General features: G+C 45.9%; 75 protein-coding genes, 5 tRNA genes and 3 pseudogenes. 77 read left to right on the top strand and 6 right to left on the bottom strand.

Going from position 1 to position 83,964, the window contains the following annotated elements; genetic code table 11:
• From WMO62_RS10215 to pdxR, 18 genes are all read left to right on the top strand, one after another.
• A partial coding sequence (locus tag WMO62_RS10215; protein ID WP_349144592.1) for a Gfo/Idh/MocA family protein occupies positions 1 to 469 on the top strand: 469 nt, incomplete at its 5' end.
• On the top strand, positions 466 to 1,461 hold the full coding sequence (locus WMO62_RS10210) for a glycosyltransferase (protein WP_349144591.1): 996 nt from the start codon (positions 466 to 468) through the stop codon (positions 1,459 to 1,461). The genes WMO62_RS10215 and WMO62_RS10210, both read left to right, overlap by 4 nt.
• 5 nt (positions 1,462 to 1,466) lie before the next feature.
• Positions 1,467 to 3,050 carry a hypothetical protein gene (locus tag WMO62_RS10205; RefSeq protein WP_349144590.1) on the top strand — a complete coding sequence of 528 codons (1,584 nt, stop codon included), beginning with the start codon at positions 1,467 to 1,469 and terminating at the stop codon, positions 3,048 to 3,050.
• Positions 3,050 to 4,054 (top strand): acyltransferase, encoded by a 1,005-nt coding sequence (locus tag WMO62_RS10200; RefSeq protein WP_349144589.1) that lies wholly within the window; start codon positions 3,050 to 3,052, stop codon positions 4,052 to 4,054. The genes WMO62_RS10205 and WMO62_RS10200 overlap by 1 nt, the downstream gene beginning before the upstream one ends.
• A gap of 69 nt (positions 4,055 to 4,123) precedes the next feature.
• Entirely contained in the window at positions 4,124 to 4,633 is a 510-nt protein-coding gene (locus tag WMO62_RS10195) for an SEC-C metal-binding domain-containing protein (RefSeq protein ID WP_118717324.1), read from the top strand.
• Entirely contained in the window at positions 4,633 to 6,153 is a 1,521-nt protein-coding gene (locus tag WMO62_RS10190; protein WP_349144588.1) for an oligosaccharide flippase family protein, read from the top strand. The genes WMO62_RS10195 and WMO62_RS10190 overlap by 1 nt, the downstream gene beginning before the upstream one ends.
• A gap of 301 nt (positions 6,154 to 6,454) precedes the next feature.
• Positions 6,455 to 8,389: a threonine--tRNA ligase gene (thrS, locus tag WMO62_RS10185; RefSeq protein ID WP_349144587.1), complete on the top strand. Its 1,935-nt coding sequence runs from the start codon at positions 6,455 to 6,457 to the stop codon at positions 8,387 to 8,389.
• An 80-nt stretch (positions 8,390 to 8,469) separates the two neighbouring features.
• Positions 8,470 to 8,543, top strand: a tRNA-Met gene (locus WMO62_RS10180).
• A gap of 58 nt (positions 8,544 to 8,601) precedes the next feature.
• Positions 8,602 to 9,465, top strand: coding sequence for an alpha-1,2-fucosyltransferase (locus tag WMO62_RS10175; protein WP_349144586.1), 864 nt, complete (start codon positions 8,602 to 8,604; stop codon positions 9,463 to 9,465).
• Positions 9,466 to 9,479: 14 nt separating this feature from the next.
• Complete coding sequence (gene ispF, locus WMO62_RS10170) at positions 9,480 to 10,025, top strand: 2-C-methyl-D-erythritol 2,4-cyclodiphosphate synthase (RefSeq protein ID WP_349144585.1); 546 nt, start codon at positions 9,480 to 9,482, stop codon at positions 10,023 to 10,025.
• Positions 10,010 to 10,861, top strand: coding sequence for a GNAT family N-acetyltransferase (locus tag WMO62_RS10165; RefSeq protein ID WP_349144584.1), 852 nt, complete (start codon positions 10,010 to 10,012; stop codon positions 10,859 to 10,861). The genes ispF and WMO62_RS10165 overlap by 16 nt, the downstream gene beginning before the upstream one ends.
• A 98-nt stretch (positions 10,862 to 10,959) precedes the next feature.
• Complete coding sequence (gene cysS / locus WMO62_RS10160; protein WP_349144597.1) at positions 10,960 to 12,366, top strand: cysteine--tRNA ligase; 1,407 nt, start codon at positions 10,960 to 10,962, stop codon at positions 12,364 to 12,366.
• Positions 12,351 to 12,782 carry a Mini-ribonuclease 3 gene (locus WMO62_RS10155; RefSeq protein WP_118596700.1) on the top strand — a complete coding sequence of 144 codons (432 nt, stop codon included), beginning with the start codon at positions 12,351 to 12,353 and terminating at the stop codon, positions 12,780 to 12,782. The genes cysS and WMO62_RS10155 overlap by 16 nt, the downstream gene beginning before the upstream one ends.
• Complete coding sequence (gene rlmB, locus WMO62_RS10150) at positions 12,779 to 13,519, top strand: 23S rRNA (guanosine(2251)-2'-O)-methyltransferase RlmB (RefSeq protein WP_349144583.1); 741 nt, start codon at positions 12,779 to 12,781, stop codon at positions 13,517 to 13,519. Before WMO62_RS10155 ends, rlmB begins: the two co-directional genes overlap by 4 nt.
• 16 nt (positions 13,520 to 13,535) lie before the next feature.
• Entirely contained in the window at positions 13,536 to 15,218 is a 1,683-nt protein-coding gene (locus WMO62_RS10145) for a hypothetical protein (protein ID WP_349144582.1), read from the top strand.
• 90 nt (positions 15,219 to 15,308) lie between these two features.
• Positions 15,309 to 15,381: transfer RNA gene (locus WMO62_RS10140), tRNA-Thr, on the top strand.
• A gap of 190 nt (positions 15,382 to 15,571) precedes the next feature.
• On the top strand, positions 15,572 to 17,239 hold the full coding sequence (locus WMO62_RS10135; RefSeq protein WP_349144581.1) for a glutamine--tRNA ligase/YqeY domain fusion protein: 1,668 nt from the start codon (positions 15,572 to 15,574) through the stop codon (positions 17,237 to 17,239).
• An 89-nt stretch (positions 17,240 to 17,328) separates the two neighbouring features.
• Positions 17,329 to 18,726: a MocR-like pyridoxine biosynthesis transcription factor PdxR gene (pdxR, locus tag WMO62_RS10130; RefSeq protein ID WP_349144580.1), complete on the top strand. Its 1,398-nt coding sequence runs from the start codon at positions 17,329 to 17,331 to the stop codon at positions 18,724 to 18,726.
• 87 nt (positions 18,727 to 18,813) lie between these two features.
• On the opposite strand, the gene WMO62_RS10125 is transcribed toward pdxR, so the two are convergent.
• Positions 18,814 to 19,125 (bottom strand): hypothetical protein, encoded by a 312-nt coding sequence (locus WMO62_RS10125; protein WP_349144579.1) that lies wholly within the window; start codon positions 19,123 to 19,125, stop codon positions 18,814 to 18,816.
• Positions 19,126 to 19,315: 190 nt separating this feature from the next.
• On the opposite strand from WMO62_RS10125, the gene WMO62_RS10120 reads away from it, so the two are divergent.
• Both WMO62_RS10120 and WMO62_RS10115 read left to right on the top strand, forming a co-directional pair.
• Complete coding sequence (locus WMO62_RS10120) at positions 19,316 to 20,173, top strand: Cof-type HAD-IIB family hydrolase (protein ID WP_349144578.1); 858 nt, start codon at positions 19,316 to 19,318, stop codon at positions 20,171 to 20,173.
• On the top strand, positions 20,163 to 21,173 hold the full coding sequence (locus WMO62_RS10115) for a peptidylprolyl isomerase (RefSeq protein WP_349144577.1): 1,011 nt from the start codon (positions 20,163 to 20,165) through the stop codon (positions 21,171 to 21,173). The genes WMO62_RS10120 and WMO62_RS10115 overlap by 11 nt, the downstream gene beginning before the upstream one ends.
• A gap of 598 nt (positions 21,174 to 21,771) precedes the next feature.
• Here WMO62_RS10115 and WMO62_RS10110 read toward each other — a convergent pair.
• On the bottom strand, positions 21,772 to 22,893 hold the full coding sequence (locus WMO62_RS10110) for a pyridoxal phosphate-dependent aminotransferase (protein WP_349144576.1): 1,122 nt from the start codon (positions 22,891 to 22,893) through the stop codon (positions 21,772 to 21,774).
• A gap of 120 nt (positions 22,894 to 23,013) precedes the next feature.
• Between WMO62_RS10110 and WMO62_RS10105 the strand changes: the two genes are divergently transcribed.
• The 27 genes and pseudogenes from WMO62_RS10105 to WMO62_RS09975 all read left to right on the top strand — a co-directional run bounded on the left by WMO62_RS10105 (position 23,014) and on the right by WMO62_RS09975 (position 54,035).
• Complete coding sequence (locus tag WMO62_RS10105) at positions 23,014 to 26,142, top strand: DUF5717 family protein (protein WP_349144575.1); 3,129 nt, start codon at positions 23,014 to 23,016, stop codon at positions 26,140 to 26,142.
• 15 nt (positions 26,143 to 26,157) lie between these two features.
• On the top strand, positions 26,158 to 27,270 hold the full coding sequence (locus tag WMO62_RS10100) for a DUF5716 family protein (RefSeq protein WP_118596708.1): 1,113 nt from the start codon (positions 26,158 to 26,160) through the stop codon (positions 27,268 to 27,270).
• Complete coding sequence (locus tag WMO62_RS10095) at positions 27,248 to 27,967, top strand: tetratricopeptide repeat protein (protein WP_349144574.1); 720 nt, start codon at positions 27,248 to 27,250, stop codon at positions 27,965 to 27,967. The genes WMO62_RS10100 and WMO62_RS10095 overlap by 23 nt, the downstream gene beginning before the upstream one ends.
• Positions 27,968 to 28,061: 94 nt before the next feature.
• Positions 28,062 to 28,943, top strand: a complete 882-nt coding sequence (locus tag WMO62_RS10090) for a transporter substrate-binding domain-containing protein (RefSeq protein ID WP_349144573.1) — start codon at positions 28,062 to 28,064, stop codon at positions 28,941 to 28,943.
• 109 nt (positions 28,944 to 29,052) lie between these two features.
• A complete protein-coding gene (locus WMO62_RS10085; protein ID WP_117496895.1) occupies positions 29,053 to 29,739 on the top strand; it encodes an amino acid ABC transporter permease in 687 nt (228 codons plus the stop codon).
• Between the two features lie 15 nt (positions 29,740 to 29,754).
• On the top strand, positions 29,755 to 30,540 hold the full coding sequence (locus WMO62_RS10080) for an amino acid ABC transporter ATP-binding protein (RefSeq protein WP_118596711.1): 786 nt from the start codon (positions 29,755 to 29,757) through the stop codon (positions 30,538 to 30,540).
• 144 nt (positions 30,541 to 30,684) lie between these two features.
• Positions 30,685 to 32,133: an amidophosphoribosyltransferase gene (gene purF / locus WMO62_RS10075; protein ID WP_435390480.1), complete on the top strand. Its 1,449-nt coding sequence runs from the start codon at positions 30,685 to 30,687 to the stop codon at positions 32,131 to 32,133.
• Positions 32,134 to 32,179: 46 nt separating this feature from the next.
• On the top strand, positions 32,180 to 33,613 hold the full coding sequence (gene purB, locus WMO62_RS10070; RefSeq protein ID WP_178754063.1) for an adenylosuccinate lyase: 1,434 nt from the start codon (positions 32,180 to 32,182) through the stop codon (positions 33,611 to 33,613).
• Positions 33,614 to 33,644: 31 nt separating this feature from the next.
• Positions 33,645 to 34,517, top strand: coding sequence for a putative ABC transporter permease (locus WMO62_RS10065; RefSeq protein WP_349144572.1), 873 nt, complete (start codon positions 33,645 to 33,647; stop codon positions 34,515 to 34,517).
• Between the two features lie 153 nt (positions 34,518 to 34,670).
• Positions 34,671 to 35,111 carry a MarR family winged helix-turn-helix transcriptional regulator gene (locus WMO62_RS10060; RefSeq protein ID WP_349144595.1) on the top strand — a complete coding sequence of 147 codons (441 nt, stop codon included), beginning with the start codon at positions 34,671 to 34,673 and terminating at the stop codon, positions 35,109 to 35,111.
• On the top strand, positions 35,104 to 36,858 hold the full coding sequence (locus WMO62_RS10055) for an ABC transporter ATP-binding protein (protein ID WP_349144571.1): 1,755 nt from the start codon (positions 35,104 to 35,106) through the stop codon (positions 36,856 to 36,858). The genes WMO62_RS10060 and WMO62_RS10055 overlap by 8 nt, the downstream gene beginning before the upstream one ends.
• A 1-nt stretch (position 36,859) precedes the next feature.
• Positions 36,860 to 38,776, top strand: a complete 1,917-nt coding sequence (locus WMO62_RS10050) for an ABC transporter ATP-binding protein (RefSeq protein ID WP_435390481.1) — start codon at positions 36,860 to 36,862, stop codon at positions 38,774 to 38,776.
• Positions 38,777 to 38,870: 94 nt separating this feature from the next.
• Positions 38,871 to 39,743, top strand: a complete 873-nt coding sequence (locus WMO62_RS10045) for a DMT family transporter (protein ID WP_349144593.1) — start codon at positions 38,871 to 38,873, stop codon at positions 39,741 to 39,743.
• A 152-nt stretch (positions 39,744 to 39,895) separates the two neighbouring features.
• Positions 39,896 to 40,690 (top strand): polysaccharide deacetylase family protein, encoded by a 795-nt coding sequence (locus tag WMO62_RS10040; protein ID WP_349144570.1) that lies wholly within the window; start codon positions 39,896 to 39,898, stop codon positions 40,688 to 40,690.
• A 262-nt stretch (positions 40,691 to 40,952) separates the two neighbouring features.
• Complete coding sequence (locus WMO62_RS10035; RefSeq protein WP_349144569.1) at positions 40,953 to 41,825, top strand: Rpn family recombination-promoting nuclease/putative transposase; 873 nt, start codon at positions 40,953 to 40,955, stop codon at positions 41,823 to 41,825.
• Positions 41,826 to 42,035: 210 nt separating this feature from the next.
• Positions 42,036 to 43,415 carry a citrate/2-methylcitrate synthase gene (locus WMO62_RS10030; RefSeq protein WP_349144568.1) on the top strand — a complete coding sequence of 460 codons (1,380 nt, stop codon included), beginning with the start codon at positions 42,036 to 42,038 and terminating at the stop codon, positions 43,413 to 43,415.
• 224 nt (positions 43,416 to 43,639) lie between these two features.
• Positions 43,640 to 45,001, top strand: a pseudogene (locus tag WMO62_RS10025) (ABC transporter substrate-binding protein).
• A 99-nt stretch (positions 45,002 to 45,100) separates the two neighbouring features.
• The gene (locus WMO62_RS10020; RefSeq protein ID WP_117496887.1) at positions 45,101 to 45,952 is read left to right on the top strand and encodes a carbohydrate ABC transporter permease; all 852 of its coding nucleotides are present in this window, start codon (positions 45,101 to 45,103) and stop codon (positions 45,950 to 45,952) included.
• Positions 45,953 to 46,795 carry an ABC transporter permease subunit gene (locus WMO62_RS10015; protein WP_147601524.1) on the top strand — a complete coding sequence of 281 codons (843 nt, stop codon included), beginning with the start codon at positions 45,953 to 45,955 and terminating at the stop codon, positions 46,793 to 46,795.
• A gap of 8 nt (positions 46,796 to 46,803) precedes the next feature.
• The gene (locus WMO62_RS10010) at positions 46,804 to 47,820 is read left to right on the top strand and encodes a LacI family DNA-binding transcriptional regulator (RefSeq protein ID WP_349144567.1); all 1,017 of its coding nucleotides are present in this window, start codon (positions 46,804 to 46,806) and stop codon (positions 47,818 to 47,820) included.
• 39 nt (positions 47,821 to 47,859) lie between these two features.
• A complete protein-coding gene (locus WMO62_RS10005; protein ID WP_118438924.1) occupies positions 47,860 to 48,957 on the top strand; it encodes an ABC transporter ATP-binding protein in 1,098 nt (365 codons plus the stop codon).
• A gap of 36 nt (positions 48,958 to 48,993) precedes the next feature.
• Positions 48,994 to 50,517 (top strand): 4-alpha-glucanotransferase, encoded by a 1,524-nt coding sequence (gene malQ / locus WMO62_RS10000; protein ID WP_349144566.1) that lies wholly within the window; start codon positions 48,994 to 48,996, stop codon positions 50,515 to 50,517.
• Between the two features lie 226 nt (positions 50,518 to 50,743).
• Positions 50,744 to 51,238, top strand: a complete 495-nt coding sequence (infC, locus tag WMO62_RS09995) for a translation initiation factor IF-3 (protein ID WP_117496883.1) — start codon at positions 50,744 to 50,746, stop codon at positions 51,236 to 51,238.
• Between the two features lie 37 nt (positions 51,239 to 51,275).
• On the top strand, positions 51,276 to 51,473 hold the full coding sequence (gene rpmI, locus WMO62_RS09990) for a 50S ribosomal protein L35 (protein ID WP_117496882.1): 198 nt from the start codon (positions 51,276 to 51,278) through the stop codon (positions 51,471 to 51,473).
• A 27-nt stretch (positions 51,474 to 51,500) separates the two neighbouring features.
• Positions 51,501 to 51,860, top strand: a complete 360-nt coding sequence (gene rplT, locus WMO62_RS09985; protein WP_117496881.1) for a 50S ribosomal protein L20 — start codon at positions 51,501 to 51,503, stop codon at positions 51,858 to 51,860.
• Between the two features lie 94 nt (positions 51,861 to 51,954).
• Positions 51,955 to 53,079, top strand: coding sequence for a CobW family GTP-binding protein (locus WMO62_RS09980; RefSeq protein WP_349144565.1), 1,125 nt, complete (start codon positions 51,955 to 51,957; stop codon positions 53,077 to 53,079).
• A 14-nt stretch (positions 53,080 to 53,093) separates the two neighbouring features.
• Positions 53,094 to 54,035, top strand: coding sequence for a TIGR03943 family putative permease subunit (locus WMO62_RS09975; protein ID WP_349144564.1), 942 nt, complete (start codon positions 53,094 to 53,096; stop codon positions 54,033 to 54,035).
• A gap of 92 nt (positions 54,036 to 54,127) precedes the next feature.
• Here WMO62_RS09975 and WMO62_RS09970 read toward each other — a convergent pair whose 3' ends face one another.
• Positions 54,128 to 54,448: a helix-turn-helix domain-containing protein gene (locus tag WMO62_RS09970; RefSeq protein WP_117496878.1), complete on the bottom strand. Its 321-nt coding sequence runs from the start codon at positions 54,446 to 54,448 to the stop codon at positions 54,128 to 54,130.
• Between the two features lie 148 nt (positions 54,449 to 54,596).
• On the opposite strand from WMO62_RS09970, the gene WMO62_RS09965 reads away from it, so the two are divergent.
• From WMO62_RS09965 to WMO62_RS09955, 3 genes are all read left to right on the top strand, one after another.
• Positions 54,597 to 54,681, top strand: a tRNA-Leu gene (locus WMO62_RS09965).
• A 131-nt stretch (positions 54,682 to 54,812) separates the two neighbouring features.
• Positions 54,813 to 54,896, top strand: a tRNA-Leu gene (locus WMO62_RS09960).
• A 42-nt stretch (positions 54,897 to 54,938) separates the two neighbouring features.
• Positions 54,939 to 55,023, top strand: a tRNA-Leu gene (locus WMO62_RS09955).
• Between the two features lie 38 nt (positions 55,024 to 55,061).
• On the opposite strand, the gene WMO62_RS09950 is transcribed toward WMO62_RS09955, so the two are convergent.
• Positions 55,062 to 55,688, bottom strand: coding sequence for a cytidylate kinase-like family protein (locus WMO62_RS09950; RefSeq protein ID WP_117496871.1), 627 nt, complete (start codon positions 55,686 to 55,688; stop codon positions 55,062 to 55,064).
• 158 nt (positions 55,689 to 55,846) lie between these two features.
• On the opposite strand from WMO62_RS09950, the gene WMO62_RS09945 reads away from it, so the two are divergent.
• The 24 genes and pseudogenes from WMO62_RS09945 to WMO62_RS09830 all read left to right on the top strand — a co-directional run bounded on the left by WMO62_RS09945 (position 55,847) and on the right by WMO62_RS09830 (position 78,379).
• The gene (locus WMO62_RS09945; protein WP_349144563.1) at positions 55,847 to 57,214 is read left to right on the top strand and encodes an MATE family efflux transporter; all 1,368 of its coding nucleotides are present in this window, start codon (positions 55,847 to 55,849) and stop codon (positions 57,212 to 57,214) included.
• 63 nt (positions 57,215 to 57,277) lie between these two features.
• Positions 57,278 to 58,522: an AAA family ATPase gene (locus tag WMO62_RS09940; RefSeq protein ID WP_349144562.1), complete on the top strand. Its 1,245-nt coding sequence runs from the start codon at positions 57,278 to 57,280 to the stop codon at positions 58,520 to 58,522.
• Positions 58,515 to 59,198 (top strand): HNH endonuclease signature motif containing protein, encoded by a 684-nt coding sequence (locus WMO62_RS09935; protein ID WP_349144561.1) that lies wholly within the window; start codon positions 58,515 to 58,517, stop codon positions 59,196 to 59,198. Before WMO62_RS09940 ends, WMO62_RS09935 begins: the two co-directional genes overlap by 8 nt.
• A gap of 21 nt (positions 59,199 to 59,219) precedes the next feature.
• Positions 59,220 to 59,741, top strand: coding sequence for a cysteine hydrolase family protein (locus tag WMO62_RS09930; protein WP_349144560.1), 522 nt, complete (start codon positions 59,220 to 59,222; stop codon positions 59,739 to 59,741).
• 98 nt (positions 59,742 to 59,839) lie between these two features.
• Positions 59,840 to 60,109: an ORF6N domain-containing protein gene (locus tag WMO62_RS09925; RefSeq protein ID WP_435390479.1), complete on the top strand. Its 270-nt coding sequence runs from the start codon at positions 59,840 to 59,842 to the stop codon at positions 60,107 to 60,109.
• A gap of 452 nt (positions 60,110 to 60,561) precedes the next feature.
• Positions 60,562 to 63,144 carry an ATP-dependent chaperone ClpB gene (clpB, locus tag WMO62_RS09920; RefSeq protein WP_349144559.1) on the top strand — a complete coding sequence of 861 codons (2,583 nt, stop codon included), beginning with the start codon at positions 60,562 to 60,564 and terminating at the stop codon, positions 63,142 to 63,144.
• A gap of 173 nt (positions 63,145 to 63,317) precedes the next feature.
• Positions 63,318 to 64,814, top strand: a complete 1,497-nt coding sequence (gene glpK / locus WMO62_RS09915) for a glycerol kinase GlpK (RefSeq protein WP_349144558.1) — start codon at positions 63,318 to 63,320, stop codon at positions 64,812 to 64,814.
• Positions 64,815 to 64,907: 93 nt separating this feature from the next.
• Positions 64,908 to 65,618, top strand: coding sequence for an MIP/aquaporin family protein (locus WMO62_RS09910; RefSeq protein WP_349144557.1), 711 nt, complete (start codon positions 64,908 to 64,910; stop codon positions 65,616 to 65,618).
• Between the two features lie 2 nt (positions 65,619 to 65,620).
• A pseudogene (locus WMO62_RS09905) lies at positions 65,621 to 67,048 on the top strand (NAD(P)/FAD-dependent oxidoreductase); the annotation flags it as partial.
• A pseudogene (locus WMO62_RS09900) lies at positions 67,025 to 68,029 on the top strand (NAD(P)/FAD-dependent oxidoreductase); the annotation flags it as partial. The pseudogenes WMO62_RS09905 and WMO62_RS09900, both read left to right, overlap by 24 nt.
• Before the next feature lie 45 nt (positions 68,030 to 68,074).
• Positions 68,075 to 68,470 (top strand): DUF1667 domain-containing protein, encoded by a 396-nt coding sequence (locus WMO62_RS09895; protein WP_147601539.1) that lies wholly within the window; start codon positions 68,075 to 68,077, stop codon positions 68,468 to 68,470.
• 102 nt (positions 68,471 to 68,572) lie between these two features.
• On the top strand, positions 68,573 to 68,839 hold the full coding sequence (rpsO, locus tag WMO62_RS09890) for a 30S ribosomal protein S15 (RefSeq protein ID WP_349144556.1): 267 nt from the start codon (positions 68,573 to 68,575) through the stop codon (positions 68,837 to 68,839).
• Between the two features lie 146 nt (positions 68,840 to 68,985).
• Positions 68,986 to 71,076 carry a polyribonucleotide nucleotidyltransferase gene (locus WMO62_RS09885; protein ID WP_147601540.1) on the top strand — a complete coding sequence of 697 codons (2,091 nt, stop codon included), beginning with the start codon at positions 68,986 to 68,988 and terminating at the stop codon, positions 71,074 to 71,076.
• Between the two features lie 238 nt (positions 71,077 to 71,314).
• A complete protein-coding gene (gene spoIIIAA / locus WMO62_RS09880; protein WP_349144555.1) occupies positions 71,315 to 72,220 on the top strand; it encodes a stage III sporulation protein AA in 906 nt (301 codons plus the stop codon).
• Positions 72,214 to 72,732, top strand: a complete 519-nt coding sequence (locus tag WMO62_RS09875; RefSeq protein ID WP_349144554.1) for a stage III sporulation protein AB — start codon at positions 72,214 to 72,216, stop codon at positions 72,730 to 72,732. Before spoIIIAA ends, WMO62_RS09875 begins: the two co-directional genes overlap by 7 nt.
• Before the next feature lie 40 nt (positions 72,733 to 72,772).
• Positions 72,773 to 72,967 carry a stage III sporulation protein AC gene (gene spoIIIAC, locus WMO62_RS09870; RefSeq protein ID WP_117496859.1) on the top strand — a complete coding sequence of 65 codons (195 nt, stop codon included), beginning with the start codon at positions 72,773 to 72,775 and terminating at the stop codon, positions 72,965 to 72,967.
• A gap of 14 nt (positions 72,968 to 72,981) precedes the next feature.
• Complete coding sequence (locus WMO62_RS09865) at positions 72,982 to 73,362, top strand: SpoIIIAC/SpoIIIAD family protein (RefSeq protein WP_349144553.1); 381 nt, start codon at positions 72,982 to 72,984, stop codon at positions 73,360 to 73,362.
• Positions 73,363 to 73,440: 78 nt separating this feature from the next.
• Positions 73,441 to 74,472 carry a stage III sporulation protein AE gene (locus WMO62_RS09860; RefSeq protein WP_349144552.1) on the top strand — a complete coding sequence of 344 codons (1,032 nt, stop codon included), beginning with the start codon at positions 73,441 to 73,443 and terminating at the stop codon, positions 74,470 to 74,472.
• A gap of 64 nt (positions 74,473 to 74,536) precedes the next feature.
• Complete coding sequence (locus tag WMO62_RS09855; protein ID WP_349144551.1) at positions 74,537 to 74,812, top strand: stage III sporulation protein AF; 276 nt, start codon at positions 74,537 to 74,539, stop codon at positions 74,810 to 74,812.
• Complete coding sequence (locus WMO62_RS09850; RefSeq protein WP_349144550.1) at positions 74,767 to 75,420, top strand: SpoIIIAG-related protein; 654 nt, start codon at positions 74,767 to 74,769, stop codon at positions 75,418 to 75,420. Before WMO62_RS09855 ends, WMO62_RS09850 begins: the two co-directional genes overlap by 46 nt.
• Positions 75,407 to 76,078 carry a SpoIIIAH-like family protein gene (locus tag WMO62_RS09845; RefSeq protein ID WP_349144549.1) on the top strand — a complete coding sequence of 224 codons (672 nt, stop codon included), beginning with the start codon at positions 75,407 to 75,409 and terminating at the stop codon, positions 76,076 to 76,078. Before WMO62_RS09850 ends, WMO62_RS09845 begins: the two co-directional genes overlap by 14 nt.
• Positions 76,079 to 76,459: 381 nt before the next feature.
• Positions 76,460 to 76,822 (top strand): GntR family transcriptional regulator, encoded by a 363-nt coding sequence (locus tag WMO62_RS09840; RefSeq protein WP_147601546.1) that lies wholly within the window; start codon positions 76,460 to 76,462, stop codon positions 76,820 to 76,822.
• On the top strand, positions 76,819 to 77,553 hold the full coding sequence (locus tag WMO62_RS09835; RefSeq protein WP_118438899.1) for an ABC transporter ATP-binding protein: 735 nt from the start codon (positions 76,819 to 76,821) through the stop codon (positions 77,551 to 77,553). Before WMO62_RS09840 ends, WMO62_RS09835 begins: the two co-directional genes overlap by 4 nt.
• Positions 77,543 to 78,379 carry a hypothetical protein gene (locus tag WMO62_RS09830; RefSeq protein ID WP_349144548.1) on the top strand — a complete coding sequence of 279 codons (837 nt, stop codon included), beginning with the start codon at positions 77,543 to 77,545 and terminating at the stop codon, positions 78,377 to 78,379. Before WMO62_RS09835 ends, WMO62_RS09830 begins: the two co-directional genes overlap by 11 nt.
• A gap of 36 nt (positions 78,380 to 78,415) precedes the next feature.
• Here WMO62_RS09830 and WMO62_RS09825 read toward each other — a convergent pair whose 3' ends face one another.
• Entirely contained in the window at positions 78,416 to 79,072 is a 657-nt protein-coding gene (locus WMO62_RS09825; protein WP_349144547.1) for an HAD family hydrolase, read from the bottom strand.
• A gap of 92 nt (positions 79,073 to 79,164) precedes the next feature.
• On the opposite strand from WMO62_RS09825, the gene WMO62_RS09820 reads away from it, so the two are divergent.
• Complete coding sequence (locus WMO62_RS09820) at positions 79,165 to 80,487, top strand: replication-associated recombination protein A (protein ID WP_117496851.1); 1,323 nt, start codon at positions 79,165 to 79,167, stop codon at positions 80,485 to 80,487.
• Here WMO62_RS09820 and WMO62_RS09815 read toward each other — a convergent pair.
• Complete coding sequence (locus WMO62_RS09815; RefSeq protein ID WP_349144546.1) at positions 80,459 to 81,403, bottom strand: LysR family transcriptional regulator; 945 nt, start codon at positions 81,401 to 81,403, stop codon at positions 80,459 to 80,461. The genes WMO62_RS09820 and WMO62_RS09815 overlap by 29 nt on opposite strands.
• Positions 81,404 to 81,559: 156 nt before the next feature.
• Here WMO62_RS09815 and WMO62_RS09810 point away from each other — a divergent pair, with 156 nt between their 5' ends.
• Both WMO62_RS09810 and WMO62_RS09805 read left to right on the top strand, forming a co-directional pair.
• A complete protein-coding gene (locus tag WMO62_RS09810; protein WP_349144545.1) occupies positions 81,560 to 82,498 on the top strand; it encodes a ferredoxin-like domain-containing protein in 939 nt (312 codons plus the stop codon).
• A gap of 146 nt (positions 82,499 to 82,644) precedes the next feature.
• Positions 82,645 to 83,871 (top strand): dicarboxylate/amino acid:cation symporter, encoded by a 1,227-nt coding sequence (locus WMO62_RS09805; protein WP_117496848.1) that lies wholly within the window; start codon positions 82,645 to 82,647, stop codon positions 83,869 to 83,871.
• The last annotated feature ends 93 nt before the right edge of the window (positions 83,872 to 83,964 follow it).

The raw sequence follows: 83,964 nt of genomic DNA, 5'->3' as shown, positions 1-83,964 counted from the left end.
CTGGGTACATGATGAAGCAGCAGGTGGCGGCAGGATTCTTGGCGAGGCATGTCATTTTGTGGATCTGATCCAGTATCTGGACGGAAGTCATCTGGAGGATCTGACAGTAACTGCTGCATCCAACAATGCTTATCCGATGAATGATAACGTACTGATTACTCTTCGATTTGCATCAGGTGCCATTGGAAATATTGTCTACTCTTCCATGGGCTCCAAGAAATATCCGAAGGAACAGCTTCGTGTGCTGTCCAATGGTTCGGTCTATGAGATGGACAACTTTATCCGGTTGAAGAAATACGGCAGTACCAAGTCCGTAAAAGAAAAGCTCAAGCAGGATAAGGGTATTCACGCAGAGTATGAATATATTTGTAAAGTGCTCCGCGGACAGGAGAAGAATACGGTGATTGCTGATGCATTCCGTGGACAGGAGCTACTGATCAAAGCTATGCAGAAGGTAAAAGAGTCATGAGGATCCTAGTCTATGATGTGGCCGCATCCAGCGGAGGAGCACTGACTGTACTGAACAGCTTCTATGAGGAGTTCTGTAAGGATACAAAGAATGAGTATATCTTCGTGCTCAGTGTCTGCAAACTGAAGGAACAGCCCCATATCAAGGTGCTGAATTTCCCGTGGATCAAGAAGAGTCCGCTTCATCGGATGTATTTTGATCAGGTGCTGGCGCATAAACTGGTGAAAAAATATCATGCGGACAAGGTGTTGTCCTTGCAGAATATCGAACTTCCTCATGCGGGAGTGCCGCAGATTGTCTATGAACATAATGCCCTTCCATTCTCTGAATACAAGTTCAGGCCGCAGGAGGCATTTCGTCCATGGTACAGTCAGCAGATCCTTGGGCGGATGATGAAGAAATCTATACGCAGGGCAGAGCAGGTGCTGGTGCAGACCAACTGGATGAAGGAGGAGATCGTCCGGCAATGTAAGATCCCGGCAGAACGGGTACAGGTGAAGTTCCCGCCTGTGGAGATGCTGAAGACGGATCCATGGCACATGGAAGAAGGACATGCGGTGTTTTTCTTCCCCGCAGGACCTCCTGCCTATAAGAATCACCGCACATTTCTGAAAGCCTGTGAACTTCTGAAGAAGCGGGGATGCACTGACTGGGAAGCGGTATGGACTCTGAACGGGGACGAGAACGACGGGATTCGGGCATTGAAAAAAGAAGCGGAAGAGAAGACGCTGCCGATCCGATTCGTGGGAATGATGTCAAGGGAAGACTTGTTTGCACAATATGCCAGATCGGTACTGGTATTTCCGTCTTATATTGAAACCATTGGTCTGCCGCTTCTGGAAGCCAGATCTGTGGGAGCACCGATTCTGGCAGCAGACTGCCTTTATGCCAGAGATGGAGTAGGAGATTATGAAAAGGCAGAGTTTTTTGAGACATTTGATGCGAAAAAATTGAGTGAAATGATGGAACGATTTATTAAAAGAGGTGAATAACATTTGTGAAACTAAATTGGAGTAAAGAAAAAACAGAAAAATGTTTTATTCTGTTTGGAAAAGTCATGCTGGTGGCAATTATTTTGCTGAATGCATGGATGACACATAAATATTATTTTAATTTTATAAATTCTGATGATGCTTCAGAATTAGTATATGCCAGATTATTAGCACGAGAAGGAAAAATTATTTCATCCACGTGGAAAGGTTCTACAGAAATAGAAATTCTGAATAATCAGTTGGTCTATTCTTTACTGTTTCATTTTACATCAAATTTCCAGGTGGTTCGTATCGTTGGACAAATGATACTTAGTGGAATTTTCCTTGGATGTTATTATTTTTGCCTGCGTGGAATAGATTCTGAAAAGGCATCGGCACGTTTCTGGAAAAGTGCGTTTTTATTACTGATACCTGTTAGTAGAGCATGGCTGTTTTTGGCCATGAAAGCATATTACATTCCGGCTGTATCGGTTTGTTTTGTGACACTGGGATTGGCGCTTAGAATCTGCAAGAAAGAGAAAAGTGTTAAGTCCAAAGGGATGCTTGTAATTGCAGGTAGTGTTCTTGCATTTGTCAGTAGTCTGGAAGGACTTAGACATCTGGAACTGACATATGCACCATTGCTTGTGGCTTTTTTCTGGATCTGGTGGAATCAGCAGGAACGAAAAAAATGGAACCATCTGTTAGATATTCCTATGGGGGCATTGTCAGCATTAATTTGGAGTGTAGCAGCCTTTGGGGGATATCTGGTCAATATATTGATTCTGAGTAAAACTTATATATATGATACGGATCGGGCAATGAAATTTCCGGAAGTATTTACTGCAGAAAATTTCCAGAATATTTTCAATGCCATATTAACAGTTACCGGATATGCCGGTGAAAAAGATCTGGTTTCGCTTGGTGGAATCTGTAACGCATTGTCAATTGTTCTGGTGGGTACAATTATTTATGTGTTGATTCGTCTGGCAGTGAAAATGAAGAACCTGGAACAGGAAGAGCAACTTCTGCCTGCATTTGTGATAGCGATATTTAGTGTCAGTTTGTTTTTGTTTATTGCAATTGATATGGTGGAAGCCAGATGGATCATGTGCAGTACGGTGCCAGTCTTTTTGCTGCTCGCATTGCTGGATAAGTTTCCGATAAAAAAACAGTACATTTGTCTTACTTGCATTTATATTGTGATTGGAATGTTGGGAATGAGGGAATATCATACCATAGCCAGCAGCACAACAAATGAAGGCCTCCGTTCTGTATATGATTTACTAATGGACAGTGACTACACATTTGGATATTCAACATTTAAATCAGGCAATCTGATGACTGAATTAACAAATGGTAAGATGGATATGAGAATTGTACAGGCGTATGGACCGAATCATAAACTGAAAAATCGAAACTGGCTGACTCCTGCTACATTCGAATATCATGAAGGGGAATTTCCTTTAATTCTTGAAAAAGAAAGAACTGAAGGACTATTTGATCCGCAGGAAGACTGGAAACTGATACTGGATACGGAAGAGTACTGGGTATATGAAATATCTGATCAAAAAGTCTTCCAGAAATATTTAGATAAGGTTGAATTGTAATGAACAGAAAATCCGGTATAGAATTATTACGTATCTTATGCATGTTTGGAATTGTATATATGCACACCTTTGGAAGCATGCTGGAGACGGTACACGGCGGAAATATGGCGCTTGCAGTGTTTGAAAATGCACTGTTTAACTGTGGGGTTTCCTGCTTTGTGCTGATCTCCGGATATTTTGGAATCAAAAAGAATACCAGAAGACTTATAAAGCTGGATCTGACAGTGATATTCTTTTCGCTGACCGCAACCATCTGTACAACGGTCATGGGATGGGACGCTATATCAAAAACAGATTGGATAAAAGCTATTTTCCCGGTAATCACCAGACGATACTGGTTTATGACCTGCTATATTGTACTGATGCTTCTGGCTCCGTACATTAACCAGATTCCGGAGAAGATGGAAAAGAAGGAATTCGAAAAGCTGTTGCTTCTGTGTGTGACAGTGTTTAGCGTGATTCCGAGCATCTTTTTCATCGCGGACAATGTAACTGCGGACAGCGGGAAGGGTCTGGCAAATATGATTCTGATGTATCTGATCGGAAGATATATCAGAAAGTATAAAGAGGATGCAGTTCCCAAGCGTAAAGCTGCTATTCTGGCATATGTAGGTGTGGCTGCCACATTTGTACTGAATATGGTTTTGTCACTTATTAGGGGAACCTGTACCGGAAATTTCGCCAGAGACTGTTCCGTTACCATTTTATTTTCGTCAATATTTATTTTCTTGTGGTTCAAGAGCCTGAAACTTCAGTCTGGCATTATCAATAAACTGGCGCAAAATGTACTGGCTTGCTATGTGTTTGAAGGGACCGTGCGAAAGTTTTTGAATGGGTATGTGACGGTAGAAGCATATGAAACAGTATGGTATCTGTTTGCTGTGGTGGCTGTTTACGCACTGGTTGTGCTGGCAATCTGTTTTGTGATCAATACAGTGCGCAACTGTACCGTTGGAAAAATAGAGGATATGGTGCTGGATCGGTATTTTAAGATTGAAAAATAACGGAAAATGTTATATATTATGAGAAGTATTTTATAAAAATGTATTAAGAAGTAAAGGATGGATAAAAACATGGCATTATTAAAAGAATGGCAGAAAGTCGCATATGATGAGACCAAAGACAGAGGAACTCTTCAGAGATTCTGGGCAAATTATTTCAATCTGGAAAAGGGAGTATATGAGAAGCTTCTGGAAGAGCCGGATGTAGAAGTAAAAGGAACTGTTAAAGAGCTGGCTGAAAAATATGGCTTAAGCATCATGGAGATGACTGGATTCCTGGATGGTATTAATGAGAGCCTTGTGGAAGCTAATCCAATTGAAGAGATGGAAGAGGATACTGTTGTCAGTCTGAAATTTGATAAAGAGAAACTCTACAAGAACATGGTAGATGCAAAAGCGGATTGGCTGTATGAGCTTCCGCAGTGGGACAAGATCTTCGATAAAGAGAAGAAACATGAACTGTATCTGGAGCAGAAGAAGTCCGGCACCATCGTAAAAGGACCGAAGATTGGACGTAACGATCCGTGTCCGTGCGGCAGTGGTAAGAAATACAAACAGTGCTGCGGAAAGAAACACGCATAATGAAGGTGGATCAGAAGAAGGCAGGAGTCCTTCTTTCCTATCTGGCACAGATTATCCATATTTTATCTGGCATTTTGTATACACCTATTATGCTCCGATTGCTGGGACAGAGCGAATATGGTCTGTATCAGCTTGTGGCGTCAGTGGTGTCATATCTGAATGTGCTGAGCCTTGGATTCGGAAGTTCATATATGAGGTTCTATTCCAGAATCAAGAAAGATGGAGATGAAAAAAAAGTTGCCAGTTTTAATGGAATGTATCTGACAGTTTTTCTGATTATTGCAGCAATCTGTATGTTTTGTGGAATCGTTCTCGTACAGAATATTCAGATGGTATTTGGAAGTGGATTGACGGCAAATGAGTATCCGAAAGCAAGAATTTTACTTGCTTTAATGGTATTTAATCTGGCGCTTACATTTCCGGCTGGAGCAATTGATTCTTTCATTACAGCGCATGAGGCATTTATCTTTCAGAGAGTATTAAGGGTTCTGCAGTATTTATTTAATCCGTTTATTACGTTACCATTATTGTTGATGGGATATGGCTCTATAGCGATGGTACTGGTTACTACCGGATTGACGATTGCAAAGCTTGCATCCAGTCTGTGGTATTGCTTTAAGAATCTGAATGTCCATATTCGATTCAGGGGTTTCCAGTGGAGGCTTCTGAAAGAAATGTGGATATTTACCATTTTTATATGTCTGAATATGATTGCTGATCAGATTAACTGGAATGTGGATAAAGTGTTGCTGGGTCGTTTCAGCGGAACGGTGGCAGTTGCAATTTATGGAGTTGGCGGACAGCTGAATACCATGTATATGCAGTTGTCGACAACTATATCCAATGTATTTATTCCGCAGGTGAATCGGATTGTTGCAGATAATGATGATAATGTCCTGCTTACTGAATTGTTGACAAAAGTAGGACGGGTGCAGTTTATTCTGCTTTCTATGGTAGTTGTGGGATTTGTTTTTCTTGGAAGAAACTTTATTGCTTTGTGGGCAGGAAAAGACTATGGATATTCCTATATGATAACACTTCTGTTGATAATACCGGCAACGATTCCTTTGATTCAGAATCTTACACTGGAGATTATGCGTGCAAAAAATATGCATAAAGTTCGTTCTTTTGTATATTTTGCGATGGCAATCTGCAATGTGTTTATCAGTATTCCGTGTATCAGATACTGGGGTGCTCAGGGAGCGGCAATTGGAACAGCAATTACATTGATTATTTTTGACTGCATTGTAATGAATATCTATTATCATAAAAATGTCGGTCTGGATATGAGATATTACTGGGTACAGATTTTGAAGTTTGTACCGGCATTTGTTCCCATTATTATCATAGAGATATTATTGCAGCACTTTTTCCCGAGTACAGGATTTGCAGCTCTGATTGGTCAGGGAATTGCTTATATGGCAGTATTTACTGTATTTATGTGGATGCTTGGATTAAATGAGACGGAAAAGAAACTGGTGACAAGACCTTTGGACAGATTACTTAAAAAGAAGCCTTGACACCATTTTCATACATGTTATAATAAGAGCCAATTGAAGACCAATAAAACCATGACAGGAACAGTAAGCTGATTGAAAATATGCAGAGAGAAGTGCATCAGGTGCGAGCACTTTATATGGACATCAGATGAACACCACCCTGGAGCGACTTTAATACAGTCCGGCCGACACCGTTATCGTCAAATGAGAGGTGCAAGCACAAGAAGGGTGGAACCGCGGTAAAGAGTCTATCGTCCCTGAACAGTTTTGAATAACAAGCTGTTCAGGGACTTTTTATTTTATGATCAGGAGGAAGAATGAGATGAAGATTACATTAAAAGATGGATCAGTCAAAGAATATGCACAGGCAATGTCTGTAATCGATATTGCAAAAGATCTGAGCGAAGGTCTGGCACGTGTAGCCTGTGCCGGAGAGGTAAATGGAGAGGTCGTTGACCTGAGAACCGTTCTGGAGCAGGATTGTGAGCTGAATATCCTGACTGCAAAGGATGAGAAAGGTCTGGCAGCACTTCGCCATACCGCAAGCCATGTGATGGCACAAGCTGTAAAACGTCTCTATCCGAACACCAAGCTGGCAATCGGACCGTCTATCGCAGATGGTTTCTACTATGATATGGAGTTTGAGGATCCGTTGACCAGTGATGATTTCGGCAAGATTGAAGCAGAGATGAAAAAGATTATTAAAGAGGATCTGAAGATTGAGCGTTTCACAAAATCCAGAGAAGATGCGATTGCTTTCATGAAAGAAAAAGGCGAGCCGTATAAAGTAGAACTGATTGAGGATCTGCCGGAAGGTGAAGAAATCAGCTTTTACAGCCAGGGAGAATTCGTTGACCTGTGTGCAGGACCGCATTTGATGAGCACCAAGGGTGTTGGTAAAGCATTCAAGATCATGAGCCTTGCAGGTGCTTATTGGAGAGGTGATGAGCACAACAAGATGCTGACCCGTCTCTATGCAACTGCATTTGGCAAGAAAGAAGAGCTGGAAGCTTACATCACCATGATGGAAGAGGCTAAGAAACGTGACCACAGAAAGCTCGGAAAAGAGCTGGGTCTTTTCATGATGCATGAGGCAGGACCGGGATTCCCGTTCTTCCTTCCGAAGGGAATGGTTCTGAAAAATACACTGCTTGATTACTGGAGACAGATCCATAAGAAAGCAGGCTATGTAGAGGTATCCACCCCGATCATCCTCAACAGAAGTCTCTGGGAGACTTCCGGACACTGGGATCACTACAAAAACAATATGTATACAACGGTAATTGATGGTGAAGATTATGCGATCAAACCGATGAACTGCCCAGGCGGTGTTCTTGTATATGCATCTGAACCGCGTTCTTACCGTGACCTGCCGCTTCGTGTAGGTGAGCTGGGTCTGGTTCACCGTCATGAGAAATCCGGCCAGCTTCATGGTCTTATGAGAGTTCGCTGCTTTACGCAGGATGATGCTCATATCTTCATGACACCGGATCAGATCAAAGATGAGATCAAAGGCGTTGTTGCCCTGATCAATGAGGTATATTCTCTGTTTGGATTTGAGTATCATGTAGAGCTGTCCACCAGACCAGAAGATTCCATGGGAAGCGACGAAGACTGGGAGATGGCAACAGAGGGACTGAGAAGTGCTCTGGACGAGATCGGACTTCCGTATGTAGTAAACGAGGGAGACGGCGCATTCTATGGTCCGAAGATCGACTTCCATCTGGTAGACTGTATCGGCAGAACCTGGCAGTGTGGTACGATCCAGCTTGATTTCCAGCTTCCGCAGAGATTTGAACTGGAATACATCGGAGCAGATGGAGAGAAACATCGTCCGATCATGATCCATCGTGTTGTATTTGGTTCCATTGAGAGATTTATCGGTATTCTGATTGAGCATTTTGCAGGAGCATTCCCGACCTGGCTGGCTCCGGTACAGGTAAAAGTACTGCCGATCTCTGAAAAATATATGGATTACGCAGAGAATGTAAAGAAAAAGCTGGACGAGGCAGGCATTCGTGTAGAGCTGGATACCAGATCTGAGAAGATCGGATACAAGATTCGTGAGGCTCAGCAGGCAAAGATTCCGTATATGCTGGTCGTAGGCCAGAAAGAGGAAGAAGACGGAACTGTCGCAGTCAGAAGCCGTGCTGCTGGTGATGAGGGAACTAAGAGTCTGGATGCATTTATCTCTGATATTCAGAAAGAGATTGAAACGAAAGTAAATCGTGTCAAAGAGGTTTCTGAAGAAAAATAAAAAAAGTTGTAAAAAGTTGTTGACAACTGGAAGATCTTTTGGTAAGATAACGGAGTCGGTTGCGAGACACCGACTCATATGGCGAGATAGCTCAGTTGGCTAGAGCACACGGTTCATACCCGTGGTGTCGAGGGTTCGAATCCCCCTCTCGCTACTACAGCTTCCTAAGGTTAAGACTTTAGGAAGCTATTTTTGTATACGGAGATAAATTCATGAATATCATTTGGATCGATGGTGGGCTTGGAAACCAGATGTTTCAGTATGCACTTGCACTGAAACAGGAAAGTCTGGGCCGGGAAGTGAAAATTGATGTGACGAAATATGCGGAACATCATGTGCACAATGATTTTGAGCTTGATCGTGTATTTGGGATAGAGTGTCCATATGCCAGCGTGAGAGAAATTAAATCGCTTGGATATCGTAAAGAGAATCATCTGACAAATTTTCTGAAGAAGATGCCTTTTTGTAAAAAAACATTTTACAGTAATGAATCTTATGTTTTCGACGAACAGGTTCTGAAGATGGATGGCTACTATCTGGAAGGGTTCTGGCAAAGTGAACGGTATTTTGCGGATATTAAGGACAAGATTCTGAACACCTATCGATTTCCTGAATTCAATACAGATGTTCAGAAACGTTATGCGGAGCAGATCAGTCAGAATTATTCTGTAAGCGTTCATGTAAGACGTGGAGATTATCTGAACTATTCTTATTTGCAGGGAATATGTACACCGCATTATTATGAACAGGCAATGCAGTTTTTTAGGGAAAAATATAGGGGAAAAGCAAAGTTCTATATTTTTTCAAATGATATTGAGTGGGCAAAAAATAATTTTCCGGAAGATGATTGCGTAATCGTGGAAGGAAACAGTGGGAAAGATAGTTTCAGGGATATGCAGCTTATGAGTCTGTGCAAACATAATATTGTTGCAAACAGTTCATTCAGCTGGTGGGGAGCCTGGTTAAATCAGAATAAAGAAAAAACAGTGATAGCACCGAATAAATGGATCAATCAGGAAGTGGAAGAAAAAATAGATGTAATTCCAGTTGATTGGGTAAAAATGAGTAGTATTTAGAAGGAGGAACGACCATGCGTGTTGGAATGGGTTACGATGTACACCGTCTGGTAGAGGGACGTGATCTGATTCTTGGCGGAGTTACAATTCCTTATGAAAAGGGGCTTCTGGGACATTCGGATGCAGATGTGCTTTTACATGCAATTATGGATGCACTGCTGGGAGCTGCTGCACTGGGAGATATTGGTAAGCATTTCCCAGATACAGACGATAAATATAAAGGTATTTCCAGTATCAAACTGCTGGAGCATGTGGGAGAACTACTGGAGGAACATAATTATCAGATCGTGAATCTGGATGCAACAATCATTGCACAACGTCCGAAGATGGCTCCACATATTCCACAGATGGTAAAAAATGTAGCGGAGACCTTGCATATTGATGAGAGTCAGGTAAATATCAAGGCGACTACAGAAGAGGGACTTGGATTTACCGGAACTGGTGAAGGAATCTCTTCTCAGGCAATCTGTTCGCTGATGCCGATCACTGCTTATATTGATGAGGATATTGCGGCAACCAGAAGAAGCTGTGAGGGGTGTTGCGGATGCCAGCGGAAATAAGAGAACTGGAAGAACATGAGATGCCGGAACCTATGTTGTTGACAAAAGAAGAACGACAGAAAACAAGGACATTGTATCAGACGGTTTTCTCGGAAGACAGTCAGAAGTTTGTGGATTTTTATTATGAATACAAGATCCGGGATAATCAGATCTATGCATTGTGGGAGGATGAACAGTATGTATCCATGGTGCATCTGAATCCGTATACAATGATCGTCAATGGATATGAAGTCTCGTCCAATTATATTGTGGCAGTGGCAACATTGAAGGATTATCGGCACAGAGGATATATGCGATTGCTGTTGGAGACGGCACTTCAACAGATGGCAGCAGACAAGATGCCATTTACCTTCCTGATGCCTGCCAGTGAAAGCATCTACACACCATTTGATTTTGTGTGGATCAGTCCATTCACCGAGTTACCTATGAGGGTGACGCATTTAGATGCAGATGGACAGAACCGGTATCTGGCATCAAGATATCAGTTATTCTGTAAGCGAGATGCCCGTTATATGGAAAATCTGAAGGCAGAGCATCTGGCGGAAGTGGGGGAAGCTCCTATGGATGAGATGCCGCCATTTATGGCACGGATCACCAATGTGGAGCAGATGTTAAGGCTTACTTCTTCCAGAGAAGAGAAGACGATCTGGCTTCACGTGAAGGATGAAGTGATAGAAGAAAATAACGGATATTTCTGCTGGAGGATGGGATCGAACAGCAGCAAGGCGGAAAAATTGGAAGAAGTACCAGTACAGATAGATTTGGAACTGACGGTAGGGGAACTAACGGCTATGATTTTTGAGAGCTTTAGGATATGCCTGTCGGAAGTAGTATAGGATACAGGAAAGAGAATATTGACATCCACATTTTTTTTGATTATTCTGTTTTAAGTGATTAATGTGTCCGTAGAAAAGAAAGAGGAGAGACCATAATGATTCGCATTTATAACACACTGACAAGAAAAAAGGAGGATTTCATTCCTCTGGAAGATGGTAAGGTCCGCATGTATGTATGCGGTCCGACCGTGTATAACTTTATTCATATTGGAAATGCCAGACCAATGATCGTATTTGATACGGTTCGCCGTTATCTGGAAGCAAAAGGGTATGATGTGAACTTTGTATCCAACTTTACTGACGTGGATGACAAGATCATCAAAAAAGCCAATGAAGAGGGTGTATCAGCAGAGGAGATCTCTCAGAGATATATTGCAGAGTGCAAGAAGGACATGGCTGGCATGAACATCAAACCGGCTACCACCCATCCGCTGGCAACTCAGGAGATTGATGGAATGATCGATATGATCTCCACACTGATCGAAAAAGGTTATGCGTATGCAGTAAATGGAACGGTTTATTATCGTACCCGTAAATTTGCTGAGTATGGAAAGCTTTCTCATAAAAATATTGATGAACTGGAAGGCGGCAAGCGTTCTCTTTTAGTATCTGGTAAGGATGAGAAGGAAGATCCGCTGGATTTTGTGTTGTGGAAGCCGAAAAAAGAAGGAGAGCCGTACTGGGAGTCCCCGTGGGGACAGGGTCGTCCAGGCTGGCACATTGAGTGCTCTGTCATGTCCAAGAAATATCTGGGCGAGCAGATCGACATCCACGGCGGCGGAGAGGATCTGATCTTCCCGCATCATGAGAACGAGATCGCACAGAGCGAGGCTTGCAGTGGCAAGGAGTTCTCTCATTACTGGATGCACAATGCATTCCTGAACATTGATAACCGCAAGATGTCCAAATCTCTGGGCAACTTCTTTACCGTTCGTGAAATCAGCGAGAAATATGATCTGCAGGTGCTTCGTTTCTTCATGCTGAACGCACATTACAGAAGTCCGCTGAATTTCAGTGCAGAGCTGATGGAGTCTTCCAGAAGTGCTCTGGAGCGTATCCAGACTGCTGTCGATAATCTGAAATTCCTCTCTGAGCATGCATCTGCACAGGAACTGACGGAGGAGGAAACTCTGAAGGTGGAAGAGGCTAAGAAATTCCAGGAGAATTTCGATGAGGCTATGGATGATGACTTCAATACAGCTGATGCCATTGCAGCTATATTTGATCTGGTTAAATTTGCAAATACCAATGCAGGAGAAGGAAGCAGCAAAGCATTTGTGGATGCTTTGAAGAAAATGATCCAGGATCTGTGCGATATTCTTGGACTGATCACTGAGAAGAAGGCAGAACTGCTGGATGCAGATATTGAGAATCTGATTCAGGAGCGTCAGAACGCAAGAAAGGCAAAGAACTTTGCAAGAGCTGATGAGATCCGTAATGAGCTTCTGGAGAAGGGCATCATTCTGGAAGATACCCGTGAAGGAGTAAAATGGAAGAGAGCTTAACTTATCTAAAAGAACAGTTTGAACTGCCGGACGTAGATGTTAAATCCTATTCGCCGCTGGTGCTGGCGTATATTGGTGACGGGATCTATGAACTGGTGATTCGTACCGCGGTGGTCGGCCAGGGAAACCGGCAGGCCAACGCACTTCATAAGAAAACAAGTACCTATGTAAAGGCATCTGCCCAGGCAGCTATGATGGAAGCCATCCTTGAAGATCTGACAGAAGAAGAACTGGCAGTCTATAAGAGAGGACGCAATGCCAAGACGGTCAGCATGGCAAAACATGCGACCATGCACGATTATCGCCACGCTACGGGCTTTGAGGCACTGATGGGATATCTGTATCTGAATCATCAGATGAAGCGCCTGATCGACCTTGTGAAGCTTGGCATGGAGAGAACGGAGGGAATGCCGTGAGATACGAAGAAATGACCATAGAAGGACGCAATGCCGTTATGGAGGCTTTCCGTTCTGGAAAGACCATCGACCGCGTCTATGTGCTGAAGGGCTGTCAGGACGGTCCAATCAACAGCATTTTAAGAGAAGCAAGAAAACATGATACTCTGGTGAATTTTGTGGCAAAGGAACGTCTGGATCAGATGTCAGAGACAGGCAAGCATCAGGGTGTGATCGCATCAGCTGCAGCTTATGCTTACGCAGAGGTGGAGGACATGCTGAAGCTGGCAGAGGAAAAGGGTGAGCCGCCATTCTTATTCCTGCTGGATGACATTGAAGATCCTCATAATCTGGGAGCCATTATTCGTACTGCGAATCTGGCAGGTGCACATGGAGTGATTATTCCGAAGAGACGTGCGGTGGGTCTGACGGCAACCGTTGCCAGAACTTCTGCAGGAGCTCTTAATTATACGCCGGTGGCAAAGGTGACTAATTTAAATGCTACGATTGAAGAACTGAAGGAAAAAGGTATGTGGTTTGTGTGTGCAGATATGGGCGGAACAACCATGTATGATCTGAATCTGACAGGACCTATCGGTCTGGTGATCGGAAACGAAGGAGACGGCGTCAGCCGCCTGGTAAAGGAGAAATGTGACTTCGTTGCATCTATTCCTATGAAAGGTGAGATTGACTCCCTGAACGCTTCTGTGGCAGCAGGAGTGCTGGCTTATGAGATCGTGCGTCAGCGTATAGGATAGATGTTAGGGACATTTTATGGAAAATAGAAAAAATGCGGATTGTTGGCTCTATGCCATTGGAATGATGCTTCTGGCAGAACTGTTCAGTCTGTTCCAACCAATTTATACTAATATAGACAATTATTGTACATCTATGATGATAAATCAGGTGTACGCGGAAGATGGCTATAATATGTTTTTGAATCCCGTAGTGTGTTGGGTTTCGACATTTTTAGGGCAACTGTTTCCAGATGCAGATGGATTTTTGATGTTGACAAAAGCGGTTTTGCTAGTAGGAATTGGAGCTGTCAGTTATTTTATAGCATTACATTTTGAACACTGGAGTGAGCGGCTTTTCTGGGGAGCAATGTTCTTTTTCCTAATTATAGAGATGAACCTGTTCTCGGATTTTTTTATGGTCTGGTCAGCTTTCCTTTCTTTTGTTGGAATGATCTGGCTGCTTTGTGCTCTGAAAGGAGTAGATTACAATAAAAAATGGATTTTAACAGGCACTTTTTTCTTGTGTTGTGGATTGATGTGGCGTCTTGGTGGATTTTGTTTGTTTGTTCCATTTATTTTACTTGACGTAGGAATTAACTTTCTATTCACATCCCATGGAAAGAAAGAAAAGCTACAATATATAAAAAAATGTTGTAAAGTGTTTTGGCCAGTAGTATTAAGTGTTTTAGTATTATTAACACTGGACTATGGATATAAGCATTCTGAAAAATATGAAGATAGTGTCAGCTTTTGCGATGAAGTCAGCAGAATTGTTGATTATCCAATGAAAGAATATGATGAAGTGAGGGAGCAACTTTCAAGTATCAGCAGAAACGACTATGAAAGTCTACAAAATTATTTGTATGCAGATACAGATCAGATTACAGCAGAATATTGTGATAAAATAGCTTCCGCAGGTCAGATAAGTGCGTTTCGTTTTGATATCAAAGAATTAGTATCTAAAACATATTCTCTGATTGCAAGATTTTATGGACTGATTAATTTCCGAATCTGGTGTATTGCACTTGGAATAGTAGGAATGTTGTTTATCTTCTCCGGAGCACCATGGTATTATAAACTGGAATTATTCTTTGCGGGAATCGGAGCTTATCTTATAATGATATATCTGTCTTTTGTAGGGCGTCTTCCCGAGAGGATTATGCAGTCCGTTCTGTATGCTGTGATGGGAACAGTGCTGATGCTGTATATGCCCCAAAGAGATAGACGGCATGAGCCAAAGATCTGGAAAGATGTGGCCGTGCTTGCTTTTTCAGCCATTATAGTATGGCACTTAGGATCCGTGGAATTTGTTCCGCATCAGTCATTATGGACGGCACAGACAGGTGCATTAGATATGCCATGGGAAGAATTGTATGCTTCAGATACCATTTATATTTGGAATGTGAGGGATCATAGAAAAAATCCTATGAAGTATTTTATGCAACAGGGGAAAATGGCACCAGAGGATTTTATGGCGCATAATATATGTGCTGGTGATTGGGATTTTACGCAATTATGTAACAAGGAGCGCTTGAATCATCTGGGTGTGCCTAATCCAGCAAGAGCGTTGCTAGAACGAGAAAAGACCTATTACATTGCAAATGACTGTGATGATATGTGGACATATCTGAAAGAACATTTCGACCCATCTGTTCAGGCTGTTCAGATTGGAGAAATCAAGAAAATTCCTATATGGAAATTTCGGTCTGAAAATTTTTGAAAAAAGTTTGAAAAAAGTTTAAAAATTTTGTTGACATATGTTGGACGCTGTGATAATATAATCAAGTCGCGAGCGACAAGAACACGACAAGCTGCTGTGGCTCAGGCGGTAGAGCGTCGCATTGGTAGTGCGGAGGTCACGGGTCCGATTCCCGTCAGCAGCTTTCTAAAAGCCCTGTATTTACAGGGCTTTTTTTGTGTTGCATAATTCTGGCAAAGTATTCAACATGTATCAAATAAAATAATTTATGATTGGCAGAGGCAGTTTGAGGTTATTTTTCTGTTGCAAGCCTTGCAAACAGCCAGTCTGATGTGCTATGATTAATCACAGTTTTAACCGAGGAGGATCCTGTTATGGAGAATGAAGTGGTATCTAAGAATTTTATTGAAGTTGAGATAGAAAAAGATCTTGCGGAAGGTGTGTATGACACAGTGCATACCCGTTTTCCTCCGGAGCCGAATGGCTACCTGCATATTGGACATGCAAAATCCATCCTGCTGAACTATGGACTGGCTCAGAAGTACAATGGTAAGTTCAACATGCGTTTTGATGATACGAATCCGACCAAAGAGAAGGTGGAGTTCGTAGATGCGATCAAGAAAGATATCCAGTGGCTGGGGGCTGACTGGGAAGACCGTCTGTTCTTTGCGTCCAACTATTTTGACCAGATGTATGAGGCAGCTGTAAAGCTGATCAAAAAAGGAAAAGCTTATGTGTGTGACCTGACTGCAGAGCAGATCCGTGAGTATCGCGGAACTCTGACCGAGCCGGGTAAGAACAGCCCATACAGAGACAGAAGTGTGGAAGAGAACCTGGAGCTGTTCGAGAATATGAAAGCCGGAAAATATGCGGATGGAGAGAAAGTGCTCCGTGCAAAGATTGATATGGCTTCTCCGAACATGAATATGCGTGATCCGGTTATCTATCGTGTGGCTCATATGTCCCATCACAATACCGGAGATAAATGGTGCATTTACCCGATGTATGACTTTGCTCATCCCATCGAGGATGCCATCGAGGGTATTACACATTCCATCTGTACGCTGGAGTTCGAGGACCACAGACCGCTGTATGACTGGGTGGTAAGAGAGCTTGAGTATCCGCATCCGCCTCGTCAGATCGAGTTTGCAAAGCTGTATCTGACCAATGTGGTAACTGGTAAGCGTTATATCAAACGTCTGGTAGAGGACGGTACTGTGGACGGCTGGGATGATCCGCGTCTGGTATCCATCGCAGCGCTGCGCCGCAGAGGCTTTACACCGGAGTCCATCAAGATGTTCGTAGACCTGTGTGGTGTGTCAAAGAGCAACAGTTCTGTGGATTATGCAATGCTGGAGTATTGTATCCGCGAGGATCTGAAGATGAAGAGATCCCGTATGATGGCAGTGCTCGATCCGATCAAGCTAGTGATCGACAATTATCCGGAAGGTGAGGTTGAATATCTGGATGCAGCCAACAATCTGGAAAATGAGGATCTTGGCAGCAGACAGATTCCATTCTGCAGAGAGCTGTACATCGAGAGAGATGACTTTATGGAAGAGCCGCCGAAGAAATATTTCCGTCTGTTCCCGGGCAACGAAGTGCGTCTGATGCATGCATATTTTGTAAAATGCGTAAGCTTTGAGAAGGATGAGAATGGCAACGTAACAGTTGTACATTGTACCTATGATCCGGAGACCAAGGCAGGCAGCGGATTCACCGGACGTAAAGTAAAGGGAACCATTCACTGGGTACCGGCAACCTTTGCAGTTGATGCTGAAGTTCGTCTCTATGAGAACCTGATCGACGAGGAAAAGGGTGTATATAACGAAGATGGAACCATGAATATCAATCCGAATTCTCTGACTGTTGTACAGGCAAAGCTGGAGCCGGCATTGAAAGATGTACAGGCTTATGACAGCTTCCAGTTCGTAAGAAACGGATTCTTCTGTGTGGATGTAAAGGATTCCAGACCGGATGCGCTGGTATTTAACCGGATTGTATCACTGAAGAGTTCTTTCAAGCTGCCGAAGAAAGACTGATGTTGCTATAGAATAAGATAAGAGGATAAGCCGAAGGAGTGAGGGTTTTGCAGGAGAAACTTATGCTTCCTTCGGCTTTTTTATAAAATATGTACGAGATCACCATGAATCTGGATCCAAGATCCACGAAAACATTGTATGAGCAGATTTACGAATATATCCGGGATGAGATTCGCAAAGGAACGTTAAAGTGCGGGGAGCGTCTGCCGTCCACCCGTCTGCTGGCGTCTCACCTGGATGTGAGCCGGAGTACCGCCCAGCTTGCCTATGAGCAGCTGTTGTCTGAAGGGTATATTGAAGCCATTCCATGTAAGGGTTATTTTGTGTGTCAGATGGAAGCACTGTATCGACTGGATACAGCACCGGTGAAGCCGGAGCGGGTAGTAGAGCCGGAACTCAATACATATCGCTATGATTTTACGCCAAATGGAATTGATCTGAAGCATTTTCCCTTTGCAGCCTGGCGGAAGCTGAACCGGGAAGTGCTGCAGCAGGATGAGAGCGATCTCTTTCTGCTGGGGGAAGCCAGCGGAGAATGGGAACTCAGAGAGGTGATCAGTTCCTATCTTCATCAGGCCCGTGGAGTTCATGTGCAGCCGGAGCAGGTGATCGTGGGAGCTGGAAATGACTATCTGCTCATGCTGTTGTCCCGGATTCTTGGGATGGATCATAAGATTGCCATGGAGAGTCCTACTTATCGACATGCATGGGATGTGTTCCAGAAGCTTGGTTATGATTGTCGGACGGTATCTATGGATAAGTTTGGCATGAATGTTGAAAAGCTGAAAGAGAGTGGTGCGGACATTGCCTATGTGATGCCTTCTCATCAGTATCCGCTGGGAATTGTCATGCCTATCAAGCGGCGGCAGGAGCTGCTGCGCTGGGCAGAAGAGAAGCCTGGCAGATATCTGATTGAAGATGATTACGACAGTGAGTTTCGTTATATTGGAAAACCCATTCCTTCCCTGCAGGGAAATGACCGGAGCGGCTGTGTGATCTATCTTGGAACCTTTTCCAAATCCATTGCGCCTGCCATCCGTATCAGTTATCTGGTGCTGCCGGAGAGCCTTCTGGAGACCTACAGACGGATCGATAATGTATTTTCCAGTACCGTATCCAGACTGGATCAGCGGGTGCTGCAGCTTTTTATGGAAAAGGGCTATTATGAGAGGCATCTGAATAAGATGCGTGCTCTCTATAAGAGTAAGCATGACGTGCTCATGAGTGAGATCAGGAAAATGCGTGGTGTAAGACAGGTGTTGGGAGATCATTCAGGAGTTCATATTCTGCTGCAGATGGACGGTCATCTGACGGAGCAGGAACTGATTCGACGAGCCAGACAGGCGGGCATCAAGGTCTACCCTCTGTCCGAATACTGTGTAAATGAGGCAGATTACCCGCCGACGGTGATCCTTGGTTATGCGACACTTTCAGAAGAAGAGATCAGAGAAGGAGTCCGGCTGCTGGAACAGGCGTGGCTGGCATAGCGAATATAAAAGGAGCTGTTGCTCTATAGATGTGGTAGCATATCAGATGCTCATCTATGGAACAGCAGCTCCTTCCTGGAATCTTCATTATTTTTCAGTGCTGTCTTCAGCAACAGCGTCTTCAGCTGGTTCTTCAGAACTCTCGGAAGTATCTTCAGCTTTCTCGGCGTCAGCCTTGTCAGCTTCTTTTGCTTCGTCTTCGAAGATCTCGGACTCATCATCAAAAGCTTCGATGCCATCGTCATCACTGTCATCATCTTCGTCTTCAAACAGCTCTTCGTCATCAAACTCTTCCAGCTCGTCATCGTGTAAGAAGAACTTGCGTACTACATAAACGGCTCCTGCCACAGCAACGGCTGCTGCGGTAATGGCTGTAAAAATCTTCACTGCTTTTTTCATAGAAAATTGCCCCTTTCTTCGTGCAAATTTATTCTACACTATTTTAATATAAAATGCGCTGCTTTGAAAGTACAAAATTATTAAATATTTAGAAAAATGATCGTGGGGGTTTGCAAAAATTGTACTTACAAGGTAGAATAACGTTGTATTTGGCAAAAATAAATCAGAAAAACAATGGAGAACATAGTTTATGATAAAATTGATCGTCAGTGATATTGATGGAACGCTGGTTCCGGAAGGAAATACAGATCTTAATCCAGAATATCTGGAAGTGATCAAAAAACTTACAGAAAAGGGGATCGCCTTTGTAGCAGCCAGCGGCCGCCATGCCAGCAGTATTCATGCGGTATTTCAGCCTGTCAGTGAAAGAATCTATTACGTGTCGGACAATGGAGCCTGTATTGAAAAAAATGGAAAAGAAGAGAGGGCGCTGTATCTTCCGGCAAAGGAGCTTCGCGAACTTCTGTATGAAGCCCGGAAAATGGAAGGGTGCTATGTGATGTTTTCCGCAGTAGATGGATTCTATACAGATGCGAAAGATGAAACGTTCAGCGAAGGCGTTCTGGGAGGCTACAAAGGAAATAAAAGTGTGGTAGAGGATCTGGAAGCCTATGCAGATAAAAGTATTAAAATGGCTATCTACTGCCCGGATGGAGCTATAGATATCTATAAGGAAGTAAATAAACGATGGGGCGATCGCTTCAGTGTAAATATTTCCGGGGACCGCTGGGTGGATATTAATTTGCAGGAAGCGACCAAGGGAAAAGCGGTTGCCTGGATTCAGCAGCAGACAGGTGCCAGTCCGGAAGAGACGGTTGTATTCGGTGATAATTTTAATGATATGTCCATGCTTAAGCAGGCGCATTATAGTTTTGCATCAGAACTGTCTCACCCGGATGTGAAAGCAGCAGCCCATTATCAGGTGGCATCCTGGAAGGTGGATGGTGTACTTGCAGTTCTGAAGCGAATTCTGGAAAATGAAGAAGCTTTTCTGGAAGACCCGGAAGGAACAGGAAGCGACACTTCGGAGGTGAATCATGCAGAATAGAGGACGAAGAACCGGAAGACGTACAGTGGCTGCCATGGCGGCTGCAGGACTTATCATGGCTATAAGTGTCGGTCTGCTGACCGGATGTTCCGATACAAAGATCGTGGTCACGACAGGTCTTGCATCCAATGAACTGTTCCGGATCGGCAGTGAGACCTGTAAATTATCGGAAGCGCTGGTATATCTGTGCAACGAGAAAAATCAGTATGAAAATGTCTATGGCATCGAGATGTGGGACCACAATGTGGGAGATATGACCCTGGAAGAATACCTGAAAAATCAGGTGGTATCCCAGCTGTCCCAGGTGAAAAGCATGGTTCTTCTGGCAGATGAACGGGAGATCGCCTTGACTGATTCTGAAAAACAGAAGGTAGCAGAAGCAGCAAAGGAATATTTTACTTCGCTTAGCGAGGAAGAAGTATCAGCACTGAAAGTCAGCCAGGAAGAGATCCAGACCATGTATGAAGATTACTGTTTGGCAGATAAGGCTTATGAGCAGATCACCGGTGATGAGGCAGTAGAGATCAGCGATGATGAAGCACGGATCATTCAGATCCAGCAGATCTTCGTGCCGGAGGAAAACCAGGCTAAGGAACTTAAGAACAAGCTGGACAATGGAGAAGACTTCGAGAGCCTGGCGGCCAATTATTCCAAGGCATCTCAGACAACCATCACCATTGCCAGAGGCGATAAGGATCAGACCTACGAAGAGGTAGCCTTTAATCTTGGAAATGACGAAATCAGCGATGTCTTTGCCGACAACAACGGCTATTACATTCTCAAATGCCTGAATACCTATATGGAGTCCGAATCCGAGGCAAATAAAGAAAAAGTTGCCCGCCAGCGAAAAACTGAAAGATTCCATGCCATCTACTCTGACCTGATGGAAGACACCATCTCCGAATTTCAGCAGAGAATGTGGGATAATATCAAATTCACAGATTACGACACCGTCACAACCAGTAATTTCTTTGAAGTGTACCAGGAATACTTTGAATAAGACTGCTAAGGACACAGGGTGGGGGATATGTAAGCTCGTATGACGTGAATCGGACATAGTAAGCATCGTGCATCGTCTGGATACGTACACATACTGTGTACGCACCAGCCGATACACAAAGCTCACTACGTTCGCTTCAAGTCACACAGCGTCTTACAATATCCTCCACCCTGTGTCTCGATCGCTGCTTCCGGCAACCACAAAGCTCTTACGGAAAAGGAATAAGCTCCTTGCCGCACTGGGTATGCCTGAAGGAGCGGGAAGAAACCTGTGGGACACGGTTCAGGGCATTGCGCTGGATAAGTAGAAAATAAGAAGTGCGAATGCGGACATCATATAGCTGAAAATGATAAAGTGCAGTTTGGGATATAATATAATGCGCTGTATGACTTGGAGCGGACAGGGAAGTTCTGCTGTATTGGCAGGGATGTACACCATAGGTGTACATATCCGGCCAATATTGCAGGGCTTTCCTGTCCGATACACTTCATACGAGCTTATATATATCCCGAACTGCACTTCATACACTTCCATATGATGTCAGTATTCGCACATCATATGTTATTGGGGGAAATACCTTAAACTGAGTCTCACCAGATTATCCCAGCAGCTCCTTCAGGCATGCCAGCAGCTCTGTATTTTTATCAGGCATCATAAAGCAGAACCGGAAGAAGGTCTCATCTTCCATTCCGAGGAATGTGGAGCAGTCTCTGAGCATCAGTCCTTTTTTGATGGCATGGACAAATACATCATAAGAGGTCACGCCCTCTTTGAGAATTTTCACCAGAATGAAATTTGCATAAGGTTTGTAAACTTTCACGGTTTTCCAGGTCAGCAGCTCCTGATAGATCCGTTCACGCTCGGAGGAGATCAGGTCTCTGGTGCGGCGGATATAGTCCCAGTCATTGAACATATAGGAGCCTGCCAGTTCAGCCAGACTGTTGATGGACCAGGGATTCATCTGTTCCTTGATATTTTTCAACAGTTCCAGATCGGATGTCATGGCATAGCCGAGACGAAGTCCCGGAGCGGCGAAGAATTTGGAGATGCCGCGCAGAATCGCAAAGTTATCAAATTCTGACAGGAGATTTACGGAACTCACACTGGTATCTTCCGGTGCAAATTCGGCATAAGTCTCATCCACCATAAGGAAAATGTGATGATTCTTGCAGCACTCCAGGATCTGTCTCATGTCATCCGGGGTGGTGGCTGTGGAGGTGGGATTGTTCGGATTGCAGATAATGCAAAGTTCTGTGCCGTCTTTTAATGTCTGGCAGAAATCATCCACATCCATCTGGAAATCCAGTTCTTCTTTTAATGCATAATAGTTGACTTCGCTGCCAACTAATCTTAATTCCCGTTCATATTCGGAATAAGTGGGAGAAACGACCAGTGCTTTCTTCGGATGATGGATACCGATGAACAAAGAGATCAGTTCCGTACATCCATTTCCTACCAGTACCTGCTCTGGTTTGCATCCGGCGTAAGAGGCGATGTGCTTCCGCAACTCGGTATATTCCGGGTCCGGGTACGCAGTCAGCACATCAAGATGTGTGGCCAGTCCTTCTTTCATCTTAGGAGAGATGCCAAGTGGATTTACGTTGGCACCGAATCCGGTGATCTTTTCCTTTGGAATGCCAAAATATTTCTCGATTTTTTCCAGGTCACTGCCATGAAAATGTTCTTTTCCTTCTATTTTCTGTTCCATGCTTGTACTCATAATCTTATTTCCTTTGCGTTAGTCTCTGCCATGGTTGCGAAAGATAAACCATGGGTGTTATAATAATAATCAGATATCCTCATTATCACACGAAGTAAGCAAATTTGCAACGGGGGACACATGAAAGAGAAGATCATTGATTTTTCTAATGGAATATTTTCATACGACCAAGTGCGGCTGACCACAGAGCCGGAGCGGATCGAGATTGAGCTGGATCCGGGAAAAGGAGTCAAAGGGGATCTGATCGTCAGCTCTCAGGACGAGAGACGGGTGAAGGGCATGATCTTCAGCCGGGTGCCAGGGCTGACTTTTCAGAAGTCCTCGTTCTTTGGAAGAGCCGCAAGGCTGGAATATACGTATTATGCAGAGCATCTGCGGCCGGGAGAGACCTTTACAGAATCTCTCTGGATCGAATCCAATGCGGGAGAATATGAGATTCCGGTTACCATAAGGATCCGTTCCCAGGAGCCTGCGGTGGAGAATCTGGAAGATCTGTCACTGCCGGAAGAGACTGAGGAGCCGGAAGAAAATGCGCAGGAGAAGCCTTGCAGGGGCAAAGGGCGCAGTGAAGCATGGCTGTTAAAGAGAAAGCGGGAGCAGGCACTGGCGGGTCTTCAGCTTTGTATGGAAAAATCAGAGCTTCATACCTGTAGCCGGAAGGATGCGGTAAAAGAGTTCCGGACTCATGTGGATACATTGCTGGAGCTGGATCCGGATCATTCTGCATGGATGCTTCTGAATGCATGGGTGATGGGGCTTGAGAACCGTCAGGAGGAAGCCGGCTGGATCCTTCGCAAATATGAGAAGACCAGACTGTTTCAGCAGCGGGATGTGAGAACGAAGGAACTCTATCTCTATGTGAACAGCATTTATCGAAAAGACGGTCAGGTGACGGAACAGGCGGTAGTCCAACTTCGGAAACTCTACCAGAAATACCCGGAAGACTGGATGCTCACATATTTTCTGCTGAAGCTGGATCCGGAACTGTTAAGAGACAAGAGAACCCGTTATCGGATCCTGGAGCGTCAGTATCGGATGGGTACCAGGCACCGTCTTCTGTATCTGGAAGCATGGAATCTGTTGAGTGAGGATGCAGCATTGTTTCAGGGGCTGGATGGATTTGTCCTGCAGATCTGTGCATGGGCATCGGAACATGGGCTTCTGACTTCCCAGATCGCATTGCTGGCGGCAGGACAGGCTGTAAGGCTGAAGCGCTGGTCTCCGTTGGCTGTGCGTCTGTTGAAGGGATGTTATCAGAAGGAACCCTGTAAAGAGACCGTGGGAGCTGTGTGTGCGGTCTACATCCGCGGGCATCGGACAGACAAGGAAGCTTTTGGCTGGTACGAAAAAGGCGTGGAGCTGGATGCCAAGATCACCAATCTCTATGAGTATTTTATTTATTCTCTGCCGGAGGACTATGACAAGCTGCTTCCGCGGCAGATTCTGTTGTATTTTGAATATCACAACACATTGACCAGCCGTCAGAAGACTGTGTTCTACAGCAATCTGGTGCGATTCGGAGCTATCCGCAGGCCGGAGTACGAGGAGCACAGAAAAAAGATGCAGGAATTTCTGCTTCAACAGGTCAAGGAGCGTCGGATCAATGAAGAACTGGCGTGGCTGTATGGAAGGTGTCTGCTGCCGGAGACACTGGACAATGAAGAGCTGACGGCAGTGGCGGAGCTTTTATTTACCAGAAAGGTCACCTGTGAGGATCGGAGGATCCGTCAGATAAAAGTAGTGCATGCGCAGCTGGAGCGCCCTCAGATCGTGCCTTTACAGAACGGGACTGCCCAGGTACAGGTCTATACGCCCCGGGCGAAGGTCGTTCTGATCGATGAGGCGGGTCGTGAGCATGTGGGAACAGTAAAATATAACCTGAAACGGTTGATGATCGAGCCGCGGTTTCTGCAGATGTGTCTTATGCGTCTGAAAAATAACCGGGGGCTGAACATCTATCTGGTGGAGGGCGGAGTGGAAGGCCGTCTGACCCATGATAATGTGGATGCTGCTTATCGGCTTCTGGAAGATCAGGGCTTGAGTGAAACATATGCGCAGCAGCTGAAGCTTAAAGTTCTGGACTATGAGAAGCGTCACCGGAGACTGGAGCCTGGAAAAGAACTGGACGAGCGGCTGGTCATTGAGCATCCGGAAAAGCTTTCCAGAGAAGATCAGGCTGCCTATCTGGAGATCCTGATCTATGTGAGAAAGGATGAAGAGGCGTATGCTCTTCTGAAAGAGACAGGATGTAAGCTTGTAGATCCCCGTTCTCTGTTAAAACTTCTTCAGCGTCTGCTCAGTGATGAGAGAGATACCAAAGAGCACCTGCGGCCATTTGCCAGAGAGGTGTTTAGAAAAGGTGTTTATACAGAGAAGATCGTGGCACTTCTGGCAGAGGAGCTTAAGGGAAATACAGAAGAGCTTCTGAGATTGTGGAAAGCGGCAGACCAGTTTGGATTGGTATTGCCGGAGCTGGAGGATACTTTACTTGCACAGTCCCTGTTTACGGAGCATATGACAGAAGAGGTGTTCCCGGTATTTCAGCAGGTGGATGACCGAGGTGGAGATCCGGTCATGATCAGCGCCTGGCTGAATTATATGAGCTGGAAGGATTTTGTGAAAAATGAGCCGGTGCCGGAAGGATTTTTCCAAAGTCTGGAACACCATCTTATGTGGGAGGACCATCTGTGCACGGTGGCAGAGCTGTCGGTGCTCAGACAGTATTCGGCACTTCTGCTTCTGACGGATGCTCAGAAACGGCTGGCGGGAAGACTTCTGAAGGAACCGGCTATCCGGCGGACACGGTTTGCGTTTATGGATCAGCTGGTTCCGCTGACCGATGAGATTGAGTATCAGGATGCAAGGACAGTCCTGGAGTATCGTTGTGATCCGTCTCACAAGGTGATCCTTCATTATGTGCTGGAATATCATGGAAAGCGGACCTTTGATTATATGACGGTACAATTGTTCCCGGTCTGCGGAGGTATCTTTGTAAAATCCTTCCCATTGTTCTACGGGGAACGGCTGACCTGGTTTTTCACGGAGGAGAAGCCGGATGGAACCGTGGTCTCCACCGTATCAAAGACGCTGGAACAGCAACAGGACTGCGAAGACAATAAGACCCGTTATGAGAGACTGTGCCGGATGCAGAGGGCATTGGACCTTCATCAGGAAAAGGCACTGCGCCGGATGATGGCAGAATATGAAGAGCTGCTGGAGATCACGCAGGATGGATTTCGGGCAAGGTAGCGGAGGAAGAGAGCGATGAAGATAACAAGTGGACGGAATCCGCTGGCAGTGGGAGTGGATTACCGGGAAGAATATCCAAAGGTCTGCTATCAGTCGATACAGATGAAAGAGGCTCAGCCGCTGCCCCTTGATTTCACAGGACAGACAGGCCGGTGTGCCTGCTTTCGGAAGGTGCTGTCCGCGCTGAAGCGCTTTGCTGTCAAGGAAGAGATGCAGGTATCTCTGGTCCTTCCGGATATGGAGAAGGAGACGATTGAGCAGTATATGCAGGAAGCCTGTGAAGCAGGATTTTTAAGAGAGCAGCTACAGATCTTAAGCGAGACCCAGAGCCTGGTGTCCTTTGTGATGGAGCAGACACCGGACATCTGGCAGCACCGGGTCTGGCTTCTGGAATTTGACACAGATGAGATCAAGGCTACATGGCTGGAAGTGAACCGACGGGCCATGCCCATGCTTGTGAAGGCTGGAGAGCCGGAATACTGGCATGTGGGAACTCTTCTGGAAGGAAGCCGGGACGAAAAGCTGGCACAGCTGGCCAAAGAGCGGTTTGGAGGTGGCCCGGTGTCGGCAGTCTTTCTGGCGGGAACAGATTTTAATGCCAGAGATTATAAGAAAAGCCGGGAAGAGATCTGTTTTCACCGGAGAGTCTTTCTGGCGGAACAGATTCATGCCAGAGGTGCCTGTGCAGCAGCGGGGGATCAGAGCGGAAAGAAAAAGTATTTATTTTTAAATGAACAGACGCTGCTTCACAATGTGGGGATCCGCAGCATCAAAAATGGAAAAGAAGTGATCTACACGCTGATCAGTGCCGGATGCAGCTGGTACGATGCGGGCTGTCACACAGAAATGCTGCTGCGGGGAGAAGATCATATTTTAGAATTTTACTTTCAGTCCATGATGGGTGGAGATCCGGTGAGAAAGCGGTTCCAGCTGACGGATCTGCCTGCAAGACCGGATGGAGCTTCCAGAGTACTGGTCGAGGCGCATTTTACAGACCGGTACCGCTGTGAGGTGAAGGTGACAGACCTGGGCTTCGGCGAGTTGTACCCCGCGTCAGATCTGTACTGGAAGGAATCATTTTTGATGGAAGAACAGGAGGACGGTCATGGCACTGGTAACGATCTGTAAATACCGCAGGGCAAAGACACCGTATTTTCTGGAACAGGCGGGTCTTAATATGTACAGTCTGGAAGAACTGGCATGGTTTTTGTATCACAATATCTGTCTGGCAGAGCCGCAGATGTTCGATGACCGTCTGTGCCGCTGGCTGGAGGAAGAGATCGGTTCCTCAGAGCTTGCCAGAAGGATTCGCAATGGGAAGGAGTCCGGGACGAACTTTCAGAATCTGGTGATCTCCATTGTGGGAGCAGTGGATCTGTTTACCAATCAGGAACTGGCAGAGCTGGGGGAGCAGCTGAAGAGCCTCGGTACTATGCAGGAACAGGAGCGCTTAAAGCTCCGGGCGGACGGACTTCTGAACAGCCGCAACGAATGGGCGGCAGCGGAAGAGTATCGAAGAATCCTGCGGATGCATCAGAATACCCGGCTTGGCGTAGAGTTCTATGCGGCAGTGTGGAACAATCTGGGGATCTGCTATGTGCGGCAGTTCCTGTTTGAACGGGCAGTGGAGTGCTTTGAAACGTCCATGCAGTTCGCTCCTCATGAAGATACAAGAAAATACAGGGAGCTGGCAGAACAGCTGGCAGCAGGAAAACGTCCGGGAAACGGAAAGAAAGCGCGCACACCGGAGGCAGATGACACGGATCCTCAGAAAAAACTGCTTCGCTGGGAAGAAGATTACAGAAGTCGTCAAAAAACTGGTTGACAATTATAGAAGTGCTTGCTATAATTCATTCATATTTGATTGCTTTACCATGGTAGAGTGGTAGCATACAAAACGATCAACAGGAGGATCTATTATGAAAAAGTTAGTAGCACTTATGTTAGTAGGAGCCATGACCGCAGCAATGGTGACCGGTTGTGGAAGCAGCGCAGATACATCCGCATCAACTGATGCAGCAGCAGAGGATACAGCAGCAGATGCAGAGGCAACAGAAGATACTGCAGAGGCAGCAGAAGACACAGCAGCAGATGCTAAGAGCGATCTTGCATATGTAAAAGAAAAAGGAACTCTGGTAGTTGGTATTACCGAGTTTGAGCCGATGGATTACAAAGATGAGAATGGCGAGTGGATCGGATTCGATGCTGCTATGGCAAAAGCATTCGCAGAGAGCCTTGGTGTAACTGCTGAGTTCCAGGTAATCGACTGGGATAACAAGATCCTGGAGCTTGAAGGAAAGACCATCGACTGTGTATGGAACGGAATGACTCTGACAGACGAAGTTACCAGTGCTATGGAGTGCACCAATGCATATCTTAACAATGCACAGGTAGTTGTTGTTCCGGCTGATGTAGCTGATCAGTATCAGGATGAAGAGAGTCTCAAAGACTTAAGCTTCGCAGTAGAAGCAGGAAGTGCAGGAGAGGCTGAGGTAAGCGCTCTGGGCCTGAACTACACACCGGTATCTTCTCAGGCAGATGCTCTGATGGAGGTTGCTTCCAAGAGCTCTGATGCAGCAGTCATCGATTCACTGATGGCAGGTGCCATGATCGGTGAGGGAACCGGATATGCAGATCTGACTTACACCATCGGCCTGAACAGCGAGGAGTATGGTGTAGGCTTCCGTAAAGGCTCCGATCTTGCAGCAGCACTCAATGATTACTTTACAACCAGCCTTGAGGATGGTAGTATGGAGAAGGTTGCAGAGACCTATGGAGTACAGGCAGCACTTATCAAATAAGTTCTGTTTGAAAAGAAATGAAAACCATTATGGCAGTGCAGTCGGAACGTAAGCGAAAACTGCACTGCTTTCGTGCGTAATAAACAAGAGAAATAGGAGAAGGATTTACATGGAACTGATATTACAACAGATGCCGATCGTTGTTCATTCACTGAACATCGGCTTTTTACAGACTTTAAGGTTATTTTTGGTGACGCTGATCGGCGCGTTCCCGCTGGGACTTATTATTGCATTCGGTTCTATGTCACAGTTTAAGCCGCTGAGTTATTTTACCAAAGTGATCGTATGGATCGTGCGTGGTACGCCGCTGATGATCCAGCTTCTGATCATCTATTATTTCCCAGGGCTGGTTCTTGGAAAGACGATCTGGGGCGGCGGAGAGACCGGACGTTTTATGGCGGCTGCTGTATCCTTTATTTTTAACTATGCCTGCTATTTTTCTGAGATCTACCGTGGGGGGATCCAGAGTGTGCCGAAGGGACAGGAAGAAGCAGGACTGGTGCTTGGCATGACCAAAGCACAGATTTTCTTTAAGGTAACCTTACTGCAGATGATCAAGCGGATCGTTCCGCCCATGTCCAATGAGATCATCACGCTGGTAAAGGATACCTCACTGGCACGTATTATCGCACTGCAGGAGATCATCTGGGCAGGACAGGCTTTCATGAAAGGTTCCCAGGGAATCTCAGGAGCCATCTGGCCGCTGTTCTTCACGGCAGTTTATTATCTGATCTTCAATGGTGTTCTGACCGTTCTGTTAGGACAGCTTGAGAAAAAACTGGATTATTTCAGGTAAGGGAGGGAGAAGAAGATGCCAATTCTGGAAGTAGAACATATTTGCAAATCATTTGAAGGCACGGAAGTGCTCAAGGACATCAGCTTTTCTCTGGAGAAGAGCCAGGTGCTCTCTATCATCGGTTCTTCAGGAAGCGGTAAGACGACACTGCTTCGCTGCCTGAATTTCCTGGAGAGACCAGATGGTGGAATTATCAAGGTCAACGGAGAGACTTTGTTTGACGCTGCACAGAAGTCCTCCACGCAGGAAGCAGAGATCCGTAAGAAGCGGCTGCATTTTGGACTGGTGTTCCAGTCATTTAACCTGTTTCCGCAGTATACAGCACTGGAAAATGTTATGCTGGCCAAGGAACTGCTGGAGAAGGAACAGCCGGATTATAAAGTGAGAAAGAAAGAGATCCACGACGAGATTGAAGGACAGGCCGTGGAGCTGTTGAAAGATATGGGACTTGCTGACCGGATGGGTAATTATCCCCATCAGTTGTCCGGCGGACAGTGTCAGCGTGTGGCGATTGCCCGTGCCCTGGCCCTTCGCCCTGATATTCTGTGCTTTGATGAGCCGACTTCCGCGCTGGATCCGGAGCTGACCGGTGAAGTCCTGAAGGTCATCAAAGGACTGGCAGATCAGAAGATGACCATGATCATCGTTACCCATGAGATGGCATTTGCCAGAGATGTGGCCAATCAGGTCGTATTTATGGATAATGGATTTATTGTGGAACAGGGTACACCGGATCAGGTATTCGGTCATACACAGGAAGAGCGGACCAGACAGTTTTTATCCAGATTTAATCAGAGATAGTTTAATTGGACTGGTTTTCTTATAAATAAGTTACAATTTATAAAAAATTCTAATCAAAATATTGAAATTCCCATTGTCGCAAGTTATACTATTCGCGTACAACGCAGATTTTTTTATAAAATCGGACAGGAAGGATGACAGCGGATGGAAAGTACGAAGGTTTTTGAAATGGAAGAAGATCTGAATGGACTGCATGAAGAGTGCGGTGTGTTCGGTATCTATGATTTCGATGGAGGCGATGTGGCCTCATCCGTATATTATGGACTGCTGGCACTGCAGCACCGTGGACAGGAGAGCTGCGGAATCGCAGTAGGAGATACGGACGGACCCCGTAAAGTGACGACCCACAAGGGCATGGGACTGGTCAATGAAGTATTTACCCCGGAGATTCTGGAAGGAATGCATGGTGATATTGCAGTGGGGCATACCCGTTATTCCACGGCAGGAAGCAGCACCAGAGAGAATGCACAGCCGCTGGTCCTTAATTATATTAAAGGTACTCTGGCAGTTGCCCACAATGGTAATCTGATCAATACACCACAGCTTCGGCATGAACTGGAGTACAGCGGAGCAATTTTCCAGACGACCATTGATTCTGAGGTCATTGCCTATCATATTGCCAGAGAGCGTGTGAATGCAAAATCCGCAGAAGAAGCAGTTGCAAGAGCCATGGATAAGATCCAGGGAGCTTATTCTCTGGTCGTTATGTCCCCAAGAAAGTTGATCGGAGCCAGAGATCCTTACGGATTCCGACCGCTCTGTATTGGTAAGAGAGATAACACCTACATTCTGGCATCCGAGACCTGCGCTCTTCATACGATCGGCGCAGAATTTGTCCGTGATGTGGAGCCGGGTGAGATCGTCAGCATCTCTCCGAAGACAGGCATCGTCTCTGACAAGAGTCGTTGTCTTCCAAAAGAAAAAGAAGCACGTTGTGTGTTTGAATACATTTATTTTGCCAGACCGGACAGTCATATTGATGGCATCAGTGTCTACAGTTCCCGTATTCGGGCAGGTAAATATCTTGCTATGGACAGCCCGGTGGAGGCAGACCTGGTGGTAGGTGTCCCGGAGTCTGGTAATGCAGCGGCATTGGGATATTCTCTTCAGTCAGGAATTCCTTATGGAACTGCATTTGTAAAAAACAGTTATATAGGAAGAACCTTTATTAAACCCAAGCAGAGCAACCGGGAATCCAGTGTGCAGGTAAAATTAAATGTTCTGAAAGAAGCGGTAAATGGAAAACGTGTGATCATGATCGATGATTCCATTGTCCGTGGAACCACCAGTGACCGAATCGTGAAGATGCTTCGGGATGCGGGAGCCACAGAGGTGCACATGAGAGTCAGCTCTCCGCCATTTCTGTATCCGTGCTACTTTGGTACCGATGTGCCGGCCCGTGAGCAGCTGATCGCTTATAACCGGTCCGTGGAGGAGATCCGTCAGATCATCGGAGCGGACTCCCTTGCCTATCTGGAACTGGACAGATTGAAAGATATGGTGGATGGACTTCCCTGCTGCAGCGGATGCTTTACCGGAAAATATCCGTTGGATCCCCCGAAAGAGGATATTCGCGGCGACTACGAGCGCTAGCACTGTGGATATAATTAATTTAAACAAAACAGAAAGGAACAAAAACATGAGCACAGACAGATATAGCAGTCCGTTATCAGAGCGTTATGCCAGCAAGGAGATGCAGTACATTTTCTCTCAGGATATGAAATTCCGCACCTGGAGAAAGCTGTGGATCGCACTGGCAGAGACCGAGAAGGAGCTGGGACTTCCGATCACACAGGAGCAGATCGATGAACTGAAAGCCCATGCAGAAGATATTAATTATGATGTGGCAAAAGCCCGCGAGAAGGAAGTTCGCCATGATGTTATGTCCCATGTTTATGCATATGGTGTACAGTGTCCGAAAGCAAAAGGAATCATCCATCTGGGTGCAACTTCCTGTTATGTAGGAGACAACACAGATATTATCGTGATGACCGAGGCACTTCGTCTGGTCCGTAAAAAGCTGATCAATGTGATCGCTGAGCTTGCAAAATTTGCAGATGAATATAAAGCACTGCCAACCCTGGCATTTACTCACTTCCAGCCGGCACAGCCGACCACGGTAGGTAAGAGAGCATCCCTGTGGCTCAACGAGTTCTGCATGGATCTGGAAGATGTGGAATATGTATTAGATGGTATGAAGCTGCTGGGATCCAAGGGAACCACAGGAACCCAGGCAAGTTTCCTGGAGCTCTTTGACGGAGATCAGGAGACCATCGACAAGATCGATCCTATGATCGCTAAGAAGATGGGCTTTGAGAAATGCGTACCGGTATCCGGTCAGACTTACTCCCGTAAGGTGGACACCAGAGTACTGAATGTACTGGCAGGTATTGCGGCAAGTGCGCACAAGATGTCCAACGATATCCGTCTGCTGCAGCATCTGAAAGAGGTAGAGGAGCCATTTGAAAAATCTCAGATCGGTTCTTCTGCAATGGCGTATAAGAGAAATCCTATGAGAAGTGAGCGTATTGCTTCTCTGTCCAGATATGTGATGGTGGATGCGCTGAATCCGGCGATCACCTCAGCAACCCAGTGGTTTGAGAGAACGCTGGATGACTCCGCAAACAAGAGACTTTCCGTTCCGGAAGGCTTCCTGGCAATCGACGGTATCTTGGATCTGTGCCTGAACGTGGTAGATGGTCTGGTAGTATATCCGAAGGTGATCGAGAAACGTCTGAGAAGTGAGCTTCCGTTCATGGCGACTGAAAATATCATGATGGACGCAGTAAAAGCAGGCGGAGACCGTCAGGAACTGCATGAGCGTATTCGTGAGCTTTCCATGGAAGCAGGAAGAAATGTGAAAGTAGAAGGTAAGGACAACAATCTTCTGGAGCTGATCGCAGCTGATCCGGCATTTAACATGACATTGGAGCAGCTGGAGGCATGCATGGATCCGGCTCGTTATACCGGACGTTCTGAGATTCAGGTGACTGCATTCCTGAAAGATGTAGTGCAGCCGATCCTGGATGCAAATAAAGAGTTACTTGGCGTAAAAGCTGACATCAACGTATAAGATACGCACACAGACAACTGGGAGGACATCTATGTTTCACTATGAATTTCGCCAGTGGCTGTCATTTTTCTATCTGTATTGTATATTTGGATGGTGTTTTGAGACCACTTATGTGTCGCTCAAGCAGCATTGTTTTGTGAACCGGGGCTTCTTAAAGGGGCCCTGGCTTCCTTTATATGGAAGTGGCGCTGTCCTGGTATTATTGATCACTATGCCCTTTGACCAGCACCCGGCGGCAGTGTACATTGCAGGTCTGATCGGTGCCACACTTCTGGAGCTTGTGACCGGTGAGGTCATGGTGCGCCTGTTCAAGGTACGCTACTGGGATTACAGTAACCAGCATTTTCAGTACAAAGGTCATATTTGTCTGAGTTCCTCCATTGTGTGGGGATTCTTCAGTGTGATGATGGTCTATGTGGTGCAGCCGCAGGTGGAGCGGTTTGTATTCTGGCTCAACAGTGAATTTGTGTCAGTTATGACATTTCTGATCACGGTCTGCATGGTATATGATTTTGCAGGCGCATTCCGCAAGGCCATGGATCTGAGAAAACTGCTGGATCAGGCAGAGCAGATCCTGCAGGAGCTGGAACAGCGGGCTGCTGAGAAAAAGCGTCTGCTGGAAGCAACAGCCACATTTGCAAAAGCTACTGTGACGGAAAATATCGCAGAGAAGAAAGAAGCACTGGCACAGAAGGTGCAGAGCCTGGATCTGGAGAGTGTTCGGCTGGAGGAATTGCAGCAGCAGTTGAAGAACCGCATGGCAGAGAATGCCGAGTGGTTCCTGACCCACAACCCGGGTTCCCGTTTTATGACTGCCAGGGGAGAGACCGTCTCCGCAGAGATCCGGGATCTGATCAAGAAGCTTCGGCTGGATCGTTTGAAAGAGAAGAGGAACCGGCAGTAAGCAGGTTTTCACAGAAATTTCATATTTTGTTTGTTGACTTTATTAGAACTCTAACGTATAATCGTTAGAGTTCTAACTTTTTGCTGAGAGTCAGAGCAATGCGAGTTGCTCTGACTCTTGAGATATTATGGAAGGAGGACCATAAGTTTGGAGATGGAGAATCATCCGATTAAGGCAATCATGGACTTGAGTCATCTGGTAAGAAGAGCGACAGAGCAGCAGATGGCAGATCTTGAGATCTCTTCTGTGCAGAGCCGGGTACTGGGCTATCTGTGGTGGAAGGCCTGGAAGAAGGAACCTGCATTTCAGAAGGAGCTGGAAGCAGAGTTTAAGATCCGCCGGTCATCCGTGTGCAGCGTGGTGCAGTGTCTGGAGAAGCGGGGACTGCTGGAGCGCAGAAGCGTAAGTACCGATGCCAGACAAAAGGAGCTGGTACTGACAGATGAAGGAATGAAGATACAAAGTGAGGTCATCAATCGTCTGGAGCAGATGGAATCGAAGATGAACGGATGGCTCACACCGGAGGAACGGTCGTGGTGGATCCGTTGTATCAATAAAATGGAGACTGGATTGAAGGAGGCAGAATATGATTAAGAAACTCATGTCATATATCGGAGAATATAAGCGAGATACGCTGCTTTCACCGATCAGTGTGACTTTTGAAGTCATTCTGGAAGTGCTGCTGCCCATGCTGATGGCGAAAGTCATTGACAATGGTGTGGAAGCAGGAAATATGAATTATGTGGTGAAGATGGGACTGCTGATGCTGGTAGTTGCCATGCTCTCTCTGGCAGCAGGAACTCTGTCCGGCGTATTTGCAGCGAGAGCATCCATGGGATTTGGTAAAAATTTAAGAAAGGCCATGTATGACAATATTCAGGATTTTTCGTTCCAGAACATTGACCATTTTTCCACAGCTGGCCTTGTAACCCGTATGACCACCGATGTGACCAACGTACAGAATGCATACCAGATGCTGATTCGTATGTTTGTCCGTGCCCCGATCATGATGATCTCAGCACTGGTAATGTGTGTATCTATCAGTCCGAAGATTTCCCTGATCTTCCTGGTCGCACTGGTATTCTTAGGCGGCGTGATGGCATTTATCGTAAGCCACGCATTTCCGATCTTTGATAAGATGTTCAAAGGCTATGATAAGCTGAATGCCAGCGTTCAGGAGAATCTGACCGGTATCCGCGTGGTGAAAGCGTATGTGCGGGAAGACCATGAAAATAAGAAATTCTGTGATGCTACAGACAATCTGAAAAAGATGAGTGTCCATGCAGAGCGTCTGGTCATCATGAACCAGCCGGTGATGCAGTTTACAGTATACACCTGTATTCTTCTGATCTCCTGGATCGGCGCAAAGATGATCGTTGGAAATGGCTCCATGACCACCGGAGATCTGATGAGTCTGTTTACTTACACCATACAGATTCTCATGAGTCTCATGATGATCTCCATGGTATTTGTTATGGTGACCATGGCAATCTCTTCTGCAAAGCGTATTGTGGAAGTACTGGATGAGAAGAGCAGCCTGACCAATCCGGAGCAGCCGGTCTACGAAGTAAAAGACGGTTCCATTGAGTTTGATCATGTGGATTTTGCTTACGGAGACGAGCAGGATAAAGAAGCGCAGCAGGAAAAATGCGTACTTCGTGATATTAATCTTTCCATTCACTCAGGTGAGACCATTGGAATCATCGGTGGAACCGGAAGTTCCAAGTCTACCTTTGTACAGTTGATCCCGCGTCTGTATGATGTACTGAACGGTGCGGTCAAGGTCGGCGGTGTGGATGTGCGTGATTATGACATCGAGACTCTTCGTAATGAGGTGTCCATGGTGCTTCAGAAAAATGTACTGTTCTCCGGCACGATCCTTGAAAATCTCCGCTGGGGCAATAAAGACGCGACGGAGGAAGAGTGCCGTCATGCCTGTGAGCTTGCGCAGGCCAGCGAATTTATCGAGAAAATGCCCCAGGGCTATGAGACTTATATTGAGCAGGGCGGAACCAATGTGTCCGGTGGACAGAAGCAGCGTCTTTGTATTGCAAGAGCTCTGTTGAAGAAGCCGAAGATCCTGATCCTTGACGATTCCACCAGTGCAGTGGATACCAAGACGGATGCATTGATCAGGAAGGCATTTCGTGAGGAGATCCCGGATACGACCAAGCTGATCATTGCCCAGCGTATTTCTTCTGTACAGGATGCAGACCGTATCCTTGTGCTGGATCAGGGACGGATCTCAGGAATGGGAACGCATGACGAACTTCTAAGAACCAATGAGATCTACCGCGATATTTACAGATTACAGCAGAAAGGAGCGGGAGAAAATGAGTAAAATGATGGGATCGGGACAGAAACCAGGTGGAAATCCGGGCATGAAGCGCCGCGGAAGCCGTAACCCGGGCAAGACTCTGAAGCGCCTGCTCGGTTATATCTGGAAATATTATAAAATGGAATTTGTGATCGTACTGATCGCTATCGTGATCAGCTCTCTTGCCGGAGTAGCTGGAAACCTGTTTATTAAAAATCTGATCGATGATTATATTACACCGTTCCTGACCTCGGCAGATCCGACCTTTGCACCGCTTTTGCGGGCATTGCTTGTGATGGCGGTTATCTATTATGCAGGAACTGCAGCCACATATCTGTATGCAAGATTGATGATCAATGTGACCCAGGGAACCTTAAAGCAGATCCGTGATGAGATGTTCACGCATATGGAGAAACTGCCGATCAAATATTTTGATACCCATGCACATGGTGATATCATGAGCTGCTATACCAATGATACGGATACCTTGCGCCAGATGATCAGTCAGAGTATTCCGCAGTTATTCAGCTGCTCCATCACGATCATCGGCACTTTTATTTCCATGATCGTACTGAGCCCGCAGCTGACTCTGCTGATCATTGTAATGATCTTCGTTATGTTGAAAACAGTTCGTAAAATCGGAGCGCAGAGTGGAAAATATTTTATTGAACAGCAGAAAGATCTTGGTAAACTGAACGGTTATATTGAGGAAATGATGGAAGGCCAGAAGGTTGTAAAGGTATTCTGTCATGAAGAGGAGTCCAAGAAGAATTTTTATATTCTTAATGACGGACTGTTCAACAGTGCAAAAAATGCAAATACCTATGCAAATATTCTGATGCCTGTCATGGCGAACCTTGGAAATATCAACTATGTGCTGACTCTTGGTGTGGGATCTGTCCTTGCTATTACCGGAATCGGCGGTCTGACCCTTGGCGGTCTGGCATCCTTCCTGCAGTTGACCAGAAGCTTCAATATGCCGATCACGCAGGTGTCTCAGCAGTTCAACTCTATCATTATGGCATTGGCCGGTGCTGAGCGTGTGTTTGATCTGCTTGATGAGCCGGAAGAGGTGGATAATGGTTATGTGACGCTGGTAAATGCAGTGGAACAGCCGGATGGAACTCTCACGGAATCTCCGGTGCGTACCGGTGTCTGGGCATGGAAACATCCTCATCAGGCAGACGGCACTGTCACTTATGAAAAACTGCAGGGTGATGTGGTGTTTAACGGTGTGGATTTTGGATACAACGATGACAAGATCGTGCTTCATGACATTAAGATGTATGCAAAGCCAGGTCAGAAGATTGCCTTTGTAGGAGCGACCGGAGCCGGCAAGACCACCATTACCAATCTGCTGAACCGTTTTTATGATATTCAGGACGGAAAGATCCGTTATGATGGCATCAATATTAACAAGATCAAGAAGCCGGATTTAAGAAGATCCCTTGGAATGGTACTGCAGGATACCCATCTGTTCACCGGAACAGTGGCAGACAATATCCGTTATGGAAAGCTGGATGCAACAGACGAGGAAGTTGTTGCAGCTGCAAAACTCGCAAATGCACATTATTTTATTACCAAACTTCCGCAAGGATATGATACAATGCTGGATGGAGACGGCTCGGAACTCTCGCAGGGCGAGCGTCAGCTGCTGGCCATCGCCAGAGCAGCCATCGCCGACCCGCCGGTACTGGTGCTGGATGAGGCAACCTCCAGTATTGATACCCGTACAGAGACCATTGTACAGAATGGTATGGATAAGCTGATGAAGGGACGTACAGTATTTGTCATTGCCCATCGTCTGTCTACGATCAAGAACTCAGATGTGATCATGGTTCTGGATCAGGGACGGATCATTGAGCGTGGAGACCATGAATCTCTGCTGGCAGAGAAAGGACGTTACTACCAGTTATATACAGGAGCTTTTGAGTTGTCATAAGGAAATCAGATGATTGCCTGCCGGGTGCCAACACCTGGCAGGTATTTTGTGGTTTTCAGAAAACTTATATGAGGAGACAAAAGAAGTGGATCGAATGAAAAATAATATCCTGCTGGTGCTCACAGCCCTGATCTGGGGCTGCGCATTTGTAGCGCAGAGCGTGGGCATGGATTACGTGGGACCTTTTACCTTTAATATGGCAAGATTCCTGATCGGAGCGATCGTGTTGCTGCCGGTGATCTGGTTTATGGATCGTCAACGGAAAACGGGCGCAGAAAAAGGTGCAGGACAGAAGACACTGATCATTGGTGGAATCTGCTGTGGAATCGCACTGGCTGTTGCCAGTACTCTGCAGCAATGGGGCATCTTATTTACGACGGTTGGAAAAGCCGGATTCATCACAGCTATGTATATTGTGATCGTGCCGCTGCTGGGGATATTTATCGGTAAGAAAGTACGCCTGCTGATCATTGGCTGCGTAGCTATCGCTGTGGTCGGATTCTATTTTCTGTGTATGACGGAGAGCCTTCGCCTGGGACTGGGAGATTTTCTGGTGCTGCTGTGTGCAATTGCATTTTCAATCCATATTCTGGTGATCGATCATTTTTCACCGAAAGTGGATGGCGTGAAAATGTCCGCGATCCAGTTCCTGACAGCTGCGATCATCAGTGCAGTTCCAACTCTGCTGTGGGAGCAGCCGGTGTTTACGGAGATCCTGCAGGCATGGCAGCCGGTGCTTTATGCCGGTGTAATGTCCTGTGGAGTGGCGTATACCCTGCAGATCATAGCGCAGAAAAATGCAGATCCGACGGTAGCCTCCCTGCTTCTCAGTCTGGAGTCCGTGTTCTCGGTACTGGCTGGCTGGGTACTGCTGGGACAGGGACTGAGTCTTAAGGAACTGTTTGGCTGTGTGCTGATCTTCTGTGCCATCATTCTGGCACAGCTGCCGGAGAAGAAGGCTGTATGATTTTGTCAAAAAGACCGATGCAGAATACCTTGCATCGGTCTTTTGAAAATCATTTCTACTCTATTCCGAGTTTTACATCTTAAAAAGTGGCATATCCATTTTGCCTTATACATACATTATTTTAGAAATATCTGAATAATTCCGGAGGTCTTATGAAACGCATTGCTTCCTTTCTATCCGCTCTTTCCATTCAGCGCATGATCGCCCCCTGCCTTTGCCTGATGCTTGTACTCATCTGCCTTTTTTCCTTTCAGAAACAGTTAACTCCCACATCTGGAATTGTGAGTTCCAGAAAGCTGCCGATCTACTGTGTCAATACCGAAAGTCCTAAAGTTGCGATCAGCTTCGATGCTGCCTGGGGCAACGAACAAACCGAGACCTTGCTGTCCATTCTGGAAAAGTATCATGTGAAAACCACGTTCTTCATGACTGGGGGGTGGGTGGAATCTTACCCGGATGATGTAAAAGCTATTGCTGCTGCTGGACATGATCTTGGCAATCACAGTGAGAATCACAAACAGATGTCCACACTGTCAGCCGATGAATGTAAACAGGAGATTCAGAAGGTTCATGATAAAGTAAAGGAACTGACCGGACAGGATATGATCCTCTTCCGTCCACCCTATGGAGATTACAATGATACACTGATTGATGCGGCCAACAGTCTTGGATATCATGTGATACAGTGGAATATTGACAGTTTAGACTGGAAGGACTACGGAGCTGACAATATCGTCTCCCGTGTGTTAGATAATGATCATCTTGGAAATGGTTCGATCATTCTTATGCACAATGGTGCCAAATACACTCCGGATGCCCTGGAACGTGTAATCACCGGGCTTCAGGAGAAAGGGTATGAAATCGTACCAATCTCACAGTTGATCTATAAAGAAAATTATGAGATGGATCATGAAGGAAGACAGTTTATAAAAGGAAATGCGAAATAAGCCGCAATCCGCGGCTTTTTCTTGTTCAATGTAGATTTTCCTTGCATCCAACTCCTGGTTATGTTATTCTGAACAAAATCTGTATGTATATTAGTTCCAAGTATACATTCAGTCCGTCGAAAGTAACTATTATCTTAATATCTATATCTTTGCATGATTCTTTGCGCGTACCAGATGTAAGTATTTTTATGCAAAATAAATATTTTTGTAATTTCTCTTGCAACGCATAGCTAATGCAGATACAATAAAGGAGAACTATATTTTGAAAACACTAAAAGAATTAACATTGCTTGATAAGTTTTTGTTTGATGAAGTTATGGATATTCCAGAAGCACATGAAGCTGCTCTACGGATTATCCTTGGGGATGAGAATTTGAGATTGCTTTCAATATCTCAAACAGAAAAGGAACTTCGCACGGCTCCCTGGCTCCGTTCTATCCGACTGGATGTATATTCTGTAGATGAAAATATGCGGATCTATAACACGGAAGCACAGAAAAACCAGAAAACAGATTTACTTCGTCGGAGCCGATTTTATCAGAGTGTGATGGATTCGTCACTTCTGAAACCTGGGGATGAAAGTTTCAATTTGTTAAATGATACGTTTACAATCATGATTACACCATTTGATCTGTTTGGTGAAGGAAAGTACTGTTACACATTTCATGCACGTTGTGATGAAAATCCTGCTTTGATTCTGAAAGATGGCGCAACCCGCATTTTTCTTAATACAAGAGGAACAAATGCTGAAGAAGTTTCTGAGGAATTGATACAGTTTTTGAATTATATGGAACAATCTGCTTTGAATGTAGATATTCCAGATACAAACAAAAATCTTCTTAAAATTCATAAACATGTCAGGCAAATAAAAGCCAGTGAAGAGATGGGGGTGAAATTTATGCAGAGATGGGAAGAGGAAGCTATGTTAAAACGTGAAGGCAGAGAGGAAGGGCACAGTAAAGGACTGACAGAAGGGAAGATTTCCATTATTCGCTTTCAGTTTCTTACAAAACATAAGACTCCAGAATTGATTGCGGAGGATCTTGGACTTCCTCTGGAATTTGTTCAGAAACTCTGTGATCTGTTGGTAACGCATCCGAAAAAGTCTGATGCAGAACTGGTGGATCTGTTATAAGATTTCAATATCATTTCAAAGGGCATGACTGTAAAAAGTCATGCCTTTTTGAATTCGTCTATAATCTTATGAATAAGCGCGCGCTGTGAAGACGTTCTGCATCGGTCTTTTTCCTGCAATCAGCACTTGAAATTTCTCTTCTTGTTTTGTATAATGGGAAGCAACGTGAATACGTGTATACAAAATAACTGACAGATGGGGTGCGTTTGTATGAGCAATATTACCATGATGGAATTGAGCAGAGAACTGGATGAGCAGTTCGACCGGCTTGTAAATGAATGTAGAGTATCTGGCGAGATCAATCAGGAACTTTATACAGAATATGACGTCAAACGTGGTCTGCGTGATGCCAATGGTAAAGGTGTACTGACCGGTCTGACGGAGATATCCGATGTCCTTTCATATAAAAGTGTGAATGGAAAGAAGATGCCTGCAGATGGAGAATTGTATTTCCAGGGATATAATGTACATGATCTGATCCAAGGATTTGAAGATCGCAGATATGGTTTTGAAGAGACCACATATCTGTTGTTGTTTGGCAGTCTGCCCACACCGAAGCAGCTTAGAAGCTTTGTCCGTATTGTAAAGAGTCTTCAGGAGTTGTCCGGACAGTTTCTGCGCGACGTAGTAATGAAGGCTACCAGCCAGAATCAGATGAATGCATTACAGAGATGTATTCTGACCTTATATTGTTATGATGCCAACCCGGATGAGGTAACAGTTCCCAATGTACTGCGTCAGTCCCTGCAGCTGATCGCAAAGATGCCGCAGATCGCAGTTCATTCTTACTGCGCATGGAGACATTTTCATGCTGACGACACGCTGGTGATCCGTCTGCCGAATAAAGATATGTCCATTGCGGAAAATATATTGCAGATGCTTCGTCCGGATGGGGAGTTTACCGAGCTGGAAGCGAAGGTACTGGATGTGGCACTGGTGCTGCATGCGGAGCATGGTGGTGGTAACAACTCTACATTTACCAATCATGTAGTCACTTCTTCTGGAACAGATACCTATTCTGCTACGGCAGCTTCCATTGCATCGCTGAAAGGTCCCCGCCATGGTGGTGCTAACCTGAAGGTACAGCAGATGTTTGCTGATATTAAGAAATGCTGTCCGGATTATGAGGATGAAAAAACACTGACCAAATATCTGGAAGGTATGCTGGATAAAAAAGTATTTGACAAATCCGGTCTCATCTATGGTATGGGCCATGCAGTCTATACACTGTCCGACCCTCGTGAAGTGATTCTGAAATCCTATGCTAAGCGGCTTTCTGAGGAAAAAGGACTGCAGAAAGAATATGAGTTGTATGAGAGAGTAGAGCGTCTGGCAGGCGAAGCAATCGCCAGAAAACGTCATCTGTTCAAACCAATCTGTGCCAATGTGGATTTCTACAGTGGATTTGTATATTCCATGCTGGGGATCCCGGAGGAGCTTTATACACCGATTTTTGCAATCTCCCGTATTTCCGGATGGAGTGCCCATCGACTGGAGGAAGTTGTCAACAATGGTAAGATCATCCGTCCTGCCTACAAATATGTGGGATACCACAGACCGTACTGTGCACTGGATGAACGCCACGAATAATAGTTACAAATGTATAAAAAGAAGACGCGATTTTCTGGCAGATGTTCAGAGAATCGCGTCTTCTTGTTGTGATATTTCACAAAAAAGTGATGGAAAAAATGAGAAATATGATGAAAATGATTATGGACGACAAAAATCACTTGTATTTATCTGAAAAAAGCCGTATGATTGATTCATAAGAACTGGAAACGTTTCCAGAAAAGGATGATCAGGAGGATAATGATATGAAAAAGAGGTTAGTAGCGCTGACACTTACATGTGCACTTGCAGCGACTGCGCTTGCAGGATGCGGTGGATCAACTGGCGGGGACAGTACAGCTTCCGGTGACTCTACAGCAGCAACCGAGACTTCCACAGCAGCAACCGAGACTTCCACAGCAGAAGGTTCTGTATATTATCTGAACTTCAAGCCGGAGCAGGATCAGCAGTGGCAGGATCTGGCAAAAGCTTACACAGAGGAGACCGGTGTACCGGTAACTGTTGTAACAGCAGCATCTGGTAATTATGAGACAACTCTGATGAGTGAGATGGGTAAGAGCGGAGCACCGACTCTGTTCCAGGTAAACGGACCGGTTGGTCTGGCAAACTGGAAGGATTACTGCTATGACCTGTCTGGCAGTGATATTTAAGGACAGCTTACCAGTGACAACTACGCACTGAAAGATGGGGGCACCGTATATGGTGTTGCATATGTAATCGAGTCTTATGGACTGATCACAAACAAAACATTACTTGAGAAGGCTGGTTATACCATTGATGATATCAAATCTTTCGCAGACCTGAAGAAAGTGGCTGAGGACATCACCGCCCGTTCTTCCGAGCTTGGATTTGCTGCATTCACATCCGCTGGTATGGATGGATCTTCTGACTGGAGATTCAAGACTCATCTGGCAAACCTGCCGATCTACTTTGAGTATCAGACAGATGGCATCAGCAGCACAGATGCAATCAAAGGAACCTATCTCGACAACTACCGTGACATCTGGGATCTGTACATCAACAACAGCACCTGCGATCCGGCAGAACTCTCTGCTAAGACCGGTGATGATTCCAGAAATGAATTCTTGGCAGGCGATGCAGTCTTCTTCCAGAATGGTTCCTGGGAGTATGGTAACCTGACTGGCAAAGATGGATACACTGACGACGATCTGGCAATGATTCCGATCTATATCGGTGCTGGTGATGAAGCAAATCAGGGACTGTGTACTGGTACAGAGAACTACTGGTGTGTAAATAACCAGGCAGATGAAGCTGATATTCAGGCAACACTGGATTTCATCAACTGGTGTGTAACTTCTGAGCTGGGAACCAAGACCATGGCAGACGATATGGGATTCGTTATTCCGTTCAAGGGCGCACAGGAATCTCCGAACCTGTTTGTAAAACAGGATACTGCTTACACTGCAGAAGGCAAGACTCCGGTATCATGGAACTTCACAACCATGCCGTCTGAGGAGTGGAAGAATGGCTTAGGACAGGCACTGACCGCTTACGCAGCAGATCAGACCGATGCAAACTGGGATGCAGTAGTATCCGCGTTTGTAGATGGATGGGCAACTGAGTATCAGCTGGCAAATGGACAGTAGATAACGGAACAGCAGAACCGTTGAAAAGGGCAGGCAAGTTACTTGCCTGCCCCTTTTATCGCAAAATTCTGACTGACGAGAGAAAGGAGTACAGAATTTATGGAAAAAGCAGTCAAACGATATGCACCGATATTTGTACTGCCCACATTCCTGGCATTTGTGATCGGTTTTATTCTTCCGTTCATAGAAGGACTGTATCTGTCCTTCTGTCAGTTCACTACCGTAAAGGACGCAAAGTTTATCGGAATCGGCAATTATCAGCGGATCTTTACGGACAGTACATTTACAAATTCTTTTAAGTTCACGGTGTTATTTGCCGTTGCTTCGATCGTGCTGATCAATGTGATCGCATTTATCCTGGCATTGCTTCTGACACGGAAATTAAAAGGAACCAATATTTTCAGAACCATCTTTTTCATGCCAAACCTGATCGGTGGAATCGTGCTTGGATATATCTGGCAGATTCTGATCAACTGTGTGCTTTCCATTGTTGGAAAACCGCTTCTGGCATTGAATACCAGTGCAGGTTACTGGGGACTGATCATCCTCATGTGCTGGCAGCAGATTGGTTACATGATGATCATCTATATTGCAGGACTTCAGAATGTATCGGATGATCTGATCGAGGCAGCACAGATCGATGGAGCTACCTGGTGGAAGACCCTCTGGAAGGTAAAGCTTCCTATGGTAATGCCGTCTATCACCATCTGTGTATTTCTGACATTGACCAACTCCTTCAAGCTCTTTGATCAGAATCTGGCTCTGACCGGTGGAGATCCGAACCATTTCACAGAGATGCTTGCTCTCAATATTTACCAGACCTTCTATGCGAGGGCAGGAGCCCAATGGAAAGGACTTGGACAGGCAAAAGCAGTTCTGTTCTGTGTTCTGGTCATTGCAATCTCCATGATTCAGCTGAAGGCAACACGTTCCAGGGAGGTGCAGCAGTAGATGGGTAAGAAAAAGAGAATGATAGATTCTATATGGGTTGTACTTTTATCCATACTGGCAGTATTATATGTATATCCCATTATTATGATCCTGTTCAATTCCATGAAAAAGGAGACAGCGATCACCACCGCAGGCGCATTCAGCCTGCCGACTGCAGATTCCTTTGCAGGTATTGAAAATTATATCAATGCCATTGCATCCAAAGGATTCCTGCAGAGTCTGTGTTACAGCCTTCTGATCACCATTACATCGGTGATCGCGATCCTGGTTTGCTGTTCCATGTGCGCATGGTACATTACCAGAGTCAAAGGACCGGTATCGAAGATGTTATATTTCCTTTTTGTATTTTCTATGGTGGTTCCGTTTCAGATGGTCATGTTCACCCTGTCACAGACAGCGGACAGTCTGAAACTCAACACTCCGTGGAATATCTGGATCATTTATCTGGGATTTGGAGCAGGACTGGCAGTATTTATGTTTGCAGGCTTTATGAAATCCATTCCGCTGGAGATCGAGGAAGCATCCATGATCGATGGATGTAATCCGATCCAGACCTTTTTCCTGATCGTGCTTCCGATCCTGAAGCCGACGCTGGTATCTGTAGGAATTCTGGAAGCTATGTGGGTATGGAACGATTATCTTCTGCCGACACTGGTACTGGATATCAAGAAATACAAGACGATCCCTATGTTGATCCAGTATTTCCGTGGAAGCTACGGAAAAGTAGAGATGGGTCCTATGATGGCAAGTATTATGCTGACAGTTATCCCGATCGTGATCGTATACCTGCTCGGACAAAAACATATTATCAAAGGAGTAGCTGCAGGAGCAGTTAAAGGATAATTGATGTTATGACCATCAAAGATATTGCAAAAGAATCTGGATATGCAGTAGGAACTGTGTCAAGGGTATTAAATAATCATCCAGATGTATCAGAGAAAGCAAGGGAGACGATCCTGGCGGTGGTGGAAAAGCACCATTTCCGATTAAATAACAATGCAAAACATCTGAAGCAGCAGGCCAGCAAAGGCATTGCAGTCATTGTGAAAGGTTCACAGAATATGTTATTTGCTTCCATTGTGGAGCGGCTGCAGGGACTGATCGAGGGAAAAGATTTTGTCAGCTTCATCTATTATATCGGTGAGGAAGAAAATGAGGTGGAGCAGGCAGAGAGTGTCTGTCTGGAGCGACATCCCAAGGGAATCTTCTTCCTGGGAAGTAATCTGGAGTTCTTCAGGGAACGGTTTGCAAGACTGGATGTGCCCTGTGTGCTGGTTACCAACTCAGCAGCAAAGTTATCTTTTCCGAATCTGTCCAGTGTCAGTACGGATGACGCTGCTGCAGCAGAGGCGGCGGTGGAATATCTGATCCAGCTGGGACATGAAAGAATCGGTGTGTTGGGAGGCCGGATGGAACGGTCACATGCAGCATTTACCAGAGGCATCGGATGCGAACAGGCATTTCGGAATCATGAGATGGTATTTGATAAGAAAAAGCAGTATGAACCGGCACTGTTTTCCATGGAAGAAGGCTATCATGCCATGGGAGCACTGCTTGATAAGATGCCGGAGCTGACTGCCGTATTCGCCATGGCGGATGTGCTGGCAGTGGGAGCGATCCGGGCGATCCGGGATCGGGGACTTCGGGTACCGGAGGATATTTCGGTGATCGGTTTTGATGGTATTGATCTGGGTAATTATCTGACACCCAGACTTACAACGATCCGTCAGAAGAGTGACAGGATCGCAGATCGCAGTATGGAGATCCTGGTTGACAGGATCGAGGAAGAAAAAGAAGCAATACATGAGCTGGTATCTTTTGACATTATTGCCGGAGAGAGTGTGGCGAAGGTGTCCGCGCAGAAGTAATATCCGGATGTTGGGAGATTCAGAACAGGAGGAACAAAAATGGCTGATATCACGTTTAAACATGTGGTAAAAACATATGATAAAGGAAATACCGTAGTGCCGGATCTGAATCTGGAGATCAAGGACAAAGAGTTTGTTGTTCTGGTTGGACCATCCGGCTGCGGAAAATCAACAACCCTGCGTATGATTGCAGGACTGGAGGAGGTATCAGGCGGCGAGCTGTATATTGGTGATCGCAAGGTCAATGACGTGCCGCCCAAGGACAGAGACATTGCCATGGTATTCCAGAGCTATGCGCTCTATCCACATATGACTGTCTATAAGAATATGGCATTTGCGCTGGAACTGAGAAAGGTTCCAAAGGATGAGATTGATAAAAAGGTAAGGGAAGCAGCAAAAATCCTGGGACTGGAAGAATATCTGAAGAGAAAACCAAAGGAGCTGTCCGGAGGTCAGCGCCAGCGTGTGGCTCTGGGACGTGCTATGGTGCGTCAGCCGGCTGTATTCCTGCTGGATGAGCCGCTGTCCAATCTGGACGCCAAGCTTCGTACAGAGATGAGAAGTCAGATCGCAGCACTTCACAAACGTCTGCAGACCACATTTGTCTATGTTACCCACGATCAGACCGAGGCTATGACCATGGGAGACCGGATCGTTGTAATGAAAGATGGAGTGATTCAGCAGTTCGATACACCGCAGATGTTGTATAACTATCCGTGTAATAAATTTGTGGCAGGATTCATCGGTTCTCCGCAGATGAATTTCCTTAATGTAGTTGTGAAAAAAGAAGGCGAGAATCTGTTCCTGACCTTTGGTACTTATAAGATCCCGGTACAGAAGCCGGAGCTGGAAGCTTATGTGGACAAAGAGGTGATCATGGGAATCCGGCCGGAAGACATTCATGCGGAAGAGTCATTCCTGTCTATATCAGAAGCTTCTAACATTGAAGCAAACGTGGATCTGGCAGAGATGATGGGTTCAGAGATTTATCTGTATCTGAACTGCTGTGGACAGAAAATGGTAGCAAGAGTACCGTCCCGTACTGGCATCCGTGCCGATGATATGGTGAAACTGGCTCTGGATGTGAATAAGATCCATGTATTTGATGCAGAAACAGAGAATGTGATCTGTCACTGATGAACAGACAGATCAACTATTCGGAGGGAACATGCTATGATGGATAAAACACAGCAGAAGAAGAGCAGTGGAGTCCTGATGCATCTTTCATCACTTCCGTCAGAATACGGAATTGGAAGTATGGGTGCTCCTGCCCGAAAATTTGTGGATTTTCTGAAGAAGGCGGGGCAGACATACTGGCAGATGCTGCCAATCTGTCCTACCAGCTATGGAGATTCGCCCTATCAGTCTTTTTCGGCTTATGCGGGAAATCCGTATTTTATTGATCTGGAAATGCTGGAAAGTGCCGGTTATCTGGAAGCGGAAGATTATAAGACGGTTGACTGGGAAAGTGCACCGGACCATGTGAATTATGGAGCATTGTATCAGAAGCGCTATCCGATCCTCAGAAAGGCAGTCAGAAGGTTTCAGGAGACTGCATCGGACGACTATGAGGCGTTTTGCAGGCAAAATGATTATTGGCTTCATGACTATGCTTCCTTTATGGCACTGAAGGCTGCCAGTGGCGGAAAAGCCTGGATGGACTGGGAACCGGCATTAAGAAATCGGGAGCAGAAAGCCCTTGAACATGCAGCGGCCGCTTATAAAGAAGAAATTGAATTCTGGAAAAGCCTGCAGTATCTGTTCTTTGAACAGTGGAAGGCTTTGAGAGAATATGCCAATGAGGCAGGACTTCAGATTATAGGAGATCTTCCTATCTATGTGTCTCTGGACAGTGTGGACGTGTGGGCACACCCGGAACTGTTTCAGCTGGATGAGAACAAAGTGCCAAGAGAGGTGGCGGGATGTCCGCCAGATGGATTTTCTGCTGATGGACAGCTGTGGGGAAATCCACTGTTTGACTGGGATTATATGAAACAGAATGGTTACCGGTGGTGGACCGCCAGGATTGGTTATCTGTGTAAAGTCTATGATATGCTCAGGATCGATCATTTCCGTGGATTTGATTCCTATTTTGCCATTCCTTATGGAGATACCAATGCAAAACGGGGATACTGGAAGCAGGGACCGGGCATGGATCTGTTCCATGCAGTGGAGCAGCAGATCGGAGCACAGAACATTATGGCGGAAGATTTAGGCTATATGACTGAGTCTGTGAAAAAACTGCTGGCAGACAGTGGCTTTCCGGGGATTAAGCTGTTACAATTTGCTTTTGACAGCAGAGATGGCGGAGGCACCAGTTATTTTCCGGAGGATTATCCACCAAACTGTGTGGCTTATGTGGGAACTCATGACAATGATACTGCAGTCGGGTGGACAACTTCTGCAGAGCCAGAGGATGTGAAGCGTGCCTATGATTATCTGGGTGTGACTGACGCTGCAGATATCAACTGGGTCATGATGCGTGCCATCTGGAACAGCCGGGCGAATCTGACCATTGTACTGGCTCAGGATCTGCTGGGACTAGGAAGCGAGTCCAGAATGAATAAGCCGTCCACCGTGGGCAGTAACTGGTGCTGGCGGGCAGTGGAAGGCTGCTTTACGGATGCACTGGCTGCAAAAGTGCGTGGAGAGATGGAGCGTTTTGGAAGGCTTGACAGACCGGATAAAAAAGTTTGAAAAAGTGTGAAAATATAGTTGACATCAGGTGTTGGCTGTGCTAAGATAACTAAGGTTATGAAATGAAAGAAGAGTATCCACTCTCACCTTGGCACATAGCACAGTCAGTGACCTGGGTTAATACAGTGTTGAAATGTGTTTTGCGGCACATTCCTTTTGTATGATAGGTGGATAGTTTTCTACCTATTTTTTTATGTTTCGGAGGTGTACAACTATTAGCGAATTAGTGATCAACGAGCAGATCAGGGACAGAGAAGTCCGTCTGATTGGTCAGGATGGTGAACAGTTAGGTGTAATGCCCATCACAGAAGCGATGAAGTTAGCGAGGGAGGCTGAGCTGGATCTGGTAAAGATTGCTCCGACCGCAAAACCGCCTGTATGTAAGATTATCGACTATGGAAAATATCGGTATGAGCAGGCAAGAAAAGAGAAGGAAGCAAAGAAAAAACAGAAAACCATCGAAATCAAAGAAGTTCGCCTGTCTCCGAATATTGATGAGAACGATTTGAACACGAAGGTAAATGCAGCAAGAAAGTTCATCGAGAAGGGTAACAAAGTAAAAGTAACTCTTCGTTTCCGCGGACGTGAGATGGCTCATGTACAGAGCAGCAAACAGATTCTGGATGTATTCTCAGAGCGGATGGCAGATGTCGCAGTGGTCGATAAAGCTCCTAAGATGGAGGGCCGCAGCATGACCATGTTTTTAACGGAAAAACGTTAAGGATAAAATATTTTAGTAGTTTAGGAGGAATCAACATATGCCAAAGGTAAAAACAAGTAGAGCAGCCGCAAAACGTTTCAAAAAGACGGGAACCGGTCAGTTAAAGAGAATGAAAGCTTATAAGAGCCATATCTTAACCAAAAAATCTCAGAAGAGAAAGAGAAATCTTCGTAAAGCTACCATTACGGATGCTACCAATGTAAAGAACATGAAGAAGATTTTACCGTATTTATAAGATTTAGGAAGTTAAGGAGGAAGAAAGATGGCAAGAATTAAAGGCGGATTAAACGCTAAAAAGAAACACAATAGAGTATTGAAGCTGGCAAAAGGTTACAGAGGAGCCAGAAGCAAACAGTATAGAGTAGCTAAACAGTCTGTTATGAGAGCTCTTACCAGCGCTTATGCAGGACGTAAACAGAGAAAACGTCAGTTCAGACAGCTGTGGATCGCTCGTATCAACGCAGCAGCACGTATGAACGGACTGTCCTACAGCAAGTTCATGTATGGTCTGAAGAGCGCAGGCGTTGAGATGAACCGTAAGATGCTTGCAGAGCTGGCTGTAAATGATGCAGCAGCATTCACTGCACTGGCAGAGACTGCTAAGAAAGCACTGAATAAATAAGTATGACACAAAAGCCCTTGGAATATCTGCCGCACGGTGAAGATCCGAGGGCTTTTTCATTCACATATTATAATAAGGAAAGAAGGAACAGAACATGACAAAGATTGAGATTATTTCCGGTTTCCTTGGAGCCGGCAAGACCACACTGATCAAGAAGATGTTGAAGGAAGTATTTCCAGGCGAGAAGATTGTTCTGATCGAGAATGAATTTGGCGAGATCGGTATTGATGGAGGATTCCTCAAGGATGCCGGCGTACAGATCACAGAGATGAACTCCGGCTGCATCTGCTGCTCTCTGGTGGGTGATTTTGGTACTGCCCTGAAGCAGGTGATTGAGACTTATGCACCAGATCGTATTCTGATCGAGCCGTCAGGCGTTGGCAAGCTGTCCGATGTGACCAAAGCTGTTATGGGTGTGGCTGCACATGAGCAGGTAGAACTGAACAGCTCTGTGACTGTTGTAGACGGACAGAAATGCAAGATGTATATGAAGAACTTTGGCGAGTTCTTTAACAACCAGGTAGAGAACGCAGGAACGATCGTGATCAGTCGTACCCAGAAAATGTCTGAGGACAAGCTGGATGCATGTGTGGCTATGCTGCGTGAGAAGAATCCGAAGGCTGCGATCATCACGACTCCGTGGGATGAGCTGAAAGGCGAGCAGATCCTGGCAGCTATGGAACATCAGGATCTGATCATGAAAGAGGAGATGGAGCATCTGATGGAGGAGCATGACCATGATCATCATGATCACGACCATCACGACCACGATCATCACGATCATGAGCATTGCTGTGACCACGACCATGATCATGATCACGACCATCACGACCACGACCACGATCACGACCATCACGACCATCATGACCATGATCACGGCCCGGACTGCACCTGTGGCTGCCACGATCATGACCATGATCATCACCACCATCATGCAGATGAAGTATTTTCCAGCTGGGGCAAAGAGACTCCGCATAAATATTCTGAGGAGCAGCTTCGTGAGATCCTTACCAGACTGTCTGATGACGATGAGTGTGGCATTATCCTGCGTGCAAAAGGAATCCTTCCATGTACAGATGGAACCTGGCTTCACTTTGATATGGTTCCGGAAGAATTTGAGGTGCGTCACGGAGAGGCAGACTACACTGGCCGTCTGTGCGTGATCGGTTCCCATCTGAACGAAGAAGAACTGGCAAAAGTATTTGGCCTGACAGAATAATGAGGTAAATAATAATGGCAAAGATCCCTGTATTTGTCGTACACGGATTTCTGGAGAGCGGCAAGACCCGGTTTGTGCAGGAGACTCTGGCGGATGATTATTTCTCCGGCGGCGAACGCAACCTGGTCATTGCCTGCGAAGAAGGAGTCGAAGAGTACGAAGACGAACTTCTTCAGAAGACCAACACCACGCTGGTGGTTCTGGAGGATAAGTCTGAATTTAATGAAATGTTTCTGGCAGAGTGTCAGAAGAAGTATAAGCCTACCCAGATCATTGTAGAGTACAACTGTATGTGGGGACTGGACTATCTGCGGGAAATGTATATGCCAAAGGGATGGTTCGTGGCACAGGTCATCACGACTGTGGATGCAACCACCTTCGATGTATATCTGAAAAATATGAAATCCCTGTTCATGGAGATGGCAAAGGATTCTGATCTGATCATCTTCAACCGCAGTACGGATGAGACACCGGCAGCTACGTATAAGCGAAATATGCGTGCAGTGAATCCGAAAGCTCAGGTGGTATTTGAAAAAGAAGATGGAAGCCAGCTGGAATTCGAGGAGGAGATGCCGTTCGATATCAATGCGGATGTGATTGAGATCTCTGATGTAGATTATGGTATCTGGTATATTGATGCCATGGATCATCCTGAGAAATACGATGGCAAGACCATGCGCTTTAAGGCGATGGCCTATACCGGAGGACGTCTGCCGAAGGGATATTTCGTTCCGGGACGTATGGCTATGACCTGCTGTGCGGACGATACGGCTTTCATCGGTTTCCTGTGCAAATCTGCCTATGTGGACCGGATAAAGTCCAAACAATGGCTGACTGTAACTGCAAAAGCGCATATTGAGAAGCGTGTAGAGTACAGCGGACAGGAAGGACTGGTACTGCAGTCCACCAATATCAAGAGTGCAGAGAAACCGGAAGAAGAACTGGTATACTTTTAAGTAATTAGCGTACAAAAGAAAAAGACTGTCTGACAATGCGACATACATTTGATATGTTTCCATCAGTCAGGCAGTCTTTTTGAATACGGTTCTTATTTGTTCGCAAAAAGAACTTTTAAGAGATTGATCGCCAGGGTCTTCTCTTCCTGGGTGCGGTCATGCATGAGCTGAACCAGCAGATTCATACTGGTGTCATCGGTTGCAATCACGTAATCAGACAGCAGGAAATCAATGGTAACACCCAGACGGTTGACAACCTTTACCAGCTTGTCCAGTGTAAGACTTCTCTCGCCGCGCTCGATCTGTCCGATGTAAGCAGTGGATACCCCAACTTCCTCTGCAAGTTTCTCCTGAGTCAGGTTCAGTCTCAGGCGCTCTTCGCGAATTCTTTTTCCTAATGCATGATAGTCCATATGTTTACCTTCCTTTCGACAACGAATTGCTTTCTTAAATGATACTTTGAAACCGGGTATAATTAGAATCTACAGAATGTGTTTTTTGAAAAACATTTTAAAAATATTTGACATTTTTGTCAAGATGAGGTATCATATCATTCGTGATGCGGAAGTGTCGGAATTGGCAGACGAGCAAGATTCAGGTTCTTGTGAGCGTTACGCTCGTGAGGGTTCAAGTCCCTTCTTCCGCATTGGCTCCTACAATTTCAGGAGCTTTTTTCATGGGTAAGAAAAAAGTTAAAAAAGTTAAAAAAAACTGTTGACTTATGATAATACCTGTGATAGAATACATATCGTTGAGTCGTTAAAAACACAACGGTTTGCGGAAGTGTCGGAATTGGCAGACGAGCAAGACTAAGGATCTTGTGACCGTTAGGTCGTGTGGGTTCAAGTCCCATCTTCCGCATGCAGAGTAGTATGAGCTCTGTAAAATAAATTCATACGGTTTGCGGAAGTGTCGGAATTGGCAGACGAGCAAGATTCAGGTTCTTGTGAGCGTTACGCTCGTGAGGGTTCAAGTCCCTTCTTCCGCATGATAAAAGCTCTTGCAGATGCAAGAGCTTTTTTTGTCTTAAATATATTTTTTCTGTTTCAGATAGAAGAGGATCTGCTCTGCCGCTTCTTCAATACTCATGTCACCGGTGTTCAGGCACAGATCATAGTTGGATGCAGCCTCCCAGTCACCTCCGGTATAGTAGCTGTAATATTTCTTACGCTGCTTGTCAGTCTCTTTGATCCGTTCAACAGCAGCAGATTCCTCCAGAGAATAAGAATGCATCATACGCTGTACTTTGCTGTCCATATCGCCACATACAAAGACATGTACGCAGTTATCATGATCTTTCAGGACATAGTCTGCACAGCGGCCAATAATGATACAGGATTCATTATCTGCCAGTTCCCGGATCAGTTCAGACTGGAAACGGAACAGGTTGTCAGGAGAGACGATATCCTTTCCAAGAGAAGGCTTCTGATCTGCCGGTTTCAGATCCTTTACCAGTTTGTATAAAAGATTGTTTCCCGGACGTTCACTATTCACATGGAAAAATTCTTCCAGAACACCACTCTTATCAGATACCATACGGAAAATATCCTTATCATAATAAGGAATGCCAAGTTCTTTGGACAGATGCTGCGCGATATAGGTCGCACCGGCACCACATTCACGTCCCAGGGTAATCACATATCTTTCAGCCATAATTATACCACCCTTCTATTGTGAAAATGCTTTATTTTTATATATATTATATCATGAAATATATACAATAACAACAAAAGAATGTGCCTCTATCTTGAAATATATGAAAAAGGAAATATAATAAAAGGCAGGACGATAACAAGGGATTGTGGATTGAAATGAAACGGGTTGATTTTGAAAATGGAACGGTGACAGGGAATATTCTGGAAGCGGCTCTTCCGATGCTGGTGGCTCAGATCCTGAACCTTCTGTATAATATTGTAGATCGAATCTATATTGCAAGGATTGCGGAGGAGGGAACTGCTGCACTGGGAGCTGTTGGACTATGTTTTCCTTTGATCGTGATTATCACTGCATTTGCCAATCTGTTCGGAAATGGCGGTGCGCCACTGTTTGCGATCCAGAGAGGACAGAAGGATGAGAGGAAAGCAGTAGCAATCATGAATACCTCTTTTACCATGGTCTGTGCCAGTGCCATAGTTCTGATGGTTGTTGGATTCTTATTTGCAAGACCGATTCTGATCTTGTTCGGAGCTTCCGATAACTCACTTGTGTATGCATTGCCGTATATGATGATCTATCTGCTGGGAACATTGCCATCCATGGTAGCAGTGGGGATGAATCCTTTTATCAATGCGCAGGGATATTCGCTGATCGGTATGTGTTCGGTAGCGGTGGGAGCAGGAGCCAATCTTCTGCTGGATCCATTATTTATCTTTGGATTGAGATTTGGTGTGTGCGGGGCTGCCATTGCAACTGTGCTGTCTCAGTGCCTGTCAGCAATATTTGTATTTTATTTTCTTACGAAAAAATCAGAATTGAAAGTACGATTGCTGAAGAAGAATGAGATCGCTGCCTGTATGGGTTATGCAAAAAATATTATAAGCCTTGGTATGGCAGGATTTATCATGCAGCTGACCAACAGCCTGGTAACAATCTGCTGCAACAATGTACTGTCAGTCACCGGTGGTGATATCTACATCTCAGTGATGACCATTGTATCCAGCGTGCGGCAGCTGGTGGAGACACCGATCCATGCCATGAGTGAAGGATCATCACCAATCCTAAGCTACAATTATGGGGCGCGCCGTCCGATACGTGTGCGAAAGGCAGGAATGGTGATGGGCGCGATGATTCTTGCTTATTCCGCTGTGATATGGAGCATTATTATTCTGGAACCAAGACCTTTGATCCGAATCTTCAGCTCAGATGTGCAGCTGACCAAAGATGCAGTTCCTGCATTGAACCAGTATTTTGCTGCATTTATCTTTATGGACCTGCAGTATATGGGACAGACGGTATTTAAGTCCCTGAATAAAAAGAAGCAGGCGATCTTCTTCTCAATGCTTCGAAAAGTATTTATTGTGGTGCCGCTTACTTATCTCATGCCCTATGCATTACATATGGGAACGGATGGAGTATTCCTGGCGGAGCCTGTATCTAACGTGATCGGTGGTACGCTATGTTTTGCAACTATGCTGATCACTGTACTGCCAGAGCTTAAGCGGATGGAAAAAGAACTATGAAATCCACTTTGTGGCATGCTATAATTATATATCATTTAATATTAGAAAATTGGAGGATTTAACGTGAAACAGTATTTTATCAAAGAGATTGATATAGAAAAGATATACCATTTGTCAGGCATAAAAATAGAGTTAGATTCTGCGAAACGTCAACATCTTCTGATAACAGGAAAAAATGGATCAGGAAAAACGTCTTTGTTGTTGAGAATTGAAAAATTTTTACGGGCAATTAATGATGAAAATCTTACGACTCTAATAGAGAAATATCCAGAGTGGAAGGATTGTGCTCAAAAAGATATAGAAAACGCATTAAATGAGACACAAAAGTTTAATGCAGAAAAAGACTATATAAAATGGTCTGAAAGAATAAAAAAATATAATGATGGAGTTCAAATTACTTTAAATGAGTATGATGGACTGGAAAAGGCTTATCAGGATGGAAATTTTATAACAGCATATTTTCCGTCAGAGCGAAAAGCACAGTTTACACAGCCTACAGGTGTGGAAGACATCAGATTATCGGACGCTTATAGAATTGATAAGGATGCTGGAAATATATTGCTTAAATATATGGTGCATCTAAAGACGCAGCAGGCATATGCGAGAAATGAGGGAGCTGAAGCTACAGCACAGAAAATTCAACAATGGTTTGATAGGTTTGAGTCAGCACTGCGTATTTTGCTGGATGAGCAATCGATTCATCTGGAGTATGATTACAAAAAATATAATTTTAGGATTCATCAGGATGGAAGAGAAGCATTTGGATTTAATGAATTGTCGGATGGATATTCTTCTGTCATTTACATGGTATCCGATTTAATTCTCAGAATGGATAAGAACTGGTTATTAAATGATGAAATCAGTCAGTATGATGAACAGGGAATTGTACTTGTTGATGAACTGGAAACACATCTGCATATTGAATTGCAGAAAAAGATATTACCATTTTTAACAGAGTTCTTTCCAGGATTACAGTTTATTGTAACAACGCATTCACCATATATTCTGAATTCTATTTCAAATGCAAAAGCGTATGATCTGGAAAGACATATGGAGTTAGAAGATTTATCTGCATTTTCTTCGGACGATCTTGCAGAGGGGTATTTTGAAGCAGATGAATATTCTGACAAGCTGAAGAAGCGGCTTGGACGTTATGAATACCTTTGCTTTCAAAAAAATCCAACGAAAGATGAGATGGCAGAAAGAGCTGAAATTAGAATCGAATTAAAAAATATGTCATCAGAACTTTCAGGAACTGCAAAAGAAAAGTTTGAAGATATTGAACGGAGAAGAAAAGCAAATGATTAAGATTCAAAGAAGAATTACAGGGAAAACTCCGTTGGCAGTGGAAGATCTTCGAAAAGCCAGCTTATCTGAAAGTTCGTATAATACAGAAAATGTCAATCTGGCTTTGAAGGAAGTGTTTTATGGAAAATGTTATATTTGCGAAAATAAAGAGGCAACATCTTATCAGATAGAGCATTTGGTTCCACATCGTGGCGATAAACAACTGAAATATTCATGGGAAAATCTGTTTTGGGTTTGCGCACATTGCAATAATACAAAATTAGGGAAGTATGATCCAATATTGGACTGCACAAAAGATGCGGTGGAAAAATTAATAGCTTTCCGGAAGAAAGGATATTTTGGTTCAGAAGAAAAACTGGAGTTTACACCGGTAGCGGAAGAAACTGAAACCGTGAAAAATACAATTTCATTGTTACAAGATGTGTATTATGGAACAACTACACAGAAAAAAATGGAAGCCAGGATTATACGAAGAACTTTAAGAAAGGACTTATCGAAGTTTAAGGAGTATGTAAGAGAATATCAGGAAGCAGAGAGTGAAGATGAGAAGAAAGATATAGCTTGTCTTCTAAAGCGGGAGTTAGAAAATCAATCTGCATTTACTGCATTCAAACGATGGCTGATATGGGATAATGAAATGTATTCTGAGATAAGAGAATATATTCCTGAAAGCTAGAAATGGAGGAATAATGACACTATGAAACATATTTTGATTGTTGTAGACATGCAGAATGATTTTATTGATGGAGCACTGGGAACAAAAGAAGCAGTTGCCATTGTACCCAAGGTGGAGGATAAGATTCGGAATTTTGATGGCGAAGTTTTCTTCACAAGGGATACTCATGAGACCTGGTATCTGGAGACACAGGAAGGAAAGAATCTTCCGGTGCCTCATTGCATCCGTGGCACGGAAGGCTGGCAGATCCGGAAAGAATTGGATGCTTTGAGAAAGACAGAACCCATCGATAAGGAGACTTTTGGTTCTACGGATCTGGCTGCAGATCTGCTGGCTCTTCATGAAGACGAGGAGATCGGCAGTATTACGCTGGTAGGACTTTGCACAGATATCTGTGTGATCTCCAATGCATTGCTGCTCAAGGCAACACTTCCGGAAGTGCCCATCTATGTGGATGCAGCATACTGTGCAGGTGTGACGCCGGAGAGCCATGAAAATGCATTGAAAGCAATGGAAGCGTGCCAGATCAAGGTGATGAGGTAAAATATGACAGATGAAAGAATCAAGAATTTCAGTGAACTCAAACGGGTTTTAGAATGACGCTCTGAACTTTCAGCATCGCCTATTCTATAATAAAGCTTGTGTCTAAATATTTCAAATGTATACATATAGAAATAGTTGAAATCATACCATCGGACATTGAAAATCTGATTTATGTAGTAAGAAACAAACAAGTCATGGTGGATAGTGATCTGGCAATACTTTATCAAGTAGAAACAAAAGCTTTAAATCGTGCAGTAAAAAGAAATATAAAACGATTTCCAGAAGATTTTTGTTTTCAGCTTACAACAGAAGAAGCAGGTATTGTAAGAGATATTTTACAGAGATTGGAATTAGAAACAGAAGAATAGAAAAGTAAGTTATGCAGAAAGGCGTGAGTCATAAGAATATGGCTTGCGTCTTTTTATGTCTGGATAAGAAAGAAAGCAAACTGGCAGAAGAAGAGAAAAATTTGTGGTAAAAATGTGGCCAAATCAAGAAAATCGAGTGCGAAAGCAAGTGAAAAATCCCTGTAAGCTGTGATATACGCCATGCACAGCTCGGGAAAGAACTCCCTCACTGTCGGGCTGTCGCCCTATACATTTCCATGAAAAATCCCTCTTTATCAAGCAAGCTTGAAAGAGGGATTTTCACGTAAATGTGCATGACTCGTAGCTTTCACAAATATTTCACAAAATAATTAGCACTCACCTATTGACAGTGCTAACAACTGGTGATATAGTACACATAGAACAAAGAAATAGACATCAGTATGTCAGATTTATAATTTGGCATCAGCTATGCGAGGCGAGGAGGCGAGCATATGAACATTCAGAAATTTACACAGAAATCTGTGGAAGCAGTCAATAATCTGGAAAAGACTGCCATGGAATATGGCAATCAGGAGATTGAGCAGGAACATCTGATGTATTGTCTTCTGACTCAGGAGGAGAGCCTGATCTCCAGACTGATTTCCAAGATGGATATAGATTCTACGTTGTTTAAGGAACAGGTGGAGCAGGCACTGAATCGGAGAGTGAAAGTATCCGGTGGTCAGCCTTATGTGGGTCAGTACTTGAATAAAGCCTTGATTAGTGCAGAAGATGAAGCAAAGCGGATGGGTGATGAGTACGTGTCCGTGGAGCATCTGTTTCTGTCATTACTGGACAATCCGAGTCCTTCCATGAAGGATTTGTTCCGGGAAAACGGTATTACCAAAGATCGTTTTCTGAAGGCATTGTCCAGCGTCCGCGGCAATCAGCGTGTGACCAGCGACAATCCGGAAGCAACTTATGACACATTGAACAAATATGGTACAGAGCTGGTAGCGCGTGCCAGAGAGCAGAAGCTTGATCCAGTGATCGGACGTGATGCGGAGATCCGGAATGTGATCCGTATTCTGTCCCGTAAGACCAAGAATAACCCGGTGCTGATCGGTGAACCTGGTGTTGGTAAGACAGCCGTTGTAGAAGGCCTGGCACAGCGTATCGTCCGTGGTGATGTACCGGAAGGATTGAAGAATAAGAAGATTTTTTCACTGGATATGGGTGCTCTGGTGGCAGGAGCCAAATACAGAGGTGAATTTGAAGAGCGTCTGAAAGCAGTTCTGGAAGAGGTCAGAAAGAGCGAAGGACAGATTATTCTGTTTATTGATGAGCTGCATCTGATCGTGGGAGCAGGCAAGACCGATGGTGCCATGGATGCGGGTAATATGCTGAAACCTCTGCTTGCAAGAGGGGAACTGCATTGTATCGGTGCGACCACTCTTGATGAGTACCGTCAGTATATTGAGAAGGATGCGGCACTGGAACGTCGTTTCCAGCAGGTACTGGTGGATGAGCCGTCTGTGGAAGATACGATTTCTATCCTTCGTGGTCTGAAAGACCGTTACGAAGTATTCCATGGAGTGAAGATCACAGACTCAGCCCTGGTGGCAGCAGCAACCCTGTCCCATCGTTATATTTCCGAGCGTTTTCTGCCGGATAAAGCCATTGACCTGGTGGATGAGGCTTGCGCACTGATCAAGACCGAGCTGGATTCCATGCCGACGGAGCTGGATGAGCTTCGTAGAAAAGTTCTTCAGATGGAGATTGAGGAAGCCGCTCTGAAAAAAGAGACTGACAGACTCAGTCAGGACAGACTGCAGACGTTGCAGAAGGAACTGGCTGACTTAAGAGATGAATTTAATAATAAGAAAGCACAGTGGGATGATGAGAAGAAATCCGTGGAGAATCTGTCCAAGATCCGTGAAGAGATCGAGGATGTGAACCGTCAGATCCAGGCTGCCCAGCAGGGCTATGATCTGGAAAAGGCTGCACAGCTTCAGTATGGACGTCTGCCGCAGCTGCAGAAGCAGTTGGAGGAAGAGGAGGAGAAGGTTAAGAATAAAGACCTGTCTCTGGTTCATGAGAGCGTGACCGACGAAGAGATTGCCAGAATCATTTCCCGTTGGACCGGCATTCCGGTGGCAAAGCTGACCGAGAGTGAGAGAAATAAGACCCTGCATCTGGATGAAGAACTCCATAAGAGAGTCATCGGACAGGATGAAGGTGTACAGAAAGTTACAGATGCGATCATTCGTTCCAAAGCAGGTATCAAGGATCCGACCAAGCCGATTGGATCATTCCTGTTCCTTGGACCAACTGGTGTAGGTAAGACGGAGCTTGCAAAAGCACTGGCTGCCAGTCTGTTTGATGATGAACAGAATATGGTGCGTATCGATATGAGTGAATATATGGAGAAATACTCCGTATCCCGTCTGATCGGAGCACCGCCTGGATATGTAGGATACGAGGAAGGTGGTCAGCTGACAGAGGCTGTCAGAAGACGTCCGTACTCGGTTGTGCTCTTTGATGAGATTGAGAAGGCTCACCCGGATGTATTCAATGTACTGCTGCAGGTATTGGATGATGGTCGTATTACCGATTCCCAGGGAAGAACTGTGGACTTCAAGAACACGATTCTGATCATGACCTCCAACATTGGTTCCAGCTATCTGCTGGAAGGCATTGACGAGAAAGGCGATATCCGTCCGGAGTGTGAGAAACAGGTAATGGGTGACTTGAGAGCTCACTTCAGACCAGAGTTTCTGAACCGTCTGGATGAGATCATCCTGTTCAAACCGCTGACGAAGGATAACATCGGACACATTGTGGATCTGATGATGGCAGATGTGAACAAGAGACTGGAGGACAAGGAACTTCAGATCGAGCTTACAGATGCAGCCAAGGCTTACATTGTAGAGAACGGATATGATCCGGTCTATGGTGCCCGTCCGCTGAAGAGATTCCTTCAGAAGAATGTGGAGACTATGGCGGCAAGATATATTCTTGGCGGAGACGTCCATGCAGGCAGTGTGATGGTCGTTGACAGAGATGGCGATGGTCTTACCATCCGAACAAAATAAACTAAAATAAAGGCTCCTGTCTGGCAAATATAATTTGCCGGGCGGGAGCTTTTTACGCCTCATAAAACCAAATTTCCGCGCATAGGATACAACTAGGAAAAGTGCACTTTTTTCAAATGGTTATGGTATACTGGAAGCAAGACTATACAGGGGTCGAAAAGGAGAAGAATATTATGGCAAAGTATGTAATGGCACTGGATGCGGGCACAACCAGCAATCGTTGTATCCTGTTTGACAAGAAAGGAACCATGTGCAGCGTGGCGCAGAGAGAATTCAAACAGTATTTTCCAAAGCCGGGCTGGGTAGAGCATGATGCAGACGAGATCTGGGCAAGCATGCTTGGCGTAGCCGTGGAAGCGATGAGCAGGATCGGAGCTACTGCACAGGACATCGCGGCAATCGGTATCACCAATCAGCGTGAGACCTCCATTGTGTGGGATAAAAATACAGGAGAACCGGTCTATCATGCCATCGTATGGCAGTGCCGCAGAACTTCTGAGTATTGTGATTCTCTGAAGGAGAAGGGGCTGACGGAGAAATTCCGCAGAAAGACAGGCCTTGTGATCGATGCGTATTTCTCAGGAACCAAGGTGAAATGGATTCTGGACAATGTGCCGGGAGCCAGAGAACGGGCAGAAAAAGGGGAGCTGCTGTTTGGTACGGTGGAGACCTGGCTGATCTGGAAGCTGACCAAAGGTGCTGTTCATGTGACGGATTATTCCAACGCATCCAGAACTATGCTGTTCAATATCAATACCCTTCAGTGGGATGAAGAAATCCTGAAAGAGCTGGATATCCCGGCGAGCATGCTTCCGGAGGCAAAGCCTTCCAGCTGTATCTACGGAAAGACCGAGTCCTCATTTTTGGGTGGAGAGATCCCTATTGCGGGCGCGGCAGGAGATCAGCAGGCAGCATTGTTCGGTCAGACCTGTTTTGAACCGGGCGAGGCAAAGAATACTTATGGAACGGGCTGCTTTATGTTGATGAATACAGGTGAAAAACCGGTATTTTCCGATAACGGACTGGTCACCACAATTGCATGGGGACTGGACGGAAAAGTTCATTATGCACTGGAAGGTTCTATCTTTGTGGCCGGGGCAGCGATCCAGTGGCTGCGGGATGAATTGAAGATCATTGATTCCTCACCGGATTCGGAATATATGGCACAGAAAGTACCGGATACCAATGGCTGTTATGTGGTTCCGGCATTTACCGGACTAGGTGCTCCGTACTGGGATCAGTATGCAAGAGGAACGATCGTGGGTATTACTCGTGGCGTCAATAAGTACCATATTATCCGGGCAACACTGGAATCTCTGGCTTATCAGGTCAACGATGTTCTGGTTGCCATGGAGGCAGATTCGGGCATCCGTCTGGCAGCATTGAAGGTGGACGGAGGTGCAAGTGCCAATAATTTCCTCATGCAGACGCAGGCAGACATTATTCAAGCACCGGTGAACCGTCCACAGTGTGTGGAGACTACGGCGATGGGAGCTGCTTATCTGGCAGGTCTGGCAGTGGGATACTGGTCTGATAAAGAAGAAGTTATCAAGAACTGGGCCATCGATCAGATCTTTGAGCCGAAGATCAGTGAGGAAGAACGCAAGAAGAAGCTGAAGGGATGGAAGAAAGCAGTAAAATATGCCTACGGCTGGGCAAAAGAGGACTAAGAAGATAACGTTGCAGGAATGTTCCTGAGGGAGCAGAATATACCATCCGATAAGAACGAGAAGTGTTGTGGAAAATGAATAAGGAGGAGTTCTATGTTACCCTATATCTCTGAATTTCTTGGAACAATGCTGCTGATCATTCTTGGTGATGGCGTTGTTGCTAACGTTACGCTCAATAAATCCGGCATGAAGGGTGCAGGAAGTATTCAGATCACCTTTGCATGGGGGCTTGCAGTCATGATCCCTGCATGCATTTTTGGGGCGGCTTCCGGCGCATCCTTCAATCCGGCGCTGACACTGGCACTTGCCATGGACGGAAGCTTTGCGTGGAGCATGGTGCCAGGCTATATTCTTGCACAGTTTGCCGGTGCGTTTGTGGGAGCAGTTATTGTATATCTGTTGTTCAAGGCACAGTTTGATGCTACCAAGGAAGCAGGAACCAAGCTGGGTGTATTCTGTACTGCACCATCGGTTCCCAATACCGGGCTTAACATGTTCAGCGAAGCAGTGGGAACCTTTGTGCTTGTATTTGCCATCAAAGGGATGGCAAATGTGCCGGGACTTACAGACGGACTTGGAAAATTCATTGTATTTGGAATCATCGTGTCTATCGGTATGTCTCTGGGCGGACTGACCGGTTATGCTATCAATCCGGCGAGGGACTTAGGACCGAGATTTGCTCATACGGTACTGCCGATCCATGAGAAAGGCAGTTCCAGCTGGGGATACGCAATTGTTCCACTGTTGGGACCGATCCTGGGTGCACTGGCAGCAGTGGCACTTTACGGAGCAATTCCGTGGTAACCATGTACGATGTGGTGATCATTGGCAGCGGCGTGTCGGGGGCAGCCTCGGCACGGGAGCTGTCCCGGTACGAAGGTAAGATCTGTGTAGTGGAGAAGGAAGAGGATGTGTGCTGTGGAACCTCTAAGGCCAACAGTGCCATTATTCATGCCGGATACGATGCACAGGAAGGTTCGCTCATGGCAAAGCTTAATGTGCGGGGCAATGAGCTGATGGGAAAGCTGTCAGAAGATCTGGATATATTATTTGAGCGGATCGGGTCGCTGGTAGTCTGTCTTTCGGAGGAAGACATGCCTGGACTGAAGGCTCTCTATGACCGTGGGATTGCCAACGGGGTCAAGGATCTGCGTATCCTGGACCGGAAAGAAGTTCATGAGATGGAGCCGAATCTGACAGCGGAAGTGTGTGCAGCACTGTATGCACCAACGGCAGGCATTGTGTGTCCCTTTGGACTCAATCTGGCACTGGCAGAGAATGCCTGTGAAAATGGGGTGGAATTTAAGTTTAACACAGAAGTCAAAGGGATTCGAAGGCTGGAATATGGATGGGAGCTTCTGACAGACCGGGGAAATATCAGAACCCGGGCGGTGGTCAACGCAGCTGGTGTCTATGCAGATTATTTTCATAACATGGTCAGTGAGCGCAAGATCCATATTACACCCAGACGCGGTGAATACTGTCTGCTGGATAAGACAGCCGGTGAGCATGTGAAGCATACCATCTTTGCACTTCCTGGAAAATATGGCAAAGGCATTCTGGTGTCACCGACAGTTCATGGAAATCTCTTACTGGGTCCGACAGCACTGGATATTGAGGATCGGGAAGGAACCAATACCAGCACTGCCGGGCTTTCGGAAGTTATTAAGAAGGCTGCCCTCAATGTGAAGGATCTGCCTTTTGGACAGGTGATCACATCTTTTGCGGGACTTCGGGCACATGAAGACGGACACGAATTTATCATCGGGGAAGTGGACGGCGCAGATGGATTCTTTGACTGCGCGGGCGTGGAATCTCCGGGGCTGACCAGCTGTCCTGCCATCGGAGAGCTGGTGGCGGAGCAGGTGAGCCGGAAATTAAGATTAAAGAAAAAGAAACATTTTATTGCTAAGAGAAAAGGTATCTTCCATCCGGATTCCTTATTTCTTGAAGAAAGAAATGCGCTGATCCGTGAAAATCCTGCCTATGGAACGATTATCTGCCGGTGTGAGCGGATCACGGAAGGTGAGATCCTGGATGCCATTCACAGACCTTTAGGAGCAAGATCCGTGGACGGTGTGAAGCGGCGGACCAGAGCTGGCATGGGCCGGTGTCAGGGCGGCTTTTGTGGACCGAAAGTCATGGAGATCCTCTGCCGGGAGCTGGGAGAAGATATGCAGCAGATCACCAAAGCGGGCGGAGCATCCTATATGGTGAAAGGCTGCTGCAAAGATGCATTTGAGGATGCTTATGACATTGTCATCATTGGCGGTGGTCCGGCAGGACTGGCAGCAGCCATCTCAGCTCGGGAGCAGGGGATGGAACGCATTCTGATCCTGGAGCGTGACAGGGAATTGGGAGGCATCCTGAACCAATGTATTCATAATGGATTCGGACTTCATATTTTTCATGAAGAACTGACCGGGCCGGAATATGCTCAGAGGTATATTGATCTGGTGCAGGAAAAACAGATCGAATATCGGCTGGATACTATGGTACTGGAGATTGGAGCAGACAAAAAAGTCACGGCCATGAACAAGAAGGATGGGTTGTCTATCATCCAGGCAAGAGCGGTGATCCTTGCCATGGGATGCAGGGAACGGCCACGGGGAGCTCTGAATATTCCGGGCTTTCGTCCGGCGGGAATCTATTCCGCGGGAACTGCTCAGAGGCTCATCAATGTGGAAGGAGTCATGCCGGGACATGAGGTGGTGATCCTTGGTTCCGGTGATATTGGTCTGATCATGGCAAGGAGACTTACGCTGGAAGGTGCACATGTGAAGCTGGTGGCGGAGCTTATGCCAAAGTCCGGTGGATTACAGAGAAATATTGTCCAGTGTCTGGAAGATTTTGATATTCCATTAAAATTGCGGCATACAGTGACTGAAATCCATGGAAAAGAGCGGCTGACCGGTGTGACCCTGGCACAGGTGGATGAGAAAGGAACACCCATAGAGGGAACAGAGGAGGAGATTTCCTGTGATACATTGCTGCTGGCTGTGGGGCTGATCCCGGAAAATGAGCTGTCCAGAGAGGCAGGGATTCAGATTGATCCGAAGACGAAAGGACTGGTAGTAAATGAGATGCTGGAGACCAGTCTTGAAGGAGTCTTCGCCTGTGGTAATGTGCTGCATGTTCATGATCTGGTGGATCATGTGTCAGAGGAAGCAGCTCTTGCAGGAATCTATGCGGCGGAATATGTGCGGACAGGGCAGGCATTTCGGGAAAGTCACAGTCACGGACGGCAGGAGGTGTGATGGATGGAACGTAAGAAACTGATCTGCATCGGTTGCCCGAAAGGCTGTGAACTGACCGTGTTTCTGGATGGAAAACAGGTCACAAAAGTAGAAGGAAATCACTGTAAAAAAGGTGCAGTCTATGGAGAAAAAGAAGTAACAGCTCCGACCAGGATCGTGACGAGCACTGTTACGGTGCTGGAAGGTGAGATACCGGTGGTTCCCGTAAAGACAGCTTCTGATATACCGAAAGATAAAATTCTGGCCTGTGTGCAGGCTCTGAAGAATGTGAAGGTGACAGCTCCTGTGGAGATTGGAGACGTGATCGTTCATGATATCGTACATACAGGTGTGGCTGTAGTCGCAACAAAGAAAATCCGTGTAAATGCAACAAAAAAATACCTTTACAAAGAGCTGTAAGTATGTTAGAGTAACAGAGTATGAAATTCAGCCGTCATTCAGAGTCTGGACACTCCGACCGGCCCTTGATGACAGGCGTTTAAAAGTATAGGAGGAAGAAACATGATTTCTAAGGAAAAAAAGCAGGCAATCATTGCAGAGTACGGACGTTGTGAGGGAGACACCGGTTCACCGGAGGTACAGGTAGCTATCCTGACCGCTAGAATCCAGGAGCTTACTGAGCATCTGAAAGTTAACCAGAAAGACCATCATTCCAGAAGAGGTCTTCTGAAAATGGTAGGACAGAGACGTGGTATGCTGGCATATCTGAAAGAGAAAGATATCGATAGATACCGTGCACTGATCGCAAAATTAGGTCTTAGAAAATAAGAAACCATAGGGCGGAGAATTTCTCCGCCCTGTTTTGAGTGGAAGATAAGTTCCGAGACCACTGAAAAGCGCAGAAATCAGTGCTTTTCTGTTCTTTTCAGTAGTTTCGGTATCTTCCACAAGCAATTCAGAAAGGAGATACAATTATGTACAAAAGTTACACAATGGAGCTGGCAGGCAGAACTCTGAGAGTTGATATTGGTCGTGTTGCAGCTCAGGCAAATGGTGCAGCTTTCATGCACTACGGTGATACAGTTGTTCTGTCTACTGCAACTGCATCTGACAAGCCGAGGGATGGAATTGATTTCTTCCCGCTGAGTGTAGAATATGAAGAGAAAATGTATTCTGTCGGAAAGATTCCGGGAGGATTCAACAAGAGAGAGGGTAAAGCATCTGAAAATGCGATCCTGACATCCCGTGTTATCGACCGCCCGATGCGTCCTCTGTTCCCGAAGGATTACAGAAATGATGTAACCCTGAACAATATGGTTATGAGTGTTGACCCGTCCTGCCGTCCGGAGTTGGTGGCTATGCTGGGTGCAGCAATCGCAACCTGCATCTCTGACATTCCGTTTGACGGACCGTGTGCAATGACTCAGGTAGGTATGATCGATGGCGAGTTTGTGATCAACCCGAGCCAGGAGCAGTGGAAGAGCGGCGATCTGAACCTGACCGTTGCATCCACCAGAGAGAAAGTAATCATGATCGAGGCCGGAGCTAATGAGATTCCGGAGGCTAAGATGATCGAAGCAATCTATATGGCTCATGAAGTGAACCAGAAGATCATCACCTTCATTGATACGATTGTAGCTGAAGTTGGAAAACAGAAGCATGAGTATACAAGCTGTGCAGTTCCGGAAGAGCTGTTTGCAGCGATCAAAGAGATCGTTCCGCCAGAAGAGATGGAAAAAGCGGTATTTACCGATGATAAGCAGACTCGTGAGGAGAATATCCGTGTACTGACCGAGAGACTGACTGAGGCATTTGCTGAGAAGGAAGAATGGCTGGCAGTACTGGGAGAGGCTGTATATCAGTACGAGAAGAAAACTGTCCGTAAGATGATCCTCAAAGATCACAAGCGTCCGGATGGACGTGAGATCACCCAGATCCGTCCGCTGGCAGCAGAAGTTGATATTATCCCGAGAGTACATGGTTCTGCAATGTTCACTCGTGGACAGACTCAGATCTGTGACGTGTGTACACTGGCTCCGCTGTCTGAGCAGCAGAAGATCGATGGACTGGATGAGAATGAAGTAAGCAAGAGATATATGCATCATTACAACTTCCCGAGCTACTCTGTAGGCGAGACCAAGCCGTCCAGAGGACCGGGACGTCGTGAGATCGGACATGGCGCATTGGCTGAGAGAGCTCTGATCCCGGTATTGCCGAGTGAGGAAGAGTTCCCATATACCATCCGCTGTGTATCCGAGACCTTTGAGTCCAACGGATCTACTTCCATGGCTTCTACCTGTGCATCCTGTATGTCCCTGATGGCAGCAGGCGTACCGATCAAGAAGATGGTAGCAGGTATTTCCTGTGGTCTGGTAACCGGCGAGACCGATGATGATTTTGTTCTTCTGACCGATATTCAGGGTCTTGAGGACTTCTTCGGAGATATGGACTTCAAGGTAACCGGTACGACTGACGGTATTACTGCGATCCAGATGGATATCAAGATCCACGGACTGACCAGACCGATCGTTGAGGGTGCTATCGCAAGATGCCGTGAGGCAAGACTGTTCATCATGGATACTTGTATGAAGCCGGCAATCGCTGAGCCGAGAAAAGAAGTTGGTACTTATGCACCGAAGATCATTCAGATGAATATCGATCCGCAGAAGATCGGTGATGTGGTTGGTCAGAGAGGTAAGACCATCAATGCGATCATTGAGCAGACCGGTGTGAAGATCGATATCAATGATGACGGAGCTGTATCCATCTGTGGTACTGACAAAGAGAAGATGGAGAAAGCGAAAGAGCTGATCAATATCATCGTAACTGATTTTGAAGAGGGTCAGGTATTTACCGGTAAAGTTGTCAGCATCAAAGAGTTCGGCGCATTCCTTGAGTTTGCACCGGGCAAAGAGGGAATGGTTCACATTTCCAAGATCGCAAAAGAGCGTATCAACCGCGTAGAAGACGTTCTGACTCTGGGCGATGTAGTCAAAGTTGTCTGCCTTGGCAAGGACAAGATGGGAAGAATCAGCTTCTCTATCAAGGACTGCAAGGAGAACTAATGAAATATTGAACTGCATGTGAAGCAGTTACCCATAAAAGGGCAGTGTTTATGACAAAGTCATAGACACTGCCCTTTTTACATATATTGTAACAATTCAAAGCCATGAAATGAGCAAAAGTCGCTAGATGTCCGGGGGACATCTGCTTAGCGAGGACCGTAGTGAAACGGAGACAGCCTCGTAGAGGCGATTTTGCGAATATGGCTCTGAATTGTCATGTGTTTAGGAGTGGGACAACATGCGGAGTGAAGAGATGATAAAACTGCTTCCCTCTGGTCTTCGGGAGGTGCTGCAAAAGATGAATCTGGATGTAGCAGGCTTGCAGGAGATCCGTCTGCGGGCAGAACAGCCGGCAGTGATCCTCAGTCATGGAAAAGAGTATGTGTCACAGACGGTGATCCATCGCCGGCAGCTGGAAGAAACATTGGCTTATCTTGGCAATTATTCGCTGTATGCCTATGAAGAAGAGATTCGAAGAGGATATCTGTCCCTTCCGGGTGGGCACCGGGTTGGAATTGCAGGAAGAGTGGTGGTGGAGGATGGAAATATCCGTACAATCACGGCGATATCTTCTCTGAATCTTCGGTTTGCTCATCAGATCTTAGGATGTGCAGATGAAGTGGTTCCATTCCTGTGGCAGGATGGAGCCTTACAGTCCACACTGATCGTATCACCGCCGGGAAAAGGGAAGACAACCATGCTTCGGGACTGTATCCGACAGATTTCCAATGGAACACTGATCCATCCGGGCATGACTGTAGGCCTGGTGGATGAGCGGTCAGAGATTGCAGGGTGCAGTGGTGGAATTCCAGGAAATGATGTGGGAATCCGTACGGATGTGCTGGATGCCTGTCCAAAAGCAAAGGGGCTGATGATGCTGATCCGTTCTATGGCGCCGGAGGTGGTGGCAGCTGATGAGATCGGAAGCCAGGAAGATCTGGAAGCTTTTACCTATGCAATGCGCTGTGGCTGCGTACTGTTTGCGACCGTTCATGGTTCCTCATTCCGGGAACTTCTGGAAAAGCCGGTTCTGAAGGATCTGGTCAGAGAAAGGTTGTTTTCCCGCTACATTTTTCTGAAGAATGGAGAACTTCCCGGACAGGTGGAAGTTATCGTCAACGAGGAGGGAAAGAGACTTTGCTGAAGATCATGGGATGGAGTCTGATTTTGGTGGGAGGCTTAGGATTCGGGGATGCAGCAGCCAGAGAACTGGGAAAGAGAGTTGCACAGCTGGAAGAGCTGCAGCGGCTGTTATTGATCCTTCAGGGGGAGATCCGTTGTGTAAGGCTTACGCTGCCAGCGGTCTGTGAGCTCCTGGCAAAGGATGCAAAAGCACCATTTCAACAGTTCTTTTGGAAGGTATCTGAAGATCTTGGAAAGCGGACAGGACAGACGGCAGGAGAGATCTGGAGCCGGAATCTGAAAGAAATTCAAAAGCTTTTGTTTCTCACAAAAAAGGAACAGCAGGATCTGGAAGAATTTGGACAACTGCTGGGACGGATGGATATGCCCATGCAGTTAAACGCCATTCAGTTTTATCAGGAGAAAATAATGTTAAGTCTTGCAGAGGCAAAAGCAGCAGCCGACAGCCGACAGAAGCTGTACCGGTATCTGGGCGCGCTGGGTGGAGCAGCATTGGTGCTTGTGATCATGTAGGATTGGATACATGACTATTTTGAACAAGGTGGATATAGGGATGAACGAAGCGTTGTTATTTAAAATTGCGGCAGTAGGAATTCTGGTATCGGTACTGTCACAGGTACTCAAACACAGCGGGAGGGAAGAACAGGCATTTCTGACCAGTCTGGCAGGGCTTCTGCTTGTGCTGTTCTGGATCATTCCCTATGTATACGAGCTGTTTCAAATCATGCAGAAATTATTTACGCTCTGAGGAGGGAGATAAGAATGCTTCGAATCGCTATGATCGGGATCGCAGGCGTGCTGCTGGCATTGCAGGTGAAGGCATTAAAGCCGGAATATGGAATCTATCTCTGTCTGGCGGTGAGCCTGCTGGTATTTTTACAGATGACAGATCTGCTGGGAATGATTCTTGCCGGACTTCAGACCGTACAGGAAAGTCTGCCCCTGCAGGCCGGATATTTTAAAATTCTGTTGAAAATTATCGGAATCACGTATATTGCGGAATTTGCTTCGGATCTGTGTAAGGATGCCGGGTATGCCACTATCGCCGGGCAGATCCAGATGTTTGGCAAGCTGTCAGTGCTGGCGGCAGGAATTCCGGTGCTGACAGCACTTCTGAAGACCATCCGGGGATTCCTGAGCTGATGGAAAATGTGCCCTGAGACTGTCGGTGCTTTGCAAGACGGACAGGGCAGCATAAGAAGTATACATGGGAGGATACATATGGAACAGATCGATCTGTCTGAGATCCAGGAACTTCTGGATGATATTCTGGGCGGCACGGTGGACTTTCAGCAGCTGGTAGAACAGGGAACATCCGGGCAAAGTATCCTTTCCTGGGGTGGGATCCTTCATAATTTTGGGACAATTTTTCTGCAGGAACTGGTCATGCAGAAGAGGCTGTGGGTACATGTCTTATTGCTGGCGGTAGCATCTGCGGTGCTTCTCCATTTTGCAGAAGTGTTCAAGAACCGGAGCGTATCACAGATCAGTTTTGCCATGATCTACATGATCCTTCTGTTGATTCTGATGGTGTCCTTCCAGAACAGTATGGAGATCGCAAGAGATGTGCTGCTTGCCATGCGAAATTTTATGACGGTGCTGGCGCCGGCGTATTTTCTTGCAATGACGATGACCTCTTATGTGGCTTCGGCAGGGGTGTATTACGAATTTATTCTGTTGCTGGTGTCAGGCCTTCAGCGGGTCCTGGAATTGTTTGTGCTGCCGTGTATTGAGATCTATGTGCTGCTGGTTATGGTGGATCATCTGTCAGGGGAGGAACGGTTAAGTCGTCTGACAGAATTGTTGGAAATGGTGGTGGGCTGGAGTCTGAAAGGAGTGGTGGCTGCAGTCATGGCGTTTCATATGATCCAGGGACTGTTGACTCCGGCGGCGGATGCATTTCGGAAGCTGACCGTCAGCAAAGGAATCGAGATGATCCCGGGGATTGGGGATGCGGGAAGTTCCGTCACAGATATGGTGCTTGGATCAGCTATGTTGATTAAAAATGGGATCGGTGCGGCGGCACTGGTGGTGCTGCTCCTTCTATGCCTGATCCCACTGGCAAAGCTGGGAATCATGATGGCGGCCTATTATCTGCTGGCAGCAGTGCTGCAGCCCATATCAGATGAACGAATCACCGGCTGCCTTGCAGGAGTTGGCTGTGGCATGAAGCTATTATTTCAGACCATATGTATGGTGCTGGTGCTGTTCCTGCTGACTGTGGCATTGACCACGGCTATAACAGGGAGGTGATACATAAGATGGGGGGAAGTGACATTTTGCAAAAGAATCAGTCGGGATGGAAGGGAGAGGCAATATGCAGATATTTGTGGATATGGCGAAGACGCTGGCTGTATTCTGCTTACTGGAACAGGTGATCCTGAATCTTCTTCCCTCAGGCATCTATGAACGATATGTAAAATTTTATCTGGGACTGTTGCTGCTGATCTTATTGCTTCAGCCGGTGCTGCAGATATTTCACCTGACCGGACAATTGGACAGCCGGGTATTTACCAGTGCGTATGAATGGGAGGAGCAGGCGGAGATATGGAAGACAGAATGGAAACTGTCAGAGGACTGGCAGGAAAGATAAAAGAAAAATACTGGCCGCCAGGGAAAGACCAGCTGTTGATCCTGGTACTGGTGGGACTTCTGCTGGCAGTCATTGCGATTCCGGTTGAGAAGAAGGGGACTGCTGACGAAATATCCAGAGAGAGGGAGATGAACAGTGGCATGATGGGGAATTCTTCTGGGAGTGGAAATTCATCTGTGGATGACAATCTGGAGAGCGGCATGTCTGATGGAGAAGATGAGCCACTGTCGGATCTGGAAAAATATGAAGCTCAGACGGAGCAGAAGCTGGAAGAACTTCTGTCCACGGTAGATGGTGCAGGCCAGGTGAGGGTTATGCTGACCTGGGAAGGAAGCAGTGAGCGGCAGGTGGAAAAAGATCGGATCAGCAATGCGGACAGTGTGGAGGAAGAGACCATTTATCAGGAAAATGACAATGGAAAATATCCTTATGTGGTATCCTGGATCAATCCGAAGGTGACAGGAGTACTGGTGATCGCTGAAGGCGGTGGCAATACAAAAGTGAAAGCAGAGATATTAGAGGCCGTGCAGGCATTATTTGGAATTGAGCCTCATAAGATTAAAATAATGAAAATGGGAGAAGGAGGCAACATTGTTGAAAAAAATTAAAAAACCTGTTTTTAAGAAAAATCAGATCATTGTTACAGCACTGGCAGCTATGATCGCTGTGGCAGGATATCTGAATTATGCAGGCACATCCTTTGATAGCAGTATGCTGACAGCCGGAAGTGATTCGGTGTCTGAAAGTGATGATTCTGATATGACAGCCGATATTTCTGCAGAGGACATCTATGCACAGACGGGGGAAGAAGAGAAGACGGATATTGCCAGCCTGGATGAAGATTATGAGGAGACGGCATCTGCAGATGACAGTGTCGGGGAGACTGTCATGGCCAGCAGTACAGGAGGAAGCACGGTAGTGGCAGAAGCGAAAGTGACCAGAGAGCAGACCCGCTCCCGCAATAAAGAGATTCTTATGGAGGTCATCAACAGCACGAATATCAGTGATTCTGAGAAGCAGGATGCCATTGATGAGATGGTATCCATGACAGATGCCGCAGAGAAGGAACTGGCGGCAGAGACCTTATTGTCGGCACAGGGATTTGAAGATGTGGTCGTCAGTATCAGTGATTCCGGCGCAGATGTAGTGGTCAGCAGTACCCAGGTCAGTGATGCTAAACGGGCACAGATCGAGGATATCGTGAAACGAAAAACCGGGATCGAAGCTGCCAATATTACCATTACACCGGTGCAGGCAGCAGAGTAAACTTTTCGGGGAAATCTACAACAGCCCGGAGAAGTTTACAAAAATTGTAACAGCCCCGGATGATAGAATAAAAGATCGTATATACAACAGCCCACGAAGTCAGCATAAAAGCTCGTATGACGTGTATCGGACAAAACTGGCCCGCTATATTGTCTGGATTCGTACACGAAACGTGTACGCTCCCGACAATACACCGAACCAGTTTGTTCGCTCCAAGTCATAGCAGCGCAGTTTATTGCTGACTTTGCGGGCTGCTGCAGGTAACGGTTTGTTCTATCATCCGGGGCTGTCATGGATTTTTCGAAAATCTGTTGACAAATCGTTTGTATGGAATTATTATTGTATTAAATAAATAATACAATAGAGAAAGGAGTACAGCATATGGAGTGGAAATTGGATGACAGCAGACCAATCTGGATGCAGTTGGAAGAGCAGCTGACCAGGCGGATCCTGTCTGGATGGTATAAAGCCGGAGAAAAACTTCCAACAGTGCGTGACCTGGCTGCAGAAGCAGGTGTGAATCCCAATACCATGCAGCGGGCATTGGCCGCGTTGGACGGGGAAGGCTTAAGTATACCGAACCGGACAATCGGGAGAACCGTGACGGAAGATGAAGGCGTGCTGGAAGCCATGCGATCCAGACTTGCAGGAAATATTATCGATCAGTTCTTTGAGGCAACTGCAGAGCTCGGTTACAGCAAAGAACAGGCAGTACAGCTTTTGGAAAGGAGCATGAAAGAATGAGTGAGATATTGATACAGTGTCAGGATCTGCACAAGAGATACGGCAGAAAAGAAGCTCTTTGCGGTGTGAATCTGAGACTGGAAAGTGGAAAGATTGTGGGTCTGTTAGGACCCAATGGATCCGGTAAGACAACCTTGATCAAGATCCTGAACGGACTTTTGAAGCCGGATCAGGGAATGGTGACCATTGACGGGGAGGAGCCGGGCATACATACCAAATCAGTGATCAGTTATCTTCCGGACAAGCCTTATTTTGCAGACTGGATGAAGATTACAGATCTGCTGGAGCTGTTTGAAGATTTTTATGAGGATTTTGACCGGGCACGGGCGGAAAAGATGTGTCAGGAACTGGGAATTGATACCAAGTTGAAGATGAAGACCCTGTCAAAAGGAAATAAAGAGAAAGTTCAGTTGGTACTGGTCATGAGCAGACAGGCAAAACTGTATCTTCTCGACGAGCCCATCGCCGGTGTGGACCCGGCAGCCAGAGATTTCATCCTGTCAACCATTTTGAATAATTACAATCCGGACGGCACAGTACTGATCTCTACCCATCTGATCGCAGATGTGGAGCGGGTGCTGGATGAAGTCGTATTTTTAAAGGACGGACAGATCGTTCGCCAGGAACAGGTGGATGATATCCGCGAAAAAGAAGGCATGTCCGTAGATGAACTGTTCCGACAGGAATTTCGGGCAGTACCATTTGAGGGAGGTGAGTGGAATGTTAAGTAAGCTGGTGAAATATGATATCAAATCTCTGATCCGCGTGTTTATTCCGGTCTGGATCGTGGCACCGGTCATCGCAGTAATGCTGAGCGCAACCATTCATCTGCTTTCGGTAGCAGACGGACCGCTTATGAATGTATTTTCTGAATATATAGGTCCGATCCTGCTTGGAATCCTTGCAGTCCTTTTTGTGGCAGTGATCGTCGGCATGATGATCATGACACTGATCCTGGTGATCCGCAGATTCTGGAACGGTCTTCTGAAAGAAGAAGGTTATCTGGCATTTACCCTTCCGGTGGAAGTATGGCAGCTCATCGTATCCAAGGTGATCGTGGCGGCCATTGTAAATCTGATCAGTGGTCTGATTGCGGCACTTTCCTGCCTGATCCTGTTCCTTGGCATCTCCAAGGAGATCTTTTACAGTATGGGATATACGTTCAGTGTAATATGGAGATCAATGACAGGAGAGCTTGGTGCTTACACAGGTGTTCTGATCGTGCTTGGAATCCTGTTCCTGATCGTCACAAGCATCTGCGGAATCTATATGCTCTATGCATCTATGTCTCTGGGTCAGTTGATGGAGGGTCATCGGGTAGCAGGATCATTTCTGGCTTATATTGGCTTAAATATGGCTGTGAGTACCATCACTAATATCGGCACCATGATCGTCACGAACATATTACCGGATAATCTGGTGAATATCACGGCGGGTAATGCAGGATTGATCATCACCCTGTATATGCTGATCATGCTGGTGATAAATGGAATACAGGTAGCTGTATACCATGTGATCACGGAGTATGTGTTGACCAACAAACTGAATCTGGAGTAATGCTTGTATCCATTTCTGAAAATCAGTATAATACACTTATGCGAGAGTTTTCAGCCAGTTTAATACATCGAGAAGACTTGGCATGACATGAAAGGCAAGTGTGCGGATCTCATCTGTCGGCTGTACCTGGTCAGGAACCATGATCGGAGTCATGCCTGCGCAGTGAGCAGAACGGATGCCGTTAAAAGAATCCTCAATGGCAATGGACTTTGTGGGGTCTGCGTTAAGAATTTCGCAGGCCTTCAGAAAAATATCAGGAGCTGGTTTACTGTGTTCCACCATATCTCCGCAGACCAGTGTCTGAAAATAGGGAAGAAGTCCTGCAGTGCCGATCTCATCACGCACCAGATGCTGGGCCGTGGAGGAGGCAAGACCGACTTTGATGTCCTGTTCCTGAAGATAGTTTAACAGTTCACGAATGCCGGGTTTGGTAGGAAGCGGTACACCCTTATAGTGAGTATTAAAAAGCTCAGTCACTTCTGCACGATACGGATCAAAGGGAAAATCTGCACCGTAATTTTCCAGAAATATTTCCCGAGTACGTACACGATTGGTACCAAGACATTGAATGCAAGTGTGTTCTACATTTGGGATATTGTGTTTTTTAGCTACTTCTTTCCAAAATTCGATGACCAGACGTTCTGTATCGAAGATAACGCCGTCCATGTCAAAAACAACTGCCTGATATTGCATAGATGTTATACTCCTTTTTTCTTATGGTTGATCGTATACAGGGATTGTACCATATCTGACAGGGAAAAGGGAACTCAGAAAGGAAAGATACCATGGATTTATTTGACTATATGAGAACTAATACCATGAAATCCGAAGCGCCGCTGGCATCGCGTATGCGGCCGGAGACACTGGAAGAGATCGTGGGACAGCAGCATATTATAGGAAAGGACAAGCTGCTTTATCGTGCGATCCGGGCAGATAAGCTTGGATCTGTGATCTTTTATGGCCCGCCTGGAACCGGAAAGACCACCATTGCAAAGGTGATCGCTCATACAACGAAGGCAGAGTTTACCCAGATCAATGCTACGGTGGCAGGTAAAAAGGATATGGAGGATGTGGTGCGTCAGGCAAAGGACAATCTGGGCATGTACGGCAAACACACGATCCTGTTTGTAGATGAGATCCACCGGTTTAATAAGAGTCAGCAGGATTATCTGCTTCCTTTTGTGGAGGACGGTACATTGATCCTGATTGGTGCCACCACCGAAAATCCGTATTTTGAAGTAAATGGCGCATTACTGTCCCGGTCGATTGTCTTTGAACTGAAAGCACTGGAACCTGCGGATATCAAGCAACTTCTGAAGCGTGCACTTACTGACATGGAAAAGGGCATGGGTGCCTACCAGGCGGTGGCAGATGAGGATGCGCTGGATTTTCTGGCAGATATTGCCGGAGGAGATGCAAGAAATGCGTTAAATGCGCTGGAGCTTGGAATTCTGACTACAGAGAAAAGTGAGGATGGAAAGATCCACATTACGCTGGAGGTGGCATCTCAGTGTATTCAGAAAAAAGTGGTCCGCTATGACAAAGGCGGAGATAATCATTATGATACGATCTCGGCATTTATCAAGAGTATGAGGGGATCGGATCCGGATGCGGCGGTCTTTTATCTGGCGAAAATGCTGTATGCCGGGGAAGATATTAAATTTATTGCCCGCAGGATCATGATCTGCGCATCGGAGGATGTGGGAAATGCAGATCCACAGGCCATTCAGGTGGCGGTGGCAGCAGCTCAGGCAGTGGAGCGGATCGGTATGCCGGAAGCACAGATCATCTTGTCCCAGGCCGCTTCTTATGTGGCAGGTGCGCCTAAGAGCAATGCAGCCTGCAATGCAATCTTTGATGCCATGGCAGCGGTGAAGTCTACTACGACCACCGTTCCGGTTCATCTGCAGGATAAGCATTATGGTGGTGCAGAAAAGCTGGGACATGGCATCGGCTATAAGTATGCTCATGATTATCCAGAGCATTATGTGAAGCAGCAGTATCTGCCAGATGAACTGGTGGGACAGACATTCTACCATCCCACGGACATTGGTTATGAGAAGGTGATCGGTGATCGGCTTAAACGGCTGCGGGAGAGGGATCAGTGATTCGATTTCGCAGAATCCCGCATTCTGGCGGAAGTTTGATCGACTGATATTGCCACAGAATTTTCTCCAGCTCGTAGATGGCCGGTGTGAGAAATTTGTTTTTATGGTAGACCAGCTTAAAGGTGCGGTTCCATTCCAGATCTTCGTTGTGGAAGATTCGAAGTCGTTGGTGTCGGATCTCATGAGGCATGAGTCGCAGAGACATGACGGACAGCACTTTATTATAGAGAACCGCATTTAAAATGGTACGGGGGCAGTTGGCTTCCCAGGTGACTTTAAGAAGAAGCTTATGCTTATCAGCATAATTCTCAAAAAGCTGCCGGGTGCCGCTGCCTTTTTCGCGCATAGCAAAGGGTTGACCGTTCAGTTCATCGGAAAAGATCAGGTTGCGTTCATAAAATGGGTGGTGTTTTCCGGCGGCAAGAACCAGACAATCATCAATAATGGGGATCACTACCAGATCCGGAGATTGGATTTCGCCTTCTACTACCGCAGCATCCAGCTCAGATTTTAATAGTTTCTGTTCAATCTCTAAGGTATTGCTTACATAGGAATGGACTTCCAGACCGGGGGTGGATTCTTCCAGTTTCAGCATAACGGTGGGAGTTAGACAGGTTCCGACGGTCAGTGTGCTTCCAAGCTTCAGAATGGAAGTCTGCCCCTGGTTCAACATCAGTTCTTCCACTTCTGTGAACCGGTTCACAAGTTCCCTGGCCTGAGGGAGCAGAAGTGTTCCACGGTCGGTCAGGTATAGTTTCTTCCCTAACCGTTCAAACAGTAATCCATTGTAATGCTTTTCCAACTCCCGGATCGCCTGACTGATCGTTGGCTGAGAAAGATATAAGTGTTCCGCAGCAGCACTCATGGTGCCATATTCGGCAACTGCAAGAAAAATCGTAAGATGACGGATCGTCATGGAAAACCTCCTCAATATATAGGTAAAACCTATTGTTTTCATAAAATATTATCATTTTTCAAATAGATAGGCAAGTGATATGATAGAGACAATATGTGAGCCGGAATCATAAGATGCGGCGAAATGAATATACAAAGCAGATAAAGGAGGACAAGCATGGCAGCATTAACCATCAGCAAAGAGGAAGAGCAGCGCCTGAAGGGTCTGGGATTTCTGAATAACAAAGGAACGGATAACTTTTCCGCCCGTGTGATCACTGTGAACGGAAAGGTGACTGTGGCACAGCACAGATGCCTGGCAGAGGCCGCAGAAAAATTTGGAAACGGTAATCTGACATTTACCACCAGACTGACTGTGGAGGTGCAGGGCATTCCTTATGAAAATATCGAAGCATTCCGTGAGTTTATCGCAAAAGAAGGACTGACCACCGGAGGAACCGGTCCGAAGGTAAGACCGATCGTGTCCTGTAAGGGAACCACCTGTCAGTATGGTCTGCTGGATTCCTTTGGAATCTCTGAGGAGATTCATCATCGTTTTTATGTGGCTTATCATGACATCAAATTGCCGCATAAATTCAAGATCGCAGTAGGTGGATGCCCGAATAACTGTGTAAAACCGAACCTGAATGATCTGGGAATCATCGGTCAGAGAATCCCGGAATTTCATAAAGAGCTTTGCAAGGGCTGTAAAAAATGCGCTATTGAGGAAGCCTGTCCGATTGGTGCGTCAAAGGTGATCGATGGTGTTCTGGTAAGAGATGAGGAGAAATGTAACCATTGCGGTCGCTGCATTGGACATTGCCGTTTTGATTCTATCGTGGATGGTCAGTATGGATTTAAGATCTATATCGGCGGACGCTGGGGAAAACAGGTGTCCCAGGGACGTGCACTTGGCAAGATCTTTACCAGCAAGGATGAGGCACTGAACGTGATCGAGAAAGCAATCCTTCTGTATCGTGACCAGGGCTATGTGGGTGAGCGTTTTGCCAATACCATCGAGCGGCTTGGCTTTGAAAATGTGGAAAAGCAGCTTCTCTCTGATGAGATTTTGGATAGAAAAGAAGAGATCCTGACAGCAGAGCTGAAAACCAAATAAAATGGGATGGAATTCCATCTTGCAACCATAAAATCAACATGATATAATCCTATATTAGTGATGACGAAGATGACATTTCAAATAATTTTGTAATGTCATCTTTTTTTTCATTATGTAAACTACAAGAGGGAAGCGAGGAAATACTCATGAAAGAAAAGAAGAAAATGTCGCTGGCCATGCAGATCTTTATTGCACTGGTACTGGCCATTATTGCAGGTCTGCTGATGCAGAATTATGCAGATTTTGCAACCAACTATATTAAACCGTTCGGAACGATCTTCCTGAACCTGATCAAATTTATTGTGTGCCCGATTGTTCTGTTCTCCATCATGTGTGGTATCATTTCCATGAGTGATATCAGGAAAGTCGGATCTATCGGACTGAAAACCGTTGTCTTTTATCTGTGCACTACTGCATTTGCCGTAACCATCGGACTGGTTGGCGGTAATCTGTTCAAGGGAATGTTCCCGGTGGTTGCAACCACGGATCTGTCCTATGAGGCTGCAGAGGCAACCTCCTTTATGGATACGCTGGTAAATATTTTTCCGTCCAACTTCATCTCTCCAATGGTAGAGGCGAATATGCTTCAGGTCATCGTGATGGCTATTATTCTTGGTTTTGCCATTATTCTGGTGGGTGAGAAAAATGTCCGTGTGGTAAATGCATTTAACGATCTGAATGAGATCTTTATGAAATGTATGGAAATGATCCTGAAGTTATCACCGATCGGTGTGTTCTGCCTGCTGTGCCCGGTTATTGCATCCAATGGTCCGACCATCATCGGTTCTCTGGCTATGGTACTGCTGGCTGCTTATATCTGCTATTTTGTACATGCAGTGGTTGTTTACTCTCTGACAGTCAGCACACTGGGCGGCATGAGTCCTGTGAAATTCTTCAAAGGAATGATGCCGGCGATCATGTTTGCATTTTCCAGTGCATCTTCTGTGGGAACTCTGCCGATCAACTTAAGCTGTACCGAGAAGCTTGGTGCAAAACGTGAGATCGCTTCCTTCGTTCTTCCGCTGGGAGCAACTATCAATATGGATGGTACTGCTATCTATCAGGGCGTATGTGCGATTTTTATCGCATCCTGCTATGGTATTCAGCTGACTCTGCCGCAGATGCTGACCATTGTCCTGACCGCAACTTTGGCTTCCATCGGAACCGCAGGTGTACCGGGAGCAGGTATGGTTATGCTGGCAATGGTACTGACCTCTGTTGGACTTCCAATCGATGGTATCGCGCTGGTAGCAGGTGTCGACCGTATCTTCGATATGGGTCGGACAACCGTTAATATTACCGGTGATGCAGCTTGTACCATGGTCGTATCTAATATGGAAGCAAAAAAAGAAGTACGCAAAGCAAATAAATAGTGAGCAGTAAATTATTGGGGCTGTAAAAAAACTCCCCTGACAGAAAAATCGCCCAGACCGTGAGGTCTGAGCGATTTTTTGGTATAATTAATT

Origin of the sequence: Hominiventricola aquisgranensis (assembly GCF_040096225.1) — a bacterium.
GTDB lineage: Bacteria > Bacillota > Clostridia > Lachnospirales > Lachnospiraceae > Hominiventricola > Hominiventricola aquisgranensis.
Note: the sequence above shows the minus strand (reverse complement) of the source record. Positions and strands in the feature narration are given on the sequence as shown.

What these genes read in the sequence shown, in the direction of transcription:
- WMO62_RS09895 (WP_147601539.1), top strand. Translation starts at nt 68,075, where the DNA reads ATGGAACGTAAGAAACTGATCTGCATCGGTTGCCCGAAAGGCTGTGAA.
- WMO62_RS09825 (WP_349144547.1), bottom strand. Translation starts at nt 79,072, where the DNA reads ATGCAATATCAGGCAGTTGTTTTTGACATGGACGGCGTTATCTTCGAT.
- purB (WP_178754063.1), top strand. Translation starts at nt 32,180, where the DNA reads ATGAGCACAGACAGATATAGCAGTCCGTTATCAGAGCGTTATGCCAGC.
- spoIIIAA (WP_349144555.1), top strand. Translation starts at nt 71,315, where the DNA reads ATGCGGAGTGAAGAGATGATAAAACTGCTTCCCTCTGGTCTTCGGGAG.
- WMO62_RS10095 (WP_349144574.1), top strand. Translation starts at nt 27,248, where the DNA reads ATGGCACTGGTAACGATCTGTAAATACCGCAGGGCAAAGACACCGTAT.
- WMO62_RS10020 (WP_117496887.1), top strand. Translation starts at nt 45,101, where the DNA reads ATGGAAAAAGCAGTCAAACGATATGCACCGATATTTGTACTGCCCACA.
- WMO62_RS09980 (WP_349144565.1), top strand. Translation starts at nt 51,955, where the DNA reads ATGACAAAGATTGAGATTATTTCCGGTTTCCTTGGAGCCGGCAAGACC.
- WMO62_RS09930 (WP_349144560.1), top strand. Translation starts at nt 59,220, where the DNA reads ATGAAACATATTTTGATTGTTGTAGACATGCAGAATGATTTTATTGAT.
- spoIIIAC (WP_117496859.1), top strand. Translation starts at nt 72,773, where the DNA reads ATGAACGAAGCGTTGTTATTTAAAATTGCGGCAGTAGGAATTCTGGTA.
- ispF (WP_349144585.1), top strand. Translation starts at nt 9,480, where the DNA reads ATGCGTGTTGGAATGGGTTACGATGTACACCGTCTGGTAGAGGGACGT.
- WMO62_RS10145 (WP_349144582.1), top strand. Translation starts at nt 13,536, where the DNA reads ATGGAAAATAGAAAAAATGCGGATTGTTGGCTCTATGCCATTGGAATG.
- WMO62_RS09855 (WP_349144551.1), top strand. Translation starts at nt 74,537, where the DNA reads ATGCAGATATTTGTGGATATGGCGAAGACGCTGGCTGTATTCTGCTTA.
- WMO62_RS10045 (WP_349144593.1), top strand. Translation starts at nt 38,871, where the DNA reads ATGAAAAATAATATCCTGCTGGTGCTCACAGCCCTGATCTGGGGCTGC.
- WMO62_RS10005 (WP_118438924.1), top strand. Translation starts at nt 47,860, where the DNA reads ATGGCTGATATCACGTTTAAACATGTGGTAAAAACATATGATAAAGGA.
- WMO62_RS09910 (WP_349144557.1), top strand. Translation starts at nt 64,908, where the DNA reads ATGTTACCCTATATCTCTGAATTTCTTGGAACAATGCTGCTGATCATT.
- clpB (WP_349144559.1), top strand. Translation starts at nt 60,562, where the DNA reads ATGAACATTCAGAAATTTACACAGAAATCTGTGGAAGCAGTCAATAAT.
- WMO62_RS09835 (WP_118438899.1), top strand. Translation starts at nt 76,819, where the DNA reads ATGAGTGAGATATTGATACAGTGTCAGGATCTGCACAAGAGATACGGC.
- WMO62_RS09975 (WP_349144564.1), top strand. Translation starts at nt 53,094, where the DNA reads ATGGCAAAGATCCCTGTATTTGTCGTACACGGATTTCTGGAGAGCGGC.
- WMO62_RS10125 (WP_349144579.1), bottom strand. Translation starts at nt 19,125, where the DNA reads ATGAAAAAAGCAGTGAAGATTTTTACAGCCATTACCGCAGCAGCCGTT.
- WMO62_RS10200 (WP_349144589.1), top strand. Translation starts at nt 3,050, where the DNA reads ATGAACAGAAAATCCGGTATAGAATTATTACGTATCTTATGCATGTTT.
- WMO62_RS10015 (WP_147601524.1), top strand. Translation starts at nt 45,953, where the DNA reads ATGGGTAAGAAAAAGAGAATGATAGATTCTATATGGGTTGTACTTTTA.
- WMO62_RS10065 (WP_349144572.1), top strand. Translation starts at nt 33,645, where the DNA reads ATGTTTCACTATGAATTTCGCCAGTGGCTGTCATTTTTCTATCTGTAT.
- WMO62_RS09860 (WP_349144552.1), top strand. Translation starts at nt 73,441, where the DNA reads ATGGAACAGATCGATCTGTCTGAGATCCAGGAACTTCTGGATGATATT.
- rpsO (WP_349144556.1), top strand. Translation starts at nt 68,573, where the DNA reads ATGATTTCTAAGGAAAAAAAGCAGGCAATCATTGCAGAGTACGGACGT.
- WMO62_RS10155 (WP_118596700.1), top strand. Translation starts at nt 12,351, where the DNA reads ATGGAAGAGAGCTTAACTTATCTAAAAGAACAGTTTGAACTGCCGGAC.
- pdxR (WP_349144580.1), top strand. Translation starts at nt 17,329, where the DNA reads ATGTACGAGATCACCATGAATCTGGATCCAAGATCCACGAAAACATTG.
- WMO62_RS09810 (WP_349144545.1), top strand. Translation starts at nt 81,560, where the DNA reads ATGGCAGCATTAACCATCAGCAAAGAGGAAGAGCAGCGCCTGAAGGGT.
- glpK (WP_349144558.1), top strand. Translation starts at nt 63,318, where the DNA reads ATGGCAAAGTATGTAATGGCACTGGATGCGGGCACAACCAGCAATCGT.
- WMO62_RS10210 (WP_349144591.1), top strand. Translation starts at nt 466, where the DNA reads ATGAGGATCCTAGTCTATGATGTGGCCGCATCCAGCGGAGGAGCACTG.
- rpmI (WP_117496882.1), top strand. Translation starts at nt 51,276, where the DNA reads ATGCCAAAGGTAAAAACAAGTAGAGCAGCCGCAAAACGTTTCAAAAAG.
- WMO62_RS10105 (WP_349144575.1), top strand. Translation starts at nt 23,014, where the DNA reads ATGAAAGAGAAGATCATTGATTTTTCTAATGGAATATTTTCATACGAC.
- WMO62_RS09805 (WP_117496848.1), top strand. Translation starts at nt 82,645, where the DNA reads ATGAAAGAAAAGAAGAAAATGTCGCTGGCCATGCAGATCTTTATTGCA.
- WMO62_RS10115 (WP_349144577.1), top strand. Translation starts at nt 20,163, where the DNA reads ATGCAGAATAGAGGACGAAGAACCGGAAGACGTACAGTGGCTGCCATG.
- WMO62_RS10050 (WP_435390481.1), top strand. Translation starts at nt 36,860, where the DNA reads ATGATGGGATCGGGACAGAAACCAGGTGGAAATCCGGGCATGAAGCGC.
- WMO62_RS10080 (WP_118596711.1), top strand. Translation starts at nt 29,755, where the DNA reads ATGCCAATTCTGGAAGTAGAACATATTTGCAAATCATTTGAAGGCACG.
- thrS (WP_349144587.1), top strand. Translation starts at nt 6,455, where the DNA reads ATGAAGATTACATTAAAAGATGGATCAGTCAAAGAATATGCACAGGCA.
- WMO62_RS10110 (WP_349144576.1), bottom strand. Translation starts at nt 22,893, where the DNA reads ATGAGTACAAGCATGGAACAGAAAATAGAAGGAAAAGAACATTTTCAT.
- purF (WP_435390480.1), top strand. Translation starts at nt 30,685, where the DNA reads ATGGAAAGTACGAAGGTTTTTGAAATGGAAGAAGATCTGAATGGACTG.
- WMO62_RS10060 (WP_349144595.1), top strand. Translation starts at nt 34,671, where the DNA reads ATGGAGAATCATCCGATTAAGGCAATCATGGACTTGAGTCATCTGGTA.
- WMO62_RS09970 (WP_117496878.1), bottom strand. Translation starts at nt 54,448, where the DNA reads ATGGACTATCATGCATTAGGAAAAAGAATTCGCGAAGAGCGCCTGAGA.
- WMO62_RS10175 (WP_349144586.1), top strand. Translation starts at nt 8,602, where the DNA reads ATGAATATCATTTGGATCGATGGTGGGCTTGGAAACCAGATGTTTCAG.
- WMO62_RS09945 (WP_349144563.1), top strand. Translation starts at nt 55,847, where the DNA reads ATGAAACGGGTTGATTTTGAAAATGGAACGGTGACAGGGAATATTCTG.
- WMO62_RS09830 (WP_349144548.1), top strand. Translation starts at nt 77,543, where the DNA reads ATGTTAAGTAAGCTGGTGAAATATGATATCAAATCTCTGATCCGCGTG.
- WMO62_RS10010 (WP_349144567.1), top strand. Translation starts at nt 46,804, where the DNA reads ATGACCATCAAAGATATTGCAAAAGAATCTGGATATGCAGTAGGAACT.
- malQ (WP_349144566.1), top strand. Translation starts at nt 48,994, where the DNA reads ATGATGGATAAAACACAGCAGAAGAAGAGCAGTGGAGTCCTGATGCAT.
- WMO62_RS10195 (WP_118717324.1), top strand. Translation starts at nt 4,124, where the DNA reads ATGGCATTATTAAAAGAATGGCAGAAAGTCGCATATGATGAGACCAAA.
- WMO62_RS09950 (WP_117496871.1), bottom strand. Translation starts at nt 55,688, where the DNA reads ATGGCTGAAAGATATGTGATTACCCTGGGACGTGAATGTGGTGCCGGT.
- WMO62_RS10085 (WP_117496895.1), top strand. Translation starts at nt 29,053, where the DNA reads ATGGAACTGATATTACAACAGATGCCGATCGTTGTTCATTCACTGAAC.
- WMO62_RS10055 (WP_349144571.1), top strand. Translation starts at nt 35,104, where the DNA reads ATGATTAAGAAACTCATGTCATATATCGGAGAATATAAGCGAGATACG.
- WMO62_RS09865 (WP_349144553.1), top strand. Translation starts at nt 72,982, where the DNA reads ATGCTTCGAATCGCTATGATCGGGATCGCAGGCGTGCTGCTGGCATTG.
- WMO62_RS09850 (WP_349144550.1), top strand. Translation starts at nt 74,767, where the DNA reads ATGGAAGACAGAATGGAAACTGTCAGAGGACTGGCAGGAAAGATAAAA.
- WMO62_RS10040 (WP_349144570.1), top strand. Translation starts at nt 39,896, where the DNA reads ATGAAACGCATTGCTTCCTTTCTATCCGCTCTTTCCATTCAGCGCATG.
- rplT (WP_117496881.1), top strand. Translation starts at nt 51,501, where the DNA reads ATGGCAAGAATTAAAGGCGGATTAAACGCTAAAAAGAAACACAATAGA.
- WMO62_RS09820 (WP_117496851.1), top strand. Translation starts at nt 79,165, where the DNA reads ATGGATTTATTTGACTATATGAGAACTAATACCATGAAATCCGAAGCG.
- WMO62_RS09935 (WP_349144561.1), top strand. Translation starts at nt 58,515, where the DNA reads ATGATTAAGATTCAAAGAAGAATTACAGGGAAAACTCCGTTGGCAGTG.
- WMO62_RS10030 (WP_349144568.1), top strand. Translation starts at nt 42,036, where the DNA reads ATGAGCAATATTACCATGATGGAATTGAGCAGAGAACTGGATGAGCAG.
- WMO62_RS09885 (WP_147601540.1), top strand. Translation starts at nt 68,986, where the DNA reads ATGTACAAAAGTTACACAATGGAGCTGGCAGGCAGAACTCTGAGAGTT.
- WMO62_RS10090 (WP_349144573.1), top strand. Translation starts at nt 28,062, where the DNA reads ATGAAAAAGTTAGTAGCACTTATGTTAGTAGGAGCCATGACCGCAGCA.
- WMO62_RS10165 (WP_349144584.1), top strand. Translation starts at nt 10,010, where the DNA reads ATGCCAGCGGAAATAAGAGAACTGGAAGAACATGAGATGCCGGAACCT.
- WMO62_RS10135 (WP_349144581.1), top strand. Translation starts at nt 15,572, where the DNA reads ATGGAGAATGAAGTGGTATCTAAGAATTTTATTGAAGTTGAGATAGAA.
- WMO62_RS10100 (WP_118596708.1), top strand. Translation starts at nt 26,158, where the DNA reads ATGAAGATAACAAGTGGACGGAATCCGCTGGCAGTGGGAGTGGATTAC.
- WMO62_RS10190 (WP_349144588.1), top strand. Translation starts at nt 4,633, where the DNA reads ATGAAGGTGGATCAGAAGAAGGCAGGAGTCCTTCTTTCCTATCTGGCA.
- WMO62_RS09815 (WP_349144546.1), bottom strand. Translation starts at nt 81,403, where the DNA reads ATGACGATCCGTCATCTTACGATTTTTCTTGCAGTTGCCGAATATGGC.
- WMO62_RS09840 (WP_147601546.1), top strand. Translation starts at nt 76,460, where the DNA reads ATGGAGTGGAAATTGGATGACAGCAGACCAATCTGGATGCAGTTGGAA.
- WMO62_RS10120 (WP_349144578.1), top strand. Translation starts at nt 19,316, where the DNA reads ATGATAAAATTGATCGTCAGTGATATTGATGGAACGCTGGTTCCGGAA.